The sequence below is a fragment of the Bradyrhizobium sp. AUGA SZCCT0158 genome, from assembly GCF_018130065.1.
In the GTDB taxonomy this organism is placed as follows: Bacteria; Pseudomonadota; Alphaproteobacteria; order Rhizobiales; family Xanthobacteraceae; genus Bradyrhizobium.
This window is the reverse complement of sequence record NZ_JAFCME010000005.1, coordinates 167,998-280,811: the sequence shown is the minus strand read 5'-3', so window position 1 is coordinate 280,811 and position 112,814 is coordinate 167,998. Positions and strand designations below refer to the sequence as shown.

Below are 112,814 nucleotides of genomic sequence, written 5' to 3'. Positions count from 1 at the left end.
TCGGCCCGGCCCAGGAAAACGGCGAGGCCCGCATCGACCACACCGGATCAATGAGGATGTTGAGGCCGCCGGTCTGGATCAGCCAGCTCGCGTGGCCCACGAACGACAGCCGCACCTTGTTGCCGTCAACGCGCGGCGGCGGTGTATCCGCATGCGCACTCGGCACCCAATCCGGCCAGCTCGCGCGCTGCCGGCCGCCGCCGAACTGCCAGCGCAGCACCTCGGCCAATGATTTCGGCGGCGAGCCATCCGGATCGAAGAAGGTCAGGCCGTCGAAATGATCGGAAGCAGGGCCGTCATAGGTTTTCATGCGGGACATCCAGACAGACGATGCGCCGGTGGCCAGGCCGAGACCGGCAAGCACTGCAAAGACACGACGGCGGGTGATGGGCACGGGGATCACAAACAGCGAGAGAGAACGAAGGCACGGGCGTTATATGGCGTGCGCCGGCGAAGTTGGAACCTGCGGCGGCGTTTTCCGCCAATCCAAATTATTTGTACCGTCGCAAGGCTACCCTTGAGATTAAAGGCTAATGTTTCCAATACCTTAGTAAAATTTATCGGGTCACGAAATCCAGATTTCCTTGACTTTCTCCCTTCACGGGCGTTTAACCCCCGCACTTCTCGGAAAGACGTTCTTTTCGACCCGCCGCCCGGCCCTTGAGACCGGAGGCCAACGCCCGACAGCGCGATGCGCCCTCGGGCGTAATCGTGTTTGGAAATTCGTCCTGAGGCAGGACAGAGGATAACGGCATTGTTCGACAATCTGTCGGAAAAGCTTGGTGGGATACTCGATCGGCTGACGGGGCGCGGTGCGCTGTCCGAAAAGGACGTCGATGCCGCGATGCGCGAGGTGCGCCGCGCGCTGCTCGAGGCCGACGTCTCGCTCGACGTCGTCAGAAGCTTCATCGACCGCGTCCGCGAGCAGGCGATCGGCGCCACCGTCGTCAAGTCGGTCACACCCGGCCAGATGGTAGTCAAGATCGTCCATGACGAACTGGTCGCCACGCTCGGGGCTGACGGCCAGACCATCGATCTCAATGCGGTGCCGCCGGTCGCGATCATGATGGTCGGTCTGCAGGGCTCCGGCAAAACCACGACCACCGCAAAACTCGCCCGCCGCATGACCCAGCGCGACAAGCGCAAGGTGCTGATGGCCTCGCTCGACATCTATCGCCCCGCGGCGATGGAGCAGCTCGCCGTGCTCGGGCGCGATCTCGATATTCCGACGCTGCCGATCGTGGCCGGCCAGAAGCCGGCGCAAATTGCAAAACGCGCGCTGGAAGCCGCCAAGCTCGGCGGCTACGACGTCGTGCTGCTCGACACCGCCGGCCGCACCACGCTCGACGAAGAGATGATGTCGGAAGCGGCGGAGATCAAAACCGTCGCCAGCCCGCATGAAGTGCTGCTGGTCGCGGATTCCCTCACCGGCCAGGACGCGGTCAATCTTGCGCGCTCGTTCGACCAGCGCGTTGGCCTGACCGGCATCGTGCTGACGAGGGTTGATGGCGATGGCCGCGGCGGCGCCGCGCTGTCGATGCGCGCGGTCACGGGAAAGCCGATCAAGCTGATCGGCACCGGTGAAAAAACCGACGCGCTGGAAGATTTCCATCCCAGCCGTATCGCCGGCCGCATCCTCGGCATGGGCGACGTGGTGTCGCTGGTCGAAAAGGCGGCGGCGAATATCGACGCTGAAAAGGCGGCGCGTGTCGCGGAAAAGATGCGCAAGGGTCAGTTCGACCTGGCCGACATGCGCGAGCAATTGCTGCAGATGGCGAATATGGGCGGCATCAGCGGGCTGATGGGCATGATGCCCGGCATCGCCAAGATGAAGAACCAGATCGCCAACGCCGGGATCGACGACAAGATCATCAAGCGTCAGGTCGCGGTGATCGATTCGATGACGCGGCAAGAGCGCAAGAGCCCCGACCTCCTGAAAGCCAGCCGCAAGAAGCGCATCGCGGCCGGCGCCGGCGTCAAGGTCGAGGAAGTCAACAAGCTCCTGAAGATGCACCGGAACATGGCCGACATGATGAAGGCGATGGGTTCAGGCAAGCGCGGCCCGATGGCCGGCATCGCGCAGGCGATGGGATTTGGCGGCGGCGGCATGCCGTCGGCCGAACAGATGAAGGCGCTGGCGGAGAAAATGCCTGGTGGCGCTGGCCCCGGCGGTATGCCCGCGCTGCCGAAGGATATTCCGGTGGGCTTGCGTCAGGGCCTGCCGAATTTGCCGGGGCTTACGGGCCTCAGCGGCAAGCCGACGCTGCCGGGCCTCGGCGGCTTCCCCGGCAAGAAGAAATAATCGCGATCAATTCACTCTCATCACATCAAACCAAACTTACGGAGAATACAATGTCAGTCGTTATCCGCCTCGCTCGCGCAGGCACCAAGAAGCGCCCGGTCTATCACGTCGTCGTCGCCGACTCGCGCTTTCCCCGCGACGGCCGCTTCATCGAGCGTCTCGGCCATTTCAATCCGCTGCTGCCGAAGGACAACGAAGCCCGCCTCAAGCTCGACATGGACAAGGTCAAGTCCTGGCTCGCCAAGGGCGCGCAGCCTTCCGACCGCGTCACCCGCTTCCTCGATGCCGCCGGTGTCGTGAAGCGTGCCGCGCGCAACAACCCGGAAAAGGCCGTGCCGCGCAAGGAGCGCAAGGCCAACGCCGAAGCCGCCGCGAAGGCGTAAGCGTTAGCGGCGCGGGGCGGTGGCAACACCGATTTGTGTCGCCCGGATCGGCGCCGCGCATGGCGTGCGCGGCGCGGTGAAACTGTGGACGTTTACCGAAGACCCGTTGGCCGTGAGGGATTACGGCCCGCTGACGACCAAGGACGGCGCGCGCCAGTTCGAGCTGACGCATGCCCGCGAGGCGAAAGATCATCTGGTCGCCACGTTCAAAGGCGTCGCCACCCGCGAGGACGCCGAACGCCTCAACGGCATCGAGCTATATATCGCGCGCGACAAGCTGCCTGAGACCGACGACGACGAATATTACCATGCCGATCTGATCGGGCTGGCCGCGGTGAATGCCGCGAACGAACCGCTCGGCCGCGTCACCGCGATCCATAATTTCGGCGCCGGCGACATCATCGAGATTGCACCACCGCAGGGCCCGACGATGCTGCTGCCGTTCACCAATGCCGTGGTGCCGACGGTCGACCTTGCGGGTGGCCGCGTCGTGATAGAACTGCCCAAGGAAATTGAAGGCGACGACGTTCCGACGCTTACGTGATGGGTTTTGAATGACCTGTTCTGAAAGTCCCTGGCGCGCCACCATCCTCACGCTATTCCCGGACATGTTTCCGGGCCCGCTCGGCGTCAGTCTGGCGGGCAAGGCGCTGGCTTCCGGGCTGTGGGCGCTGGAAGCCCGCGACATCAGGGCATCGGCCACCGACCGCCACCGCAGCGTTGACGACACGCCCGCCGGCGGCGGGCCCGGCATGGTGCTGCGCGCCGACGTGCTGGCAGCGGCGATCGACGCCGCCAATACCGGCCAGTCCGGTCCAAACGATCGACCAAGGCTCCTGATGAGCCCGCGGGGTCGGCCATTGACCCAGTCACGGGTCGCCGAGCTTGCGGCGGGTCCCGGGCCGCTGATCGTCTGCGGCCGGTTCGAGGGCATCGACGAGCGGGTCATTGCGGCCCGAGGCCTCGAGGAGGTCTCGATCGGCGATTACGTGCTGTCCGGCGGTGAAGTCGCCGCCATGGTGCTGGTCGACGCCTGTGTCCGGCTCCTGCCGGGGGTGATGGGAAAACAGGCCTCGGGGACCGAAGAGAGTTTTTCCGAGGGACTACTGGAATACCCTCAATATACCCGCCCGCAGGAGTTCGAGGGCCGGACCATCCCGGAAATCCTCGTTTCAGGCGACCATGCCAAGGTCGCCGCCTGGCGTCAGGCCGAGGCTGAAGCCCTGACCAGGGCGCGGCGGCCGGATTTGTGGGCGATTAAGGCGCGCCAAAAACGCCCAAAAAGCACGACAGACGGGTGACAAGCGCGCTTTGATGCCTTATACGGGCGCCAAATCCGCAGCATACAGCAGGATAGATGGACGTTCGCGCAGCCCGCGCTGGACTGGCTGGGCGCGCCGCCGATGGAGATTTCAATGAACATCATTCAACAGCTCGAAAAAGAGCAATTCGACAAATTGGCCGCGACCAAGACCATCCCCGAGTTCGGACCCGGCGACACCGTGATCGTCAACGTCAAGGTGGTCGAAGGCGAGCGCACCCGCGTGCAGGCCTATGAAGGCGTTTGCATCGGCCGTTCCGGCGGCGGGCTCAATGAGAGCTTCACCGTTCGCAAGATTTCCTACGGCGAAGGCGTGGAACGCGTCTTCCCCGTGATGTCGCCGATGATCGACTCGATCAAGGTGGTGCGCCGCGGCAAGGTGCGTCGCGCCAAGCTGTATTACCTGCGCCAATTGCGCGGCAAGTCGGCCCGCATCGTCGAGAAGACCGAGCGCGCGACCGCCGTCGGCGAGTAATTCGTCTCCTGCAGGGGGATGTGACCAAAAGCGCGGGGTTTTGCCCCGCGCTTTTTTGTTGGGTCATGCATATTTAGGTAATGGCACCCGGCTAATCGATTGATTGTCGCGGGCGCGGCCCCTGTGTTAGAAATTTAAAATGGTTCCAGATCAGACCAGCTTTGCAGGCCAGCGCGTCGATCCCTTCGTGATCGACGACCGCTCACGCCTGCCCGGCCGCTTCTTCGGACGCTTTGCGACCTCGGCGACGTCTGAGCTTAGCTGCGGCCTTTGATGCCGCGCTGACTGTCCGTTGCTTGCGCTGATAACCGCGCTGACCGCTCACACAGAATCATTTTGGAGCTTACGCTCATGTCAAAACCCACCACGCTGTACGACAAGATCTGGAACGACCATCTGGTGCACGAAGCCGATGACGGCACCTGCCTGCTCTATATCGACCGCCATCTGGTGCACGAGGTGACTTCGCCGCAGGCGTTCGAAGGCCTGCGCATGACCGGCCGCAAGGTTCGCGCGCCGGAGAAGACGCTGGCCGTGGTCGACCACAACATCCCGACCACCGATCGCTCGAAGCCGAATCCCGATCCTGAAAGCATCGAGCAGATGCGGGTGATGGCCGATAACGCCAAGGAATTCGGCATCACGTATTTCAACGAATTCGACAAGCGCCAGGGCATCGTGCACGTGATCGGCCCCGAGCAGGGCTTTACGCTGCCCGGCACCACCATCGTCTGCGGTGACAGCCACACCTCCACCCATGGCGCGTTCGGTGCGCTGGCGCACGGCATCGGCACCTCCGAAGTCGAGCATGTTCTGGCAACCCAGACGCTGATCCAGAAAAAAGCAAAAAACATGCGCGCGGTGGTCGACGGCAAATTGCCCGACGGCGTCACCGGCAAGGACATCATCCTGGCCATCATCGGCGAGATCGGCACCGCCGGCGGCACCGGCTACGTGCTGGAATATGCCGGCGATGCAATCCGCGCGCTGACGATGGAAGGCCGCATGACGGTCTGCAACATGTCGATCGAAGGCGGCGCCCGCGCCGGCCTGATCGCGCCGGATGAAAAGGCGTTCGAATTCCTCAAGGGCCGTCCGATGTCGCCGAAGGGCGAGGCGTGGGACGCCGCGATGCGTTACTGGGAAACCCTGCGCTCGGACGACGGCGCGCATTTCGACCACGAGATCCGGCTGGATGCGGCCAAATTGCCGCCGATCGTGACCTGGGGCACCTCGCCTGAGGACGTGGTGTCGATCACGGGCATGGTGCCGGACCCCGACCAGATCGCCGATGAAGCCAAGCGGCTCTCAAAGCATCGCGCGTTGAAATACATGGGCCTGACCGCGGGAACCAAGATCACCGACATCAAGCTCGACCGCGTGTTCATCGGCTCCTGCACCAACGGCCGCATCGAGGATTTGCGCGCGGCGGCGAAGGTCGCCGAAGGCAAGACCGTCAACGGTCACGTCAGCGCGATGATCGTGCCGGGCTCGGGCATCGTAAAGGAGCAGGCGGAAGCCGAAGGCCTCGACAAGATCTTCATCAAGGCCGGCTTCGAATGGCGCGAGCCGGGCTGTTCGATGTGTCTCGCCATGAACCCCGACAAGCTGTCGCCGGAAGAGCGCTGCGCCTCGACCTCGAACCGCAATTTCGAGGGCCGGCAGGGCTTCAAGGGCCGCACGCATCTGGTGTCGCCGGCCATGGCGGCCGCGGCGGCGATCGCCGGGCATTTTGTCGATATCAGGGACTGGCGGTAACGCTGGTTGCCTCAACATCGAGGCGTTCCGGCAACGCCTCGTTAAGGCGCAGGGCTCAGACTGGTTCCTCAGCGGGAATGAACTCATCGCGAGGAGCCTGACGTGGCCGATAAACCAGAATATGTCGATATGATCAGCGAGGCGACGCGCCAGAGCCGGCGCAACGTCTCGCGTATCGTCGATCTCGTTCCCGCCACGCCAAAGGATACAAGGCGCCTCAGTAACTGGCCACCCGAGCATTGGCGGGAATGGCGGCTGGAAGCGCTAACGCCATGGAAGATCAAGCCCTGGAAGGGCAAGGACTGGGACTGAGCCCGTCGCGCTCATCACCGCATGCAAAAAACAGGCGCCCCAGCGGGCGCCTGTTTTGTTTCAGCTTAGATTTGCCAGCATTGGTAATGTTGAACTCGCTCGCGAGAAGGATTGGACATGACCGTCTATGTGATCGTGCAATTGAAGATGACCGACCGCGCCGCCTATGACCGCTATCAGGCGCGCTTCTTCGACGTGTTCAAAAAATTCCAGGGCCGGCTGTTGTCGGCGGATGAAGGGCCGGCCGTGCTGGAGGGCGTGTGGGATCGCGACAAGCTGGTGCTGATGTCGTTTCCCGACCAGGCCGCGTTCCGGGCCTTTGCAGACTCGCCGGAGTATCTGGAAATATCCAGGGACCGCAAAGCCGGTGCGGACGGCATCGTCTTGCTGGCCAAGGGTTTGGGGTAGGGCTGGGTCGCCGGGTTTTGCCAGGACCGCGTTCAAGGAGCCCGTTACTGACAGCGTCAACACTTTGCTAAGGGCCGGCTGGTAAACTCCTCCTTAACCAATCAGAAAATCGATAGCTGCCTTTAGGATCCCCTCGTGTTGAGGGCTTGATCCGACGCGGCGCCGTGTCACGAGCGGTCCCCGGGGCCGCCGCAACGGTTCGGCAGCGCAAATTTTCCTCAAGCGAGACTCGAGAAAATGATCGCCAGATTTCAGAACCTGCCCATTATTGCCAAGATCGCGGTGCCTGCCGCGATCGTCGCCCTTGTGGCAGTCGGGATCGTCGTCCAGGCCTCGATAGCGCTGAGCAACCTGTCCGCGACGGCGGCGAGCCTGGTCGACGGCAACGCGATGCGGGTGCAATACAGCCTGCAGGCCGAAAGCCATTTCAACAGCGCCGCGGTGAGCGAGAAGAACGTCATCCTCTCCGGCACCGACGCCAAGGCGATCAGCCAGAACGTCGAGTCCTATGGCAAGGCCACCGATGCCACGCTGGCAGCAATCGATCGTCTGGCGACCGTCACCACTGCTCCCGAGCAGCGCCAACTGATCGACACAATGCGAACCGCGGTCAAGGACCGCCGGGTCGCCAGCGCCAAGGTGTTCGAACTGGCGGCCGCGGGCAAGATGGAAGAAGCCTTCGCCTATTCGCGCAATGTTGCGGCCAAGCATCGCCAGACCGCGATCGCAGCAGTGGGGCAACTCATCACCATCAATACGGACGCCATGCGCGCCGCGCGCGACGCGAGCGTCGCCAGCGCCGATTACACCCGTCTCTTGCTGGTGGTCGGGGCGATTGTCGGCCTGCTGCTGGCCTTTGCCATCCTCGGCTGGATCGCGTTCGGCCAGATCGCCCAACCATTGCGGCGCATGACGCTTGAAATGACCAAGCTTGCCGGGGGCGATCTCGATATTTCGATCGTCGGTGCCGGCCGCACCGACGAGGTTGGCGGTCTCGCCAAGTCGCTCACCGTCTTCAAGGAAAATGCGATGACGGCGCGACGCCTCGAAGCCGAACAGCGCGAGGAGCAGGTCCGCAAGGAAGCCCGTCAGCGCGCCATCGAAGGTTACATCGCGACCTTCGACGTCCAGATCTCGGAAGCCCTGCAAACGCTGACCGCGGCGTCGGCCGAGATGCACGCCACCGCCGGCAGCATGACGGCAACGGCGGAGGAAACCAGCCGGCAGGCCACCGCCGTCGCCAACGCCTCCGACGTCGCCTCCGCGAACGTGCAGACGGTTGCCGTGGCGACCGAGGAACTGCATGCCTCGATCAGCGAAATCTCGCGCCAGGTGGCGCAGGCGTCCCAGACCGCCAACCTTGCTGTCGCCGAGACCGACCGCACCAACAAGACCGTCGAGGGCCTGGCCGAAGCGGCACAGAAGATCGGCGAAGTCATTTCGCTGATCCAGAACATCGCGTCGCAGACCAACCTGCTGGCGCTCAACGCCACGATCGAAGCGGCGCGCGCTGGCGAGTCCGGCAAGGGCTTTGCCGTCGTCGCCACCGAGGTGAAGGCGCTTGCCACCCAGACCGCCAAGGCGACGGAGGATATTTCAGCCCAGATCGCCGCGATCCAGCAGGAGACCGGCAACGCCGTGACGGCCATCAAGGCGATCGGGACGACGATCGCCCAGATGAACGAAATCGCCACGGCGATCGCCGCCGCGGTCGAGCAGCAGAGCGCTGCGACCCGCGACATCGCGCAGAACATCCAGGAAGTTTCGAAGGGGACGACCGAGGTATCTTCGAACGTCGGCAGCGTCAATGACGCCGCCAACGAGACCGGCGCCGCGGCGTCGGAAGTGCTGACGGCGGCCGACGACCTCAGCCATCAGTCGGAGAAGCTGCGCGCCGACGTCAACACGTTCCTCGATCTCATTCGCGCCGCCTGATCCGCTTCTCGCTCCGCGAAAACGGGATCAACGCCATCGCGCTCGTCTCCTGAGCGCGATGGCCGCGCCCGTTACCAATACGGCCCGAACCCGAAGCCGAATGTGAACGGCGCCGGTGCGTAATAGGGATATGGCCGGTAGTAAGAGGGCCGCGCGTAATAGCGGGGTCCGTAATACGGGCGATAGTATGAGCGGTAATACGGTCGATAATAGCCGTAACCATAGTGGCGCCGGTAATAGCGCTGCGCGCTGAAGTCGGTCGCACCTGACGTGCCGGCGGTTTGTTGCTTCATTTGCGGCGATGCCGCGGCGGCCGAATTGACCGCCGCCGGGCCGGCAAACACCAGAGCGCCAGCGACAGCAGCTGCTCCGATCAACATCTTCATGACGATCTACCTCCTCTGATTCAGGATCATCAAATAACAGGCAGCAATGGCGCCCGTTTCATGGCAGTAAACTTGAAGTGAAAACAGACCCGCGATGAACGGACCTGCTCACTTCAAATCCGCAAACTCGCGATCACCAGCGGCGATAATGGTGATGATGGTGATGCCGACGATGGTGATGATGACGGTGCCAGCGATGATGGTGGTGACGATGCCAGCGATGATGGCGATGTCGCCATCCCGCCTCCGTCGTCTCGGGCTTGACCTCCTCCTGGACGGCGGCGCCAGCACCGGGGTTGCTCAGCGACAACGCGTTAGCGCGCTCAGTCGGAGCGGCTATAACGAGCATGACGCCAAAGGCGGCAAGCCCCAGAACTTTCATCACCTGCATATGTAGTCTCCTTGGTCCTCGGAATGTCACGTTCGTGGCGAGCGGTGCTCGACAAGCAGCGGCTACGCCGCGACGCAGTTCACAGCTTGAAGCTGAGGACGTGAATGCGAACTGAATGACTGCGCCGCGAAGATGAACAAGGAGCGTGTACATCGGTTCCGATTGATTTCAGCGGCGCGTCAAGCCGGCGCAGACTGCCGTTGCATCGCTGCGGACACTCCGCACTCATGAGCCCGTCATGATTTCAAACATGAACGCTTCGAGGTCGCGCGTGGCGACGGCCATTCTCGTTCATGGCCCGCCGGCGCAGAGATATTTGGAACGCTGATCGATTTGGACGCTAGCGCGCCGGCGCTAACCGGGTCGCCAGTAGCAGTTCATGCGCGGCGTGATGACGGTACCGCTCGGCCGGTATTCCTGCACATAGGTCGCGGTGCAACTGCGCACCGCATTCGGCCCCGGATTGTAACGCGGATAGACATCGGGTTCCCACGGGTCCTGCCGGTAGATCGGCACGCGGCGGAGCGGCCGCCGGCGTTGTGCGGACGCATCGGTGGCGGCCGGCTTCGGCGCCTGCGCGGTGCGCACCCCCGACGGTGCCGTCTGAGCCTGTGCGCCGCCACCCGGCAACAAGAATCCGGTCAAAATCGCCGCTACCGCCGCCGTCGCAATCCGCTTCATTCCGCCCACCCAAAGCCTGTTATCGGGCCGTACGGTCTCCGATTGCCGCGCCAAGGTCAACCTTGCGATGATATTCAAGATCAGTAGGCGCGCAAAATGAGTAGGCGCGCTGGAGCAACACGCGCTAAACAGGTGCGATGTGGAAGGAAGCAAAAGCACCGTCGCTCGCCGAAATGGAAGCCATGGCGCATGAGGTTTTCGAGCGCCTGCCAAAGGGCTTTCGAACCCTGTGCGAGGGCGTCATCATCCGCGTCGACGATTTCCCGACCGACGAGATCCTCGACGAGATGCAGGCGCAAAGCGAGTTCGACCTGCTCGGCCTGTTCCAGGGCGTCGGCCTGCCGCAGCAAAGCAATAACGACGTCGCCCGCCTGCCCAACATGATCTGGCTCTACCGGCGACCGATCCTGGACTATTGGGCGGAGCATGAGGAAACGCTGGGCCACATCGTCCGCCACGTCCTGATCCACGAAATCGGCCACCATTTCGGCCTGTCGGACGCCGATATGGAGGCGATTGAGGCCCAGGAAACTTAAGGAGGAGCCTAGGAGCGGGGTAGGATTGCGCAAATTGGCCTTTTGCCGGGGGCGATTTCGCGATAAATCAGCGTCCCTATCCCTCATTCAGCCGGGAAGTACGTTCGATGGACAAGTTCACCACACTGGAAGGCGTCGCCGCGCCCCTGAAGATCATCAATGTCGACACCGACATGATCATTCCGAAGCAGTATCTGAAGACCATCAAGCGTACCGGCCTTGGCAAGGGCCTGTTCTCCGAACAGCGCTACAAGGATGACGGCAGCGAGAATCCGGATTTCATCCTCAACAAGCCGGCCTACCGCAATTCCAAGGTGCTGGTCGCCGGTGACAATTTCGGCTGCGGCTCGAGCCGCGAGCACGCGCCGTGGGCACTGCTGGATTTCGGCATCCGCTGCGTGATCTCGACCTCGTTCGGCGACATCTTCTACAACAACTGCTTCAAGAACGGCATTCTGCCGATCCGCGTCACCCAGGACGACCTCGACAAATTGTTCGACGACGCCGAGCGCGGCGCCAACGCGACGCTGACCATCGATCTCGCGGCCCAGGAAATCCGCGGCCCCGACGGCGGCACCGTGAAGTTCGAGATCGACCCGTTCCGCAAGCATTGCCTGCTCAACGGTCTGGACGACATTGGCCTGACGATGGAGAAAAAGACTTCCATCGACAGCTACGAGGCCAAGGCCAAAAAAGAGCGCGCCTGGGCCTGATCGCGGGTCGCGGCCTCGCTCGACAATAGTGAGGCGACGCCGATGCGGCCTGACGTCGTCACCTTCTGGCATGGCCCGCTCGATGCGCTCCGGCTGACCTGCCTGCGATCGCAGGTCGCGGCGGGCCACAAGGTCACCGTCTACAGTTTCGAGCCGCTTGCCGACCTGCCTGACGGCGTCGGCAACGCCGAGGCCGAAGCGATCCTGCCGCATTCCTTTTCCGAGCGGCTTCGCTCGCCGCAGCCGGACGGCAGCTGGCGCGATTGGACCATTCTGCAATTCAGCGATTTCTTCCGCATGCGGCTGATGGCGGAGAAGGCCGGCCTGTGGCTCGACGCGGATGTCCTGCTGCTGAAGCCGGTCGAGATCGATCCTGCAAAGCCCTATTTCGCCTGGGAGCGGCCGCGCCAACTCGGCAATTCGGTTTTGTATCTGCCCCCTAGCGATCCGATCGTGACGGCGTTCGAAAATCTGATGAAGCAGGACGAGCTGACGCCGGACTGGCTGGCGCTGCGCCATCGCCTGACCTTCAAGCTGCGGCAACTGCGCGGCGGATCGAACCGCCTCTCGGATATTCGCGTCGCAATCTTCGGTCCGGCCGCGCTCACCGCACTCGCGCGCCGGTCGAACGAATTGCAGCACGCGCTGCCGAAGCAATCGTTTTATGCGGTGCATGCGGAACCGAAATTGTTTTTCGAGCCGTCAGATTATTCGGCGCTGCTCGCCGATCCCGCGATTATCGGGCTGCACATCTCGCCGAAGGGCCGCGGCGGGCAGAGGCCTGTGCCTGGCAGCCTCTACGCCTGGGCGACGGAGAAGTTTGGTAAATAAACCGGCACGCCGCATCTTCTTCCTTCTCCCCTTGTGGGAGAAGGTGGCGCGCGAAGCGCGCCGGATGAGGGGTCCCTATCCTCAGATTCAAATCTTACCGTGAGGAGAGAACCCCTCATCCGGCGCTTCGCGCCACCTTCTCCCACAAGGGGAGAAGGGAAGAGACCGCCGCTCTCAACTAGTCTTAATGCCCCATCGCGGAGATCGCGTCCGCAATGGCGATGGTGCGCTTGGCCATGTCGGCGTGCAGCCGTTCCACCATGCGGCCGTCGAGCTGGATGGCGCCGCGGGAAGCGTTTTCGGGCTGCTGGAACGCCGCGATGATCTTGCGGGCTTCCGCGACTTCCTCCGCCGGCGGCGTGAAGATCGCGTTGCAGGCCTCGATATGGCTCGGATGGATCAGCGTCTTGCCGTCAAACCCGAGATCGCGCCCCTGCGCGCATTCAACCGCAAAGCCGTCGACGTTGCTGATATCGCTGTACGGCCCGTCGAGGATTTCGAGGCCATGCGCACGTGCCGCCAGGATGCAGTGGATGATCATCGGGATCATCGCGGCGCGGCCCGGCTGCATCCGGATGCGCGTCTCCCGCGAAATGTCGTTCGGCCCGAACACGAAGCCCGCAAGGCGCGTTTCCGAATCCTTCGACGCCGCGGCGAGCTTGTCCGCATCCAATACCGCGCGCGAAGTCTCGATCATCGCCCAGACCCGGATCGAGGTATCCGCGTTGATGTCGCTGAGGCGATTGGCGATGGCGCCGAGATCGGCGACGCTGGAAACCTTGGGAACCAGGATGCCGTCGGGCCGCGCCTTGCCGGCCATCGTGACGTCGTCGATCCACCACGGCGTCTCCAGGCTGTTGACCCGGATCAGCACCTCGCGCTTGCCGAACCCGCCGGCCGCGATCGCCTTGGCGATCTGGTCACGGGCCAGCGCCTTGGCGTCCGGCGCCACCGAATCCTCAAGGTCGAGGATGATACCGTCGGCGGCAAGGTTGCGCGCCTTTTCCAGCGCCCGCGCGTTCGATCCGGGCATGAACAACAGGCTGCGGCGCGGACGGATCATGGGCTGGTTTCCTGAGGTGTTATTGAACCCCACGCGATATCATTTCAAACGGCCGCCCGAAAGCCTTGTTCCTGTCATCGGTCTATGGTTAGGCAAGGGCCATGACCGCATTTCCGCAACATCTGCTCGACGGCTACCGGACCTTCACCTCGCAGCGACTGCCTACGGAACAGTCACGCTACCGGGAACTGTCCGAACGCGGCCAGTCACCCGCTGTCATGGTGATCGGCTGCTGCGATTCCCGCGTCTCCCCGGAGGTCATTTTCGACGCCGGCCCGGGTGAACTGTTCGTGGTCCGCAACGTCGCCAATCTGGTACCGGTCTATCAGCCTGACGGCGGCGCCCACGGCGTATCCGCGGCGCTCGAATATGCGGTTAACGTGCTCCGCATCAAGCATATCGTGGTGCTCGGCCACGCCCAGTGCGGTGGCATCAAGGCCTTCATCGATAAGATCGATCCGTTGTCGCCGGGCGATTTCATCGGGCGCTGGATGGCGATGTTCATCAAGCCGGGCGAAGTCGTCGAACAGCGCGAGCGCGAAACGATGCAGGATTTCACCGTCCGGATCGAGAAAGCCGCGATCTTCCGCTCGCTGGAAAACCTGCTGACGTTTCCGTTCGTGCGCGCGCGCGTCGAGCGCGGCGAAATGGAACTGCACGGCGCCTATTTCGGCGTCGCCGAAGGCTCGCTGTTCGTGCTCGACCAGACCGCGAAGGAATTCCGCGGTGTTAGTGAGATGGTGGGCGAGTAGCGAATGGCGAGTAGCGAATAAGGGAAATTTCCATTCGCTATTCGCTACTCACTATTCGCCGGCAGCTACGCCGCTTTCTTCTTCGCGGTGATCAGCTTGCGGTTGATCAGGCATTCGGCGATCTGCACCGCGTTCAGCGCCGCACCCTTGCGCAGATTGTCAGAGACGCACCACAGCGACAGGCCGTTCTCGATCGTCGCGTCCTCGCGGATGCGGCTGATATAGGTGGCGTCCTCGCCTGCCGCCTCATACGGCGTGACGTAGCCGCCGGGCTCCTGCTTGTCGATCACGAGGCAACCCGGCGCGTTGCGCAGGATGTTGCGGGCTTCATCGGCGGTGATCGGATTCTCGAATTCGATATTGACGGCTTCCGAATGGCCGACGAAGACAGGCACGCGCACGCAAGTCGCGGTCAGCCTGATTTTGGGATCAAGAATCTTCTTGGTCTCCATCATCATCTTCCACTCTTCCTTGGTGTAGCCGTCCTCCATGAACACGTCGATCTCGGGGATGACGTTGAAGGCGATACGCTTGGGGAATTTCTTGTTGATCAGTTCGCTGTTGGTGTAGACGGCCTTGGTCTGCGAAAACAGCTCATCCATCGCATCCTTGCCGGCGCCCGACACCGACTGATAGGTCGCGACCACGACGCGCTTGATGGTGGCCTTGTCGTGCAGCGGCTTCAGCGCCACCACGAGCTGGGCGGTCGAGCAGTTCGGATTGGCGATGATGTTCTTCTTGGTGAAGCCGGTCACGGCGTCGGCGTTCACTTCGGGCACGATCAGGGGCACGTCCGGGTCCATCCGCCATGCCGACGAATTGTCGATCACCACGGCGCCGGCGGCGCCGATCTTCGGCGACCATTCCTTCGACACCGCGCCGCCTGCCGACATCAGGCAGATGTCGATATCTGAGAAATCGTAGTGCTCAAGGGCTTTGCACTTCAGGGTGCGGTCGCCATACGAAACTTCCACGCCAACGCTGCGCCGTGACGCCAGCGCCACCACCTCGTCCGCGGGGAATTTGCGCTCGTCGAGAATGTTGAGCATTTCCCGCCCGACATTGCCGGTCGCTCCGACCAGCGCGACTTTGTAACCCATCGTTCACTCTCCGACGAAAAATGGCGTCCCCCCCCCCCCCCGCCCGCGGCGGAAAGGGAGAAGGCAGCGCTTCTATGCGAGAAACACCCTCAAGACAACGTTTGCAAGGAGGTTTGACAGTAGCGTTTGGGCGTTTGATGCAGTCCTTTTCGGCCGAACCGGCCAGGTCCCATTGCAAGTCCCATTATACGACGAGAATCCATCCGGCGCTGACCAGCTTTGCGGACAAGGTCTGCGGTACGCTGGCACGGCTGGTTGCGTATGTAGTGACCCTGGCCCTGCTCGCCATGGGCGGCATGGCGCTGTGGGAACAATTGCCCGATCTCGCAGCGATGGACCCCTCGTCGAGGGACGCCTCATTGAACGACGCCTCATTGAGGGGTGCCTGGAGCCTGCTCGACCGCTCGTCGCGCGCTTTTGCCGTCAGCCAGTTTGATCCGCATGACAAAACAGAGGCTTATGAGATTTTCCGGCACCCCAAGGGCGGCCGCCGGGACTTCCGGTGGCGCGGCGCCGACAGAAGGCCGGTCGCCGAACTCGAGATCTATCGCCCGGGCGGCGAACTCGGCCATGCCGGCCTGTCGGCGAATTGGCTGACGGCGGAGACAACCCGCAATTGCGCGGCGCCTTCTAATTGCCACGGCTTGCCAAGATACTGGTTTTCATGAAACTTTTTCGCCAGTGCCGGCATTATATGGTCCGGTGTGGCCCAATTGACCTAGTGACGACCACCCCGCGACAGCTACAATGAAGACCAACCCGATTTGGCGATCCGCCGGTTTCCGAAGGGCCGGCAATGACGAGGATGCGATGACCCCTAAATTCCCTGCTGCGAGCAAGCTCGTGGTGTTGCTTGCGGCAGCCGCCCTCGTTGCGGTCGGCGTGACGGAAGCCAGCGCCCAGTCCAACCAGCGCTACGACAAGGATGGCCGCCCGTACTACGGACGCAGCGGCCCCAACCGGGTCTATCAGCAAGGGCCGAATACCCGCGTTTACGTCACGACGCGCTCCTGGCTCGACGCCGGCACCGAAGTCTTGCCGGGTGACCGCAAATTCCAGGATTATGCGTTTCCGCCGGATCTCGGCTACCCGTCATTCGGGCGCGAGAATCTCAATCGCCCGATCGACCGTCAGCCGCTCAGCCCGCCCTCGGACCTCGGCGGCTATCCGCAGCGCTTCCCGCTGTATTGAGCCTATTGAACTAAACCAACTGGTGTCGTCCCGGGCTTGACCCGGGACCCATACGCCGCGGCCCGTCGATCTACTAAAGGTGCTCGACGACTTTCTTCGCCATCATAACCGACGGTGGTTATGGGTCCCGGCTCAAGGCCGGGACGACGGAGTGGAGAGTTTCTTCGCTTACGCGTGCAGCTTCTGCAATTCCTTCAAAATCGCATCGCCCATCTGCGTGGTGCTGGCCGCCGTGGTGCCCTCGGACTTGATATCCGCGGTACGCAGGCCGCTGGCGAGCACGGCGGCGATCGCCGCGTCGACCTTGTCGGCGAGCGCGCCCATGTCGAACGAATAGCGCAGCGCCATGCCGAACGAGGAAATCATCGCGATCGGATTGGCGAGGCCTTTTCCGGCAATATCGGGCGCCGAGCCGTGCACCGGCTCGAACAGCGAGCGGCGCTTCCTGGTCTTGGCGTCGATCTCGCCGAGCGAGGCCGAGGGCAGCATGCCGAGCGATCCCGTTAGCATCGCCGCGATATCGGACAGCATGTCGCCGAACAGATTGTCGGTCACGATGACGTCGAACGCCTTCGGCGCCTTGACGAGGTTCATGCCGCCGGAATCGGCGAGCTGATGCTCCAGCGTCACGTCCTTGTATTCGCGGGCGTGCACCTGCGTCACCACCTCGTTCCAGAGCACGCCTGACTTCATGACGTTGCGCTTTTCCATCGAGGTCAGCTTGTTGCGGCGTTTCCGCGCGAGATCGAAGGCGACCCGGGCGATGCGCTCGATCTCGTAGGTGTCATAGACCTGGGTGTCGACGGCACGCTTCTGGCCGTTGCCGAGATCGGTGATGGTCTTCGGCTCGCCGAAATAGACGCCGCCGGTCAGTTCGCGCACGATCATGATGTCGAGGCCTTCGACGATCTCGCGCTTCAGGCTGGAGGCCTCCGCCAGCGCCGGATAGCACACCGCCGGGCGCAGATTGGCGAACAGGCCGAGGTCCTTGCGCAGCCGGAGCAGGCCGGCTTCGGGCCGCACGTCATAGGGCACGGCGTCCCATTTCGGGCCGCCGACCGCGCCGAAAATCACGGCATCGGCCGCCGTGGCCAGCGCCATGGTCGCATCCGTAATGCTCTGCTTGCTGGCGTCATAGGCGGAACCGCCGACCAGCCCCTGCTCGGTCTCGAAACGGGCAATGCCTTGCGCGTTGAGCCAGTCGATCAGGCGTTGCACCTCGCCCATCACTTCGGGGCCGATGCCGTCGCCGGGGAGAAGCAGCAGTTTATGGGTCGCCATGATCAGTTACCTCGGAGCTTGTTTGGTTGTCATTGCCGGGCTTGACCCGGCAATCCAGCTTCTTGAAGACGATGGATGCCCGGGTCGAGCCCGGGCATGACAGCGGAGGATTCCGCGGGAGTGCTAAAACGCCCCGAGCGGATTGGCAAGGCGGCTTGGACAGGCCACAAAGGCTGACAAGCCCGCCCCAAGACGGACATCACGCCCTCATGACCGCAGCCATCCTGTTTGCCTTTGCCTCGGCCGGCTTCCTGGGCGCGGGCGTCGTGACGGCGCAATTCGGGCTGCGAACAGTCGAACCGCTGTCGGGAGCGGCGATCAGCGTCCCCTCGTTCACGCTGTTGTTCCTTCTGGTCTCGCCCCTGCTGCTGGCCGGCGAGCCCGTGGTCTGGCGGGCCCTGCCGATCTTCGCCGCGATCGGGCTGGTATTTCCGGCGATGCTGACCCTGCTGACCTTTGCCTCCAACAGCGCGCTGGGGCCGGTCGTCACCTCGACGCTCGGCAATCTGGCGCCGCTGTTCGCGGTCGCGCTCGCCGTCGTTCTCCTGCATGAGCCGCTCCACTTGCTGCAATTCGCCGGCCTCGTCATTGCGGTCGCCGGCGCGGTGATCATCACCGTCACCCGGCCGCGCGACCTCGTCAGCGACTGGCGAAGCTGGGCATTGCTATTACCGCTCGCCAGCGCGTTGCTGCGCGGCGTGGTGCCGCCAATCGTCAAGCTTGGGCTCGAAATCTGGCCGAGCCCGCTCTGGGCCTGCCTGATCGGCTATGTCGTATCGTCCTTTGTGGTGCTGACCGTGCAGCGCGTCCGCAAGGGGAGCTTCGTCGTGGCAGCGCCATGGCCGGGCCGGTTCTGGTTCGCCATCACCGGCATCTGCAACGGCCTCAGCCTGCTGTCGCTATTCGCCGCCCTGCGCAACGGCCCGATCACGCTGGTCGCGCCTGTCGCCGCGATCTATCCGCTCGTCACGTTGCTGCTCAGCGCCATGGTGCTGCACCATGTACGGATCACACCCCGCATCGTCGCCGGCGCGGTGCTGACGGTGGCCGGCGTGGCGCTGGTGCTGATCGGCTGATGTTGCGCAAACGGCACGACACCATTGCTTCCCGCGCGGCTGTGCAAGCCGGCAGCCGCCTGTCACAATCGCTGTCTTGCCGGAGTATCCTGTGAAGGCCGCCGTCCAACCACCGTCCACCACGCATCCCGCGTGGCTGATCCTCGTTCTGTCGCTGGCGCCGACGATCGGTCTTGGAATCGGCCGCTTCGCCTATGCGCTGGTGCTGCCGGACATGCGCGACGCGCTGGGCTGGTCCTATTCCGCGGCCGGCTTCATGAACACGATCAACGCCGTCGGCTATCTCGCGGGCGCGCTGCTCGCCTCGCGCATGATCCGGCGGTTTGGGCTGACGCGAACGGTGCGCTGGGGAACGCTGGCCGCCGTCATCTCGCTGGCGCTCTGCGCCGTCTCCGGCAATTTTTTCGTGCTGAGCTTTGCCCGGCTGCTGGCGGGCATCGGAGCCGCGGGCGGATTCGTCGGCGGCGCGGCGCTGGCCGCCACGATCGCGCAGACGCGCCCCGATCGCGCCAATTTCCTGCTCAGCCTGTTTTACGCCGGGCCCGGGCTCGGCATCCTCGCATCGGGGCTGATCGCGCCGTTCGTGCTGCAGGGTTTCGGACCGGGATCGTGGTGGATCGTCTGGTGGGCGATGACACTGCTCTCTGTCGCGTTGATCGCGCCGCTGCTGCTGGCGCCGCTGGGCGGTGGCGTTGATATCGACAGCGCGGCACCGGCCAGATTCTCGGTCGGACCGGTGCTGGCCTATATCATCGGCTACTTCCTGTTCGGGGCCGGCTACATCGCCTACATGACCTTCATGATCGCCTATGTCCGCGATGGCGGCGGCGGCGCGGCGGCGCAGAGCCTGTTCTGGAGCCTGATCGGGATCAGCGCGTTCGCAACGCCCTGGGTGTGGCGGCGGGTGCTGGCGATGGACCGCGGCGGCCTCACCACCGCGATCATTCTGGGCGTCAACGCGATCGGCGCGGCGCTGCCGATCTTCGGGCACTCGCCGCTGTTGCTGGCGATCTCGGCGCTGGTGTTCGGTGTCGCGTTCTTCGCGGTGGTGGGATCGACCACCGCCTTCGTGCGCTTCAACTATCCGCCGTCCGCCTGGCCGATGGGGATCGCGGCGATGACCATTTCGTTCGGCATCGGCCAGACGCTGGGGCCGATCGTGGTCGGCGCGATCACCGACGCGGTGGGCAGTCTTTCGTTTGCGCTCAACGTTTCCGCGGCGATGCTGGCAACGGGGGCGGTGCTGTGCGCATTTCAGAGGAAGTTGGCGAAATAGCGAATAGCGAGTGGCGAATGGTAAGTGGTCAGCGCGAATACTTTCCCTATTCGCCATTCGCTACCCCCATTCGCCCCCTTCAACTCCCGCTGAACGAATTGTATCCCTGGTCTTCCCAGAAGCCGCCCTTGTAGTCGTTGGTGACTTCCATCGAGAGCACATATTTCGGATTCTTGAAGCCGAGCTTTGTGGGCACGCGGATCTTCATCGGGAAACCATAGGCACGCGGCAGGATCTCGTCGCCGAATTTGAACGTCATCTGGGTCTGCGCGTGCAGCGCGCTGCGCATGTCGAGCGGCGAATTGTAGCCGTCCTTGTCGGCGCACTGGAACCAGACATATTTGGCGCGCGTGTCGGCGCCGACGATTTGCAGGAAATCACGCAGCGGCGTGCCGCTCCAGCTGCCGATCGCGCTCCAGCCCTCGACGCAGATGTGGCGCGTGACCTGCTTGACCTGCGGCAGCTTGTAGAGCTCCTCCAGCGTCCACGACTTCTTGTTCTCGACGAGACCGCGCACCTCGAGCTTCCAGTCCTTGGCCTCGATCTCGGGGGCCTCGTCAAGGCTGTAATAGGCGTTGAACGGGAACGGCTTGGTGATCGCGCTTTCCGGGAAGGTCGGCGCCATCGCATCCGGATTGAACATCCAGGCCTGCACGCCGTCATTGAATTTCGAAACCTGCTTCAGCATTTCCTCGGCCGAAAACTGGTCCGTCACGTCGCAGCCGGTGAGCAGCGTCAACGCGCCGAGGCTGGCGCCGCCGGAGATGAAGCGCCGGCGCGTCAGGTCCGGCATCGTCTTGACGGCGTCCCGGAGCAGCAGCGTCTTGTCGACGCCGGGGATCAGAAGGTTACGCAAGCGGCCCATAATATCCTCCTAGTATGCTCAGCGGCCGATAATCATCGCGCGAAGACTCTTCGGCACCAGCAGTGCAAGCACGACGTGAACCACCATGAAGGCGACGATCGCGGCCATGCAGAAGAAGTGGACGTAACGGGCGGCCTCATAGCCGCCGAACATGGCCGTCAGATATTGCAGCTGCACCGGCTTCCAGATCGCCAGCCCCGACAGCACGATCAGGATGCCAACCACGATGATGCCGGCATAGAGCAGCTTCTGGACGTAATTGTATTTGGTCAGATCCTCGTGCGACAGCTTGCCGGTCAGTGCCGCCTTGGTATCGGCAAGCACGCCCTCCGGCGTGATCGGCAGCAGCTTCTTGCGGAAGCGGCCGGTGGCGAGCCCCAAAGCGAGGTAGATCAGGCCGTTGACCATCAACAGCCACATCGCGGCAAAGTGCCAGAGCAACGCGCCGCCGAGCCAACCGCCCAGCGTGATGCTGTCCGAAAAGGTGAAGTCGAACAGCGGAGAGGCGTTGTAGATCTTCCATCCCGACATGATCATCAGGACCATCGCAAAGGCGTTGGTCCAGTGCAGGGCCCGCACCCAGGCCGGCTGAATGACCTTGGCCTTGGTGGCTGCCTTGGGCGTCGCTTTAGCGCTGGCTTGGTCGCTGGCGGTGATGCTCGACATGGCCTGTTCCGTCGTTGCGATGGGTTACCGGTTTATACGCCGGGAACCGGGTTTTCGTTACTGCCCAGATGCTATCAGATCGATGCAGGGGGCGTATCGAGGTCACAAAAAAGCGAGCCGGGTCGCCCCGGCTCGCCCATCCACGCATCCCGCTGGGACTAATCAGGCGTGCGCGGAGGTCACGAAGCCGGCATCAGCACGGTATCGATCACATGGATCACGCCGTTGGACTGGTTGACGTTCGAGATCGTGACCATCGAGGTTCCGCCCTTGGCGTCGACGATCCAGACCTTGCTGCCGTCAAGCTTCACCGTCAGCTGTTCGCCTTCGGCGGTCTTGAGCTTCATGCCGTCCTTGAGGTCGGCTGCGGCGAGCTTGCCGGGCACGACATGGTAGGTCAGGATCTTGGTCAGGGTCGCCTTGTTCTCAGGCTTCACCAGCGTGTCGACGGTGCCGGCCGGCAGCTTGCCGAAGGCGGCGTTGGTCGGTGCGAACACCGTGAACGGGCCCTTGCCTTCCAGCGTGGCAACCAGGCCGGCGGCCTTCACGGCGGCGACCAGCGTGGTGTGGTCCTTGGAGTTGACGGCGTTCTGGACGATGTTCTTCGAGGGGAACATCGCGGCGCCGCCGACCATCACGGTCTTTTCTTCCGCGCTTGCCGGCGCTGACACGGTGGCGGTGAGCGCGAGCACGCTGAAGGCGGCGGCGGTCAGATAAGCGATTCGGTTCGACATGGATCTTCTCCCGATGATTGAGGTCTCCGGCGGGGGCCGCCGGTGCTGAGAACAACGACGCTGGTCGGTTGACCGTTTTCGTCGTCGTTGGCCGAGCTACGGGAGGTTTTTCCGGCAGTTTCGGCGGATAATTTATCGTGATGGCTGAAACTTTCGGGAGGGCTGTCCGTGGGGGTATTCTCATGAAGCCGTCATTGCGAGCGCAGCGAATATCCCGCCTTGCCACTCCACACACAACTGTCGTCACCCGCGAAGGCGGGTGATCCAGTACGCCGCGGCTTCTCGATTCAATCATTGGCGTCTCTGGAATACTGGGTCGCCCGGTCAAGCCGGGCGATGACACTGAATATGCGGCCGCGATCTCGCGACGCATTGCACCCGAGGTTTTCAATTTCGTTCCGCCCTCTAAGAATCCAGAGGGCGCAGGGAATGCCGGATGCGCGCTGCACCCGCGGTCTCGTGTGCGATTGTGCTAAAGAAGCTGCACACGAGCATACAGGGCAGCGGAGAACATCCGACATTCCCTGCGCAATGGCTTTACGGCTTATGACGCGCTCTCCCCGGTGAGACGGCCTCTATTGCCACCGTCGCCCCTCGGAAGCGTTGGCTCCCGAAAGACTTGACGCCGTTACGGGCGCCAGGACCACACGCTTTCGCCGTACGCATCAGCCGCGACCGTCCATCGCAACATCAGCGTCCACCGCGACCCGCCCCTCGTTGTGACGATGGCCAACGCCCTCTGAGTGGGACGGGATGACGATAGCTGCGCACTGATTTGGGTCGGATGGCAACAAGAATAATTTTGATTTGCAGAAATTTAGGACTTGACATGATTTCTGTAAACCCGAACTGATTTGCCCAACGGGCTACTATGTCGCACCCAGCCGTTATTGCGAGCGCAGCAAAGCAATCCACGACGCCGCGTTACGAGAGATGGATTGCTTCGCTTCGCTCGCAATGACGATCCCGCGCGGTGAAGGATGGGTGGGCCACCGCGCCGTACAGATGCCGCCACCTAGACAAAATCTTCCAGCACCTCCTCCACCGGCCTACCCGCCAGATCGGATCGGGCCAAGCGCACCGTGATTCCGACTTTGCTGAGCGTATGCGGGATCGGAGGACTGAACTTGGCGACGCCAACGGTGATGGTGTCGATCAGGGCGAAGCGCCGCAGCAGGCCGATCGCAACGGCTTCCCCGAGCGCTTCCAGCGTTTGGTATTTCGTCGCGCCGGCAAGACTCACGGCGGCGTCCACCACAGCGTCGTAGCGGATCGAGGCATCCAGCCTGTCGTCCCGGTGCGTCGGCGCCGCCTTCAGCGTCGCGTCGATGTCGAAGGTGAATTTCTGGCCGAGGCGGCGCTCTTCCTCGAACAGGCCGTGGTATCCGAAAGTCTGCAATCCTGATATCTGGATGGCCGTCAACATTGGGCCGCTCCTTCATCTGAAGGTGGATCGGATTTTTTCCGATTGCCCAGGCGCGCGGCTGAATACCTCGCGCTTCCCGATGGTGCCCCATCTGCGATCGCCAGTCGCGCGAGAGTTGTGAGTATACGGGCGCAACGGTCGGGGCTCAAGTGTAAGCCGAAAACTTGTAGGGTGGGCAAAGGCGCGTTTGCGCCGTGCCCACCACAGTTTGGCGTCATAAAAAGATGGTGGCACGCTGCGCTCTGCCCACCCTACCAAGAACTAATCATTGCTCGCCGGCGTCTGGATGAAGCCGCGATTATGTGTCGGGCTGATCAGGATCTCGTTGACGCAGACGCGCGGCGGCAGGCTGGCGACGAACGCGATGGTGCGGCCGCAATCCTCGGGCTGCAGCATCTTCGCCAGCTCGGTTTCGTTCGGCGGCACCGGGCGCGATTTCAGGATCGGGGTTGCGACCTCGCCGGGCGACAGACAGCAGGCGCGCAGGCCGTTGACGCATTCGTCCATGTTGAAGGAATGGGTCAGCGCCAGCACCGCATGCTTGGTGGTGGTGTAGGCCGGGCCCGTCATCTTCGAGACATGACGACCGGCCCAGGACGCGACGTTGATGATGCAGCCATCCTGCTGCTTGCGCATCGCCGGCAGCACGGCGTGCATGCAGAACATGACGCCGTTGAGGTTGATATTGACGACCTTGTCCCAGCCCTCCGGTTCCACATCCGCCCAGCTCCGCTTCGGTACGTTGACGCCGGCACTGTTAACCAGGAGGTCGATCCGGCCGTGCTTGGCGAGGATCTGGTCGGCGACCTTGTTGACGTCGGCCCTGTTGCTGACATCGAGCGCGATCGCCTCGGCCTCGCCGCCCTTTTTGGTGATGTTGGCCACGACCCGGTCCAGCTCGGCCTGGCGGCGTCCCGAAACCACGACGGTCCAGCCGTCCGCCGCGAGATGCTCCGCGCCGGATTCACCGATTCCCGTGCCACCGCCCGTCACCCAGGCCACGCGTTTCCCATTATTTGACATGCAAACTGTCTCCGTTGCTTTGTGAGGGGCGTTTTTGCTAATCCAGCCGGCGAAAACTCCGGCCATTGCCCCTCAGGGAATGTTGCATGAACACCACCGCCAGCGCCAACCTGTTTTCCCGCCTGTTCGACAAGCTCGACGATCCCGCCCGGCTCGCGATCGAGATGTTCGACGGCACGCGCATCAGCTATGCCGATCTGATCGCCCGCGCCGGCCAGATGGCGAATGTGCTGGTCGCGAGGGGCGTCAAGCCGGGCGACCGCGTGGCGGCGCAGACCGAAAAATCCGTGCCGGCGCTGGTGCTCTATCTCGCCACGGTACGATCAGGCGCGGTGTATCTGCCGCTCAACACCGCCTATACGCTGAACGAGCTGGAATATTTCATCACCGACGCGGAGCCGTCGCTGGTGGTGTGCGACCCCTCCAAGGCTGAGGGCATCGGCGTGATCGCGGCCAAGGTCAACGCCAGGGTCGAAACGCTCGATGCCAACGGCAAGGGAACGCTGACGGACGCCGCCGCCAGGGCGGACGCTTCGTTCGCAACCGTCGCCCGCGCCAGCGACGACCTCGCCGCGATCCTCTACACGTCGGGCACCACGGGGCGTTCCAAGGGCGCGATGCTGACGCACGACAATCTCGCCTCGAACTCGCTCTCGCTGGTCGATTATTGGCGCTTCACCAGGGACGATGTGCTGATCCACGCGCTGCCGATCTATCACACCCACGGCCTGTTCGTGGCCAGCAACGTCACGCTGTTCGCGCGCGCTTCGATGATCTTCCTGCCGAAGCTCGATCCCGAACTGATCATCAAGCTGATGGCGCGCTCGACCGTGCTGATGGGAGTGCCGACCTTCTACACGCGGCTGCTGCAGAGCCCGGCGCTGACCAAAGACTCCACTAGGCACATGCGGCTGTTCATTTCGGGCTCCGCGCCGCTGCTCGCCGACACCCACCGCGAATGGTCGGCTCGAACAGGTTTTGCCATCCTCGAGCGCTACGGCATGACCGAAACCAACATGAACACCTCCAACCCCTATGACGGCGACCGCGTGCCCGGCGCCGTCGGCCTTCCCTTGCCCGGCGTCTCGGTGCGCGTCACCGACCCCGAGACCGCCAAGGAACTGGCGCGCGACACTATTGGGATGATCGAGGTCAAGGGCCCGAACGTGTTCAAGGGCTACTGGCGGATGCCGGAGAAGACAAAGGCCGAGTTCCGCGACGACGGCTTCTTCATCACCGGCGATCTCGGCAAGATCGACGACAAGGGCTATGTGCACATTCTCGGCCGCGGCAAGGATCTGGTGATCTCCGGCGGCTTCAACGTCTACCCGAAGGAAATCGAGAGTGAGATCGACGCCATGCCGGGCGTGATCGAATCCGCCGTGATCGGCGTGCCGCATGCGGACTTCGGCGAAGGCGTCACCGCGGTCGTGGTCTGCAACAAGGGCGCCGACATCAGCGAAGCCTCGGTGCTGCAAGCGCTCGACGGGCGTCTTGCAAAATTCAAGATGCCGAAGCGCGTCTTTGTCGTCGACGAACTGCCGCGCAACGCGATGGGCAAGGTGCAGAAGAATATACTGCGGGATACTTACGCAAAGATTTACGCAAAATAGTAGCCGTCGCCTGTCCGGGTGAGGCGGCGCCTGCGCCTATGAAATTCTGGGCTCCATGCACAGCAAGCTGGAAGCCCCGCTCGTCAAGGCGTTCAGGGAAGTCGCCTTGAACCGCTGAGGGCGCGCGAACGCGCGCCGATGTCGATGATGTTTCCTACAGCAGGCTTATCACAAACCGGCTGCCGACAATGAAGAGATAACAGCCGAACGCGATCTCCAGGTTGCGCTTTGACATCGCATGCGCCGCGCGCACGCCGAGCGGCGCGGTGAGAAGACTGGTCGGCATCACAAGCAGGGCGCCGATCAGCGAGACGAAGCCGATCGCGAACGGCAGCTGCAGCGCGGTGACGTCCGGGTAGCGTGCCGCCGCGGGCCAGCCGGCATAGATGTAGCCGAGCGCGCCGGGGATCGAGATCAGCACCGCCAGCGCCGAGGAGGTCGCGACCGCCTGATGAATGGGACGGCCATAGAACGTCATCAGAAGATTGGCGAACAGGCCGCCGCCGACCCCCATCAGGGTCGACAGCAGACCGATGAAGAAACCATAGAGCCGCATCAGCGGGCCCTTGGGGATGTCGTCGCCGAATTTCCAGTTGTCGCGCGCCAGCAGCAGCCGCGCGGCGGCCGACCATGCCACGCCGACGAAGACGATCTTGAACAGCCGCTCGGGCGCGTAACGCGCGGTGATGCTGCCGGCGATGACGCCGATGATGATCGGCAGCCACCACAGTTTGAGCACGCCCAGATCAACCGCGCCGCGGGCGTGATGGGCGCGAAACGAACGGATCGAGGTCGGAATGATGATGGCAAGCGAGGTGCCGATGCAGAGCGGCATCCGCACATCCAGCGGCACGCCCGCGAGCCGGAAACACTCATAGAACACCGGCACCAGGATCGCGCCGCCGCCGATCCCGAAGATGCCGGCGAAAAACCCCGACACCGCGCCGACCGCAACCAGCATCAGCGCCAGTTCGACAAGCTCGACGAGATTAAGTCCGGCCATCACAATCCCGCCTGCACGTTGAGGAACACCGCAGCGTTACCCGACGAATCGGGGCGCGACCATCGCCGCGCTGGCGGCAGCTCTTGCGATCAAATGCAGGGCTTGAAATGCAGCGTCGGGACCGGGACGCGCGGCCAGGGCGTGCGCTGGATTCGCATATCCGGTCGGCTCTGCGGGAATAGCCTGAACGCGCTCGGGAACGGCCGCGAAGGGACGCCGTCCGCGCCACGACCTCGGGCCGCCGGTCACGCCACCGCCGACCCCTTTATACGCGCTGGCGGCGACAGCTCACCACAACAAACGAACGATGATTCGTTCTTTCTGTGAGCGATCGCAGGCGTGGTATACCAAGCCGCTGATCGCCCTCGTTTCATCCTTGATCTAGTAATGAACGACCGTTCGATTTCGTGGCATTTGATCGTTGCGCTCGCTGGTTCGACTACGTAAATAGAATTGCTTTAACGCGATCCCCGATGGGCCGCACCACGTCCCGCCAACTTCAAAGCCGCCGATGACCGCCAGGATCGAACGACCGCTTTCTCCCCATCTGCAGACCTACCGCTGGACGCTGACGATGGCGCTGTCCATCGTCCACCGCGCCACCGGCGTGGCGCTGTATTTTGGAACCCTGCTGCTGGCCTGGTGGCTGATCGCCGCCGCTTCGGGCCCCGGCGCCTACGCCAATGTGCAGGCTTTTACCGGCAGCTTCATCGGCAAGCTGATCGTGTTCGGTTACACTTGGGCGCTGATGCATCATTTGCTGTCCGGGCTCCGGCACCTGGTCTGGGACCTCGGCTACGGCTTCAAGGCCAATGAGCGCGAGGCCCTGACCTGGGGCGCGCTGATCGGCGGCATTTCGCTGACCATCCTGGTCTGGATCATCGCCTACATGACCATCGGAGGCGGACGATGAACGCGCCCAAATCGCCTTCCATGCGCACGCCGCTCGCGCGCGTCCGCGCCCTCGGCTCCTCGCATTCCGGCACTTCCGATTTCTGGCGTCAGCGCCTCACTGCGGTGGCGATGACGCTGCTGATCGTCCCTGTCATCGTGGTGGTCTTGATGCTGCTCGGCAGCAACCAGGCGGGTGCCAAGCAAATCTTCAGCTCGGTGCCCATCGCGATCATCATGCTGCTCTTCATCCTCGCCAGTGCCTGGCACATGAAGATCGGCATGCAGGTCGTGATCGAAGACTATGTGCACAATGAGAAGATCAAGCTCGCCAGCGTGATGGCCAATAATTTCTTCTGTATCGCGGTGGCGCTCGCCTCGATTTACGCGATCCTCAAAATGTCATCGGGAGTTTAGCCCATGGCCTCTGAAGGTAACGGCAAGGCCACCAACGGCAGTGGTCCTGCGACCAACGGAAAAGCCTATCCGATCGAAGACCACACCTATGATGTGGTGGTGGTCGGCGCCGGCGGCGCCGGCTTGCGCGCCGTGGTCGGCTGCTCCGAGGCGGGCCTGCGCACCGCCTGCATCACAAAAGTATTCCCGACCCGCTCGCACACGGTCGCCGCGCAGGGCGGCATTTCGGCGGCGCTCGGCAACATGCACAAGGACGATTGGCGCTGGCACATGTACGACACCGTCAAGGGGTCGGACTGGCTCGGCGACCAGGACGCCATCGAATACATGGTGCGCAACGCGCCCGAGGCGGTCTACGAGCTCGAACATTGGGGCGTGCCGTTCTCGCGCACCGAAGACGGCAAGATCTACCAGCGCCCGTTCGGCGGCATGACGATGGATTTCGGCAAGGGCCAGGCCCAGCGTACCTGCGCCGCCGCCGACCGCACCGGTCACGCCATGCTGCACACGATGTACGGCCAGGCGCTGCGCCACGCCGCCGAATTCTACATCGAGTTCTTCGCCATCGACCTCATCATGGACGACCAGGGCGTCTGCCGCGGCGTGATCGCGCTCAAGCTCGACGACGGCACGCTGCATCGGTTCCGCGCCCAGACCACGATCCTCGCCACTGGCGGCTACGGCCGCGCCTACGCCTCCTGCACCTCGGCGCATACCTGTACCGGTGACGGCGGCGCGATGGCGCTGCGCGCCGGCCTGCCGCTGCAGGACATGGAGTTCATCCAGTTCCATCCGACCGGCATCTATGGTTCGGGCTGCCTCGTTACCGAAGGTGCGCGCGGCGAAGGCGGCTATCTCGTCAATTCCGAGGGCGAGCGCTTCATGGAGCGCTATGCTCCATCAGCCAAGGACCTCGCCTCGCGCGACGTGGTCTCGCGCGCGATGACCATCGAAATGCGCGAAGGCCGCGGCGTCGGCAAGAAAAAGGACCACATCTATCTGCACCTCGATCATCTCGATCCCAAGGTGCTGCAGGAAAGACTGCCGGGCATCTCCGAATCGGCGAAGATCTTCGCCAATGTCGACGTCACCCGCGAGCCGATCCCGATCACGCCGACCGTGCACTACAATATGGGCGGCATCCCCACCAATTATCACGGCGAAGTGCTGACCAAGCGGGACGGCGACGACAACGCCACCGTGCCCGGCCTGATGGCGCTCGGTGAAGCCGCCTGCGTCTCCGTGCACGGCGCCAACCGGCTCGGCTCCAACTCGCTGATCGACCTCGTCGTGTTCGGCCGCTCCGCGGCGCTGCGTTGCGCCGAGAAACTGACCGCGAACGGCAAGCAGCCGGAGCTGCCGGCGGACTCCGCCGAACTGGCGCTCGGCCGGCTCGATCATTATCGCTACGCCTCCGGCGGCACGCCGACCGCAAAACTGCGCGACAGCATGCAGCATGTGATGCAGAGCAATTGCGCCGTGTTCCGGACCGGCGAAGTCCTGAGCGAAGGCCAGAACCTGATCCACAAGGTGCATGGCGGCATCGGCGACGTCGCGACCACGGACCGCTCGCTGGTCTGGAACTCCGACCTGGTCGAAACCCTCGAATTCGACAATCTGATCGTGCAGGCGGTGGTGACGATGGACTCGGCGGCCAACCGCACCGAGAGCCGCGGCGCCCACGCCCGCGAGGATTTCGCCGAACGCGACGACAAGAACTGGATGAAGCACACGCTGGCGTGGATCGACGGGCGTGGCAAGACCACGATCGACTACCGCCCGGTGCACGACTACACGATGACCAACGACGTGCAGTACATCCCGCCGAAGGCGCGGGTGTATTGATCAGAACAAAAGCAGCCGTCATTCCGGGATGGTCCGAAGGACCAGACCTGGAATCTCGAGATTCCGGGTTCGATGCTGACGCATCGCCCCGGAATGACGAAAGGTTAGAGGAATGGTTGAATTCGCGCTTCCGAAGAACTCCAAGATCACCGGCGGCAAGACCTGGCCGAAGCCGGCGGGCGCGACCGAGACGCGCGAGTTTCGGGTGTATCGCTGGAATCCTGACGACGGCAAGAATCCGAGCGTCGACACCTATCATATCGACACCAGCGAATGCGGTCCGATGGTGCTCGACGGCCTGATCTGGATCAAGAACCACATCGATCCGACGCTGACCTTCCGCCGCTCCTGCCGCGAAGGCGTCTGCGGTTCCTGCGCCATGAACATCGACGGCCAGAACACGCTGGCCTGCACCAAGTCGATGCACGACGTCAAAGACGGCGCGGTCAAGGTCAACCCGCTGCCGCACCAGCCTGTCGTCAAGGACCTGGTGCCTGACCTGACCAATTTCTATGCGCAATATGCCTCGATCGAGCCGTGGCTGAAGACCACCACGCCGACGCCGCAGAAGGAATGGAAGCAGAGCCACGAGGACCGCGAAAAGCTCGACGGCCTCTACGAATGCATCCTGTGCGCCTGCTGCTCGACCTCGTGCCCGAGCTACTGGTGGAACAGCGACCGCTTCCTGGGCCCCGCCGCGCTGCTGCAGGCGACGCGCTGGGTTACCGATTCCCGCGATGAAGCCACCGGCGAGCGGCTCGACAATCTCGAAGACCCGTTCCGGCTCTACCGCTGCCACACCATCATGAACTGCGCCAAGGCCTGCCCGAAGGGTCTCAACCCGTCGGAAGCCATCGCCGAGCTCAAGCTGAAGCTGGTCGAGCGGCAAATTTAGCTAATTTGTACCGAGTATCCCGGTAAACGGCCGGGTCGGCACCGGGCAAAGTTTCAGCTTCTGCGCCGCTTTGTTCCGTTACAGGTTTGACGTAAGATTCGCTCCGGAGCAGGAGCGCCCGTGCAGACCGCACAACGCAATTCGCTGAGATTGCTGCAATGGATGATGGCGGCCTCGCTGGCCCTCCCGCTGGCGCTGTTCATCTTTGCATCCGCGATTTCCTGGATCTCGATCAACGAGACGGCCGACCGGGAAATCGAACGCTCGCTCGATGTCGTGCACGAGCACGCGCTGAAAGTGTTCGAGACCATCGACCGCAGCATCTCTGAAATCGCCGAGGTGATCCGCGGCATTCCGGACGCCGGCATTACTTCCCGCGAGGAAGCGCTGCATCAGCGGCTGAAGCAGCTTGTCGGGTCGCTGCCGCAGGTGAAATCGACCTGGATCTTCGACGCCAGGGGCCGCGCGCTCGTCAACAGCCTCGTGATGCCCCCGCCCGAGATCGACTTCTCGGACCGGGATTATTTCAACGCGCATGTCGCCGGCGACATCGGAACCTATATTGGCGAGGCGCTGACGCCGCGGCCGCCCTATCAGGGCGCGCCGTTTTTCGGCTTCAGCCGGCGGCGGCAAACCGAGGACGGCAGCTTTGCCGGTGTGATCCAGGCGTCGGTACTGCCGGAATATTTCGAGAAATTCTACGCCCGGATCGGCCGTGAGCCCGGCAGCTTCTTTGCGCTTGCCCTGAGCAACGGCGCGGTGCTGGCGCGCTTTCCGACCGTCGATCAGGAAGCGCGGCTCGACCTCTCAGGACCGGTCGGACAGCAGATCGCGGCGAACCCCAAGGCCGGCCTCATCACCGTGACGTCGCCGACCGACGGCATCGAGCGCCGCCTCGGCTACCAGCGGCTCGCCGAATATCCGATCTATATCAGCGCCGGCCTTGAGACGTCGGCAATCCGGGCGCGCTGGTTCTCCACCATCAGCCAGCACCTCATCTTCGGCGCGCCGGCCACCGCCCTGTTGTTTTTCCTGCTCGCTTTCGCCCTGCGTCGAACGCGGCATCTTTATGCCGAGGCTGCCAAGCGGCAGGAGGCCGAGGAAGCGCTGAAGCATGGCCAGCGGCTCGAGGCGCTGGGGCAACTCACCGGCGGCGTCGCGCATGACTTCAACAATCTGCTCACCGTGATCCGCGCCTCCGTCGATCTGTTGCGGCGGCCGGACCTGCCGGAGCCACGCCGGCTGCGCTACATCGACGCGATCTCGGACACGGTCACGCGCGCGGCACGACTGACGACCCAGCTTCTGGCGTTCGCGCGCCGTCAGACACTCAAACCGGAACTGTTCGACGTCGGCCAGAACGTTCAGATGCTGAGCGAGATGATCAAGACGCTGATCGGATCGCGGGTCGAGATCGAGATCCATGGGCCGGCCGAACCGTGCGTCGTCAATGCCGATGCCGGGCAGTTCGAAACCGCGATGATCAACATGGCGGTCAACGCCCGCGACGCCATGGACGGCCGCGGCAGGCTGACCATCACGGTGCACACGGCAACTGAATTGCCCAGCGCCGCCATAGGTTCGCCAAATCCCCGCAAGCAGGATTCCATCGGTCAGAACCGCGCCGACCAAAAACCCACCGGCTATGTCGCCGTCTCCGTCGAGGATACCGGTGTCGGCATTCCCCAGGAGCAGTACGGTCGCATCTTCGAACCGTTCTTCACGACCAAGGAGGTCGGCCAGGGCACCGGGCTCGGCCTGTCCCAGGTGTTCGGTTTTGCCAGACAATCCGGCGGCGAAGTAGTGGTGGCCAGCGAAGTGGGAAAGGGCAGCATTTTCACGCTGTACCTGCCGCGCGCCACCGGTGACGGCAAGCCGCAGCAGATGACAGTGGAAGATGCTCCGCCGCTCGACGGCAGGGGTATGTCGGTGCTCGTGGTCGAAGACAATATCGAGGTCGGGAAATTCGCCACCGACGCGCTGGCCGAACTCGGCTACGGCACAACCCTGGTCGACAACGCCACGCACGCGCTGGAAGAACTGGCTACTGGCGCCGACCGCTACGACGTGGTGTTCACCGACGTCGTGATGCCGGGCATGACCGGCATCGAGCTGGCGCAGGAAATTCGCCGTTACCATGCCGATCTGCCGGTCGTGCTGACCAGCGGCTACAGCCACGGCCTGTCCGAAAGCGGCAGCGACGGTCTGGAGCTGCTGCAAAAGCCCTACTCGATCGAGCAGCTTTCGCGCGTGCTGCACGCGGTCGCCCGCTGGCGCATGATGAAACGCGCCACCACGACGCGGGCGTCCTGAGATTCAGCACGTCAGCGGTATCATTCGCACCTCGTCATGGCCGGGCATAGCCGTCTGAAGGAGGCGTCGCTCGCGCTCGCCCATGACGTGGGGAAGCACCGTCAGGGAACCTTCTGATTTTCTTCGCGTTACCGGGCCATGGCCAAGACTGATAGTAAGTCCGATGCGAAGCCCGCCGTAAAGTCCGAGCCTTCCTCGAAGAAATCCGATTCCTCGAAGAAATCCGCTGCCGCGAAACAAGCCGCTGCCGAAGAGTCAGCGGCCGAAAAGGCCGAAATTATCGATGTCGTCGCCGAGGACGGCGATCGCGTCGACCCGCCGCCGCCGGAGGTGGTCGAGCCCGACCCGGAATTGTCGCCTGAGGAGGCCGAGCAGGCGCGTAAAGATTATCTGCTGACGCGCTTCTGGATCAGCGCGCGCGGCTATTGGGGCAAAAGCGGCGACCGGCTGGCGTGGTTTTTTTCGATCGGGCTCTTGATCCTGATCGTCGTCAATGTCGGATTTCAATACGGCATCAATGTCTGGAACCGGGCGATCTTCGACGCCATCGAGAAGCGCGAATCCGCCACCGTCTTCTATCTCTCCGCGGTGTTCTTCCCGCTTGCGATCGGCAGCGTGCTGCTCGGCGTCGCGCAGGTGTTCGCGCGGATGGGTATCCAGCGGCGCTGGCGGGGTTGGCTGACCAGCTCTGTCATGACGCGCTGGCTGACCAGCGGCCGCTATTACCAGCTCAACCTCGTCGGCGGCGACCACAAGAATCCGGAACACCGCATCGCCGAGGATCTTCGGATCTCGACCGACTCGCCGGTGGATTTCGTCGCCGGCGTCACCTCGGCGTTTTTATCCGCCGCGACCTTCATCGTGGTGCTCTGGACCATCGGCGGCGCGCTGACGGTGACGCTCGGTGGATCAACGGTGACGATACCCGGCTTTCTCGTCATTGCCGCGGTGGTCTACGCCGCGATCGCCTCCGGCTCGATCATGGCCATCGGCCGCCGCTTCGTGCAGGTGTCCGAAGACAAGAACCAGGCCGAGGCCGAATTCCGCTACACGCTGACCCGGGTGCGCGAGAACGGCGAGAGCATCGCGCTGCTCGGCGGCGAGGAGGAAGAACGCGACGGTCTCGACAAGAACTTCTCCAACGTGCTGCGGCAATGGTCGCAGCTCGCCCGCCAGCACATGCGCACTACCCTGGTGTCGCAGGGGTCGGGACTGATTGCGCCCGTGGTGCCGCTGTTGCTGTGCGCGCCGAAATACCTCGACGGCAGCATGACGCTCGGACAGGTGATGCAGGCGGCCTCCGCCTTCACCATCGTGCAGACCGCGTTCGGCTGGCTGGTCGACAATTATCCGCGCCTTGCCGACTGGAACGCCTGCGCGCGCCGGATCGCCTCGCTGATGATGTCGCTCGACGGGCTGGAGCGGGCCGAACGCGGCGACGGATTCGGCCGCATCAAGCGCGGCGAGACCGAGGGCGAGGCCATGCTCAGCCTCAACGATTTCTCGGTGACGTTAGACGACGGCACCGCTGTTGTCGGCGAGACCGAAGTCGTGATCGAGCCCGGCGAGCGCCTGCTGGTGGCCGGCGAATCCGGCACCGGCAAGAGCACGCTGGTACGCGCGATTGCAGGCCTGTGGCCATGGGGCGGCGGCAGCGTCAACTTCCATCCCGACCGCCGGCTCTTCATGCTGCCGCAGAGGCCGTACATTCCCACCGGCACGCTGCGCCGCGCGATCGCCTATCCCGGCGCCGCCGAGGACTGGAGATCCGAACAGTTCTGCGAAGCCCTGCACAAGGTCGGCCTCGACCATCTCAAGGAGAAGATCGAGGAAGAGGCGCCGTGGGACCAGACATTGTCGGGCGGTGAAAAGCAGCGGCTGGCGTTCGCGCGGCTGTTGCTGCACAACCCCGACATCGTGGTGCTGGACGAGGCGACCTCGGCGCTGGACGAAAAGAGCCAGGACAAGATGATGGAGATCGTCATCAAGGAGCTGCCGAAAGCAACCATCGTCAGCGTCGCCCATCGCGCCGAGCTGGAAGCATTTCATAGCCGCAAGATCGTGCTGGAGCGGCGCAAGGGCGGCGCCAAGCTCGTCAGCGACGTCGACCTGATCCCGCGCAAGGGCAAACGCCGCCTGCTCGGCCGCTTCCTGCGCCAACGCAAGCCGCCGAAAAAGGCGGCGTGATATTTCTTCCCTTCTCCCCTTGTGGGAGAAGGTGGCGCGTAGCGCCGGATGAGGGGTCTCTATCCTCACATCGAAATCTTACCGTGAGGAGAGAACCCCTCACCCGTCTTCGCTGCGCGAAGCCACCCTCTCCCACAAGGGGAGAGGGGAAGAGAAGCGTCGTTGGCCTTGCCAGCAAAACCGGCTATGCATGCGCCGCTTTCCACCGAGGATATCCGTTTGAAGCCCGACAACGACCCCACGCCCGCGCCGTTCGGCGCGTTCGCACCGAATGCTGCGCAGGCCGCGATCATTGCGCTGGCGCACCGCTCGCGGCTGAAGCGCGGCGCGTTCCGGCCGATGCTGTCGCGGCTGGTCAATCTTTTTCGCGCGGGGCCGGTGGACGTGCGCTATCAGGGCGCATCGTTTCGTTTCTATCACCAGGCCAGCGCGACCGAGCGCGGCGCGCTGTTCAATCCGGACTACAACATCGAGGAGCTGGATTTCTTGCGCGCGCATACGCCTGTTGGCGGCGTGTTCGTCGATGTCGGCGCCAATGTCGGCACCTATGCGCTTGCGCTGGCGCGCCATGTCGGCGCCAGCGGCAAGGTGGTCGCAATCGAGCCGCATCCGGTCACGCATGCAAGGCTCGCCTTCAACAACGCCGCCTCGGGCTTTACCCAAACCAGACTGGTCGCCGCCGCCGCCGGTCCCGCCGATGGCGAACTGATGATCGAGACCGATGGCGACAATCTCGGCGCCAGCCATATCGTGTCGGGGCAGGCCTCAGCCAAGGCGATCAAGGTGCCGTCGCTGCGGCTGCAACGCATCCTCGACGAAGCCGGCGTCTCGCATGCCGATGCGCTGAAGATCGACGTTGAAGGCTTTGAAGACCGCGTATTGACCGGCTTCTTCAGGGACGCGCCGCAATCGCTATGGCCGCGCGCGGTGGTGATCGAACATTTGTCATCGAATGAATGGCAGAATGACTGTATCGCCGACATGCGCGCGCGAGGCTATGCCGAAACCGGCAAGACCCGCAGCAATACGCTGCTGGTGCGCGGCTGAACCGACCATCTTCTAACCAAGGGAGAGTTCGATGATCGACCATATCGGTTTTCCGGTTTCGGATTATGAGCGCGCCAAGGCGTTCTATGTGAAGGCGCTGGCGCCGCTCGACTATGTGCTGGTCATGGAAGTGACGCAGGAGCAGACCGGCCATGATCCCGCCGCCGGCTTCGGCGCTGGCGGCAAGCCGGATTTCTGGATCGGCGGCGAAGGCGGCTTGAACAAGCCGCTGCATGTCGCGATCCTCGCCAAGGACCGCGCCACCGTCGATGCCTTCTACAACGCCGCGTTGGCTGCCGGCGGGCGCGACAATGGCCCGCCCGGAATTCGTGCGCATTATCATCCGAACTATTACGGCGCCTTCGTGCTCGACCCCGACGGCCACAACATCGAGGCGGTCTGCCACACGGCGGGTGACTGACGCACCGGGGTGACTGACGCACCGGGATGATCGGTTCCGTCAGGCTCGCTTCGGGAACCTCACGGCGTCCGTTCCGTTATCGAGGATGCCGATAGAACCTCCCGAAATCCCGCCGCCTACGCCGGGAAAACCAACCGAGCCACCGCGCGAAGATCCTCCGGGCAATCCCCGTCCGGAGGTGCCGCCACCGATGCGCGAGCCCGGCGCGCCGCCGCCGCCGCAGGAGTTGCCGGGCAAGACGCCGGATGAACTGCCTGTGCGCGGGCCGAACGGGCCCTCGACGCCCAATCCGGCCACAGATCGGCCACAGGGAGGAATTTGACTTTGATCTGAAAGCGCCGCCTGAATACGCAATGAACAATTGCGCATGCAACCCGTTGCGCCCTCGAAATAAAAGGCATTCGCGCTTTCCAGCCCGCCACAATCCGGCCTAACGATTAGCCGTTGATCGACCCGCCAAACGATTCCTCTGCTGCCAGAACCTTTCCAGGGACCAAGAACATCATGACAAACCTTCGCATCGTGCTGCTTGCCACGACCGCTCTGACGGTGACGCAGATCGCGACATCCGCGTCGCATGCGCAAAATGCGCCGCTGGTCGTCGCACAGGCCAGGGAAGAACTCGGTCCCGACGGAAAGCCCAAGGCGCCGCCAAAGGCCGCGCCGCCGCCAGCCGCGAAGCCACCGACTCCGCCCGCGCCGCCACCAGCTGCGGCTCCGCCTCCGCGCCCGGCACCGCCGCCGGCTCCCCCGCCTGCTGCGGCGCCTCCGCCGCGTCCCGCACCGCCGCCGGCACCACCCGCTGCCGCGCCGCCGCCGCGGCCGACACCTCCTCCCGCGCCGCCCCCGGCGGCTGCGCCGAAGCCACCGGCACCGCCCGCCGCTGCACCGCCTCCGCGCCCAACGCCGCCGCCGGCTGCAGCTCCACCCGCGCGTCCGACACCAACGCCGCCGCCGGCTGCGGCTCCGCCCGCGCGTCCGACGCCAACGCCGCCGCCTGCTGCAGCTCCGCCCGCGCGTACGCCGCCTCCGCCGGCAGCAACCCCTACGCCTGCGCCGACCGCATCGCCGCCCGCTGCGGGCAGCACAACGACGACACCCGGCGCACGCCCGGGCGCGGGCGCGCCGCCGGCTGACACCAAGCGTGTGCCGGGAGCGCCGGCCGCAGCCCCTACGCCAGCGCCAACCGCTACACCATCGCCAACCGCGCCTCCGGCCGCGGGAGCGCCTTCGACACCTCCTGCCGGCGCAGCACCGACAGCGCCCTCGCGTCCTGGCGCAACAACGCCGCCCGCCGCGGGTGGCGCGACGACGACACCTCCGGGCGGTCAGCCGCCACGCCCCGGTCAGCCACCCGGCGCACCGCCGGCTGCCGGAACGACACCGCCTGCTGGCGCACCGCCGGCCGCCGGAACGGCGCCGCCTGCGGGTGCACCTCCATCATCAGCCGGAGCGCCAGCGGCTGGCGCGCCCACGCCTCCGCCGCCCGGCCAGCAGGGACGCCCGGCCGTTCCGCCCGCGCCTCCCGCCGGCGCTCCGGCCCCAAGTACCGTCCCTGGATCGGCAGCCGCAACAGCACCGCCCGGCAGATCACAAAATGCTCCGCCGACGGTTGCACCGGCCTTCCGGGCCGCACCCACGGTCACAACGCAACTGCCGCCACCGCCACCGCCGCGGCGGGAAAACATGACGCCGCTCGCCATCGGCGCGGGCGTTGTGGCAGGCGCCGTGGTCGGCGCGACCATCGCCGACTACCGCAACCAGCGGCGAGAAACCATCGAAGGCGGCCGCACCATCTACACCGAGCCGGACCGGATCATCATCCGCGACCCGAGCGGCCAGCAATACGTCCGCGGCAACGATCTCTATCGCTTCCGTTATGGTGCCCGTGACATCCAGACCGAGACCGTCGGCGGCGAAACCCGCACCGTCGTGATCCGGCCGGACGGCAGCCGGATCATCACCGTGGTCGGCAGTGACGGACGGCTGCTGCGCCGCATCCGCCGCGACGAACGGGGCCGCGAGATCATCATCATCGACAACAGCTACCGCGATCCGCGCGCGGTCGGTGGCTTCTATGTCGACCTGCCGCCGCCAGTGGTCAGCATGCCCTACGACCGCTACATCGTCAGCGCGGACGAAGCGACCCCGGAAGTGATCTATGACACGATGGTGGCGCCGCCGGTGCAACGGATCGACCGGCGCTACTCGCTCGACGAAATCCGCTACAGCCCCAATGTCCGGATGCAGATGCCGAGCATTGACGTCAATACCATCAACTTCGCCACCGGTTCGTGGGAAATCCCGCCGGACCAGACGGCGAAGCTGCAGGCGATCGCCGACGGCCTCAACCGGGCGATCCAGGCCAACCCGCGCGAGGTGTTCCTGATCGAAGGGCACACCGACAGGGTGGGCTCCGACGTCGACAATCTCTCGCTGTCGGACCGCCGCGCAGAATCCGCCGCAACGCTGCTGACGCAGCAGTTCGGCGTGCCCGCGGAGAACCTGACCTCGCAGGGTTACGGCGAGCAGTATCCGAAGGAGCAGACGGACGGACCGAGCGAGATCAACCGGCGCGTCACGGTCCGCCGCATCACCCCGCTGCTCAATGGCGGTCAGGCGGCGCTGCCGCCGCCCCCGCCCGGCACCGCGCCGCCGCGCCGCTGAGATCGGTCAGCACCATATGAAAGGCCGGGAGCAATCCCGGCCATTTTTTTGTGTCAGGCGCTGAGCGCCCGCGGCGGCAGACAGGCGTCACAGATCGCCGCCACGTGACGGTGGTCGGTGCCGCAACAGCCGCCCAGAATGCGCATCGCCGGAAATGAGCGCCTGAGATTCGAATAGCGCCGGCCGAGATCCTGCGGATCGCCTGCATCGAGCGTTGCAGACTCATCCAGCTCAGTATGGCTCTTGGCCGATGCATTGGCTCTGACGCCATGGATACGCTTGACCCAGGCCTCGTCGGCCTTCAGCGCATGTTCGAAATGCGTCGGATGCGCGCAATTGACCAGGAAGTATTCGACCGAATCTTGGGTCGCGCGATCCACCGCCTCGATCGCTTCGCGCAACGTCTCCCCGTTGACCAGACGGCCGTCGGTTTCCACCGTGAACGAGATCACCGCCGGAATCTGCTGCGCCCTGGCCGCACGCGCGATGCCGATCGCTTCATTGATGGTGTTGAGCGTATAGGCCGTCACCATGTCGGCGCCGCCTTCGACGAAGGCGGCGATCTGTGCGCCATGATAGGCCTCGGCTTCGGCCGCATCCATGTGGCCGGCCTTGTACCCGTCGCCGCGCGGGCCGATGGCGCCGCTGACGACGCAGGGCGTCATCGGCTTTTCCCATTCGGTGCGCAGCTCCTCGAGCAACCCGATCCCGCGAATGTTGATCGCCTGGAGTGCCGCGGCATCGTACCCGAGCTTGGCGCCCCAATCGGGGTTGGCCCGCCATGTCGGGCTGTCCAGCACAAAGCCAACGCCATGATCGCGCGCGACCGCCATATAGGCCTGGTAGTATCGCTTCAGCGTGCCGCGGCCTTCCGCGCTGTCGAGCAGCACGAAGGCGGCGAAGTGGGGCAGATCAATCCCTTCATGGAAGATCAGCGTCGTTTCCATGCCGCCATCGGTGAGGAAAATGCCGCCGCGGCGTTGCGGCAGATCGGTTCGATATTTTGTCATTGCAATATCTCCAATCGGCAAAAAGGCGCTGTTGATAGGTCTGGCGCGGCGCGCCCTGGTCTGGCGGAACTGGTGCCGCATAGTGTCGCGGTTTCCTAGGCGGCTCGTGGTGCGGCTGAATGTCGGGCTGTAAAATGCTAGGAAATCAGACGGTTGCGCGGCGCGCGCAAAATCGCGGCGCCGGCACGCGGAGTCAAAACCGTACCGCAAGTACAGTTTCTGGAGACACGCGATGGGAAAAGGCGAAGCGACGCGCGAGCGAATTCTCGAGATCGCGGAAGCGGCCGTGCTCGCGAAGGGATTTGGCGCCACCTCGATCGACGAAGTGATCGCGGAGGCCGGCCTCACCAAGAGCGGTTTCTTTTATCACTTCAAGGACAAAAATGCGCTCGCGCGCGAAATGCTGCGCCGCTACGTCAAGACCAACGACCAGCTGTTCGACGACATCTTCGCGCGCGGCCGGCAGCTCTCGGACGATCCGCTGCAGGCGTTCCTGATCTCGCTGAAGCTGCTCGCCGAAGTGATGGCCGATCTGCCGAACGGGCATCCCGGCTGCCTGATAGCCAGCGTCTGCTATCAGGAGCGGCTGTTCGACCGCGAGGTGCGCGAGCTCACCGCACAGTCGGTGCGCGACTGGAACGCGCGCTTCCGCCACATCCTCGACGGCATCGCCGCCGTCCATCCACCGCGGGAGCCGATCGATCTCGACGATCTCGCCGACATGATGTCCTGCATTGTCGATGGTGCGATCATCATGTCGAAAACGCTGAACGATCCGAGCCGGCTGGAACGGCAGATCCTGATCTTTCGAAGCTGCGTGAAGCTGATTTTCTCAGCTCCATCGCTGTCCTGACGCGCGCTCCGATTATCAGATTCTATTTCGCTGCGGCGAGCCCCAGCGCGTCGACCATCACTCGGAAGACTTCCGTATTGTCCATCGAACCCTTGACCCGTTCGCTGCCGGGCCCGGTCGCGGTCAGGATGACGTCTTCGCCGGAATGCACGCTGGCGTTCATCATCGCCGGCAGATTGCCGGGCCGCAGCACGGCGCCGGGAACGCCCTTGTACTTTTCGTTGGCCTTGAAGGTTCCGTCATCGTCTCCCTTCATGGTCGGGTCGTTAGGGCCGTCGAGTTTGGGGCGGAAGGTCTCGTAATGGTCGGGCAGGCTGGCCGAGAAGATGGCAAGCCGCCGGCTGACGTCGACGCGCGACGGATAGCCGTCGGCATCGGGCGCCGGGTAATTCGGGAAGCCGGCCTTGTCGTAGACGCCGACGCGCTCGCGCATCGGCGCTTCCGACGTCGTGCTCATGTCGTGATTGATGGTGCCGACCAGTGCGTTGGGGTGGTTATGGTCCGGCGTCACCAGGATCAGGGTGTCGTCGCCGCGCTTGCTCGCCCAGTCGCGGGCGAGGCGCACCGCATTGTCGAGCATGATGGTGTCGTAGACGGCGCGGTCAAAGTCGAGGGCATGCGCGTATTTGTCGATCAATCCGGATTCCACCATCAGGAAGAAGCCGGCCTCGTTTTTCGACAGCACGTTCAGCGCGGCCTGGAGCTGCTCGGTCAGATCGGGCTGCTCGGGAAATTTCTTGACGCCGCCGCCCTTGAGGAATTTGCGATCCAGCGCCCCGTCCATATTTCCCGTGGCAAACAACCCGAGCAACTGGCGCGTCTCGGGTTTGGCCGCCAGCGCATTGAGTTCGCCCGCGGTCGTCGCCAGGGCATAGCCGCCCTCGCGGAACCGGGCGATATAATCGACCTCGTCCTTGCGTTTGGATCCGGCCGCAGACTTCGGCAGGAAGTTCGCGCTGCCGCCGCCCAGCAACACGTCGGGCCTTGCCGCGAAAAGCTGCTCGACAATCTCATCGTAGGCAGCCCGGCGGCGCGTATGCGCCACCATCGCCGCCGGCGTGGCGTCCTCGACTTCGGTGGTGGTCACGATACCGATGCTCATCTTGAGCCGGCGCCTGGCAAGGCTCGTGATGGTTTCGACCCTGGGATCGTCGAACGCGTCTCTGGTGCGGTCCGCATAGACGCCCATCGCGTTGACCGCGCTCTTGTGGCCGGTGGAATAGGCGCTGGCCGAGTTTGCCGAATCGGTGATGATCGAATCCGAGCCGGCGGTCGCCACCAGCGCCGTATGCGGCATGTCGTCCATCGCAAGCTTGCCGAGGCTCTTGCCCTCCGCAATGCCCTTGGACAGCAGCCGCGCCCCGACGCGATGGGCGGGCGACATCCCGTCGCCGATGAACAGGATCACGTTCTTCGCCTTGCGCGGCCCGGTGTCGTAGACCGTCCACGTCACCTTGCGGCTCTTCGTGCCGTCATTGACCTCGACGGCGAACGGCCCGGGTTTTGCCAGCTCGACATCGCGAAGCATCAGCGCGGATTGGTCCCTGCCGTCCTCACGCTCGATAAACGTTGCGGCCCGGCCGAACACGGCGGCATGGTCCTCGCCGTTGACCGTTACCTTCAGTTTCGCCTGATCGACCCGGTCAGGGAATTCGACCTTGAAGTCGAACCGCGCGCCGGAGAGAATTTCGGCGCGGTCGATCGGATAGACTGTTTGGGCGACAACCGGCGATGCCGAGAGCACGGCGGCGAGAGTGATGATGGTGACTGGCTTGATCAAAATCTCAGCTCCGCGCGTGCTTGCCTGCGGGACAGCGACAGCCATTGCTCAGCAAGAAGGAAGGTGACCCGTTCTATCCACCCCGGATGACATCTATGTAACGCATGTAACGGCGGCCCGCAGCGGCGCAGAGGTGCCAAATACAGCCCGGCCTGGGCGGATTCAGCTCTTGTCGTTCCCGAGCTTGAAGATCTCGGAACCGTCTCCACTCGAAAGCAGGCCGGTGTCGGAATAGAGCTTCAGCTTGGCGCGGGTATCCGTGATGTCGAGGTTGCGCATGGTCAGCTGGCCGATACGGTCGGCCGGCGTGAACGCGGCGTCTTCCACCTTCTCCATGCTCAGCCGCTCCGGCTGATAGGTCAGGTTCGGGCTTTCGGTGTTGAGCAGCGAGTAATCGTTGCCACGACGCAGCTCAAGCGTGACCTCGCCGGTAACGGCGCGGGCCACCCAGCGCTGGGCGGTTTCGCGCAGCATCAGGGCCTGGGAATCGAACCACCGCCCCTGATACAGCAACCGGCCGAGGCGCATGCCGCTGATCCGGTATTGCTCGATGGTGTCTTCGTTGTGGATGCCGGTGACCAGACGCTCATAGGCGATGTGCAGCAGCGCCATGCCGGGCGCCTCATAGATGCCGCGGCTCTTGGCCTCGATGATCCGGTTCTCGATCTGGTCGCTCATGCCAAGGCCGTGCCGGCCGCCGATGGCGTTGGCCTCAAGGAACAGCGCCAGCGGATCGGCGAAGGTCTGGCCGTTCAGCGCGACGGGCTGGCCCTCCGCAAAACGCACGACGACCTTTTCGGCCTTGACGGCACAGTCGTCGCGCCAGAACGGCACGCCCATGATCGGATTGACGATCTTGATGCCGGTGTCGAGGCTCTCGAGATCCTTGGCCTCGTGGGTGGCGCCCAAAATGTTGCTGTCGGTCGAGTAGGCCTTTTCGGCGCTCATCTTGTAGGCAAAGCCATTGGCGGTCATGAACGCGGACATTTCCGCGCGGCCGCCGAGTTCGTCGATGAACTGCTGGTCGAGCCAGGGCTTGTAAATCCGCAAGCTCGGATGGGTCAAAAGGCCGTAGCGATAGAACCGCTCGATATCATTGCCCTTATAAGTGGAGCCATCGCCCCAGATGTTGACGCCGTCCTCCTTCATGGCCGCAACCAGCATCGTGCCGGTTACCGCACGACCAAGCGGCGTAGTGTTGAAATAGGTGTTGCCGCCGGTCGAGACGTGGAAGGCGCCGGACTGGATCGCGGCGATGCCTTCGTGGACCAACTGCGTGCGGCAATCCACCAGGCGGGCCTTTTCGGCGCCGAATTCGAGCGCCTTGCGCGGAATTTCCTCGTAGTCGGCCTCGTCAGGCTGGGCGAGGTTGGCGGTATAGGCAAAGACGCGCGCGCCCTTTTGCTTCATCCACACCAGCGCCGCCGAGGTGTCGAGGCCGCCCGAAAAAGCGATGCCGACTTTTTCCCCTTTGGGCAGGCTCTTCAGGATCGTGCTCATCGTGCTTCCAATCGGTCGAAATGGCTGAGATCGTTTGCGGCTTCGGGTGCGCGAATATCAAACTTTGCGCTTGTCGGCACGTGTTTAATAGCACCCCAGACAGCAGCTGGCCGGGGCTGATCAGCCCGGCTGGCGCGAGCCCTTGGTCAGACGGTTCCAGGGCCGGGCCAGGCGAGCCAGCGCGGCCTCGACGGCCGCATCCGAGACCCGGGTCGATGGCCAGCGGTACAGCCAGCCATGGGCCAGCCAGATCACCAAAAAGCTCACCAGGCCGGCGGCCGCCACATCGGTGAAAAAATGCCCGCCAAACGCCATCCGCAGCACAGAGGTCGCGATCCCGAACAGGGTCGCCGCCACATAGGCCAACGGCCGCCACGCCGGCGGCGTCAGCGCCGCGGGCGCGTAAGCCCAGAACGCGGTGGCGCCCTCGCCGGAGAAGAACGAGCAGTTGCGTCCGCACGTGCCGCGCGGATCCCAATACGGCACGAACTCCTGCGGCCCATTGAACTGCGTCACCACCACCGGCCGCGGCCGGCCCCAATAGGTCTTGAAGGTGAGGTTGGTGAGAACGACCGCAGATAGCAAAATGGTGCTCAGCAGGAATACGGCGGTACGCGCGCGAATGAACATCGGCAGATCCGGCCGCACCATCTTCACCACGATGGCCGCGAGCGACGGCAATGCAAGCGCCCATGCGATCCACATCGCGGCGTCGCGGGCGAATGCGGCGAGCCAGCTCTGCTTCAACGGAAACGAATGGGTCGCGGGATCGTAGAACAACGCCGCCAGTTTGAGATCGAGTTCGGGAAAAATCCCGAACAGCAGTCCGATGACGAGCGCCAGCCCCAGCGCGATGAAAAGTCCGGTCCGGTTCATGGCGCGGTGTTTAGCCGAGGGGATGGGTCTTGAAAAGGCTCACGGACGCGGCCGCGAATGGGCCGGCAGGGGCGGTGGCGGACGCAAGGGTTTCGGCGGTTCGCGCCATGCACCCGCGGTCCGGCCCGCGATCATCCAGTAGACCAGGCCCGCGACGATGCCCGCCCCGGTCATGATTTCGAGATGGCGGCGGACGATGCCGTCAAAGCGCCTCGTCTCGGGATCGAACGGGACCAGACCGAGATAGCAGGCGCAGCCGACGAGCGCGCCGCCGATCGCATAGGTCAGCACGCCCCGGACATAAAACGCTTCCGTGATCAGAACCAGGATCAGCGCCGGCAACAGCGCAAAACCCGAGATGAAGATGAAGCCGAACCCGAGCACGACATTGATCGCGCCCTGATCGATCGGCCCTGCGCCGAGATCGCTGAATTCAGGATACAGCACCGCGCCGACCACGATCATCCCCGCCGCCAGGCAGGCGAACAGGAATCCGAACAGGATGACGAAGAAGCGGCCGATTAGCGCCATGCAGCTATTTCCATCACGCGTACGAGCACAATTCTTTCAACCGTCATGCCTCGTCGTGACCACGTAAAGACGTGGATGGCCGGGACAAGCCCGGCCATGACGAATTTGATATCGGTCAACTCAATCCGTCATCGCCATCGCGCGCAGCGCCTGACGCTCGCGCGCGGACAATTTTTCGGTTTCCGATTTCAACTGGCCGCAGGCGGCGAGGATGTCGCGGCCGCGCGGCGTGCGCACCGGCGAGGAATAGCCGGCGTTGAAAATATACTCGGAGAATTTTTCGATCTGGTCCCAGTCCGAGCACTCGTATTTGGTGCCCGGCCACGGGTTGAACGGAATGAGATTGATCTTGGCCGGAATGCCCTTGAGCATTTTCACCAGCAGCTTGGCGTCGTCCATGGAATCGTTGACGCCCTTGAGCATAACATATTCGAAGGTGATGCGGCGCGCGTTGGACGATCCCGGATAATCGCGGCAGGCCTGCAGCAATTCGGCGATCGGGTATTTGCGGTTGAGCGGCACCAGTTCGTTGCGCAATTCGTCGCGCACCGCATGCAGCGAGATCGCCAGCATGACACCCATTTCGTCGCCGGCGCGGACGATGTTCGGCACCACGCCCGAGGTCGACAGCGTGATGCGGCGGCGCGAGATGCCGATGCCTTCATTGTCTGACACGATCAGCAGCGCATCGCGCACCGCGTCGAAATTATACAAGGGCTCGCCCATCCCCATCATCACCACATTGGTGACGAGGCGGCTGCCGGTCGGGGTCTCGCGATCGGCCCAGTCGTTGAGTCGGTCGCGGGCCACCATGATCTGGCCGACGATTTCACCGGCGGTGAGATTGCGCACCAGCCGCTGCGTGCCGGTGTGGCAGAACGAACAGGTCAGGGTGCAGCCGACCTGCGAGGAAACGCACAGCGTGCCGCGATCGGTCTCGGGGATATAGACGCACTCGACTTCATGCGCCTTCTCGAGGGCATTGCCGCTCGGCAGCCGCAGCAGCCATTTGCGGGTGCCGTCGTTGGAGACCTGTTCGGCGACCACTTCGGGACGATCGACGGTAAAATGCTGCACCAGCTGGGCGCGCATTTCCTTGGAGATGCTGGTCATCGCATCGAAATCTTTGGCGCCGCGGACATACATCCAGTGCCAGAGCTGCTGGGTGCGCATCTTGCGCTGCGCGGGCAGAACACCGATCTCGCCGAGCCGGTCGGCGATTTCCGCGCGCGACAGCCCGATCAGCGATGGTTTGGCTGGCGGCACATAGGTTTCGAGCGGAATCTTTTCGAGGGGAGCCTGAGCCGAGGAACTGCTCTCGATTGAAGCGACGGTCATCGTGTTTCTGTTCTTGGGATACGTAGGGTGGGCAAAGCGTAGCGTGCCCACCGCAAGCGTTAATGGTGGGCACGGCGCGATGCGCCTTTGCCCACCCTACAGGTAGCACCTCAAATAGGCCTTCCGGGACGCACAAACAACGTCATTTTCGGCCTAAAATTGCTTAACGCCGGCAATCCTGCGCCAATTTGTCGAGCGCCTGCGACAGCCCCTTCAGTGAGAAGGTGTCGGTGGTCTCGGTGCCCTTGGCCGAGACGCCCTTGACGGTGACGTCGGCGGCCTTGCGCATGGCATCGACCATCCGCTCTTCCTCGGCGGCGTTCTTGATCCAGAGCCCGTCGCCCTGCGTGTACATCGCATACGACGCGCCGCCGACCTCGAGCGAGGATTCCGAGCCCGGCTTCAGCGCGTAGCCGATCATGACCGAGACTTCGTTGATGACTTTTTCCGCTGGGCGCGTCGAGACGAAGGCATAGGCCGGATCGCGCGGACGGTTGGGCGGATTGGTCTTCGACGAGGATGGCTTGGCCAGCGCAAAGCACACCTTCTTGCCGTTCGGCGCCGCCGTGTAGGCGCCCCAGGTTCCGAACTGGCCGATCAGGGTCGGCTCCGCGCCACCGGCCGCGGCGGCTGCCGCCGACTCAGGCTTGGCGGCAGACTTCGCAGCCGCCGCGGGCTTTTCCGTTGCCGCGGGCTTGGCCGCGTCCTTGGCGCCCTTCGGCGCAGCACTCTGCGCCTGCGCAAGGCTGGGAGCCCCGCACAGCAACGCACTCAAAACAAGGGATGTCAGTATCTGCCGCACGGACAACTGGTTCCCTCATCATTGTGACTGGAAGATGGCCCGGCGACGGGTCGGGCCGTCACCTATGGATAACCGGGAAATGCCTTTTTGGGAAGGCACTTACGAGCTATCCAGCCGCTGTATCCACGGCCATGTTGGCGGTATCTCGCGCCTCCTGCGGAGTTAGCCTTTGGTACGGCCTTCGCGTTGCTTCTGCCACTGCGCGTCGGTCCATTGCAGCAGGTCTTCGGCGCCGGAACTGCGCAAATGCGAGCCGCCATCCTGCACCACCATCTCGCCATTGATGTAGCCGGCCTGGTCGGAAATCAGGAAGCTCGCCAAATTGGCGAGTTCGCTGTGCTCGCCGGCGCGGCCGAGCGGATTGCGGTGCGCCCAGCTCTCGCCGCGGCCCTCGGGGCGGAGCTGGCCCGACGCACCCGGCGTCGGAAACGCACCGGGCGCAATCGCGACCGTGCGAACGCCCTTCGGCCCCCATTCCACCGCCAGACTCTTCGTCATCGCCAGGATAGCGGACTTCGCCATCGCCGACGGCACCGTGAAGGCGCGGCCGGTGATGGTCGAGGTCGAGAGGATGCTCAGCACCACGCCATTATGACGGCCCTCGATCCAGCGCTTGCCGGCCGCGAGCGTGCAATACATCGTGCCATGCAGCGTCGGCCCCAGGATCGCGTCCGCCGCGCGAAACGACAGATGTTCGGTCTGCGCGAGGAAAGTCGCGGCAGCGTTGTTGACCAGCACGTCGATCGGCGCCTCGCGCCAGATTTGATCCATCATCGCATCGACCGCGCCGCCGTCGCGGATATCACAGCGCGCCACGGAAACCTTGCCACTGAGCTCACTGCGCATCTGGGTTGCCGTGGCCTCCAGCAATTCGAGCCGGCGGCCACAGATGATGAGTTCCGCCCCGAGCTCGATAAAGCGCCGCCCCATTGCGGCGCCAAGCCCAGATCCGCCACCGGTGACCAGAATGCGCTTTCCCGCCAGCAGGTCTTTTTCAAACATTGTTTCACTCCCTGTTTTCCCCATCCTTGCCTGCGAACAAACGCTACGCGCTTGCGCAAGGGAGCGTAAGCGACGACTTGTCCGCCGTAGCTCCTGAGCGAAGGCGGAAGCAATCCATTCTTTCATTTTGCGGCGCGATGGATTGCTTCGCTTCGCTCGCAATGACGGGCGGATAGCTATGCGCGTCCTAAGCACCGAATCGGATTGTAGCCCGGCGTCAAATCCGGCAAGAAGCATTCAGCCTTTCCTTGTGCGTCCGAACATCAGGTGTGTCCATGAAAGCCATTCTCTGCTCGCAATATTGCCAGCCCGACGACCTCGTACTGGCCGATGTGCCCGATCCCGTCGCCGGACCGGGCGAGGCGGTGATCGCGATCAAAGCCGCGGCGCTGAATTTCTTCGACATCCTGATGATCCAGGGCAAGTACCAGATCAAGCCGCCGTTCCCGTTCTCGCCGGCCGCCGAAGTCGCGGGCGTGATCGAAAGCGTCGGCAGTGGCGTCACCGATCTGAAGGTCGGCGACCGCGTGGCGGCCTCCTGCGGCCATAATGGCGCGCGCGAAAAAATCGCGCTGCCGGCCAACTCGATCGTGAAGATTCCCGACAATCTGGACTTCGATCGCGCCGCCGGAATCTTCATCATCTACGGCACCGCGCTGCATGCGCTGGAAGATCGCGCCAGCCTCAAGCCCGGCGAAACCATGGCCGTGCTCGGCGCCGCCGGCGGCACCGGCCTCGCGGCCTGCGAGCTCGGCAAGCTGATGGGCCTGAAGGTGATTGCCTGCGCCTCGTCGGATGAAAAACTCGAATTTGCGAAAGCGCACGGCGCCGAGCTTGGCCTGAACTACAGGAAGGAAGATCTCAAGGAAGGCTTGCGGCGCCTTACCGGCGGCAAGGGCGTCGACATCATCTTCGATCCGGTCGGCGGCACCTATGCCGAGGCCTCGCTACGCTCGATCGCCTGGGAAGGCCGCTTCCTGGTGATCGGATTTGCCGCCGGCGACATTCCGAAAATGCCGCTCAATCTGGCGCTGCTCAAGGGCTGCGATATCCGCGGCGTGTTCTGGGGCGCCTGGGCCCGGCTCAACCCGGAGAAGAACCGCGCCAACCTGGAGAAGCTCGTGAAGTGGACCGCGGAAGGCAAGATCTCCTCGCATGTCGACCGCACCTTCCCGCTGGCGCAAACCGCCGAAGCACTGAAAGTGCTCGCCGGCCGCAAGGCGATGGGCAAGGTGATTCTGCATCCGTGATGCTGCGCGACAGCAGTCGCGCTTCATTCAACGTCTCTTCTGTTTTGAACGATCATCGTTCAGCAAAAAATCGAACGGGCCGCGCACAACGTGGCCCGTTTTGGCAATTGGCGCGCCTGCGCCTTGCCGAGCGGCGACGCTGAAAATGCCTTCATACAAGGCGATTGTGCGCTAACGATATACAATCTTAAATCTCTGAATCACGTCTATTCGCCGCAATCAAAACAAAATGTCTCCCGATTCGAGCGGTCCGGCGTCGTTTTTTCAACCCATTCGACATGCGAATTGCCCGCCCAGTAAACGGGTTCCCGGACACCGATAACAACAAGAAACAGATGCCGGCCTCCCGTCGTTGCGTTTTGGTAGCGGGGAAGCATCACCATGGTGGAGAGTACAAGGCACGTTCAATCTGGGGATCCGTTCGCAAGATTAGGCGAAGCGATCGGTGATTCCGGATTGTATGAGACACATCAATTTCTGCGGTCAGAAGCACGCAAGCCCGACCCGTTGGTCCAGAAAGATCACCTGGCAGACGACCCGGTGCCGCTTTTTCTCGCCGGCCAGCAGGATGCCCGCCACCGACAGGACGAGCGCTATCAGGACCTGCCCTTCTATCAAGAACCGCCCGAATACTCCTTCGCTGGCGGCAAGAAACGACGAGCGCGCGCATCGCGCATCGTGACCGGTGCGCTTGCGTTGTCCATCGTGGCCGCCGTTCTTGCGCTGCTTTCCTTCGATTCGACGCGCGCGGTCATCGTCAACGCCAAGGCTTCGTTGGCCAGCGCAGCGCCCGCCCCGTCAGGCACCGAACAACAGGACGCCGCGCCACCGGCACCGCGCGTCGCGGCCCAGCCTGCTAGTCCCGAAGCATCGCCGGCAACGCCGGAAGCGGCAACCGTACAGCGTGTCCAGCCCGTCGCGCTGGCGTCCGCTTCACCGTCACGCGACGAAATCACCGCGGCCTACCAGAGCGCCATCAAGACCCAGGTTGTGGCGATCGAGCCGACGGCCCCCGAACCTGCACCAGCGGCACGGCGCATCGATGCGGATGAACTGGCCGCGCTGTTGAAGCGGGCGAAGGGCCTGCTCGCGATCGGCGACATCACCTCCGCCCGGTTGCTGCTCGAGCGTGCGGCAGACGCGCAGGAGGCCGACGCCGCGCTGATGCTGGCGGGGACCTATGATCCGCAGGTGCTGGGCAAGCAGGACATGCGCAGCATCACGCCCGATCCGGCGATGGCGCGGCTTTGGTACCAGAAGGCCGCCCAGCTCGGCTCGGCCGACGCCAAGCGGCGTCTCAGCCAGGTCCAGAACTAGGCATCTTCAGAACCGGTCATCACCGGCACGCATCACTCACGACCGCGCATCACGCGACACGCATCACGCATCACGCGACACGCATCACGCATCACGCATCAGCGGGCATCACGCAGGGGACCAACAAATGCGACGACTGTTTGGAATGGCAGTATTTGCCATCATGATGGCTTGCGGCCTGACGGCCCAGGCCCAAGCCCAAACCCAGCAAACCGAATACGACCCGGCCAAGGTCAGCGAGAGCCTGAAGGCTATTTTCCAGTTCGGTTCTGTCGCCACCAAGCAGAGCCTCAACTCGAACACGGTGACGCTGATGTCGGGGACGATCGGCGGCACCTATGTGCAGTTCGGCGCCGACCTCGCTTCCGTGCTCGACGATGGCAACAAGTTGCGCGTACTGCCCATCGTCGGGCGCGGTTCCGTGCAGAGCGTGGCGGACATCCTGTTCCTGCAGGGTGTCGATCTCGGCATCGTCCGCTCCGACACGCTCGATTATCTCGAACGCAAGGGCTTTGCGAAGGATATCAAGAAGCAGTTCACCTACGTGACCAAGCTCTACAATGAAGAGATGCACGTGATCGCGTCGAAATCGGTCCGCAGCTTAAGGGACCTCGAAGGCAAGACCGTGAGCGTCGACCTTCCCAATGGCGGCACGTTCGTGACTGCGCTGACCGTGTTCGAACGGCTCGGGATGAAGCCAAAGGTGGTCTATGTCGAGCAACGCATCGCGCTGGAGAAATTGAAGGCCGGCGAAATCGACGCCGTGATCGTGTGCGGCGGCAAACCGTACAAATCCGTCAGCACGTTCAAGGACGACCGCTTCCATCTGGTGACGGTGAACTACGAGAAGCCGCTGCAGAAGGACTATCTGCCCGCCAGCCTGTCGTCGAAGGACTATCCCAACCTGATTTCGGGCGACGATCGCGTCGACACCATCGCGGTGCCGGCGGTGCTCGCGGCCTATAACTGGGCGCCGAACACCGAGCGCTATCGCAAGCTGTCGCAGTTCGTGGATGCGTTCTTCACAAAATTCCCGACGTTCCAGAACCCGCCCTTCCATCCGAAGTGGAGGGAAGTCTCGCTGTCGGCGCCACTGCCCGATTGGCAGCGGCTGCCGGCCGCCGAGCAATGGCTGAAATCCCACAACGTCGAAGCGGTCGCACGTACCCGGTTCGATGAATTCCTGAAGCAGAGCCCAACCACCGCGGCGAACATCAAGACCGATGCCGATCGCGAGACGCTGTTCAAGCAGTTCCAGGCCTGGGAAACCGAGCGGAACGCGCGCGCGCAAGTTCGCTCCGGATCGCAGAAGTAGGAAACCTCGGACGTCATCGGGATCGCCGCAAGATCCCGGTGGCGGACGTCGACGCGGGCCTATTGCGCCTCGTCGTCGTTCCCGACACCTCGCTTCAGCGCAGCGCGCGCGGCGTCGCGGTGCTCCGATGTGATATAGCTGGCAACCATGCGGATGGCGGTGGCCAGGACTGCGGCGTCGTCGGTGAAGCCGAGCACCGGCAGCACGTCGGAAACGAAATCGAACGGCAGAACAAAATAGGCGATGGCGCCGAGCAGCGCCGCCTGCACATGGCGCGGCGTCTGCTTGTCGAACGCGCAATAGTAAGCCGCGAGCAGGTCCTCGGCGAAGGGAAGCTTCGCCACCACCCGCTTCAGCTTGCTCCAGAAGCGCCGGCGCACGCTTTCGCGGTCCTGCGCCAGCCGGTCGGCCGGTTCAAAACCCACGCTGTGTTCGGACGTTGCCATGACGGCGCTCCCTCAAGACAGGCGCGGCGGATCGCCGCGGACGTCTGTCTAGGAATTGGGGATGTCCAGCCGCCGCCGCAAGATCACTGCTGGAAGATCACTTCAAGACCCGGCGCTCAGGAGACGCTGGCGCGCTCAGGAGACGCCAAGATGGCGCTCAGGAGAAGCCGAAGACGGCCTCAGGAGACGCCGAGCTGTTTGGCTATGGCGTTCATGGCGGCCGCAAGCTCGATGTCCAGCTTGGTGACGCCATTGGCGTCATGGGTGGCCAGCACCACCTCGACCGTCTTGTAGACGTTGCGCCATTCCGGGTGATGGTCGTTCTTTTCGGCCACCAAAGCCGCGCGGGACATGAACCCGAAGGCCTCGTTGAAATCCTTGAAGGTAAAGGTTCGCGCGATCGCCTCGCGGCCGGGCGCCTCCGACCAGCCGGAAAGTTCCGCCAGCGCCGATTTCCGCGCTTCTGCCGACAGCCGTTCCGCCATGCTCGCCTCCCGCGTTTGACACCAGCTTCACCCTAACACCGAAGGGCCCCCGCGGGATCCCCGCCCAAATTTAGACCGAAAGGCGCGTCCAATGGCCGCTCGGGTGCCGGTAACCATGACGGAGATGTAACCACGGTCCGGCGAGGAATTTGGTAGGATGCCCGGTGTAAGCACGTTGGCAACCGAAGATCGAACCTCAAACGATTGTTCAGGAATTGATGACCGACGGCTCTCATCCCGCCGAAGCAGCACTGCCTCCCCCCTCGCCCCGTTCGGCGCGCCGGCGGCTGGCATTCGTGATGCTGGCCGGCGTTCTGGCGATCCTCGGCGTGGCGGCGGCCGGCTATCACATTGCGACGCGGCCGGTGACGTTGCGGATCGCGGTCGGCCCGGCCAACAGCGACGACCTCAAGGTGGTTCAGGCACTGACGCAAGCCCTCAACAACCAGCCGCACGGTCAAATCCGGCTGCGTCCGGCACAGACCGACGGCGCCGTGGCGAGCGCCAAGCTGCTCGGCGACGGCAAGGCCGATCTCGCCATTATCCGGGGCGACCTCGACGTGCCCAAAAACGCGCAGGCTGTGGCGACGCTGCGCAAGAACGTCGTGGTCCTCTGGGTGCCACCCGCCAGTAAAGCCAGGGCCAAGGGCAAGAAGGCCGCGCCCGCGATCACGAAAATCACGCAGCTCGCCGGACATCGCGTCGGCGTCGTCGGCCGCACCGAGGCCAATGTCAATTTGCTCAAGGTGATCCTGCAGCAATACGGCGTCGATCCGGCGAAGGTCGACATCGTCCAGTTTCCGGTCACTGAGGCGGTCGACGCCATCCGGAACCAGAAGGCGGATATCTATCTCGCGGCGGGCCCGCTCAACAGCAAGATCACGTCCGATGCGATCGCAGCCTCGATGCGCGACGGCGGCACGCCGACCTTCCTCGCGATCGATTCGGCGGAAGCGATTGCGCAAAACCATCCGGCCTACGAGTCTTCCGAGATTCCCGCCGGTACCTTTGGCGGCGCGCCGGCCAAGCCGGAAGAGGAAGTCAAGACCATCAGCTTCTCGCATCACATCGTGGCGCGGAAGGGCGTATCCGACTCCACCATCGCGATCTTTACCCGGCAGCTGTTTGCGATCAGGCAAACGCTGAAGAACGAATTTCCGCTCGCCGCCAAGATCGAGACGCCGGACACCGACAAGGATGCCAATATCCCGGCGCATCCCGGCGCGGCCGCCTTTGTCGATGGCGAGGAAAAAACCTTCTTCGAGCGCTATAGCGATTTCATCTGGTGGGGCCTGATGGGGCTCTCGGCGATGGGCTCTGCCGGCGCCTGGTTCGCGGGCTACCTGAAGAAGGACGAGCGCATTGCCAGCAATTCGCAGCGCGACCGGTTGCTCGATTTGCTCACCGCGGCACGCAGCTGCGATTCAGGGGAAGAGCTTGACCAGATGCAGACGGAGGCCGACGGCATCCTGCGCCATATGCTGGAGTGTTTCGAACACGGCGCCGTCGAGGAGGGCGCGTTGACCACGTTCAACATCGCGCTCGAACAGTTCCACAACGCGGTCGCCGACCGCAAGGCGCTCCTGATGAGCATGCCGCAGAACCTGCAACGGGCCAGCGCGCAGTTCCGGGCCGCCGGCGCCTGAGCCGGGAGTCCTGTAATTCGGCCGTCCTGTAATTCGGCGGTCATGGAATTTTCCTAGGTCTGCCTGTGCTATCTCAGGGCGGACCGGGGACACCGACATGGCCACACGAATTTCTCGTCGAAAATTTCTCTCCTCCTCCGCCGCGACGGGATTTGGCGTCATCGCGATGCCCTATCTCAGCCGCGCCGGCGACCGGCCGGTCATCAGCCATGGCGTGCAATCCGGCGACGTCGGCGCCGATGGCGGCGTTATCTGGGCGCGCGCCGACCGTCCTTCGCAAATGATGGTCGAGGTCGCGACATCCGAGTCGTTTGCCAATGCGCGGGCGCTGCCGCCGATCGCAGCGCTGCCCGAAAGCGATTTCACCGCCAAGATGCTGCTGGAAAACCTGCCCGCGGGACAAGAGATCTTCTACCGCGTGCGGTTTCGCGATCTGTCGCATATCGACGTCGCGAGCGAGGCCGTTGTCGGCCGCTTCCGCACCGCGCCGGCCGATCGCCGCGATGTCAGCTTCGTCTGGGGCGGCGATGTCGCGGGACAGGGCTGGGGCATCAACCCCGACGACGGCGGCATGTTCACCTTCGCCACCATGCGCAAGCACCGCCCGGATTTCCTGCTGCATTCCGGCGACACCGTCTATGCCGACGGCCCGATCAGGTCCGAGGTGAAGCTTCCCGACGGCAGGGTGTGGAAGAACGTCACCATCGAAGCAAAAGCCAAGGTGGCCGAGACGCTCGACGAGTTTCGCGCGGCCCACAAATACAATTTCATGGACGAACATGTCCGCGCCTTCAACGCCGAGGTGCCGATCTTCGTGCAATGGGACGACCACGAGGTCACCAACAACTGGTCGCCGTCGAAGCAATTGCCGGCCTCCTACAAGGAGCGCGACATCAACCTGCTCGCCGCCCGCGCCGGCCGCGCGTTCCACGAAATGTATCCGATCCGGGAAAGCATTATGGAGCCGGGCCAGCTCTATCGCACGCTGCATTACGGCCCGCATCTCGACGTCTTCATGCTGGACGAGCGCAGCTATCGCGCCGGCAACGGGCCTAACCTGCAAACCAGCTACGGGCCCGAAAGCTATTTCCTCGGACCGGATCAACTCGCCTGGCTGAAGCGCGGACTGTTGAACTCGCGCGCGACCTGGAAGGTGATCGCCTCCGACATGCCGCTCAGCATCATCGTCTATGACGATGCGGCCAACAAAAAGGGCTCGGAAGCGTTCGCGCAAGGCGACGGCCCGCCGCGCGGCCGTGAACTCGAGATTGCCGATATCCTGCGCTTCATCAAGACATCAGGCGTCGTCAACACGGTGTGGCTGACGGCTGACGTGCACTACGCCGCGGCGCATTACTACAACCCGGACAAGGCGCAGTTCCAGGAGTTCGATCCGTTCTGGGAATTCGTCGCCGGCCCGCTGCATGCCGGCACGTTCGGGCCGAACGAACTCGACAACACGTTTGGGCCCGAGGTGAAGTTCATCAAGGCGCCGGGGCCGGACAAGCAGAACCTGCCGCCGTCGGCCGGCATGCAGTTCTTCGGCCACGTCAAGATCGATGGCGCGACCGGGCAGATGATCGTGACCTTGCGCGATCGCGCCGACGTCGCACTCTGGTCGACGACGCTCGATCCGCAGCGTACGTAGCGTTTTCGAGCGAAGCGGGAATCGGTTCGCATCGCAATCAAGCTTTGCGCGGATTGCGTAGACTTATCTGCGGTAGAAAACGCGTCAAAACAAAAAGCCGGGGCCGGTTCTGATCCAGTCAGAACCGGCTCCCGGGTGAACCATTCAGGCGGCCCGGAAGCGGACGCATCCACCGCCGATAAATCAGACGCGCTGGTTGGCGTCTCAGCGCCTGACGTTCAGCAACGCGAGCAACGCCTCGGTCGAATAAGGCTTCGCCAGCCGGGGCGTGTTTGCGAACGCCGCCGGGAGCCTGGCGTCGACGCCATAGCCGGTGACGAAGACATAAGGAATTTTCAGCGCGTCCAGCTGTTCGGCAACCGCAAAACTCTTTTCACGAATCAGGCTGACATCGAGCAGGGCAAAATCCGGCGGCCGTTCGGCGATCATGGCGAGGGCCCTGGCCACGGTTTGAGCCGTACGCACGGCCTTTACGCCAAAACCAAGAAGCGTGTCCTCGAAATCGAGTGCGATGATTGGGTCGTCCTCGACGATCAGGACGTCATTGGGCATGCCGTCGGCGACGGGTTGCATTGTACTCGTCTGTCCCAGGTTCACTATTTTTTGTCCGATTGCCGGGCCGAAGCCCCGGAAGGAGGTCCGACGACGCCTTGAAGCGCGGCCATCGGTTCCGGAACTGAAACCATCACACCGTCGTTATGCTGTCTGTTCACTAGTGCACATAAAAACGCACACAGCATCGTTATTGTGCGCTTGGGGAACAGAGGAACCTTGGATGCAGGCGCGACGCGAGGAGCCGGCCGGCGCACGGCCGTTCAACAATTTGCTGCGTCGTCTGAACGCGGCCGATTTCGCCCTGGTCGCGCCGAACCTTGCCGAGGTCGATGCCAGTGCCGGCGAAGTGCTCTACAGCCCCGGCGATGACGTCGAGATCGTGCACTTCCCCTGCGGTCCGAGCCTCGTCTCCTACCTGGTCCCCAATGAGGATGGCCGCGATGTCGAGACCATCCTGATCGGCCGCGAAGGCGCGGTCGGCGGCATCGTCAGCCAGGGTTATTTGCCGGCCTATACCCGCATCATGGTCAAGTTCGCCGGGCCGTTCGTGCGGCTGCCGGTCGGAAAGCTCGAGGCCGCCAAGAGGCAATCGGCGACGCTCAGCAACATCTTCGCCCGCTACGCCGACTGCATGCTGGCCCAGATCTTCCAGTCCACGGCCTGCAACGCGATCCACTCGATCGAGCAGCGCACGGCGAAATGGATCATTTCGGCGATGGAACGCACCGACGGCGACGAAGTGGTGCCGCTGACCCATGAGCAGTTGGCGACCCTGCTCGGCGTTGGCCGCAGCTACACCAGCCGGGTGATCCAGACCTTCAAGGCCGAGGGCATGCTGGAGACCCGTCGCGGTTCGATCCTGGTCCGCAACGCCGATGCGCTGCGAATCCGGTCCTGCCTCTGCAATGACGCGGTGAAGGACCATTTCGAGGAGGTTTTGCGGGGGGTCTATCCGGACCCCGAAAAGGGCAATTAGGCGGGCAATCGGGCGAAAATCGGCTAACCAAATGCCAAACAAATCATTGTTTTTTGGCGTTTTCTGACTATATTGCGCCGCAACGCGTAAGGTGTGCCCGGTCCTTTTGGCCGGGCTTCCTTTTTGGGGCCAAGGTCGAGGCCGTTGCCCCTTTCGCATTTCAGGTTTTGAGCACGATCCGGAAAAGTGGGTCCCGGTTTTCCGGCGAGATCGCGCTCCAGCCATTGCACGACCAGAAGAAGAGCCATGAACCTTCGTAACGTCGCCATCATCGCCCACGTCGACCACGGCAAAACCACGCTGGTCGACAAGCTGCTGCAGCAATCTGGTACCTACCGTGACAACCAGCGCGTGGTCGAACGCGCGATGGATTCCAACGACCTGGAGCGCGAGCGCGGCATCACCATTCTGGCCAAGGCCGCCTCGGTGCAGTGGAAAGACACCCGCATCAACATTGTCGACACTCCCGGCCACGCCGATTTCGGCGGCGAGGTCGAGCGCATCCTGAACATGGTGGACGGCGCGCTGGTGCTGGTCGACGCCGCGGAGGGCCCGCTGCCCCAGACCAAGTTCGTGGTCTCCAAGGCGCTGAAGGTCGGCCTGAAGCCGATCGTCGTCATCAACAAGGTCGACCGTCCCGACGCGCGCCCGACCGAAGTCATCAACGAAGTGTTCGACCTGTTCGCCGCGCTCGACGCCTCCGAAGAGCAGCTCGACTTCCCGATTCTTTATGGATCAGCCAAGCAGGGCTGGATGGGCGACAGCCCGGAAGCCTCGCACGAAGCCGGCATGCAGCCACTGTTCGACCTGATCCTGCGCCATGTCGCGCCGCCGACGGTCGAAGAAGGCCCGTTCCGGATGATCGGCACCATCCTCGAAGCCAATCCCTATCTCGGCCGCATCATCACCGGCCGCATCACCTCGGGTTCGATCAAGCCGAACCAGGCCGTTAAGGTGCTCGGTGCCGACGGCAAGCAGATCGAAAGCGGGCGTATCACGAAGATCCTCGCCTTCCGCGGCATCGAGCGGACGCCGCTCGAGGAAGCCGAAGCGGGCGACATCGTCGCCATCGCCGGCCTCACCAAGGGCACCGTCGCCGATACCTTCTGCGATCCGTCCGTTGAAACCCCGCTGGTGGCGCAGCCGATCGATCCGCCGACCGTGTCGATGTCGTTCATCGTCAACAACTCACCGCTTGCCGGCACCGAAGGCGACAAGGTGACCAGCCGCATGATCCGCGACCGCCTGCTGCGCGAAGCCGAAGGCAATGTCGCGCTGCGCGTGGTGGAAGCCACCGACAAGGATGCGATGGAAGTTTCCGGCCGCGGCGAATTGCAGCTCGCGATCCTGATCGAGACCATGCGTCGCGAAGGCTTTGAGCTTTCGGTGTCGCGCCCCCGCGTGGTGCTGAAGAAGGACGAAACCACCGGTGACTGGCAGGAGCCGATCGAGGAAGTCGTGATCGACGTCGACGAGGAGCATTCCGGCGTCGTCGTGCAGAAGATGAGCGAGCGCAAGTCCGAGATGATCGAGATGCGTCCCTCCGGCGGCAACCGCCTGCGGCTGGTGTTCTACGCGCCGACCCGCGGCCTGATCGGCTATCAGGGCGAACTGCTCACCGACACCCGCGGCACCGCGATCATGAACCGCCTGTTCCACGGCTATGCCAACTACAAGGGCGACATCCAGGGCCGTCGCAACGGCGTCTTGATCTCCAACGACCAGGGCGAAGCGGTGGCTTACGCGATGTTCAAGCTGGAAGACCGCGGCCCGATGATGATCGAGCCGGGCTGGAAGGTCTACAAGGGCATGATCGTCGGCGAGCACACCCGCGACAACGACCTCGAGATCAACGTGCTCAAGGGCAAGCAGCTCACCAACATCCGCACCACCTCAAAGGATGAAGCGGTGCGCCTGACCCCGCCGATCCGCATGACGCTTGAAAAGGCGCTGGCCTATATCGAGGACGACGAGCTGGTGGAAGTGACACCGAAGTCGATCCGCCTGCGCAAGAAGTTCCTCGACGCCAACGACCGCAAGCGCGCGGAAAAGGCCAAGGAGGCGGTGGCCTAAGCACCGCCCGCCTAAACGACTGCGTCAGATCCCGTCGTGCGCGGTGGGATCGTCGCCTTCGTCGACCAGGTCGATGGCGGCGCCGGTATCGGCCAGATCGATGGCCTTGCGCAGCGTGACGATATGCGGCGCCTGACAGGTGTCGGGCGCACGGCGCACGTCCCAATAGGCGGTGTGGGTGAAGAAGTCGTCACCCCCCGCGTTTTTGGTGGAGACCGCGAGATCGACGATGTGATAGCCGAAGATCGGCGATAGCGCGCCGCCGATGGCGTCTCCCCAGAACAGCTGACGCCGGGGAAAATAGATGTTGCTCCACCGGGTCAATCCGAACAACGCGCCGTTGTGAATTTGCTTCCTGTGCGTCTTCGGATTGGTGAAGGTCAGCAAGCCGTCGCGATCGAGCCGTTTCGGCGGGCAGGTCGGAAACTCTCTTTCCCCGACGCGCCGGGCGAAATCATCCTTCAGATCCTGCTCGGTATTCAGCCTTCCCTCGGCTTTCAGATCCGCCGCGGTCTTGCCCAGGCACATCAGGAAGTAGGCGTGGGTCAGCGCGCTTCCCAGGGTGACGAAGTCGGTCACCAGCCAGCTCTTGGGTTGCAAGGGATTGGGCTTTTGCTGCTGGGGCGTCGGCTTCGCCGCGGCAGCGGCGATGCTGGCGATCGTGGCGCGCGCCTTGATCCGCAACGCCTTCTTGTCCTCGATCGTTGCCTTGGCGTCTTCCGGCTGCCATTTGGCGCTATCGATGGCGTCAAAATCCGTGCCCAGCTCTTCGACAGGCGGCAACTCATTGCAGACCCGGCTGAAATAGGCGCGCTGCATGTCGTAGGCGACGACGGTACCAAGGCTGTGCGCGACGACGACGATGCGATCGTACTGGCCGGACGCGTGGAGGTTTGCGAGCCGATCCACGGCCTCTTTCCTGATCGCCCGGCGCACCGCCACATTGGCCGGTGAATTGCGGAAGTAGCGCGCGGCATCGCCGAGATACGGCTGCAGGAATGCGGCATTGATGATCAAATAGAGCCCGATCACGGCCGACGCCGCCGCGACGCTCCACGGCGAGTTCAGCGCCCACAACCATGCCTTGATCACGGTCAGGACAAATTCGCTTTCCGGATGCCAGTACCGATCGGCAACAATGAAAATGCCGAACAGGACCACGGAAATGAAGATGGCTCGCCAGAATGCCCGCAGTCCCTGTCGCCCCATGATCAGCAATGTCGCGATCAGCGCAATCAACGTGGGTAGCGCAATCTGCGTGAAGAGTTCGGCGCCATCGGGAATCCCGGGATTACCTGCACTCGCAGCAATGCCGGGAAATTTTCTCCCGATCCAGACATAGACCGCGATCAGAACGGCCCCGCCGGCCAACGCGATTGCGAGCAATCCGATGATCCGGACAGCCCCCCATTTCAAGGCGACGAGCAGGCCTAACAGCAGGCTTGCCACCAGCAGCAGGAACGGTGCGACCAGCATGATCTGCGCAACGTTTCGCGAAAACAGCAGAATCCCCTGCAACACCAGCACCGCGAAGGAGAGATTCATCAGGCACAGGAAAATAGCCGCTGCCCACCAAAGCTCGTTCATGCCGAGCTTCATGATCGGTCCCTTCCGGACCAGTTCGTACAGCCAGAGCAGCACTGCGACGGCCTTGGTCTCACTCATCAGGTGAGCCCAATATAATTCGTGGAAATCGACCAGGCGGCCATCCGGCGAATCCGGCACCGTGTTCGTCGTCATCACCGCGAGGTCGATGTCGGAGCCGTCCCTTTCCGGATGCGTCCAGATCCGCTTGCCTTTGTCGGCCGGGTTTTTCTCGTCCAGCCAGACGCCCCGTATGACGCCGCGCACCGTTTCCAGCGCGCGCTGACTGCCGATGCCGTGAACGACAAGGATCGCGGTTCTCTTCCGCGCGGTAGCGGGGTCGAATTCGGCCATGGCTGAAATCCGGATCTGAAATGACGTTAGGGAGAATGATCTATTCAATACAACTACAGGGAGAGAAACAAGCTGCTCTTTTTCGCAAAGATGTCGCACTGCCAGCCGGCAATGATCGAGTTCGGCCAATCGATGCGAAAACCGCATCCCTCCCCTGCCCGCCGTGACCGGGAGCCCTCTGCGGACCGGCTTCAGGCCCTCTGGCGAACGTGCTAGAGGCTCTGACATGACGACCCTCCCCTCCGAAGTCGATGTTGCCATCATCGGCGCCGGCGCTGCTGGCCTCGGCGCCGCGCATGCGCTGAAACAATCCGGTCTCTCCTGTGTCGTGCTGGAAGCGCGCGACCGCGTCGGCGGCCGTGCCCATACGATAGCGGCCTCGCCCGAGATCACCTTCGACCTCGGATGCGGCTGGTTGCATTCGGCGGATGAAAATTCATTCGTCCCGATCGCCGAGCAACTGAAGTTCGAAATCGACAGGAACCGCCCGCCCTGGCGCGAGCAGGCCCACAACAAGGCGTTTCCGGTTGAGCAGCGGACGGAATTCCTGAGGGCGCTCGATGCCTTCTATGACCGCGCCGAGGAAGCCGCAGAACTGGCCGGGCAGAGCGGCCGCGATGTCGCCGCGAGCCTCTATCTCGAGCCCGGCAATCGCTGGAACCCGATGATCGACGCGATCTCGACCTACGTCAACGGCTGCGAACTGGATCAGGTCTCGATCCTGGACATGGATGCCTATGAAGACACCGAGATCAACTGGCGCGTCCGTCGCGGCTATGGCGCCCTGGTCGCGGCCTACGGTGCCTCGATGCCGCTCGCGCTCAACTGCGCGGTGACGCTGATCGACCATTCGGGAAAGCGCATTCGCGTCGAGACGTCGCGGGGCACGCTGATCGCTGACAGGGTGATCATCACCGTCCCGACCAACCTGATTGCGGATGAAGCCATCCGCTTTCACCCGGCCCTGCCGGCAAAGCTCGACGCCGCACGCGGCCTGCCGCTTGGTCTCGCCGACAAGGTGATGCTGGCACTTAGCGATGGCGACGCGCTGCCGAAGGATGGCAGCCTGCGCGGCGCCACCATGCGCACCGCGATGGGCACCTATCATCTGCGCCCGTTCGGCCAGCCCTGCATCGAAGGCTTTTTCGGCGGCCGCTTTGCGCGATCGCTGGAAGATGCCGGCCCCGGCGCACTGGCCGCCGAAAGCATCAGCGAGATTGCAGGCTTCCTCGGCAACGACTTCCGCCGCAAGCTGAAGCCGCTCGCGGAATCGCGCTGGGCCCACGAGCCGTTCTCGCGCGGCTCGTATTCCCACGCTCTACCCGGCCACGCCGGCGACCGCGCGGTGCTGGCAGCGCCCGTGGATGGACGCTTGTTCTTTGCCGGAGAGGCGACCTCGCCGGGGTTTTTCTCGACCGCGCATGGGGCACGGGATTCGGGGGAGCGCGCGGCGGGGGAAGTGTTGGCTTTGCTGGCGAAGCAATAGCCCTCAATCCCGTCATTGCCTGCGACAAGCGCGAAGCGTTTGCGCAAGGGAGCGATAGCGACGACGCAATCGATTCCCCAAGCGGTGACATGGATTGCTTCGCTTCGCTCGCAATGACGGTTCGGCGTGAATCTACTCCATCACCCGCGCGCGCATATCGGCATCGGGCACAAAACACTGCTCATACTTGCCGAAAATCCGGTAGCGGTTGCGCGCGACAAGGCTGTAGACGCCGTCGCGCAGCGGCTTCGGCACCGCAAACAGCGCGCGCATCCAGCCCCAGCCCGGCAGCGCGCCGAGCACCGTCAGCGCCGCGTCGGACTTGAAATATGCGACGCCGCCGTGAACGACGGCGTTGGTATCGGGATCGTCGGGGTTGATGCCGAACGCCTGCGCCAGACGCGTGCCGTAGCCGGACTGGATCGGCGTGAAGCGAAAGCGACGCTCGACGTCTCGCGTGGCGACGAAGCGGACCCAGCGCGAGCAGAAGATGCAGACGCCGTCGTAGAGGATCACGTCATCGTCCGGCCATGCCGTCATCTGTTGTCCAAAGTGAGCAGCCCCACGAACATCAGCACGATCGCCGGCCCCGTCTTGACCAGCGCGCCGAGCGGCTCGATCCAGAGATCCGGCGTCAGGATCGCCGCGCCGACCATGTAGCCCAGCGCGACGACGATGCCGGCGACCAGTCCGACCGCGGCGGTGCGACGGAAGGCGATTAACACCCCGATGCTCATATCCATCAGGCTGGTGATAGCAGTCATCGGCGCGACCAGCCATGACGGAAAGCCGTGCGCCCGCAAAATATCGGCGGCGGCGGCAAACGAGATCACCAGCGAGATGAAGCCCGACACGATCCAGAACACCGCAAGGCTGGCGATCACGAGCGCCTTGACCAGGAACAGCCGCGCGAACCATTTGTCCTGGATGGTGGCGGCATGCCCGCCCACCGCCTGCGCCAGCGTCTTCGGCACGATGCCGGTCGCCGCCATCCAGCTTGCGGGATCGCCGGTGACGCCGCGGCGCAGTTCGGCGATCGCCGTGGAGCGCATCGGCGGCATCCAGCCAAGTTTATTGGCGAGATCGCCTGATTTGGCGCCGAGATTGAGCAGAAAACCGGGAAGCGTGATCCGCGGCATGCGGGAGGTGCCGAGCGACCAGCGGAATTGATCGATGACATTGCCAAGCGTGATCGGTTGCGGTTGCATCAGGTCCCAGGTCACGGCGTTTGCCGCGGGATCGCCGATGTCGCGGGCGGCGAGCCAGGCGATGGTCGCGGAAACATCCTCGACCGCCACCGGCTGGAACGGAGTCGCCGATTCATCGCCGGGCAATTGCAGCGGGAATGCCGCCAGCGCGCGCAACATCGCGCTGCCGCCATAGGCCGAAGGCGCCACGACAAAGCCCGGCCGCAGGATTGCGTAGGGAATACCGGAGGCCGCGATCAGCCGCTCTGCCTCGCGCTTGGTCGTGCTAAAGGCGGTGCGGTCGTCATCGGCGGTGCCGGGGATCGAGATGTGAACGAAGCGCACCGCGCGGCGGCTGTCGCGGATCGCCGCCAGCAGCCGTTCGACGAAATCGCGATGCACCGCGCGGGTGTCGCTGCCGGGGCCGTCCTGTAGCACGCCGAGGCAATTGACCACGACATCGATCTCGCGCTCGCGGATCAGCCGCGCCAGCGAGGCTGCGTCCATCGACATAATCGGAAGCTCAAGGTCGGAAGCGCCAGTCTTTTGTGACGGTTCGAAATGCCGCGCGACCCCGACCGCCCCAAAGCCCTGCAATCGCAGATCATCGGTGATGTACCTGCCGATCAGGCCGGAAGCGCCCAGGACGAGGATTTTGCGCAATGAATTTTCCGCGTGCATATACCCACCTAGACCGGCTTAGCGATCATCAGCCACAGGATCGCCATGACCGAACCAAAGCCTGGAATACCGAACAGAAACCAGCGCCGGAACAGCGCGAAATAGCGCGGCGGCAGCGCCGCATTCGCAGCCGCGGCGACGCGCGCCAGATCGCGCATCTCGATCTGCATGAAGATCACCGGCACCCAGAACAGCCCCGCCACCGCATACAGCCCGAGCGAGGCCCAAATCCAGAGTTCGCCAAATCCCGTCGATGACAGCATCATCAAGAGACCGCCGGTAACGGGCTGCAGCAGCACCGCCGTCAGCGTGAACAGCATGTCGGCAATCACCACCGTCGACCCGGTGCGGGCGATGAAGGAAGCATCACCGCTGCGATGCGCCATCAGCATGAAAAATGCGATGCCGCTGCCGGTGCCGAGAATGACGATGGCGCCAAGCATGTGCAGATATTTGATCGCGAAATACAGCGTCATCGTTGCGTCATCGTTTCTTGGCCGGGCTTTGCGCGCGCAGCTTCAAGGCGCGATCGAGTTCACTGGTAGCGCTTGTTACACCAGCTTCGGTTTCCGGCAGCCAGTGCCCTTCACTGCCATAGGCCCCGAGCACGCGGAAATCGACCTTGCCGCCGGCGTTGCGGAACGCGTCCGCCAGTTGCCGCGACAGAACAGGCGAGAAGTAGCTGTCATTGGCCGCCACCAGCCATGTGACGGGCACGCGCGCGGTCTTGCCGAATTCCCGTGCGGCGGCCATCAGGGTGTGCGGCGCGCAGACCTGACCCGGAAAATCATTGGCGCGGCCGCCGCGTCCGGGCGCAAAGGCGATGATCGCGGAGATGTCCTTCGGATCTTCACTGGCCAGCGCCAGCGCGCCCCAGCCGCCGGCCGAGTGCCCGATCACGATCATTCCGTTTGACCGGATGAAGGGTTGCTTGCGCACGAAGCCCATTGCCGCCGCGATGACATCAGCGGTGGCGCGGCCTGACCTGGCGTAATCAGCCTCGTCGCAGCCGCCCTGGTCTTCGAGATATTTGCCGCCCGTGGCGCCATGGCCCGGACGCTCCGGCACCAGCACGGCAAAGCCGCGCGCCACCAGCCAGGCCGCCAGCGCACGGTATTCCGGCTGCGGCATTTGCGCGCGACGCAATACGTTTTGGGTGGTGGCATGCGCAATCAGCGCGAGCGGAAACGGACCGACGCCCGGTGGACGAAACAACAGCGCATGCGACGGAGGGCCGAAGTCAGGGGACGGCACCAGCCATTGCTGCAGGCGGTTAGGTTCGCCTTCCGCGCCTTGCGCGCCGAGGTTTTGCTGAGCCGCACCGGGCTTCACACCGAGCGCAGCAAGCACAACCACTGCGATTAACACTTTAACCGGATGCATGAATTGGCCTGACGCAGCCGAAGGATGGGGAATCCGAATTCGACAACAGAATACCGGCGGCGAATCAAATCCAGCGCATTTTTCCGTGCCCGAATTCCTGGAGACGTTCCCGGATATCATTCTGGGCATGGTTAGCCCGGCCCTGGATCAGCGAAATGCCGATAATGTCAGCCTCTTGTCCTTTTTCGGTACAACCGGACCGGAAACTGATGCAGAAAATCCACAGGTTAACCGATAATTAACGATGGACCTTGAAGACAACGCGCCGACTTGCTTTGATTGGGTCCATGAGCACAACCCTGATCGAGGTTCGGCCGGCCAAAGCTGCGGATGCAGCCGCGGTGGCGTCCACCCATGACGAAGCCTGGCGCTCGGCCTATCAGGGCATCATTCCCGGCGCCGAACTTGAAAAGCTGATCAACCGCCGCGGCCCGCAATGGTGGGACAGTGCGATCCGCAAGGGCAGCCGCGTCAGCGTGCTGGTGTTCGGCGACAAGGTCGCGGGATATGCCAACTACGGCCGCAACCGCGCCCGCAGCCTGCATTTCGAAGGCGAAATCTACGAGCTCTATCTGCGTCCGGAATTCCAGGGTCTCGGCTTCGGCCGCCGCCTCTTCACCTCCGCCCGCCGCGATCTCTTGCAGAGCGGCCTCAAGAGCATGGTGATCTGGGCGCTGTCCGACAACGATCCCGCGACGGAGTTCTATCGCGCGCTGGGCGGACGCATGGTCGCCCGCTCGTCAGAGAAGTTCGGGCCCAAATCGCTCGACAAGGTCGCCTTCGCCTGGACCAACTGAGCCAAGCCTGAAACGCCAATTTTTTGGGCTGATCGTCATATCAGACGAAAGCGCGACTCGCGCCTTCGGTATGGCTTGACCTAGCCTCCCATCATTTCTAATAGCCGCCTGCCTGCGATGGATACGCCGGGGATCCAGCGCGGAACACGCGCTTGGCGCATTTGCCAGGCATGACCATCCAGCCAGTCGAAGCACGACTGCGCCAAGCAACCACGGAGCCCTCCATGCGCATTGACGCCATTTCAACCGGTAAGAATCCGCCGCATGACGTCAACGTCATCATCGAAGTGCCGGTCGGAGGCGAGCCGATCAAATATGAAATGGACAAGGAGGCCGGCACGCTGGTCGTCGACCGCTTCCTCTATACGGCGATGCGCTATCCCGGCAATTACGGCTTCATCCCGCACACGCTGTCGGGCGACGGCGATCCCTGCGATGTGCTGGTCGCCAATACTCGCGCGATCGTGCCGGGCGCCGTCATGAGCGTGCGGCCGGTCGGCGTGCTCTTGATGGAAGACGAGGCCGGCGGCGACGAGAAGATCATCGCGGTGCCGACATCGAAACTGACGCAGCGCTATGACAAGGTGAAGAACTACAACGACCTTCCCGACATCACGCTGCAGCAGATCCAGCACTTCTTCGAGCACTACAAGGATCTCGAACCAGGCAAATGGGTCAAGGTGCTGCGCTGGGGCGATGCCAACGACGCCCAAAGGCTGATCATCGAAGGCATTGAACGGGCGCAGGGGAAGAAGTAGGCGGTTAGCGCCCCGGGACCAATTCTTTGTGATAGATCTCGTCATGCCCGGCCTTGTGCCGGGCATCCACGTCTTTGGTCACGCGCAGAAAGAAGGGCGTGGATGGCCGGGACATAGGCGAGCGGAAGCGACGCCGTCCTGCAGACGGCTATGGCGAGCGGAAGCGACGCCGTCCTTCAGAAGGCTATGCCCGGCCATGACGGAGAGACCCATGCGACGGCTGGTCAGAATTATCCGCAACCTCGCGCTGCTCCTGATCGCTGCTATCGTGATTCTCGCCGGCGTGCTGGCGTTCAACGTTATCACGCATAGTTCGCGGCAAATTCAGGTCGCGGCCATCCCGCGCGTTGCGGTTGACGCGCAAGCCGTTGCGGCGCGCCTCAGCGAGGCGATCCGCTTTCGCACCATTTCGAGCCACGAAAAGCCCGACCAGCACGCCGAGGCCTTGCGCGGCATGCAGGCGCATATCGAGAAGAGCTTTCCGGCGTTCCACGCCGTGGCGAAGCGCGAGATCGTCGGCCAGTACAGCTTGCTCTACACCTGGGAGGGCTCCGATCCAAAGCTGCCGCCGATCGCGCTGCTCGCGCATCAGGATGTGGTGCCGGTTGCGCCCGGCACCGAGAAGGACTGGCAGCAGCCGCCTTTCGATGGCGTCATTGCCGATGGTTTCATCTGGGGCCGCGGCTCCTGGGATGACAAGGGCAACCTCTATTCGATGCTGGAGGCCGCCGAGACGATGACCAAGGGCGGCTTCCGGCCGAAGCGAACGATCTACTTTGCCTTTGGCCACGACGAGGAAACTGCCGGCACCGCGGGCGCCAAGGCCATCGCGGCGCTATTGGCCTCACGCGGCGTCCGCCTCGATTTCGTCGTCGACGAGGGCCTCCTGATCACCGAAGGCATGATCAAGGGCCTCGACAAATCAGCGGCTCTGATCGGCGTTGCCGAAAAGGGCTACGCCTCGCTGGTCTTGAACGTGCAGGCAACGCCCGGCCATTCCTCGATGCCGCCGCGCGACACCGCGATCGGCATGCTGAGCGCGGCGCTGGCGCGGCTCGAAGACAACCGCCTGCCGATGCATATCCGCGGCACGGTCGCCGAAATGTTCGACACGCTGGCGCCGGAGATGAACGGCTTCAACCGCGTGGTGCTGTCGAACCTGTGGCTGTTCAAGCCGCTGTTGCTGCGCGAGTTCGAGAAGAACGGCCCGAGCGAGGCGACGATCCGCACCACCACGGCGCTGACGATTTTCAATGCCGGCGACAAGGACAACGTGCTGCCCGGCAACGCCGAGGCCGTCGTCAACTTCCGCATGATCCCGGGCGACACCCAAGCGAGCGTCACCGACCATGTGCGCAGCACGATCCGCAACGATCGCATTTCGATCAAACCGTTCCCCGGCAATACCGATCCGCCACCGGTGACGGGTACCGCGAGCCCGTCGTTCCAGATGCTCAACCGTACCATCCGCGAGGTTTTTCCTGATGTCATCGTGGCGCCCGGACTGATGGTGGGCGCGACCGATTCGCGCCACTTTGCCGGGATCACCGACAAGATTTTCCGCTTCTCGCCGGTGCGCGCCAATACCGACGATCTGAAGCGCTTCCACGGCACCAACGAACGCCTCAGCCTGGACGGCTATGCCGACATGATCCGGTTTTATCGGCGGCTGATCGAGAACGCGGCGGGATAGCCCAAGCTCTCACCTCCGTCATTGCGAGGAGCACTTGCGACGAAGCAATCCGACTATCCGTTTTGCCACGCTATGGATCGCTTCGCGGAGCCTGTCATCGGGCGCGCATTCGCGCGACCCGTTGGCTCGCAATGACGACGGAGAGATCTGCGCCTCGCCTCACACCGCCGGCTTCGGCAGCCCGTGTATCGCGCACGCCGCGCGCAGCGTGTTCACCAGCAGGCACGCCACCGTCATTTGCCCGACGCCGCCGGGCACCGGCGTGATCGCACCGGCGACGTTGAGCGCTTCGGCATAGGCGACGTCGCCGACCAGGCGCGTTTTGCCGTCGGCGGCCGGCAGGCGGTTGATGCCGACGTCGATCACGGTAGCGCCCGGCTTGATCCAGTCGCCGCGCACCATTTCCGGCTTGCCGACGGCCGCATAGACCAGATCGGCGCGGGCGCATAATTGCGCCAGATCGCGCGAGCGCGAATGCGCGATCGTCACCGTCGCGTTTTCATTGAGCAGCAATTGCACCAGGGGACGGCCGACCAGGTTGGAGCGGCCGATCACGATGGCGTTCATGCCCTCGAGCGAGGCATGCACGCTCTTGGTGAGAATAATGCAGCCGAGCGGCGTGCACGGCGACAGCGCGGCAAAGCCGCCGGCCAGGCGCCCGGCATTGTTCGGATGCAGCCCGTCGACATCCTTGGCGGGATCGATCGCATTGATGACGGTTTCGGTATGCAGCGATTTCGGCAGCGGCAGTTGCACGAGAATGCCATGCACTGCGGGATCGCGATTGAGTTGCGCGATCAACGCCAGCAAGTCCGCCTGCGCGACGTCTTCGGGCAGCACGTGCTCGAACGACGCCATGCCGGCTTCCTGGGTCTGCTTGTGCTTGCTGCGGACATAGACCTGGCTCGCCGGGTCGCTGCCGACCAACACCACCGCGAGCCCCGGAATTAACTGATGCGCGGCCTTGATCCGTGCGACCTCGCCGGCAACGCGGCCGCGGAGCTCTGCTGCAATGATCTTTCCATCGATGATGCGGGCGGTCATCTCAATCCTTCGTATCCGGTTTGGCTGCAGTCAGCCTGCGCAAGGTATCGCCGAGCGATTTGGGGTCGCCGCCAATGGCGACCTGCTTGAGGCGCGATGTCGTGCCGGACAGGATCTTGACCCTGGCCTTGGGCACGCCGAGCGCCTTTGCCATCAGTTCCATGACCGCGCGGTTGGCCTCGCCGCCCTCGGCGATGACGCGCACGCGAATCTTGACCACGGAACGCCCGTTGGCGAGCGTCTCAATCCCGTCGATGTCGTCGCGGCCGCCGCGCGGGGTGACCCGTAGCGCCACGCTGATGCCCTCGGTGGAGTAACGCCAAGGATCCATCGATCAGTGATGCCCTCGATCAGATGACGTTGGGATAGATGTAGTAGGCGATCACGCGCTGGATGAACATGATGATCAGGATCAGGATGATCGGCGAGATATCGAGGCCGCCCAGACTGGGCAGCATCCGGCGTATCGGCGCCAGCACCGGCTCGGTGATCCGGTACAGGAATTCGGCCACGGCCGCGACGAACTGGTTGCGCGTGTTCACGACATTGAAGGCGATCAGCCAGGACAGGATGGCGGAGGCGATCAAGAGCCAGATATAGAGGTCGAGGACGATGGAGATGATGTCGAGGACAGCGCGCATGATGGAGGGGGCTCGCAGGTGGGGTAACCTGCTAGATATCGGTTCATCCCCCCGCAAACAAGGGAAGTTCCCATCAAAAAGACCCCGGAATCGGCGCTTTAACCGTTCTTGACTTGACCTTGGGCCGGACTGTAAATGGCGCCGATTGTCGGTCGCCTGTTCTCAGTTTGGGCGGCCGCGACGGGGCCATAGCTCAGCTGGGAGAGCGCGTCGTTCGCAATGACGAGGTCGGCGGTTCGATCCCGCCTGGCTCCACCAGCCTTCGCTTGCTTCGCAAGCTACGGCTCGGCAAGCCACGCCGTGGCCTATCGTAGCGAAGCTAGCGAAGGCTGCCGCGCCATAGCCCGAAGGGCGACGGCGGGCTGGTTCCACAAGCACACAACCCCCTCACCTCCCCGTAAACCGCGGCGGACGCTTCTCCATGAAACTCGCCACGCCCTCTTTGAAATCGCTGCCCTTGAGCGCGATCTGCATTTCCCGGTTGGCGTCGATGGTGGCTTCCGCGAGCGTCTGGAACGGCACATCGTAGAGCTGGCGCTTGATCACCGAGATCGCGCTGGGCGAGACGAAATCGGCAAGGTCGCGGGCGTAGGCGTAGGTCTGCTCGCGCAGCTGATCCGGCGGATAGAGCCGGTTGACGAGGCCGATGCGCAGGGCTTCCTCGCTGGAGACGCGGCGCGAGGACATCAGCAGATCGAGCGCGTTGGCGTGGCCGACTATTCGCGGCAGCATCCAGCTGATGCCATGCTCGGCGATCAGCCCGCGGCGCGAGAATGCGGTCGTGAACACGGTGTTGTCGGCGGCAAAGCGCAGATCGCAATATAGCGCATGCACGAGGCCGATGCCCGCGGTGGCGCCGTTCAGCATACCGATCACGGGTTTTGGAATCGCCGGATAATAAGCGTAGCGCGTCTGCCAGTCGGCTCGCCGGTTCATGTCGAACGGCGTGTTCTCGCCGCGCCTGATCTCGTTGGGATCGATTCCCTTCAGCCCTTCCATATCGGCGCCGGCGCAGAACGCGCGCCCCGCGCCTGTCAGCACGATGACGCGCACATCGTCGTCGGCAGCGGCGGTTTCCATCGCATGGCGCACGTCGCGCTCCATGATCGCGGTCCAGGCGTTCATGCGGTCCGGCCGGTTGAGCGTGACGGTCGCGACCTTGTCGCTCACGTCGTACAGAATGTGTTGGTAGGTCACCGCGATCTCCCTGTTGTTTTCTGTTGTTGAATTTCGCGCGCGCCTTTTCGGCCGCGCCATGCGGACAGATTAGCACATCTGATGGTTTTGAAAGGCGCGTGGAGGCGCGGGGAAATTCCGCGTGGCGGCTATTCGGCGGCTTCCGACATGATCGACATCGGCATGCGCTTGAGCCAGCCGGAGATGAATTGCTGCAGCCACGCGCGCTCGGCGACGTCGTGCACCGCGCGATCGGCGAAGTGCGAATGCGGCGCCCGCGCACCCGGCAAATCCATTGTCTCGCAGCGCGTGGTCCAGCGATGCATCATCGCGTAGGTCACGTCGGGATGAAACTGGAAGCCGAAGGCATGGCCGGACTGGAATGCCTGCACCGGAAAGTCGTCGCCCTCCGCCAGCAATTCGGCGCCGGCCGGCAGCTCGAACCCCTCGCGGTGCCAGTGGTAAACCTGATCCGGCCAGTTCGGGCAGACCGCGTGGCCGGCTTGCGTCGGACGGATCGGGTAGTAGCCGATCTGGGTACGGCCCTGCGGATGGGGTGCTACCGGCGCGCCCAATTGTTTGGCGAGCATCTGGGCGCCGAGGCAGACGCCGAGGAACGGCCGCTGCTCGCGCAGGGCAATTTCGATCCAGTCGATCTCCCGGCGCACATATTCGTCGCCGTCGTTGGCGCTCATCGGGCCGCCGAAGATCACCGCACCGGCATGCAGATCCAGCGTTTCCGGTAGGGGGTCGCCGAACCTCGGGCGGCGAATGTCGAGGGTATGCCCCAGCGCACGCAGCGCGTTGCCGACCCGGCCCGGCGTCGAACTCTCCTGGTGCAGAACGATCAGGACCGGCAGCAGAGGCGGCAGCAGAGATTCGGGCGCGGCAGCCAGCGCCCTTCGCCCCGGAAAGGGCAGGACGTTTTCGCCATTTTTTCGCGACCGGTACGACATCGATGTGCTCAGGACCTCAAACCAAAACCATACCTAAGTGAGTCTTAATTTCAGGTGAGTTCATGCGGGGCCTGCAGATATTTGCAAATATCTGTAAGCAAATCGCGGGCCAGAGCGTCTGTGAGGCGCGTCACGCCGCCTTTTAGCGCTTGCGCAGCTGGAAACGGCAGACCGCCGCCAGGATGAAAGAGCGCGGAAAGAACCGCAGCAGGAACGGCACGATCTTGATACCAAAACCGGGCAACACCGCGCGCTTGTCGGCCATCAGGCCGTCGTAGGCCTGCCTGGCGACATCGGCGGGCAGGACGTTGAGGATGGCCGAATCAAATCCGGGCGCGAAGCCGGCGCGGGCCTGAAACTCCGACGGCACCGGGCCGGGACACACCACGGTCACGCGCACGCCGCGCGGCGCCAGTTCCGCCCGCATCGCTTCGGTGAACGACAAGACATAGGCCTTGGACGCGTAATAGACCGCCATGCCCGGGCCCGGCAGAAAACCCGCGATCGAGCCCAAATTGAGCAGGCCGCCGCGATGGCGGATCAGCTGATCGGCAAACCGCAGCGACAGATCGGTCAGCGCGCGGATGTTGACCGTTATCATGTCGAGCTGATCGGCGCGATCGCGCTGGATCGCCTTGCCGAACACACCGAAGCCCGCGTTGTTGACAACATATTCCACTTCGACGCCGGCCGCCGTCAGTGCGTCGGCAATCTGGTCGGTTGCCCCCGTTTGGGTGAGGTCGCAGGGAATCACGATCGGCGCCGCACCGCCTGCCGCGGTGATTTCAGCCGCCAATGCCGTCAACCGGTCCTCGCGCCGCGCCACCAGCGCCACGCGATGGCCCCTGGAAGCAAACACGCGCGCCAGTTCGGTGCCGATGCCCGCCGATGCACCGGTAATCAGCGCCACACGCTCAGTCACGATCGAGTGCTCTTAAAATGAATTACGGAAATGCCGCCCAACGGGAGAACGAGAGCATAGGCTTGTGGTGCGACGCAAGCCACCCCGCGAGCATATCGCCACGCAAAGGCACGCGCCTGCTGAATCGAAGTCCAGTATTTTCAGGGTCTATCGCGCGTCGGGATCGCGGGCCGCGCTCCACATTAAAGTTTCGTCATCTGCGGCTAGGCACAGCGCTTAAGTTGTCGCGTCGGCCGCCTTCGACGCGCCCGCGAGGGGCTTGCCTTGAGACTTGCCTTCGGAATTCCCTTGCCGCTCCGCGACACGGCGCTTGAGATCGATCCGGTCGCGCGACGAGACGCCCAGGAGATCTGCGGCGCGCCAGAGCACGTTATCCTCGAACTCGGTGACGTCACCGTCAGCATAGACCATTTCCCACATCATCTCGACGATGCGGAGCCTGCCCTCCTCATTCACGCTGCGCATGATGACGCTGGTGAAATGATAGAGATCGACCGCGTCGCCTTCGACCCGCGTCGCCGAGGCAATCAATCTGTCCGCGGTGCCGGGATCGAGCTCAAAGCGGCTTTCGATCAGGCTGTGCAATTTGCGCTTCTCCAGCGCCGTCGGTTCGCCGTCGAGCGAGATGACGTGAACCAGCAGCGCCGTCGCCGCCAGAAGATACCCGGTATCGTCGAACGCCCGATCCTGATTCGCATCGGGAGAGACAATGTCGGCGATGAATTGGCGAAGTCCGTCGAGCATCGGCACCTCTATGGAACGAAGATTGATAGCGGTTATATGGCGTGGAAAATCAGGCCGCGCAATGCGCGGGGGCTACCGGGGAAGCATTACGTTTAGGCAATCTGGATCACGTCGTCATTCCGGGGCGATGCAACGCATCGAATCCGGAATCTCTAGGTTCCGGGTCTGGTCCTTCGGACCATCCCGGAATGACGGACCCACCTCTACGGTATTTCGTACACCACGATCTTGTCGGCGATGCCGCGCAGCGCCGCCTGTTTCTGGATCGGCTTGATCGCTTCCCTCTCGAGGATGCCGGCAACCGCAGGCGACTCGATCACCGGACCGGTGATGTGCATCTCCTGCGAGGTCGACAGGCTCTGCACACGGGCGGCGATATTCACGGTCTGGCCGAAATAGTCCTGCCGCTCGTTGAGCATGACGGCAAGACACGGGCCCTCGTGAATGCCGATCTTGACGACGAGGTCCTCGGTGCCGCGCGCAGCATTGAGGGCGTCCATCGCGGAGCGCATGCGCAAGCCCGCAACGATAGCATGTTCGGGCTTGATGAACGTCGCCATCACGGCATCGCCAATCGTTTTGACGACGGCGCCCTTTTCCGACGAGATGATTTCCAGCAGCGCGTGGAAATGCGCGCGCACCAGATCGAACGCGGCGAGATCGCCGACCCGCTCGTACAGAGCGGTCGATCCTTTCAGATCGGTGAACAGGAAGGTCAGCGACGTGATCTTGAGGCGTTGATCGACGCTGAGATTGTCGGCCTTGAACACGTCGCGGAAGGTCTGGTTCGACAGCATCCGCTTGGCCGTGAGAAACGGCTTCCGCTTGCCGATCAGGTGATGCATCACATCACCCGCGATAAAGACCGTAGGCAACGTCCGCACATCGGCCTGATTGTCGAGCGACAATCGCAGCGGTCCCGGACGCATGGTCCTGGTTCCGCCCGTCGGCGTCGCGGTCTTGTTGTAGACCAGCGACAGCTGCTGGCGTTCCTTGGTCGGCTCGCCCTGAACGTCGATGAACTCCGCCGAATGCGTCACCGGTTCGAACACGATGATGAATTCTTTCGGCAATTGCAGCGACAGCACCGCCTTCTCGCCCGCCGGTAGTTCGAGCGTATCCAGTGTCACTTCGTCGGCCAGCGTCGCGATATCAGCCGCGTCGAAATCGATGCCCGAACTCCAGAACATCTGCTTGTAGTATTCCCAGACCGGCAGCGTATTGGGATCATGCGCGGCGATGCGCCTGACCCGGGGGCTGACGGTAAAGGCCACCTCGACCTGCTCGTCGACCGAGGCCTCGTAACCGCAGGCGCAAAGGCCGCAATGGTAGTCATGCGGAGACAGCGATTTCAGCGTACTGTGGGCGCCGAGCACACCGCCGCAACCGGGGCACAACACGTTCCAGGTCAGGTCGAACAATCCAAGCCGCGACGCGTGCAGAAAGCCCGAAATCACCCGCTCTTCGTCCAGCCCGCTCCGTTTCGCAAAATCCAGCACATTGATGCGGTTGAGCTCATGGTCCTGGCCGTTCTCGACCGCAAGCCGGATCGCATCGGCGACCGCGGGATCGGCGGTCTGATTGAGCATCGAAAATTGCGCTTTGACGTCACTCATGATCGCAGCCTAAAGCAGATTGGGCGGGCCACCAAGTCAGGCAATGCGCCATGCGCATCACCGCGGCACGATGGCAAACAGCGGTGAGCGGTCCGGCTGGGTCGTCACCACGCCGACCGGCATCACCGGCGCGTTGTCGACCATGCTGACACGGAACGCGCCGATCATCTTGGCCAGCGCCAGCACCGCCTCGACCAGCGCGAAATGCGCGCCGATGCAGACGCGCGCGCCGACACCGAACGGCAGATAAGCGAAGCGATCGGGCGGCGTCCCCGTCATGAAGCGCGAAGGCACGAACGCGTTCGGATCGCGCCACAGTTTTTCATGCCGGTGCAGCAGCCACGGCGCGATCAGCACGACGTCGTTTTTCTTCACCGGCATGCCGCCGATCGTATCCGGCCCGGCTGCCGCGCGAATGATCAGGAAAGCGGGCGGGTAAAGCCGCATGGTCTCGTCGACCACCGCGCGGGTGAATTTCAACCGCTCGATCTCGAGCTCGCCATTGACGCTCGCGCCCTGCACTTCGGACGCCAGTTTTTCCTGGGTCGCGGGATCGAGCGCGAGCAGATAGAGCGACCAGAACAGCGCGGTGGCCGTCGTCTCGTGGCCGGCGAGAATCATGGTCGCGACTTCATCGCCGAGCTGTTCGTCGGTGAAGGCCTCGCCGGTTTCGGGATCGCGCGCCGCGCCCATCAGGTCGAACAGATCGCGCGGCGGGGCGCCTTCGGTCTTGCCGGCGGCGCGGCGCTCGGCCATCAGCACACCGACAAAAGCCGTCCAGCGCTTGCGGAAGCGGGCGCGCGCGAAATCCTGCGGGCTTGGCCAGCGCGGCGGCAGCAGAATGTCGAGAAAATGCGGCGACGCCAGCCGCTCGCCATACTCCGTCACGAAATTGCGCAAGGCGGCGCCGTGGCGGTCCATCCCGAACGAAAACATCGTGCGTCCGGCAATCTCGAGCGTCATCCGCTGCATGACCTGGCGCAGATCCACCGGCGCATTGCTGGCGGCCCTGAGATTGGCGATGGTCTGGTCGGTTGCCGACAGCATGTGCGGAACCAGCGTCGTCACCGCGCGCGGCGTGAAGGCCGGCGACAGCGTTCGGCGCTGATGTTTCCAGGCGCGCCCCTCGGCGGTCAACAATCCGTCGCCGACCAGCGGCCGCAGCACCCGGAAGCTGGCCGGCGTGCGCGTATAATTCTCGTAATTGTCGACCAGGACATGCCGGATGGCGTCCGGCGTGTTGAGAATGAAAGTGCTGCGCCTGAAGAATCGGCCGCGGACGATGTCCTCTTCATAGGCCCGCTGGCCCCAGCTGCCGATCACGTTCTCGCGGATCGCCTTGATCCGCCGCAGCATCGTCATGTCGTCGGGCGCACGCGGCGGGCTCGGTGGCACCAGCGGCCGCACGAGCGGCATGTCGTAGGCTTCGGCAATGCTCATAGGCGCCACTTTCGTCGCCCGGATGAGCGAAGCGATATCCGGGATGGTGCCAAAGCCCCGCATATCGCTGCGCTCATGCGGGCCAAGATCTTATCCAAGATCCAATCTATGTCTCCGATCCCGGCATGACAAAGGCGCCGGCACCGGCAATAGTCGAGAAAACAGCTAATAAGTCAGCTCAGCTACCGCAATCCGGTTTTCCGCTGCCGGCCAGGCCCGCGCCACGATTCGCTCCTGGTTGAACAGCGCCACCACGGCGCGGCCAGCCTCCTCGGCCGGAAGCCGCAAGGTGGTGACCGAATCGGTCGGCACACCCGGTTTCACGTCCTTGGGCTCCTTGCCGTCGAACAGCACGACGTCGCGCGGCAGGCCGAAATAGCCCCGCGGCCGCGACATCAGCACGACGGCACCGGCGCCTGAATCGGCAGACCCGAGCGGCCGGGCGGCCCGCAAATGCAGGATGTCGGACGAGCGCGGGAATGGCGAACGGTAAAAATGCGTCGTGGTCGCGTGCGGCGAGGTCAGCACGATTTCGAGATACCAGCTGGGGTCGACCTGCGCCGGACCCCAGCGGCCATCGGCGCCGGTCTGCGAAGAATGAATCCGCCCGCCATTGCGTTCGCCGGTCTCTGCGGAGACGCGATAGACATCGACCGTTGCGCCGGATACCGGACGGTTGGTCTGAACGCCGGTCGGCGTGCCCGTCACCAGCCCGCTCAGCTTGACCTGCGCTTCCGGCACGATGTCGAGACGCGACGGTTCGCGGCCGGCGATGAACTTGTAAATCTCGCGGAACGCGCGCGGATGGTACGCGGTCTCGCGATGATCGATAGCCCCGAGCGCCAGATTGGTTGCACCCTTCAGCGCCGGACCTTCCGCGGTGATACCGGTCGGCGTCCCCGGCTTGCCGACGAAACGGCCGTCGGCTTGCGCGAATTTGTCGATGCCGTCGCTGCGCAGCGTCAGAAATGCCGTGCCATCAGTGACTTCTTTTTCGCCCTCGTTCAGGCCGCGCAGGAAAGGCCCGCGGCCGTTGAACTCGCCGCCGAGGCCGTCGTCCCAGTCATAGACGCCGTGGTTGGGAACGCCGCACAGCACGGCATGGCTGACATCGCCGCCGCCGCCGTTCTTGACATAATTGCGGATCGAATTGCCGCCGCGCGAATTGCCGACCAGCGCGACGCGCGGCGCACCGGTGCGCCGTTTCAGTTCCTTGATCGCCTCGCCAAGTTCGCGGCGCTGGTCTTCGGTCGACGAACGGTTCGGCTGCTCCACCTTGTCGTCGCTGCGCGCCAGGGGATCGGTGAAATTGATCGCGAACATCCGCTCGTGCGGCACGCCGTTCGATTCCATCCGCCACAGCGTGGTGATCCAGAGCGCGGCATGATCGCCATTGCCGTGCACGAACAGGATCGGCGGAATCTCGGCGGCGGCAGGCACAGCCGGCGCCGCCTGTGCCAACGCTTGAAATCCGAAGGGGCCGCCCAGCAAGGATAGCGCGCCGGCGCTTTTCAGGATCGATCGCCGCGATAGGCTCATTTTGTGACCTTCCGTTACTTTTCAGTACTTTAGCTGTGTCCTGGCACCACCGAGGGCGGCGTAACTACTGGACAGGGCAGGGTTTTCGCAGGCATCTCTTTAAATGCAAATGGAATCAAACCGGTGACAGAGGGACAGGCGGAACGGACCATGACCGACCAGCCGAAGCGCTCGCGTTTTGCCGCCGACAGCATCGCAGCGCCGCTGCGGCACGCGGTGTTCCGGCGGATCTGGCTGGCCAGCCTGGTGTCCAACCTCGGTCTGTTGATCCAGGGCGTCGGCGCGGCCTGGGCGATGACGCAGATGACGTCCTCGGCCGACAAGGTCGCCTTGGTACAAACCGCGCTGATGCTCCCCATCATGCTGATCTCGATGCCGGCTGGCGCCATCGCCGACATGCACGACCGGCGTATCGTGGCGCTGGTCTCGCTGTCGATCGCACTGGTCGGCGCCACCGCGCTGACCGTGCTGGCATGGTTCAACCTCGTCACCCCGAATGTGCTGCTGGCGCTGTGTTTTGTCGTCGGCTGCGGCATGGCGTTGTTCGGTCCGGCCTGGCAGGCCTCGGTCAGCGAGCAGGTGCCGGCGGAAACGCTGCCGCAGGCCGTCGCGCTCAACGGCATCAGCTATAACATCGCGCGAAGCTTTGGGCCGGCGGTCGGCGGCATCGTGGTCGCGACCGCGGGTGCGGTCGCAGCGTTCGCGGTCAACGCGGTGCTCTATCTGCCGCTGATGGTCGTGCTGTTTCTGTGGAACCGCACCCACGAGCCGTCGCGCCTGCCGCGCGAGCGTCTCAACCGCGCGATGGTCTCCGGCGTGCGCTATATCGCCAACTCGCCGTCGATCCGCATCGTGCTGATACGAACATTGGTCACCGGCCTGATCGGCGGTTCGGTCTCGGCGCTGATGCCGCTGGTGGCGCGCGATCTCTTACATGGCGGCGCGCAAACCTACGGCATCATGTTAGGCGCCTTCGGCATGGGCGCCGTTATCGGGGCGCTCAACATCACGGAAGCGCGCAAGCGGCTGAGCGGCGAAGCTGCGGTGCGCGCCTGCGCGATTTCGATGGCCGGCGCGATTGCCGCGGTGGCGTTCAGCACGAACGCGGCGCTGACGGCGGCGGCCCTCGTGCTCGCCGGCGGCGTGTGGATGCTGGCGGTCGCGCTGTTCAACATCGGCGTGCAGCTCTCGGCGCCGCGCTGGGTCGCGGGCCGCTCGCTGGCCGCCTTCCAGGCCGCGATCGCCGGCGGCATCGCGGTCGGAAGCTGGGGCTGGGGCCATCTTACGGACTACGCCGGCGTCGAGGCCGCGTTGCTGGTCTCCGCAGGCCTGATGCTGGTTTCGCCTGTTCTCGGCATCTGGCTGCGCATGCCACCGGTCGGCGCGCGCAACGAGGCTGCCACCGAAGTGCTGGCCGATCCCGAGGTGCGGCTGTCGCTGACCGGACGCAGCGGCCCGCTGGTGGTCGAGATCGAATATCGCGTGGCGCAGGACAACGCCCGGCTGTTCCACAATGTGATGCAGGAAGTGCAGCTGAGCCGGCAGCGCAACGGCGCCTATGGCTGGTCGATCGCGCGCGACATCGCCGATCCCGAATTGTGGACCGAACGCTATCACTGCCCGACCTGGCTGGATTATCTGCGCCAGCGCAACCGCGCGACGCAATCCGAACGCGCGCTGCACCAGCGCGCGATCGACTTCCACCTCGGACCCGAGCCGATCCGCGTGCGCCGCATGCTGGAGCGGCCGTTCGGATCGGTGCGCTGGAAGGAAGATACGCCCGACCGCGCCGCCAACGAGGTGTTGCCGGTCGCGACCGTGGCGGGGAGTAGTACGTAGCTATCTCACCATCGTCATTCCGGGATGCGCCCTTGGCGCAGGCCCGGAATACATACTCATTATCGTGGTTATGGATTCTCAGATGTGCAATTGCGCATCGGGGAATGACGGAGAGACTAACTACCGCCCGTGGGCCGCCAGCGTTTGCTGACAGCCCTTGCTGATACGGGCGCGGTTCTGCTGCAGGCACGCCAGCACGACCATGTCGCCGTCATTCATCTGGGCGCGGCAAAACCGCGAGACGTCGCGGGCGCAGGCGTCATGGCCCGGCTGCTGCTGCGCCGAAGCGGCTGACGCCATCAGAACAAAGGGAATAACAAAAAGAAATCTGGTCATCTTAGTCGCCTTCACACACAGCAATAAACGATCCCCGCCTTCTATCGCGTTTTCAGGCGAAAGCCAGCCCGGATCTGGTCCGGGGGGAAGCGGTTACATGCGGGAATTTGGCTGCCGGCAAACGCAAAAAACGCCTGCGTCGCATCGACGCAAGCGCTTTTCGAGAGAGCCGGGGACGACTGGGTTATTGCGCGGCGACCTTGCTGACGCGCTGCGCGGCGAAATCGCGGTCCATCACGGCGCGGCAACCGCTGGAGAGATTGGCGCGATTCTTGACCATGCAGGCGGTGATCTTCGGAATGTTCGGGATTTCAGAGCTGCAGAGGCGGAAGGCATCGCCCGTGCACTGCGAGCGGGCTTCTTCGCTGAAGGCATAGCCCGCGGTCGAGGTAACAGCGGAAAGCGAGGCGGCAACGGCCAGCACGACACTGACGTTGCGAACGGTGGTGAAGAAAGCGGTCATTTTCGGCTCCCATTGGCGCCGCGGATGCGGGGCCCGTTGTTGATGACCGACCGTGCACTCCGCCCACCATTCCCGCTGTGACGTTCATCACACAGAGATAAGCCCCTAATTTTCCTGAACTCCCGGCGCCGTGTTGGGGAGGCGTTAAGACCTTATTGGCATTAATGGCCCGTTGCGTTGTGTCCCTTGCGTTATGTGGAAAGTGTAACGATGCGTAATGCGTTAGGCCTGATGCTGGCCACTGTTGTTTCGGCGGCTGTGATCGCCGGTGTTTGGTTCTGGACCTCCTCGCCGCGTGCCGATGCGGCCCCTCAAACTGTCGCCGCCCGCAAGGCCGAGCCGTTGCCGGCCGCCACCAAGCCGAAGGATGACGTCGAGGTAACGGCGTCGCTCACGAAGCCGGCCCCGCCGCCGGCACCTGCTGCGCCGGTGGCCGCAAAACCGGTTTGCGCCAATCCCGACGCGCTCGGCGTCAGCCGCACCGTCATCATCGACACCACGGGCGGACCGGGTTTCGGCTTCCTGCAATACAAGCAGTTCGACTTCCTGACTGAGAAGGAGGTCGTGCTGACCTTCGACGACGGTCCGTGGCCGACCACACCTGCAGTGCTGAAGGCGCTGGCGGACGAATGCACCAAGGCGGTGTTCTTCCCGGTCGGCAAGCACACCACCTATCACCCCGAAATCCTCCGCCAGGTTTACGTAGCCGGCCACACCGTCGGCTCGCACACCTGGTCGCACGCGCATCTCGACAGCAAGAAGATGACGGAAGCGCAGGCCAAGGAAGAGATCGAGAAGGGCTTCAGCGCCGTGAAGATGGCGATCGGCGCTGCACCCGCGCCGTTCTTCCGCTTCCCCGGGCTCGGACACACCCAACCCACGCTGGCCTATCTCGGCACGCGAAACATCTCGATGTTCTCGGTCGACGTCGATTCCAACGACTTCAAATCCTCGGGTCCCGATCAGGTGATCCAGAACGTCATGACCAAGCTCGACAAGCAGGGCAAGGGCGTCATCCTGATGCACGACCTGCAGAAGCACACCGCGACGGCGTTGCCGACGCTGCTGCGCCGCCTCAAGGCCGGCGGCTACAAGGTCGTGCTGATGAAGGCCAAGGTGCAGCTCGAGACCCTGGCCGAGTATGACGCGATGCTGGTCAAGGACCTCAAGGTCCCGACCGTCGCCAGCCGCCCGATCGCCAGCGTGGTGCAGACGGCTCAGGAGTAGTCAAGCGCGCCGCCGCCGGCATCAGCCCACAACAAAAACGCGCCCCGGATCAATCCCGCGGGCGCGTTTTGCTTTCTGGAATTACCAGTAAATGCCGTGTCGATGCAGCGCGTTGATGATACGCCGTTCGGTCCAGTAGCGTGACCTCCGGGACTTATCGTATCGGGGACCATCATCATATCGAGGCGAGTCCGAATATCGCGGCTCATCCTTGTAGCGCGGTTCGTCGCGATATCGCGGCTCGTCCTTGTAACGCGGCTCGTGGCGATACCGGTCAGGCTTGGTTTCGACGATCGCCGGACGCTCGACATATTTCGGAGTTTCCGCCTTGGGCGCCTCGGCCGCGCGCGGGGCTTCGGCCTTCGGCGGTTCGGCAGCTTCGGCAATTTGCGGCGGCGCGTTGGTCCGGGCCGGTGCGGCGGTTGTTTGCGTATCGCTTCCGGCCAGCGAGAGGCTTCTGTTATCCCCGGCCTGCGCGCTGACAGACGCCAAAACGAACCCTGCGATCAGAATGATCTTGCGCATGATGTGTCTCCCGTTTTTGGTGGCGGGAAAACTAGGCGAGGACCGCGGATCGTTATGTGAGATAGGTCACATAGGGGGCAGCGGCCGTTTCTCTGAATAGGCGCGAGCTATCGGCGCCCCAGGGAGGCATCGGCCGACGCCGTTTCATTGATGAAAGGCACCGGCTTGACCTTGTCGCCTGGCGCAAGCTTTTGAAATCCATCCACCACCACCCGGTCGCCCTCACGCAGACCCTCGTTTACCAGCCACAGGCCACCCTGCGCCTCACCAAGACGGACCGGCTGCACCGCGACACGACCATCGTCCTTGACCACAAAGACCTCGCTGCCTCCCCCCGCGTTGCGTTGGACGGCCTGTTGCGGCACCGTGATGGCGTCGGCGTCGACCCCCTGCTCGATGAGAACCCGGACATACATGCCCGGCAGCAATTCTCGTCTCGGGTTTGGAAACTCGGCCCGCATTGTCACCTGCCCGGTATAGGCATCGACCTTGGATTCCGAGAACAGCAATTTGCCGTGCATCGGAAAAACGGTTCCGTCATCCAGCACGAGGCGAACCCGGGCTGTCGTGGGCGCGATCCGGTCCAGGTCGCCGTCGGCAAACGCGCGGCGAAGCCGGTTCATCTCGGTTACCGATTGGGTGAAGTCTGCGTAGGTCGGATCAAGCTGCCGAATCGTGGCGAGATTGGATTCGTTCTGGACGACAAAGGCGCCTTCACTGACAAGTGCAGCGCCAACCACGCCATCGATGGGAGCGCGGATGGTTGCGTAATTCAGCTTGAGCCGTGCGCGGGCAACGTCGGCCTTGCGGGCCGCGACGTCCGCTTCGGCCTGACGCAAGCCTCCGACCGCCTTCTCATGCTGGGCTTCGGAGACCACCTTTTGACTCGCGAGCAGCGTCGTTCGCTTCTCCTGATGCGAAGCCAGTTCGAGCGCGGCAATCGCCTTTGCCAGCGACGCTTCGCTTGCCCGCAGTTCGACTTCGAGCGGCCTTTGATCGATTCGATAAAGCGGATCGCCGGCCTTTACTTCGGAGCCCTGGTGGAACATCCGCTCAACCACGATGCCCGATATGCGGGACCGAACATCCGCAATGCGCGTGGGCGCGATACGGCCGGGCAGTTCGCGCACCAGGGCCCGCGGATGCGGTTTCACGGAAATAACGCCCACTTCGGATTCAACCTTGGTTGCGGCTTGCGCGGCCCTCGGCTCATCGCAACCAGCAAGAAACGGCGCAAGGCCAGCCAACAACAATGCTCCGCACGCCAGCCCCGAGTGATGCTTCATCTAATCCCCCAGTACTTCCAAGTCTTGACTTCCAAGTCTTGACTTCCAAGTCTTGGCTTCCAAGTCTTGGCTTCCAAGTCTTGCCAGGCAATCCGATCGGATTCAGCCGCTCTGAGCAGGGTTAGCGCCGTTGGACCCGATCAGATCCTGGAACCGTCCAGCGTCATTACCGCGAATTGCTTTAGGAATGACTAGTGCACTATCCCCCGGCAGACCTGACAGGATTTTCCTGACGTTCCGAAGATCATCGTCGTTCTATTATTCAGGGTGACGCCGAACCCGAGATAGCCGCGAGCCAACGATGAGAATCATAGATCTGGCTGTCGCACTCACGATCTACCTCGGAAGCGCATGCGTGGCCGCATTGTTGATGATGCTGCTGGTCTGGTACGGGCTGGGAGTTCCTCCGGCGGCATTGAGGATTAATGCGCTCATCTCGGCAGGCGCCCTTGGCTTCGTGGGCGTGGTGGCGATTGCGGGTGGGGCCAACGAAAGCGAAGAATAACGGGAGATTTACGCAAATTTTTTCAAGATCGGGGGTTTTGAAATGCTGGATGGCAAGACGATCAAGAGTCCACCTTTGGCTTACTGCGTTCCGTGCTTGGAAAGAACGCCACACCGTTACGAGCGGTTAGGCGTCGACGGACGGTTGACGTCCCGCGCTGTCTGCCTGATTTGCAACAATGATTCACGCAGCGGATCCGTTCCGCAAACCGCCGCGAGATCCTCTCCATCGCCATGAACATCTCGGGGCTCCCGCTTGCCTTTTGCAGCAGCCCTTTGGCAGCAGTCCCGTCCCGTTGATGAGACAACCGTTGACCCTGACAGGCTTTTCCTGACGCCCGTACGACTGGTTGGGCTCTAGAATGGCGCCGAGCGGCAGCATGTAAGAATGGGGAATGCGACGGTGGGTCGAGCCAACTGCGAATTGAACAAGCCATATGGAAGCAAGCACTTGCGTGCGCGGGCCATGTTTTTCAAGCAGCTGGCAGTCGGCGCCGCCGACCCGAAATTTGCAGCTAAACTTCAGGCACTGGTCGACGAGTATGAGGGCGAGGCGGCGCGAGCGGAGCGATCCTTGGGGACGCGAGCCACGCCGGCGGTTCAAAACTCACCGGCGGAATGATCCCTGAATTATCCTCTGGCGATCGCACCACGATCTGCCGCCAGGACACCCTCTCTCGTTCGCACGCACAAGCTCGGCCCAACTCATGGCAGCCCAATACGTCCCCGGCGAGGTTCGGGACTTCATCCTGAAGTACATCGCTTCGGTGGCACAAATCGAAGCGCTGCTGCTCATTTGGTCTAACCCTGGAGAACACTGGGAAGTGACTGATATCGCAGCCCGCATCTACGCCAGCGAGACGGAAACCGCGAAGGCGCTCGAACGGCTTTCCGTAGACGGGTTCGTGCTTTGCACGAATGGCGGCTTTCGCTTGAACGCGTCAGCAGAAAACATCGACATGATTCGAAGGCTTCAAGAGGTCTACGCCCGCCATCTCATACCGGTGACCGACATCATTCACAGCCTGTCGCGGAATGCGCCCTCGACGGCGGAGACATTTCAACGTCAAGAGGATCGATGAGATGCCCGTGAGCGCACGTAACGGGCACGTTGAGGACAGCGCATGCCTTGCGTTCCGGCGCGGCTCTCGTCGACTGGCATGGGGCGCGCTTCTGACGGCCTTGTTCGCGACGGCCTTGTTCGTTGCGCAACCGTCCTATGCCCAGAAGCTCTATTCCTACGAACCGCTGATGATGGATCCCTATACCACGATCTATGTCAACGACGGCTCGTGTTCGGCCGGCAAGGTCTTGAAGGTGCAGGGTGCGCCGCGGAATCAGCGGCGGAAGAAGAGCTGCGTGCCGATGAGTGATCTCAAGACCGCCCCGCGATGATGATTCGCGGCGCAGGCAGCGACGCCACGTGACATCACACCTGTTACAGGCGCTCAATTTGGAGTCGTAAGCCAGCCCTGCTTGATGCCATAGCGAACGATATCCGCGCGGCTATGCAGCCCCTTCTTTTCGGAGGCGCGCGCCTTGTAGGTCTCCACGCTCTTGACGCTGATTTCGAGTTGCCCGCCGATCTGCTTGTTGCTGAATCCCTGCGACACGAGTTTGAGGACGTCCTCTTCGCGAGGGCTGAGCTCACCGCCATCGTCCTCGCCCGCCGACGCGAGTTCGGGCACTTTCGCCGATGTCTTTTCGGCGATCGCAGGATCGAGGTAGAGCGATCCCTCGTTGACGGCCCGGATGGCGCGAAGCAATTCGTCTCCGGCCGATCGCTTCAACAGATATCCCCTCGCTCCGGCGTCCAGCACCGGGTGGACGTAGGCGCGATCCTCATGAACGGTCAGCGCGATGATCTTCACTGCCGGACACCGCTTGCTCAGACGACGCGCGAGTTCCATGCCGCTGAAATCCGGCAGGGACAGATCGATCACCGCGATATCCGGGGAGCATTCACAAATCGCCTTCAAGCCTGCCGCTCCCGTATTCGCCTCACCAACCAGTTCGACGTCGGGCACGTCCAGCAGCAGCGCGCGAATGCCCGCCAGCACGACAGGATGATCATCGACGAGGGCGATGCGAATGCGGGTCATCTGACGCTCACAAGCTCTTCCAGCGGAATCTGGACAAAGATCGTACTGCCTTTTCCTGGCGCGGATTCCAGGGCAATCTTGCCGCCGAGAAGCGCCACGCGTTCCTTCATGCCGGAAAGCCCCAATCCGGGCGCCCGGCCGTCCGACACATTGCGTTGCGAGGTTTCCGGATCGAAACCTATTCCGTCGTCCTCAAGAACCAACGCCAACCCTTCCGATTTTTTTTCGAGCACGAGACTGATCTTGCTGGCCTGGGCATGCTTCAGAACGTTGTTCAACCCTTCCTGAACCAACCTGTACAGCACCGCCGCCACATCGGCGGGAAGTTGATCGTCTCGCCCGAACGTCTGAACATCGACACGAACGCCATAACGCTCCTGCCACTCCGCAACGTAGGCCTCGATCGCTTTGAAAATTCCGAGGTCGTCGATCGCCGTCGGCCGCAGGTCCGAAGCCGTGCGATGAATATCGCGGCCTATCTGCGCCGCGAGCTGTTCCAGCCATCGTACCTGCTCGGTTGCCGCTGCTCCGTTGTTTCCTCTAGCGAGCCCCTGCTCGAGTGCCTTGAGGCCTAGCGACAACCCTGTCACCGTCTGGCCGATCTGATCGTGCAGTTCCCGCGATATCCGGCGCTGCTCCTCTTCCTGGGCGGAGGCAAGCCGTCGCAGCAGATGCGACCGCTCCGCCTCCGCGCGCTTGGACACGTCAATGTCGGCGAGCACACCGTGAATCACATGGCGATGATTGGGCCGCCCTTCAGCTCTCCCTGCCGCGCGCAACCAATACTCACCGCGGTCGTCGGACTGAATCTGAAATGCGACGCTGCTCGACTTGCCGCTCTCCAGGCATGCAGCGCCAAAGGCCGCCAGCGCCGGCCGATGCGATGGTTCGACTTTCGCGAAAATCCCGTCGGCAGGCCATTTTGTTTCGCCCGATCGGGCGGCCGGCAGACCCAGCAGTGCGCAAAAGCGGCTGCAGCCGCTGAACTCGTTTGTGTACAGATCCCAGCGCCAGGTGCCGAGCTCGGCGGCGTCGATCGCAAGCGCCCCTCGTTTTTCGCTGTCCAGCAAAGCCGCTGCCGATTCGAGCGCCTCCATGCGACGCCGGCGGGCAATTTCCCGGGCGATCACCAGACCAAGGGCAATGGCGAGCCCGACGCTTGCGGCGGTTCCGCCAAACAACAGTCGCAAGGAGCGAGACACCGGAGCGTTCAGTTCAGCGAGCGGAACGCCCACATGCACCGACCATCCTTCGGTGCCGGCCAGCACGCGATGGACGGTTTCGACATCCATGCCCTCACTGGTCTTGGTGTTGCGCGAATTCGCGCCGCCGCGAGCAATGGCTTCCTGCACTGCAGGCGTTTTCGCGTCTGCCTTGGCGGTGTTGGTGTCGGGCGTGCGCGCCACCATCCGCTCTTTGGCGTCGATCACGGTGCCGGCCCATCCGGCCGGCAGTCCGGCTTGACCGAGGATCGTGCCGATCTGGTCGGGCAACAACCCGATCGTCAGGATGTAGCGGAGTTCACCATCCCTGATGACCGGGACACGCAGGGACACCAGCTGTTTGCCGATCGCAGCCTGGTACGGACCAAGTCCGCCAAGGACCGGCTTTCGCGTGCGGACGGCGGCGTTGAAACTTTCACTGTCCATGACCGGTCCGAGCGGCGCACCGAGCGGGCGCAGCACGTTCAATACCTGCTCCTGATCCGGCTTCGTCAGCGCGGCCGTCTCCCAGAGCGGGCGGGCGGCCACGATCCGCGTTGCCTCCAGATAGAAGTCACCCAAATTCCCGTTGTCGAGTGCGGCCGAACTCGCGAGCGTTTCCGCGACCTGCATCTCACGCGAAATTTCGGCTTCGATCTGATGCGCGACCTGGGTCAGCGCTTCGGTGGCCGCTTTACGCGCGTAGCTGCGTTCCTGGTCAGCGGTGATGTAGGCGATCCATCCCCCGAGAAGCAGGACCGGGATGGCGGCGGTCAGAGCCAGCGCGGCGAACAGCCATATGCCCTCGTTCCTTCGTCCTGAACCGGAGGAAAGCCTGTCAGCCAACTCCGCGATTACAGCTGTGCGCATCTATCGTTCCGCCGGAGCAAATTGAACCCGGACCACCCTTACGGGATTTGGCGGATCGGACCAGCCTGACCTTGGTCTGCCAGGCATGGTGTTGGCCGCACGGACGTCAGGTAAATCCTGACGCTCGCAATCCATCGGGGTTCCAGATCCTTTGGTTCCGGCCCCGCCAAAGCTGGGCATGAACCTCAGGGACGGCAGCCGATCAAACCACTAGCGGGGTCGTGCTGCGTCGTCGGCCAGTTCCAGGGGATCTTGAGCGGCCTCAAAACGGGGGATGAGGTCGGCGGGAAGTGCAACCAGCTTTGCTGCACGGTTGGCGGACGATCCAAATACGGTGGCTGCCGCGATGTGCTTTGCCAGTTGCGTATAGTCGTTCCATACCAGATAGAACATCAGCGGTGGCTGCTCGCCATTATCAAGCAATCGGCTGGCGCGTTCGCCGGCTCCCTCGGTTAGCCACCATTGGTGCGCCAACGTGACTATCCTTCGAAAATTGCGAATCGTGCCGGACTGCTTGCCTGGTTCAACGCCAGACAATTGGGCGCAATGCGTCAACCAATTGAGGCCGGCCACAATAGCAATCGCAAAATCGGTCGTCGCAGTTCCGGTGAAATCGATCACGGTCTCGTCGTGAGGACGCTGAAACAAGTAAGCGTTCATCATCTCGATCTGGCGGTCCGAACCGGTCAGCAACTCGAATTGCGGGCTTGGCACCATCGTCACATATCGCATCGCTTCGAGTCGGGTGTGATCCCAAACCGAGCTGATATCGCCATCCAGATCCGAAAGCGCCCGCTTGCAGGCCGGATAGATCAGTTTGCCGTTATCGGCATCATCGAGGTACCGCGGAACGCGGCTGCGTAATTCCTCAAGGATGACGTGCGGTCCGCCGCCGCGTCCCCGGTCGGCGGACTTCGTCGAAGGCTTTTTCGATTTCCACCAGTCGAACACTGCCTTGCCCTCTGGCCAGGCGGAGAAATCAGGAGCAAAGCCAGATTATAGCGACCGCCATTGGCAAGCCCAAGACCAGGGCAACGGCAATTGTCGATGTGAATGCGGAAAGCAAATTTACCCCCAGTTGCACCTTGCCCGGTTCAGACATGGCTCTACTCCACGGTTCGGAAAGGCAAAAAGCCGTCACCGGGACAGCGGAGACGGCCTCTCGCCGCACACTCGTTTCCAGAAGGGACAGCGCAGGGTGCGCCGACATGGTTAATGGAGGGTTAACGGCGCAGCATAGGCAGGGAAAAATGCCGTAAATAGCTTCCGAGCACCGCGGAGATCGTATCCGGGAGAAAGATCACCGCCCGTACCACTGTTGCCGTGAGCACGGAATGCTGTTCAGGCGCGGGCGATCCATCGGCGCAACCATGCCCACGCACACCATGCAAAGAAGATCGCTCCCGGAGCCGTTACCGTGAATTGCACCCAGTTTCCGGATTTCCACGCGTTGATAGCAGCAAATATCGCCAGCGCGGCAAACGCGCACGAGACCAACGCGAATATCAGGAGTAGCGCACGCGGATAGATGTCGGACTCGTCCTTCATTTCGAGCGAGTTCGTCACGTTGCTTGGGAGGCACCTCGCTGAGTCGACGGTTGAGCAACGCCACAGGGGCGGCGCTCTTCACCTTCAGGTATATTTTCAGCATGCGGCGCCTCCATGTTCGGACAAGCATGGCAGCAGGTGCATGAGCGCTCTCTGCTTTGCCGACATAAACGCGATATGCGGGGCGCTCCGTGATGCCGGTCACGCATCGGCTGTTACCTGGGGAACAGCGCATCATTGCAAGACGGGGCATTTTTCCGAGATCGACGGAACGGGGCGAATGATCGCGCCGGTCGAGCTAAACGGAGGATGTGCCATGTCTACCGGGAATCAGAACGAACTTCGCGAAATCACCGAGAACGACCTCGCCGCTGTCACTGGAGGCGGATATATCCATCTGCATCCGACTGGCTTTGGCGCCAGGACCGACTTCATGATCGCCCAGAAGCAGCTCATGGAGAGCAACTATCGCGGCGCAATCGAAGCCCCGACAATTCGGCTGTAAGTGAAACGGTCACTTTGACCAAAAGTCGCCCCGGTCGGCGTGACCGACCTGGGGCGGATGTCGTGACCACGCTGCGCTACCGGGAGCTGGCCACAAATTTCCGCTGATCTACACCGATCAGTTGAGAATACGCGCGTAGAGCGGGAGAGAGGCTGGTGCCGCAAACAGGACTCGAACCTGTGACCCCGTTCGGTTAGCCGCCGAATGCCAACACCGTTTGCGCGGGTCTCCGACAGGCGGGCCGACGCAGTAGACAAGAATCGACGTGAAGCCAGCGGCCTTTGCCGTGGTCGGTGTCCCGCCTGACCAGTATCGCAATCGAGAATTTGGTTTTCGCCGCCATGGCATGACGCAATCAAAGCGCAGCCGCGTCGGACTCGCGAATCACACCCGCCCTTGCGCCCTGAAAAGCATCGGGGCGCGACCGGCGGCGGGTGTGGATAGATCAGCGGACGAATCGCTTGCGCGGATCACGTCCGCTTTAACGCTATCAGCGGACTTCGTTGGTCCTTCGCATTAGGTCCGTTAAGTGCCAATAGCCGACGGCGCAGCATTGACACTCGGCGATATCAGAATGCACCTTCGATGGCCTCGACAGCTTTCTTGGTTGCCCTCACTTGGATGCTCGGAGCTGCTTTATAATGAACGGCCTGTCAGAAGATGCACTGAATGAGAAATTGGCCGGCATACAGTTGGCATTGTTCGAATTGATTTGGCCCGCATTCACATGGATCAAAGGCATTTACGCTGCCGCCGACCCGCAGAAGTGTTTCATTCATATTCGAGCCGACGAACCGCCGTCACATGCTGAGTGGGACGACTGCGTTCGACTACTCAATGAAATATTTGCTTCGGCTGCAGGGAATTCAAAACTGTCGGTAGAAGCAGAGTGCAGTGGAACCCCGCCCCCTGCCACTGCTTTCAGGGAGATTATGTCGCAGGCAATCTTTGAATTGATTGCCACAGACGTCGCCCCTTGGCGATTGCATGCTGGTCGATAACGGCTGCATAGCCGCGAGTTCGGCTCTGGGTCATTCGCGTCGCTTCGGCATGATGCGTCGTAGGTCCGCTTTGCCTTCAGCATCGGACAAGGCATCGACGCCAAACAAGGTTGAGCGTGTCTATAGCGGCCGACCGAATCATTCCGCTAGGTCAGCACCACGGGCGGGACAGAGTAGGAGCGGCGTCCAAAGTTGCACGCATTAGCGCCTTCCGTTCCCGCCGGACAAGGGCAAGTGACTTGCTGGAAATCAGGACGACCGCCGCTGTTCGCGAAGCCGCCGCTGGGCTGCTTCGCCCTTTTGACGTTCTGTCTCGCATCGCGCGCGGCTGCCTGTTTCGGGCGCGTTTAAGCCTACCAAGCCAGAAAAATAGCGCGAACCGCGGCTTTGACTTGAAACCATCGATCATCTTAAACCGCTTCGGGTCTGCCCATTTGATTCTGCGAAATTTGTGGACGTTGTCAGGCATGGGCCCATCATCTTAGCGTTCACGCGTTGCGAGGCCACTGACCTTGACCGACGTTAGGACGGCGTTGACTACGTTCTTCAGTTGTCGGCCTTCATTTTAATCAAATCGGAACGAAGCGCTTTAGAGTGCCTTGACCCAGTGCCGCAGCGGTCGGGGGAATCGTACAATGAAAATCCTAGCAGCGTTGAGCCGGGTCGCCTCCCGGCCGGAAAGACCAACCCCGCGCGCCCGCCCGTTCGACGATGGCCTTGTCGAACTCGCCCGATTGATAGCGCGCGAAGTGCCTGCCGAGGACGCTGAAGCCTCGTCAACCGCCCCCAACGCCCACCCGCCGCAGAGCGAACGGCGATAGCGCTCAAGGGCCGAACAGGCAGATTGGCCGCGCGGGGCGCTACCTACCCCCGACCTACCCCGGCTGATTTTTGAAGGTGCCGAAAACCGGCTAAGTCATTGGTGCCGCAAACAGGACTCGAACCTGTGACCCCGTCATTACGAATGACGTGCTCTACCAACTGAGCTATTGCGGCGGACCAGACGCAGCGTTCGGCAAATGGGCCGAAAACGCGTGCCACCTGATATCGGGCAGCGCCCGCCTTGGCAAGAAAAACGCTGCCTCCCAACTCTACTCCCCGCCCCAGCGTGACAAAAATCCCCGCCAGCCGCCGGCCTGGGCCTTGGGCGGGCCGATTTGCTGGGCGAATTCGTCCGGAGGGCCGTCTTCGTCGATTCCCGGGTCGTCCGGCGCCCGGACAATGGGAATCACGGCCGGAATCGGTGCCGGAACCGCCTTCGGAATGTCCTGGCGGGCGCGAAACAGCGGCGCGGCAACGGCGGGCGCCGGTTGTTGGGCGGGCGGCGGCGTCGGTGCGGGGGACGGCTCAGGCTCCGCCGCAGGGGCGGGTTCCGGTTCGACGCTGGCGGCGGGCGGCGCGTTGTCCTGGGCGGCCGCAGCCGCGGGCGCGACAACAGGCTCCGGCGCGACGGGGGCCGCCGGTTCCGCCGGCCCGCTTTCGACCGGGGCCGGAGCCGGCGGCTCGAGCACGACCGCGCGGCGCGGCGTCGCCAGCATCGCCTCTTCGAACGGTGAGGATTCGATGGCGGGGCCCTTGTCGGACGGCAAGGCCGCGACCGGCGTCTGCCACTGAAAGGCGTCGAGGCGGCCGGTGACCGGCGAGACCGGCCGCCAGCGATCGCTGACATAGCCATCCGCGGTCCAGGCCGGATCGTGCAGCGCGCGCACCGCGCGCAAGGTCCACGCCCTCGCCCGGCCGCTGTCGCCATGTTCGGTGCGCTCGATCTCCGCCATCAGCAGCGCCACCCGCTGCGTCGGCGCGGTGATGAACGGCGCCAGCGCTTCGCGCGCTTTGGTAAATTCGGAGGCGTCGATCGCGGCGCGCGCGATCGCGAGCGCGCCCTCGATATGGCCGGGTGCTTTCGCCGCCAGCGTTTCGACGCGCACCAGCCGCTGGCGCGCGGAATCGCCGAGCTTCACATGGGCATAGGCATCGGCGAGATCAGGATGCGGCTGCGCCAGCCACGCGGTTTCGACCAAGCGCATCGAACGCCGCACCTGATGCGCCTCGCTTTCAAATTTGCTCGCGAGCACCGCGGCCGGCACCAGCGTCGGTGCCAGCTTGACCGCCTCCATCACGCTTTGGCGCGCGAGATCGCGATCGACCTTCTCCAGCTCAAGCGCGCGTGCGGTCAGCAGCACGCCGCGGTGACGGCGATAGGTCGTCTTGTCGATCAGCCCCGAGGATTGGTTGTTGTCGAGAATACGGAGCGCGCCGGTCCAGTCGCTCTTGGCGCAGCAGAAGCCGAGCACGGCATGCGACGCCCATGACGATGACGGCGACAGTTTCAGCGCTTCCTCGGCGACCATCACGGCGGCGACGGGATCATCCGCGCGCTGCGCCTCGATGAACAGGCCGCGCAGGCCCAATAGCCGCGTATCCTCACGCTCGGCCATGGCGTGGAAAGCGCGCTGCGCGCCTTCGCGATCGCCATCGAGCTGCGCCGATTGCGCTTCCAGCAGCAGCGCCAGCGGATCCTCTGCCGCATGGCGGCGCGCGACTTCGGCATGCGTGCGGGCGGCGGTGGAATCGCCGTGACCGATCGCGAGCAATCCCTGCGTGATCGCGTGCCGGCCGCGGGCGTGACGCTTCTCGCGCCGATTGCGGCGCAGACGCGCCGGCGTGCGCCACAGGCCGCGCAGGATCGCCCACAGCATGACGGCCGCAACGATGACGATGCCAAGCCCCGCCAAGAACCTCGGCAGCGTGGTCGATATCTTCAGATTGCCCGACAACAGCACGACGTCGCCGGGCTGCTCGGCCACCCACGACGCGCCCGCTGCACCAAGCGCGATCAACAGCAGAAACAAAATGATCCGGACCATCGGATTCCTTATTGCGCCGGTTTGGCGAGCACGGCCATGGCGTCGGCCGCAAATTGACGGGAGGCGGCCAGCGCGGCATCGCGCGCATCGGCCTTGTCGAGCCAGGCTTGCGCCGGGGCGCGATCGGCCGGCGCCAGCGTTTTCAATTCGCGCCGTGCTTCATTGGCATCGTTGCGCAACGCCGCCGCGGTCGCCCGCGCCACCACCGCGCCGCGGTCATTGCCGGCGGTATCGGTGCGTTCGATGCGGACCAGCTTGGCGGCGCCGGCCTGCAACCGCTCGACGATGCCCGAACCAGTCGTGGCGGCGTCCTGCGGCACCGCCGGCGACAATTTCGGCACCAGCGTCAGCAATTCGCCCGAGAGCTTGCCGGCGTTCGGCACGCCCGTTGCCGCGAACGGCTCAAGCGGCTTCAGCGCGTCGGCGTTTGGCGCCAGCGCCTTCGCCGTATTCAGCGCCGCCGGATAGGGATCGCCGGTTCGCACGAGACCATCGAGCAAAGCCGCCGCCACCACCCGGCGCAGCGGCTGATCGTCGGCAGGTTTGGTCTCGACCGGCTTTAAGTCGGCGATCTTGCTGCCTTGCTGCGCGATCTCCGCGGCCTGCGCCCGTACGCTGCTTTCGATCTTCGCGATCTGCTCGTTGATCCCGGAAAGATCGGGCGCGGGTGCGGGAGTGCCGTCGGTACGCGGCGCCAATTTCACTTCGTTGACGGAGGACGCAAGTTTTTCGTTCTGCGTGCGCGCGGTTGCGAGTTCGCCGCGCAACGTGGCGAGCGATTTTTCCAGCGTATCAATCCGCGCCAGGGAAGCCGGATCGGCCACCGGCGCGGCGGGCTTGCTTGTTTTCGTCTCCAGGCCTGCGACACGCGTGGTGAGACCATCGATCGCGGCGTTGAGTTGCGGCGCAGGCGGCGCTGCCGCCGGCTGAACGGCGGGCCAGCCCAGCATCCAGCCGACGCCGATCACGAGCGCGGCCGCCACCGCGCCGGAGAGGGGCGCAACGATCCAGGGCGAGACCGGCGCCGGCGCAGGCACCGGTTGCGGCGCCGGTTCCGCCGCGGCCGCCGCGGTTGCAGTCTCGGTGTCGGCCGCCGCGGCCTCAGGCGCCGCGGTCTCGGGCGCGGCGGTATCCGCACTCGTTGTATCGCCTGCTTTCGCAGGTTCGCTGGTCACTTCGGTCGCCTCGAGATCGATCGTCGGCGGCTCGCGCTTGGGCCGCTCCGATTCGGGCGGTGATCCCTGATTTTCGGGCCTGTCGTCGACCATCGCAGCGGTTCCCTTAGCGTGAGTTGCCCTGAACCTATCAGAATCGGGCGGGGTTAGGCCAATCGGGTCCGCAAAGCACGGCTCAAAGCCTCGAACAAGGCATTTTCGTCGGCCTGGGCGGCCGCCGTGACCTGCGTCGCGCCGGCATCGCGCAAGACGGCGGCAACGGCAGCGGAAATGCAGCATTGTGGCAACGCCAGCGCCGATATTTCGACGCCGCCCGACCGCGCCGCGTTCAGAAAGGCGCGCGCGCTGCGGCGTGAATAATGCAGCACCGCATCGATCTGGTTCGCCACGAAAGCGTCACATATTTCCTGCGGCAGGCTGGACGCCGGAATCATCCGGTAGGTCGTGTGCGTCACGACGGTGAACCCCTTCTCGCCCAATTCGCCCGCGAGATCGCGCGCGAGATCGGCGCCGGCCAGATAGAGCAGCGTGCTGGCTTTCTTGAGTTGCTTCGATTTCACAGCTCCCAGCACCAGATCGCGCAACGCACCGGCATCGCCCCTGGCCGCCATCACCTCGCTGAAACCGGCGTCGCGGGCAGCCGAGGCGGTGTGTTCGCCGACCGCGAACAGCGGCAATTTCAGCAGCCGGCTATCGGCCAGATGCGGCGCGATGGCGCGCAGCGCGTTGGCTGACGTGACGATGATGGCGCCGTAACGGGCATCGGCATCGTCATGGAACGGCACCGCCTCAAATCGCAGCATCGGCGCCCGAAGCACTTCAAAACCCCTGGCGCGAAGGGCTGCGGCGGTGGCCTCATCGTCCGGATGCGGGCGCGTGACGAGAACGGCCATGCCTCAGATCTCCAAAAATACCTTGGCGCAAAATGTTTCGGCTTTAACCGGCGATTGCACCCAGAGACCTCGTAATGCTACCGGGTTACGGAAGCGTTGTTTTGACCTGATGCGCAAGGGATCAAATTGGATAACGACACGCCGATGCTGGTGCTGGGTATCGAGACCACCTGCGACGAGACCGCGGCGGCGGTGATCGAGCGGGCGAGTGACGGCAGCGGCCGCATCCTGTCCAATATCGTGCGCTCGCAGACCGACGAGCACGCCCGCTTCGGCGGCGTGGTGCCGGAGATCGCAGCGCGCGCCCATGTCGATCTGCTCGACGGCATTGTCGATAGCGCGATGAAAGAGGCCGGGATCGGCTATGCGCAATTGTCGGCGGTCGCCGCCGCCGCGGGTCCCGGCCTGATCGGCGGGGTGATCGTCGGCCTCACCACCGCAAAGGCGATCGCGATGGTGCACGACACGCCGCTGATCGCGGTCAACCATCTCGAGGCCCACGCGCTGACGCCGCGGCTGACTTGCGCGCTGGCGTTTCCCTATTGCCTGTTTCTTGCCTCGGGCGGTCACACCCAGATCGTCGCGGTGGTCGGCGTCGGCAAATATGTCCGGCTCGGCACCACCGTCGACGACGCCATGGGCGAAGCCTTCGACAAGGTCGCCAAGATGTTGTCGCTGCCCTATCCCGGCGGACCGGAGGTCGAGCGCGCGGCCGCCGGCGGCGATCCGAAGCGATTTGCGTTTCCGCGCCCGATGCTCGGACGGCCGGATGCGAATTTCTCGCTGTCGGGACTGAAGACCGCCGTGCGCAACGAGACCAGCCGGATGATGCCGTTGGAGCCGCAGGATGTCAGCGATCTCTGCGCCAGTTTCCAGGCCGCGGTGCTGGAATCCACCGCCGATCGATTGAGCGTCGGCCTGCGGCTGTTCCACGAGCAGTTCGGTCCGCCCCGCGCGCTGGTCGCGGCCGGCGGCGTCGCCGCCAACCACGCGATCCGCGACGCGCTGCAGGATGTAGCGGCGAAAGCGCAGACCACGCTGATCATTCCGCCGCCGGCGCTCTGCACCGATAACGGGGCGATGATCGCCTGGGCCGGCGCCGAGCGGATGGCGCTTGGACTGACCGATACGATGGATGCGCCGCCCCGCGCGCGCTGGCTGCTCGATGCCAATGCCGCAGCGCCGGCGGGCTACGCCAACACCAGGGCGGGATTCTAGCGATGCCGTTGGACAACACCGTCGCTGTGATCGGCGCGGGCGCCTGGGGCACGGCGCTTGCGGCCGTCGCGGCGCGCGCCGGCCGCGATGTCATCCTTTATGCACGCAACGCCGAAAACGCCGCGCAAATGAAGATGGCGCATGCCAATCCGCGGCTGCCGGGCATGCGCCTGGACCAGCGCATCGAAATCACCAACCGCATCGCGGCGGCGGCCGGCGCCCACATTATCCTGATCGCGACGCCCGCGCAGAATTTGCGTGAAGCGGCGCTGGCGCTGGCGCCGCATCTGAAGAAGGCGACGCCGGTTATCGCCACCGCCAAGGGCATCGAGCGCGGCACGCATAAATTCATGACCGAAGTGATCGCGGAAGCCGCCCCCGACGCGATACCTGCGATCCTGTCGGGACCGAGCTTCGCCGACGATGTGGCGCGCGGACTTCCGACCGCCGTGACGCTGGCGGCAAAGGACGAAGCACTGGCAAGCGCGCTGGTGCAGGCGCTCGGCTCATCCACCTTCCGGCCCTATCACACCACGGATATCCGCGGCGTCGAGATCGGCGGGGCGGCGAAGAACGTGCTGGCGATCGCGGCCGGCATCGTTGAAGGACGCAAGCTCGGCGCCTCGGCGCTGGCCGCCTTGACCACGCGCGGCTTCAGCGAGCTGGCACGGCTTGGCCGCGCCTGCGGAGCGCGCGCCGAAACGCTGGCGGGACTTTCCGGATTGGGCGATCTGATCCTGAGCTGCTCGAGCCTGCAATCGCGCAATTTCGCACTCGGCATCGCGCTCGGGCGCGGCGAGCAGCCGGCGCGCGACAAGCTTGCGGAGGGCGCCTTCACCGCGCCCGTGCTGATCGAGCTGGCGGCTTCGCAAAATGTCGACATGCCGGTATCAAATGCGGTGGCAGCGATTCTGGCCGGCAAGGTGACGATCGATGCCGCGATCGAAGGCCTGCTGACGCGGCCGTTCAAGGCGGAGGAATAAATGGCGTACTGGCTGGTGAAGTCCGAGCCCTCGGTGTGGTCGTGGGATATGCAGGTTGCGAAAGGCGCCAAGGGCGAAGCCTGGACCGGCGTGCGCAATTTCACCGCGCGGCAGAATCTCGTGGCCATGAAGAAAGGCGACCGCGCCTTCTTCTACCACTCCAACGAGGGCAAGGAGATCGTCGGCATCGCGGAGATCATCAAGGAGGCCTATCCCGATCCGACCGACAAGACCGGCAAGTTCGTCTGCGTCGACATCAAGGCCGACAAGCCGCTGAAGACCCCGGTGACGATGGCCGCAATCAAGGCCGACAAGAAGCTGGCCGCGATGGCGCTGGTGAAGTATTCGCGGCTGTCGGTCCAGCCGGTCACCGCGGACGAATGGAAGATGGTCTGCAAGATGGGCGGATTGTAACGCCTCGCGGAAGCAGCGCGCAGTGCCGACGCGCTTGGGTGGAACCTGGCGGGGGTCAGACACAAAATCGCGAAACAACTCGATGCAAAGTATCGGGGCTTCTTAATCAGGGTAATATAGCACCTTATCCTGGCACCTTAACCATCCCCTTATCCCGTAATACTCCCCGATCCCGTTGCAGGAGAAATTTAGCATTTCGGGCGCTAACTCCTGCCGCGTGCGGCAAGCACGCCAGCGGGAGAGATACGCCTTGAGATCGGGTTCCAGCAGCCTGAACGCGACGCCGCTCGACGATGCGGCGGACGTGCTCGTGACGCCGGCGCTCGAAGCCGAGACCGAGCGCCTGCTGTCCCAGCGCACGCGCGACATCCGGTTCTCTCCCGAGATGGTTCGCGCCTATCGCAGGAAGGACTGGCCGCAACGCAGCAAGATCGCGCGCGCGTGGATGGTCTGGGTCGGGCTGATCAGCGTCGCGTTCGTTCCGATCAGCTACCTGCTGGCGCCCGACTTCCTCATGCACACCACCATCATCAGCGGCCTGCTGGTTCCGGCGATGCACGGCTGTGCCTATCTGGTCTGGCGAAAACCGCGCAGCGCCGCGGTCGAAGGCCTGTCGCTGCTGCTGTTGATGACATCAGTCATGATTGCTTACGGCTTCCTCGCGGTCGCGGCCGGTGGCAACTACGAGCGCTTCCTCACCTGCATCATGTACGTCAACACGATCGCGATCGTGGTGTTCAGCGTCGACTATCTCTGGACGCTGTCTTTGATGATCTGCTCCATCGGGATCTTCTTCGGCTTTGAAATCTTCAATCCCGCGATCGAATCCAAGGAAGCGGTCGGAACGTCGATCTTCTATGCGATGGGCATGTATGCGGCGACGATCGCGCGGAAAACCCAGTCGCTCCTCGGTCAAAAAGCCTTCCTGCTGTCCTTGCGCAACCAGTATCGCAGCGACGCCCTGAGGCGCGCCAACCATCAACTGGAAATACTGGCGACGCGCGACCCGCTTACCGGGCTCGGCAATCGCCGTTCGGCGACCGATCTGATCGACCGGCTCTGGCGCGACCCGACGGTTCCGAAAGCCAGTATCGCGTTCATCATGGCCGATATCGACTTGTTCAAGCACCTGAACGATACCGCCGGCCACGCCGCCGGCGACGCCTGCATCAGGCGGGTAGCTGATACGATCGAGGACTCGGTCCGGCTCGGCCTGGATGCGGTGTTCCGCTATGGCGGCGAGGAATTCCTCGTCGTTCTCGCGCATGCCACGCCCGATCTGGCCTGGACGATCGCGCAACGCATCCGCAGCGCAGTGGAGGGGCTCGGCATCGTCAATCCCGGAATCCATCCCGCCAACGATTCGACCTGCGTGGTGACAATCAGCCTCGGCGTCGCCTTCGCGAACGAAGGTGCCGCACCGGAGATGGTAGCCAAATGGGCTGACGATGCCCTGTACGACGCCAAGCGCGGCGGCAGGAATGTTGTGTTCCTGTCGAATGCGCATGTTGCCGGCGAGGATGCGCGTGATGTGCAGCCGGTCGGCGTGGATGAACGGAAGATGTCCTCAAAGGTAGGCGGGCAGTAGCGCTCGCAATCTGTCATTGCCGGGCATAGCCGTCCGTAGGACGGCGTCGCTTCCGCTCGCCTATGACCCGGTAATCCATCAAACTTCGAAAAGCTCTTCTGAAGATGGATGCGCGGGTCAAGCCCGCGCATGACGGCGTTACCTACGCCGCCGCGGCAGCGGTCACCACTTGCGCCAGCAGCGCCTCGCGTTTCGACTGCGAACGGTAGCCCTTCATGGTCGCGGCGAAGCGCTCGAGGATGCCGTCCTCGAAGGCGGTGACGATGGTATCGTGGACGTAGCTCTTGCGGCAGATCGCCGGCGTATTCGACAGTTCATCGGCGGCAGCCCGAACCGCTTCCAGCACCTGCTTCTTGCGGCCGCGGGCGCTCGCCGCCGGCGAGATCCGCGACAATGACTCCAAAACCACGGCTGACGCCATCAGGGTGCGGAAATCCTTCAGCGAAATCTTGATGCCGGCGATCTCGCGCAGGAACCCGTTCACCGTCGTGGTCGAGACAGTACGCACGGTGCCGGAATTGTCGCGATACTGGAACATGCGCTTGCCCGGCACGCTGCGCAGGATGCCGATCGCGCGCACGAGCTTGGCCGCATCGCATTCCTTGCGCACGGCTTTGCCGCCCTTGGCCTTGAAGGTCAGGACGAAGCTGTCGTCTTCCAGCGTGACGTTGGACTTCAAAAGCGTGGTGGCGCCGCGGGTGCCGTTCAGGCGCGCGTAGGATTCGTTGCCGGGCCGGATCGCGGTGCGGGCGATCAGTTCGATCACGGCCGATAGCGCGAACTCGCGCGTCGGCTCGTCGCCGGACAGATGCATCGAGACGTTGCGGCGGATCTTCGGCAAGGCCGCAACCAGGCGCGCCAGGCGATGCGCCTTGCGGTGCTCGCGGACCTTTTCCCAATCGGCGTGGTAGCGGTATTGCAGCCGGCCGGCGGCATCGACGCCGACCGCCTGCAGATGCGAGGTCGGATCGGGCGAATAGCGCACCTGCTGATAGGCCGGCGGCACCGCCATCGAGTTCAGGCGCCGGATGGTGCCGGCGTGGCGGATCGCCGTGCCGTTGGCGCGAACAAATGAATAGGTCTTGCCACGCTTGATGCGGCGGATCGTCAGCTCGTTCTGGTCGCCGAGCTTGAGACCCAGTTCCTGCGCCAGCGACTCGACCGAAATCTTCGGCTCATGCTTGGCGAGCCTTTCTTTCGGAGAAGGGATTTTCGCGGGGGCCTTCAGCGGCGCTTTCGGCAATTGGCCAAGCGCTTCTGCCAGTGCGACGGCAGGATCAGCGGAATTGGGCCGCGTAGCCTCGAAATTCACCTGATCCATCATGACCGTCGTTGTCCTGCTCCGCTGTTCGTCCGGTAATGCCGCTTGCTACGGCTTGGTTCCGGCGGGGCCCTGCACCCCGGAAAGGCCATTTAGGGGGTAACGAACCCCTTTGCGAGTCCCGATTCCGCGATGAACGGTTATTAGATACCGGTCATGGGAGCCATTCGCGCGATAACGTTGATTTTGGGTCGCACCAAAACGCGAAAGTGATGGCCGGACCGGGCCGGCCGGGGCACTGCGGGAGCGCGGGAAACCGACCAAGGTCGCAGATGTTTCCGCCTTGTCCGGGCCCCCTGCGACGCCTAATCATCGTAATAATCAAGACGGCTTGCGACCGCTTACGGGTAGGGCTCGCAATCAGCGGAGGGGAAAATGTCCGAGAAGATTTACGACGTGTCGGCAGACTGGTCGAAGCGCGCTTTCATCGACGACGCCAAGTATCGCGAGATGTATGCGAATTCGGTCGCCGACCCCAACGCCTTCTGGGCCGAACAGGGTAAGCGGATCGGCTGGATCAAGCCGTTCCACAAGGTCGAGAACGCCTCCTTCGCCCCCGGCAATATTTCGATCAAATGGTTCGAGGACGGCGTCCTGAACGTCGCCTGGAACTGCATCGACCGCCACCTCGACAAGCGCGGCGACCAGACCGCGATCATCTGGGAGGGCGACGATCCCAACGAGTCCAAACATATCACCTACCGCCAGCTGCACGACGAAGTCTGCAAGATGGCCAACATCCTGCGCACCAGGAACGTCAAGAAGGGCGACCGCGTCACCATCTACCTGCCGATGATCCCGGAAGCGGCGTATGCGATGCTGGCCTGCGCGCGGATCGGCGCCATTCATTCGGTGGTGTTCGGCGGTTTCTCCCCCGACAGCCTCGCCCAGCGCATCACCGATTGCCAGTCCAAGATCGTCATCACCGCCGACGAAGGCCTGCGCGGCGGCAAGAAGGTGCCGCTGAAGGCCAATGTCGATGCCGCGATTGCCAAGAGCGGCGGCGTCGACTGGGTCGTCGTGGTCAAGCGCACCGGCGGCACTGTGGACATGAACCCGACCCGCGACTTCTGGTATCACGAAGCCGCCAAGATGGTGACGACGGAATGCCCGTGCGAGCCGATGCACGCGGAAGATCCGCTGTTCATCCTCTATACGTCCGGCTCCACCGGCCAGCCCAAGGGCGTGCTGCACACGTCAGGCGGCTATCTCGTCTTCGCGTCGATGACGCATCAATACGTGTTCGACTATCACGACGGCGACATCTACTGGTGCACCGCCGACGTCGGCTGGGTCACCGGCCACAGCTACATCCTCTATGGACCGCTGGCGAACGGCGCGACCACGCTGATGTTCGAAGGTGTGCCGAACTATCCGGATAATTCGCGGTTCTGGAACGTCATCGACAAGCACAAGGTCAACATCTTCTACACCGCCCCGACCGCGATCCGCGCGCTGATGCAGGGCGGCGACGAGCCGGTGACGAAGACCTCGCGCAAGAGCCTGCGGCTGCTCGGCTCCGTCGGCGAGCCCATCAATCCGGAAGCCTGGGAATGGTATCACCGCGTGGTCGGCGACGAGCGTTGCCCGATCGTCGATACCTGGTGGCAGACCGAGACCGGCGGCATTTTGATCACGCCGCTGCCGGGCGCGACAAAACTCAAGCCGGGTTCGGCGACGCGTCCGTTCTTCGGCGTGGTGCCCGAGATCGTCGATGCCGACGGCAAGGTGCTGGACGGCGAAACCTCGGGCAATCTCTGCCTCGCCAAATCCTGGCCGGGCCAGATGCGCACGGTCTATGGCGACCACGCGCGTTTCGAGCAGACTTATTTCTCGACCTACAAGAACAAGTACTTCACCGGCGACGGCTGCCGCCGTGACGCCGACGGCTATTACTGGATCACCGGCCGCGTCGACGACGTCATCAACGTATCCGGCCATCGCATGGGTACCGCCGAGGTCGAAAGCTCGCTGGTCGCGCATGAGGCGGTCTCGGAAGCCGCCGTGGTCGGCTATCCCCACGACATCAAGGGCCAGGGCATCTACGCCTACGTGACGCTGATGACCGGCAAGGAGCCGACCGAAGCGCTGCGCAAGGAATTGGTGGCGTGGGTGCGCAAGGACATCGGCCCGATCGCCTCGCCGGATTTGATCCAGTTCGCCCCCGGCTTGCCGAAGACCCGCTCCGGCAAGATCATGCGCCGCATCCTGCGCAAGATCGCCGAGGACGAACCGTCAAGCCTCGGCGATACCTCGACGCTGGCCGATCCCGCCGTGGTCGACGATCTCGTGCACAACCGGCAAAACAAGAAGGGCGCGGGGGCGTAGCGCGCAATAGGGTTGCCGTCATCCCCGGGATGAACGCAATTGCGTTCACCCGTAGGTGCGCGCTCTTGCGCGCCTCGAAGGATAGACGGCCCGTGGCCCATCCTTCGAGGCTCGCCTAAGAGGGCTCGCACCTCCAGCGACAACGGCAAGCCGTTGCGCGGGGATGACGTCTGTGAGGAGGCCATAGTACGGCAGTCAATGAAAGGGCTCCGGGATAACTGGAGCCCTTTTTTGTTTCATCCTCAACGCGTGAGAGTCTTCCTCTCCGGCGCGGTCACGGGCACCGGCCGGGGCGCGATCGGCGGCGCAGAGCCGACGGTCGTCTTGTTGAGGCCGCCGCTCGGTGCCACGACCACCGGACTGGGATTCGGCCGCATCGGCGCTGAAGTCGATGGCGGCAGGCGGTTCGGCAACTGCACCGGCTCCCTGATCCGCACATTGTCACCCGAGCCGTTGGGGCGAATCACGTTCGGAATCCGCACACCGGGCTTGCCTGTCCCGGAGGCGCCGCCAATCGGGTTGTGTCCGGTATGGCCGCCGTTTGACGACGGTGGATTGCCCACCGGCCGGCCGTCGCCGGTACCCGTAACCGGACCCGTCACCGGCGGTTTGCCGTCGCCGCCATGTGGCCGGTGCGCGTGGAGGCAGCGCCGCAGCGCGATGCCGCTGAGTCCGGCGCAGGGATTTTCGGTCACCGGCGGCTTCGGCAACGGATCGGGCCTCGTCGGGAATACGCACAGATGGCCCACCCGCACCATTCCCGGGCGGCAGAAATCCGGCAACCGGCATATGCCATGATCCAGAACCGTGCCGCGCGGGCACACCGGCGGGACCACGACGACGACCGGCGGGCCATTGCCGATCGGCTGATCAAGACGCGGCGGCAGCGGCGACACAGGATTGTGGACCGGCAACGGCTTGTAACCGCCGCCCTGCTTTGGGCTCACCGGCGGGCATTCCGGAGCCATCGCACTCATGACGGCGAGGTTGTTCCAGATGAAATTCCAGTCGATCAAATTCTGCGCCAGGAACCAGGCCGGCCACGGCGAGAAGAAGATGTCGATGTCGATCCACGGGCCGACCACATATCCCGGCAACACGATGACAGTGATTCCATACACGAGCTTGATGTCGGTCACGTAGGTCGTCTGCGTCAGCAGCACCGGGATCTGCTGCGGCGGTGCCGCGCCATTGCAGCCTTGCGCGAACTTCTGCGTCTCGACAAAGATCCAGTAGGCGGCACTGTTGAAGTCGGCGGTGGAAACCGTCTTTATGTCTTGATCGGGCAGCATCGGCGCCCAGCCGACCCATTCCGGCGACGTGCGCCAGACAACCCAACCCGGGCTGAACTCCGCACCCGGTGTCCATATCCATCCCATCTGCGCATCCGACACCCAACGTCCGTAGTGATGGACGATCGCGCCCCACGGCGTCTTGTCGTCGTAGTACCAGCCATATTTTGGGGTCTTGACCCAGCTGCAGGGCGGATAGGGACGCCATCCCTGCGGCGTCACCGTGGGAATCCACACCTCTCCATATTTGGCGTGCTGGACAAAGCGGCCGTATTGCGTGAGCACGCCGCGGAATTCGTCCCTTAGCTTCGCAACGCCTTGCTGTGGCGCGACGTTCGCGGAGTCTTGGGCAGATTCCTGCGCAGGCGCTTGCGCGAAAGCCGACGGCGTCGATGCGGAGAACACGAGGATGGCAAGCGCTGCGGCGAACATCGCCGTGAGCATCGTCCTGGTCTTGATCGAGATGTTCCGGGCAAGGGTCATGATGATTACTCCCTCACTTCGCGTTCGACGGCGTGCAGACATTCGCGACGTTGGCGTTCAACGTCTTCTGCCACACGAAATTGGAATTCATCATCATCTGCACCATGAACCACGCGGGCCACGGACCGAATCCGATCTGCACATTGACGAACGGCCCGATCAGGTAAGGCGGCAGCACGATGACGACGATGCCGTCGACATATTCAACGGCGGTGATCCATTTGGTCTGGCGCAGCAGCACCGGAATGCGCTCGACCGGCGCTGGCTGCGTCGCGTCGCAACCCGCGTTGAACTTCGCGGTCTCGACGAAAATCCACTGATTGCTGCTGTTGAACTGATCCGCAGACATGTTTTGGAAAGCCTGGTCCGGCGGCATCGGCGCCCAGCCCGTCCATTCGGGGCTGGACCGCCACACCACCCATCCGGGGCTGAACTGCGAACCGGGATCCCAGGCCCAGCCGATCTGCTGATCCCAGAACCAGCGGCCATAGTGGTGCACGATCTGGCCCCACGGCGTCTTGTCGTCGTAGTACCAGCCAAATTGTTTGGTCTTGACCCATTGGCACGGCATAGGGATGCCAGCCTTGCGGCGTGACCGTCGGCACCCACACCTCGCCGAAGCGGGCGTGCTGGACGAAACGCCCATACTGCAACAGCACCGCGCGGGCTTCGCCCTGCACCGGTTCGTCGCGAACCTCCTCCCTGACGTCGTAGGAGGGTTGCGCCACAGCGCCCGCCGAAAGCGCTGATAGCCCCAGCAGCATTGCGGCCAGCAGTGCTGTGAGGCGACCGCCGCCGGCGCGGACGCCCCGGCGCAGCAAAATTATCTCAACCAGTGCTCGCATGAGCCGAACTCCTGCGCCCCGGAAATGGGCCGCAGCCAGTAGCCGCATCGTCGCGACGCCGCGTTCGGGTTTGCCCGGCTTAATTTTTCGTCATGTTCGGGGGGCCGGTACCTGGCGACACCGGCGGCGGAGCGTTTGGGCAATTCGCGGTACCCCGCCCGGACCTGGCCGGCTCACGCAATCGTCAGGGCGGTGACCGCTGCCCGGGACGTTTCCGGACGAGTGTTGTTTTCAAGTCATTTACTTTAATTCGAACATTTCCTTTTGTTTCGCCATCGAAACGGGTCTCACCGCCGGCTTGGAAACCATCCGGTTAAGACACGCGGTTAAAAATGCGTGGGTGAGACGGCAAACCCCTATTTCTGATAGGTTTGCGTTGGCATTTGAGGACCCCCTGACGGGGCGAGTGGGCGGGAGAAATTGATGTCGATGAGGATTGCGGTGGCGCTGGCCGCCACCATCGGGATGGGCGTTTTGATGTCGTCGGCGGCACAAGCGCGGCCGGAGATCGTCGGTGTCCGCGGCGATTACACGCCGGGGACGATCGTCGTGAAGACCAGCGAGCGCCGCCTTTATCTCATTCTCGATCAGGGCCGCGCGGTGCGCTATCCGGTCGGCGTCGGCCGCGCCGGCAAGCAGTGGGAAGGCACCACCCGCATCGACGGCAAGTATCAGAACCCGGCCTGGTCGCCGCCCGCCGAAGTGAGGCGCGACAAGCCGAACATGCCCAACGTCATTCCCGGCGGCTCGCCGAGCAACCCGATGGGGGTCGCGGCAATGACGCTCGCCGGCGGCGAATACGCCATCCACGGCACCAACGCGCCGGGATCGGTCGGCGGCTTTGTCTCCTATGGCTGCATCCGCATGCTCAACGCCGATATTACCGATTTGTACCAGCGCGTTTCGGTTGGCACGCAGGTGACGGTGACGCGCTGATCGCGACCCTTGTCATTCCGGGGCACGCGTAGCGTGAACCCGGAATCTCGAGATTCTCAGATGCGCAATTGCGCATCATAGTTCGATACTGCGTATCGCCCCGGAATGACGAACTACAAAGAGCCGCGCAACAGCGCGGCTTTTTCTTTTACTTGTTCTCTTACTTGCCCGCGTTCGCGCACCAGCCGTTGCGATGACCGCCGCTGTACCTGCGCCCATGACCACCGGCCAGCAACGCAGCCGAGACGCTGGTGGTCTTCCTCGTCGCCACATCGGCCACCACCCGGCCGCCATACTTGTCCGGCCCGATATTTGAGATCGTGACCGCGCCTTCGCGGAGCAGGCCGCGTAGCGCGTCGCTCGCGGCTTCCGCCATCTGCAATTCCTGCGGACAGGCCGCCTTCAATTCCGGCGTGTCGATGCCGCGCAGGCGGACCCGTGTGTTCAGCGCAAGGCCGTCAGGCAAATGCACCCGCGCCTCGAACGTGTCGCCATCGACGGTGCGGATCACGTCGACGGCGTGACGCAGATCGGGACGGCCGGCGCTCTTCCAGATCGTTTCGGCATCGCGCGCCGCCTGGCTGTCGGCCGCAGGCGGAAACGGCCAATGCATCCAATGCCGCAGCGGCAGCATCGACGCCGCGGCGATGGCGAACACGAATACCCAGGGCAAAGCCGCCGAGAACCGGCGCCGCCAGCCACTTCGATACGGAGGCCGATAAGTACCTATTCTTTTGTTAGGGTACATATTCCTAGTTATCCGGTTGACACCACAACGGCAAAATCGATGCCCGACAGGGCGGCGATGCCGGAGACAGGACTCTCCGAAGCAGAGATGGAAGTCACGCCTCAGATGATTGAGGCGGGGCTTCATCACCTATTGAGGTTTCATCCCAATCGCTGTGACGATGAGGACACCGTTATTGCTCTGTGTCGGGCGATGGTGCTGGTTCGACACTCTCCGCCGTCTTCTCTGCTAGTCGATTAAAGCAGAGTTCCGCCATCTCGCCGAAAATGCTTGGGTACGTCGCCTTTCCTTTGAATTGAAATTTATTGATTAGGAGGCGTATTTCAGGGCTAAAGAACGTGCACTCTTTTGGCAAATGAGCAAATTTATCGCGAATTTCCTTGATGATTCGAAGCTTGCCATAAGTATCGTCGTCCATTTGGCCGAGTGCGTAGGCGACCTCTATCTTTGCGGCAAACTCGCTTAGTGGCCCAAACCCATCGAAAAGGCGCTCTTGTTTTTTGTTCGCAAGCTTCGGCCTCATTTTCTTTAGAATAGCGGTTCGTAATTCTTGATCTAGAATAGCTGCGGACAAGAGCGCCTGACCTGCGTGCCCTTTGATAGAGAGTTTATGTAGGTGGACGAACGTCTCAAGCTGTTCTCTTGTAACTGCGCGAGGTTTTTCGGGCATGACAAAATCTCCTAATTGAGACTCAGGAAGAATACAGTCAGGAAGAAGCCAAGGAGC

The 112,814-nt window shown here is 63.4% G+C and carries 111 protein-coding genes, 2 tRNA genes, 1 pseudogene and 1 riboswitch (1 of these 115 running past the window's edge); of the genes and pseudogenes, 55 read left to right on the top strand and 59 right to left on the bottom strand.

Features of this window, described 5'->3' with window-relative positions; all coding sequences use genetic code 11:
- A protein-coding gene (locus tag JQ574_RS09905; RefSeq protein ID WP_212204108.1) for an MBL fold metallo-hydrolase crosses the window boundary here: on the bottom strand, positions 1–394 show its 5' portion. Its footprint begins 671 nt before the window's first position; only the first 394 of its 1,065 coding nucleotides appear in the window; it begins with the start codon at positions 392–394; its stop codon lies off the left edge, out of view.
- A gap of 360 nt (positions 395–754) precedes the next feature.
- Here JQ574_RS09905 and ffh point away from each other — a divergent pair, with 360 nt between their 5' ends.
- The 10 genes from ffh (at position 755) to JQ574_RS09860 (ending at position 8,894) form a co-directional block, all read left to right on the top strand.
- Entirely contained in the window at positions 755–2,302 is a 1,548-nt protein-coding gene (ffh, locus tag JQ574_RS09900) for a signal recognition particle protein (RefSeq protein WP_192739326.1), read from the top strand.
- 50 nt (positions 2,303–2,352) lie between these two features.
- Positions 2,353–2,685, top strand: coding sequence for a 30S ribosomal protein S16 (gene rpsP / locus JQ574_RS09895; protein WP_212204106.1), 333 nt, complete (start codon positions 2,353–2,355; stop codon positions 2,683–2,685).
- Positions 2,686–2,704: 19 nt separating this feature from the next.
- Positions 2,705–3,229 (top strand): ribosome maturation factor RimM, encoded by a 525-nt coding sequence (gene rimM / locus JQ574_RS09890; RefSeq protein ID WP_212204104.1) that lies wholly within the window; start codon positions 2,705–2,707, stop codon positions 3,227–3,229.
- 10 nt (positions 3,230–3,239) lie between these two features.
- Positions 3,240–3,986 (top strand): tRNA (guanosine(37)-N1)-methyltransferase TrmD, encoded by a 747-nt coding sequence (gene trmD / locus JQ574_RS09885; RefSeq protein WP_212204102.1) that lies wholly within the window; start codon positions 3,240–3,242, stop codon positions 3,984–3,986.
- A gap of 114 nt (positions 3,987–4,100) precedes the next feature.
- A complete protein-coding gene (gene rplS / locus JQ574_RS09880) occupies positions 4,101–4,481 on the top strand; it encodes a 50S ribosomal protein L19 (RefSeq protein ID WP_212204099.1) in 381 nt (126 codons plus the stop codon).
- Between the two features lie 139 nt (positions 4,482–4,620).
- The gene (locus JQ574_RS35475) at positions 4,621–4,755 is read left to right on the top strand and encodes a hypothetical protein (RefSeq protein ID WP_283813707.1); all 135 of its coding nucleotides are present in this window, start codon (positions 4,621–4,623) and stop codon (positions 4,753–4,755) included.
- A gap of 77 nt (positions 4,756–4,832) precedes the next feature.
- Positions 4,833–6,239 (top strand): 3-isopropylmalate dehydratase large subunit, encoded by a 1,407-nt coding sequence (gene leuC / locus JQ574_RS09875; protein WP_212204098.1) that lies wholly within the window; start codon positions 4,833–4,835, stop codon positions 6,237–6,239.
- 102 nt (positions 6,240–6,341) lie between these two features.
- Positions 6,342–6,551, top strand: a complete 210-nt coding sequence (locus JQ574_RS09870; protein ID WP_192739332.1) for a hypothetical protein — start codon at positions 6,342–6,344, stop codon at positions 6,549–6,551.
- 117 nt (positions 6,552–6,668) lie between these two features.
- On the top strand, positions 6,669–6,959 hold the full coding sequence (locus JQ574_RS09865; protein WP_212204097.1) for a DUF1330 domain-containing protein: 291 nt from the start codon (positions 6,669–6,671) through the stop codon (positions 6,957–6,959).
- A 237-nt stretch (positions 6,960–7,196) separates the two neighbouring features.
- A complete protein-coding gene (locus tag JQ574_RS09860) occupies positions 7,197–8,894 on the top strand; it encodes a methyl-accepting chemotaxis protein (protein ID WP_212204096.1) in 1,698 nt (565 codons plus the stop codon).
- A gap of 71 nt (positions 8,895–8,965) precedes the next feature.
- On the opposite strand, the gene JQ574_RS09855 is transcribed toward JQ574_RS09860, so the two are convergent.
- From JQ574_RS09855 to JQ574_RS09845, 3 genes are all read right to left on the bottom strand, one after another.
- Entirely contained in the window at positions 8,966–9,280 is a 315-nt protein-coding gene (locus tag JQ574_RS09855; protein WP_212204095.1) for a hypothetical protein, read from the bottom strand.
- A gap of 108 nt (positions 9,281–9,388) precedes the next feature.
- Positions 9,389–9,571: a hypothetical protein gene (locus tag JQ574_RS35665; protein WP_212204094.1), complete on the bottom strand. Its 183-nt coding sequence runs from the start codon at positions 9,569–9,571 to the stop codon at positions 9,389–9,391.
- Between the two features lie 454 nt (positions 9,572–10,025).
- Positions 10,026–10,352: a hypothetical protein gene (locus JQ574_RS09845; protein WP_212204092.1), complete on the bottom strand. Its 327-nt coding sequence runs from the start codon at positions 10,350–10,352 to the stop codon at positions 10,026–10,028.
- A 137-nt stretch (positions 10,353–10,489) separates the two neighbouring features.
- On the opposite strand from JQ574_RS09845, the gene JQ574_RS09840 reads away from it, so the two are divergent.
- The 3 genes from JQ574_RS09840 (at position 10,490) to JQ574_RS09830 (ending at position 12,432) form a co-directional block, all read left to right on the top strand.
- The gene (locus JQ574_RS09840) at positions 10,490–10,888 is read left to right on the top strand and encodes a metallopeptidase family protein (protein ID WP_212204090.1); all 399 of its coding nucleotides are present in this window, start codon (positions 10,490–10,492) and stop codon (positions 10,886–10,888) included.
- Positions 10,889–10,995: 107 nt separating this feature from the next.
- The gene (leuD, locus tag JQ574_RS09835; RefSeq protein ID WP_212204088.1) at positions 10,996–11,601 is read left to right on the top strand and encodes a 3-isopropylmalate dehydratase small subunit; all 606 of its coding nucleotides are present in this window, start codon (positions 10,996–10,998) and stop codon (positions 11,599–11,601) included.
- Positions 11,602–11,643: 42 nt separating this feature from the next.
- Positions 11,644–12,432, top strand: a complete 789-nt coding sequence (locus tag JQ574_RS09830; protein ID WP_212204087.1) for a hypothetical protein — start codon at positions 11,644–11,646, stop codon at positions 12,430–12,432.
- A 184-nt stretch (positions 12,433–12,616) separates the two neighbouring features.
- On the opposite strand, the gene JQ574_RS09825 is transcribed toward JQ574_RS09830, so the two are convergent.
- A complete protein-coding gene (locus tag JQ574_RS09825) occupies positions 12,617–13,495 on the bottom strand; it encodes a CoA ester lyase (protein WP_212204086.1) in 879 nt (292 codons plus the stop codon).
- Positions 13,496–13,596: 101 nt separating this feature from the next.
- On the opposite strand from JQ574_RS09825, the gene JQ574_RS09820 reads away from it, so the two are divergent.
- Positions 13,597–14,247 (top strand): carbonic anhydrase, encoded by a 651-nt coding sequence (locus JQ574_RS09820; protein WP_212204085.1) that lies wholly within the window; start codon positions 13,597–13,599, stop codon positions 14,245–14,247.
- Between the two features lie 65 nt (positions 14,248–14,312).
- Here the strand turns inward: JQ574_RS09820 and JQ574_RS09815 are convergent, their stop codons facing one another.
- Entirely contained in the window at positions 14,313–15,347 is a 1,035-nt protein-coding gene (locus tag JQ574_RS09815) for an aspartate-semialdehyde dehydrogenase (RefSeq protein WP_212204083.1), read from the bottom strand.
- Between the two features lie 74 nt (positions 15,348–15,421).
- On the opposite strand from JQ574_RS09815, the gene JQ574_RS09810 reads away from it, so the two are divergent.
- Complete coding sequence (locus JQ574_RS09810) at positions 15,422–16,015, top strand: hypothetical protein (protein WP_212204081.1); 594 nt, start codon at positions 15,422–15,424, stop codon at positions 16,013–16,015.
- A gap of 142 nt (positions 16,016–16,157) precedes the next feature.
- Positions 16,158–16,538: a hypothetical protein gene (locus JQ574_RS09805; RefSeq protein WP_212204079.1), complete on the top strand. Its 381-nt coding sequence runs from the start codon at positions 16,158–16,160 to the stop codon at positions 16,536–16,538.
- 168 nt (positions 16,539–16,706) lie between these two features.
- Here JQ574_RS09805 and leuB read toward each other — a convergent pair whose 3' ends face one another.
- Positions 16,707–17,819: a 3-isopropylmalate dehydrogenase gene (leuB, locus tag JQ574_RS09800; RefSeq protein ID WP_212204078.1), complete on the bottom strand. Its 1,113-nt coding sequence runs from the start codon at positions 17,817–17,819 to the stop codon at positions 16,707–16,709.
- Between the two features lie 209 nt (positions 17,820–18,028).
- Here leuB and JQ574_RS09795 point away from each other — a divergent pair, with 209 nt between their 5' ends.
- Both JQ574_RS09795 and JQ574_RS09790 read left to right on the top strand, forming a co-directional pair.
- A complete protein-coding gene (locus tag JQ574_RS09795) occupies positions 18,029–18,895 on the top strand; it encodes a DMT family transporter (RefSeq protein WP_212204077.1) in 867 nt (288 codons plus the stop codon).
- Between the two features lie 91 nt (positions 18,896–18,986).
- Positions 18,987–20,171 (top strand): YbfB/YjiJ family MFS transporter, encoded by a 1,185-nt coding sequence (locus JQ574_RS09790; RefSeq protein WP_212204076.1) that lies wholly within the window; start codon positions 18,987–18,989, stop codon positions 20,169–20,171.
- Positions 20,172–20,250: 79 nt separating this feature from the next.
- Here JQ574_RS09790 and JQ574_RS09785 read toward each other — a convergent pair whose 3' ends face one another.
- The 5 genes from JQ574_RS09785 to JQ574_RS09765 form a co-directional block, all read right to left on the bottom strand.
- Positions 20,251–21,036: a molybdopterin-dependent oxidoreductase gene (locus tag JQ574_RS09785; protein WP_212204075.1), complete on the bottom strand. Its 786-nt coding sequence runs from the start codon at positions 21,034–21,036 to the stop codon at positions 20,251–20,253.
- An 18-nt stretch (positions 21,037–21,054) separates the two neighbouring features.
- The gene (locus tag JQ574_RS09780; RefSeq protein WP_212204074.1) at positions 21,055–21,702 is read right to left on the bottom strand and encodes a cytochrome b/b6 domain-containing protein; all 648 of its coding nucleotides are present in this window, start codon (positions 21,700–21,702) and stop codon (positions 21,055–21,057) included.
- 179 nt (positions 21,703–21,881) lie between these two features.
- Positions 21,882–22,436 (bottom strand): fasciclin domain-containing protein, encoded by a 555-nt coding sequence (locus tag JQ574_RS09775; protein WP_212204073.1) that lies wholly within the window; start codon positions 22,434–22,436, stop codon positions 21,882–21,884.
- A 1,015-nt stretch (positions 22,437–23,451) separates the two neighbouring features.
- The gene (folB, locus tag JQ574_RS09770) at positions 23,452–23,862 is read right to left on the bottom strand and encodes a dihydroneopterin aldolase (protein ID WP_212204066.1); all 411 of its coding nucleotides are present in this window, start codon (positions 23,860–23,862) and stop codon (positions 23,452–23,454) included.
- 37 nt (positions 23,863–23,899) lie between these two features.
- A riboswitch (ZMP/ZTP riboswitch) is annotated at positions 23,900–23,980 on the bottom strand.
- A 143-nt stretch (positions 23,981–24,123) separates the two neighbouring features.
- Positions 24,124–24,885, bottom strand: coding sequence for an SDR family oxidoreductase (locus JQ574_RS09765; protein ID WP_212204063.1), 762 nt, complete (start codon positions 24,883–24,885; stop codon positions 24,124–24,126).
- An 86-nt stretch (positions 24,886–24,971) separates the two neighbouring features.
- On the opposite strand from JQ574_RS09765, the gene JQ574_RS09760 reads away from it, so the two are divergent.
- Entirely contained in the window at positions 24,972–26,498 is a 1,527-nt protein-coding gene (locus JQ574_RS09760) for a malonyl-CoA synthase (RefSeq protein WP_212204061.1), read from the top strand.
- A gap of 154 nt (positions 26,499–26,652) precedes the next feature.
- Here the strand turns inward: JQ574_RS09760 and JQ574_RS09755 are convergent, their stop codons facing one another.
- Positions 26,653–27,504 (bottom strand): sulfite exporter TauE/SafE family protein, encoded by an 852-nt coding sequence (locus tag JQ574_RS09755; protein ID WP_212204060.1) that lies wholly within the window; start codon positions 27,502–27,504, stop codon positions 26,653–26,655.
- Positions 27,505–28,012: 508 nt separating this feature from the next.
- On the opposite strand from JQ574_RS09755, the gene sdhC reads away from it, so the two are divergent.
- The 9 genes from sdhC (at position 28,013) to JQ574_RS34945 (ending at position 37,839) form a co-directional block, all read left to right on the top strand.
- Positions 28,013–28,414, top strand: a complete 402-nt coding sequence (gene sdhC, locus JQ574_RS09750; RefSeq protein WP_212204059.1) for a succinate dehydrogenase, cytochrome b556 subunit — start codon at positions 28,013–28,015, stop codon at positions 28,412–28,414.
- Between the two features lie 20 nt (positions 28,415–28,434).
- Complete coding sequence (gene sdhD / locus JQ574_RS09745) at positions 28,435–28,809, top strand: succinate dehydrogenase, hydrophobic membrane anchor protein (protein ID WP_211994682.1); 375 nt, start codon at positions 28,435–28,437, stop codon at positions 28,807–28,809.
- Between the two features lie 3 nt (positions 28,810–28,812).
- Entirely contained in the window at positions 28,813–30,654 is a 1,842-nt protein-coding gene (gene sdhA / locus JQ574_RS09740; protein ID WP_212204054.1) for a succinate dehydrogenase flavoprotein subunit, read from the top strand.
- A 112-nt stretch (positions 30,655–30,766) separates the two neighbouring features.
- Complete coding sequence (locus JQ574_RS09735; RefSeq protein ID WP_192739357.1) at positions 30,767–31,549, top strand: succinate dehydrogenase iron-sulfur subunit; 783 nt, start codon at positions 30,767–30,769, stop codon at positions 31,547–31,549.
- Positions 31,550–31,669: 120 nt separating this feature from the next.
- Positions 31,670–33,862 carry a hybrid sensor histidine kinase/response regulator gene (locus JQ574_RS09730; RefSeq protein WP_212204052.1) on the top strand — a complete coding sequence of 731 codons (2,193 nt, stop codon included), beginning with the start codon at positions 31,670–31,672 and terminating at the stop codon, positions 33,860–33,862.
- A gap of 138 nt (positions 33,863–34,000) precedes the next feature.
- Positions 34,001–36,049, top strand: coding sequence for an ABC transporter ATP-binding protein/permease (locus JQ574_RS09725; RefSeq protein WP_212204050.1), 2,049 nt, complete (start codon positions 34,001–34,003; stop codon positions 36,047–36,049).
- A 219-nt stretch (positions 36,050–36,268) separates the two neighbouring features.
- Positions 36,269–37,096, top strand: coding sequence for an FkbM family methyltransferase (locus JQ574_RS09720; RefSeq protein ID WP_212204048.1), 828 nt, complete (start codon positions 36,269–36,271; stop codon positions 37,094–37,096).
- 31 nt (positions 37,097–37,127) lie between these two features.
- A complete protein-coding gene (locus JQ574_RS09715; RefSeq protein WP_212204045.1) occupies positions 37,128–37,517 on the top strand; it encodes a VOC family protein in 390 nt (129 codons plus the stop codon).
- Positions 37,518–37,602: 85 nt separating this feature from the next.
- Positions 37,603–37,839 carry a hypothetical protein gene (locus JQ574_RS34945; RefSeq protein WP_212294863.1) on the top strand — a complete coding sequence of 79 codons (237 nt, stop codon included), beginning with the start codon at positions 37,603–37,605 and terminating at the stop codon, positions 37,837–37,839.
- Positions 37,840–38,019: 180 nt separating this feature from the next.
- On the opposite strand, the gene JQ574_RS35860 is transcribed toward JQ574_RS34945, so the two are convergent.
- Both JQ574_RS35860 and JQ574_RS35855 read right to left on the bottom strand, forming a co-directional pair.
- A complete protein-coding gene (locus JQ574_RS35860) occupies positions 38,020–38,559 on the bottom strand; it encodes a hypothetical protein (protein WP_409411224.1) in 540 nt (179 codons plus the stop codon).
- Between the two features lie 147 nt (positions 38,560–38,706).
- The gene (locus tag JQ574_RS35855; RefSeq protein WP_312014728.1) at positions 38,707–39,135 is read right to left on the bottom strand and encodes a hypothetical protein; all 429 of its coding nucleotides are present in this window, start codon (positions 39,133–39,135) and stop codon (positions 38,707–38,709) included.
- 68 nt (positions 39,136–39,203) lie between these two features.
- Here JQ574_RS35855 and JQ574_RS35850 point away from each other — a divergent pair, with 68 nt between their 5' ends.
- Positions 39,204–40,184, top strand: a complete 981-nt coding sequence (locus tag JQ574_RS35850; RefSeq protein ID WP_312014729.1) for an OmpA family protein — start codon at positions 39,204–39,206, stop codon at positions 40,182–40,184.
- A 53-nt stretch (positions 40,185–40,237) separates the two neighbouring features.
- Here JQ574_RS35850 and JQ574_RS09705 read toward each other — a convergent pair whose 3' ends face one another.
- On the bottom strand, positions 40,238–41,194 hold the full coding sequence (locus tag JQ574_RS09705) for a homocysteine S-methyltransferase family protein (protein WP_212383462.1): 957 nt from the start codon (positions 41,192–41,194) through the stop codon (positions 40,238–40,240).
- Between the two features lie 232 nt (positions 41,195–41,426).
- Between JQ574_RS09705 and JQ574_RS09700 the strand changes: the two genes are divergently transcribed.
- On the top strand, positions 41,427–42,047 hold the full coding sequence (locus tag JQ574_RS09700; RefSeq protein ID WP_212210349.1) for a TetR/AcrR family transcriptional regulator: 621 nt from the start codon (positions 41,427–41,429) through the stop codon (positions 42,045–42,047).
- A 22-nt stretch (positions 42,048–42,069) separates the two neighbouring features.
- On the opposite strand, the gene JQ574_RS09695 is transcribed toward JQ574_RS09700, so the two are convergent.
- The 7 genes from JQ574_RS09695 to JQ574_RS09665 form a co-directional block, all read right to left on the bottom strand.
- Positions 42,070–43,830, bottom strand: a complete 1,761-nt coding sequence (locus JQ574_RS09695) for an alkaline phosphatase (RefSeq protein WP_409363422.1) — start codon at positions 43,828–43,830, stop codon at positions 42,070–42,072.
- Between the two features lie 159 nt (positions 43,831–43,989).
- Positions 43,990–45,327 (bottom strand): argininosuccinate synthase, encoded by a 1,338-nt coding sequence (gene argG, locus JQ574_RS09690; protein ID WP_212210347.1) that lies wholly within the window; start codon positions 45,325–45,327, stop codon positions 43,990–43,992.
- A gap of 120 nt (positions 45,328–45,447) precedes the next feature.
- Complete coding sequence (locus tag JQ574_RS09685; RefSeq protein WP_212210346.1) at positions 45,448–46,203, bottom strand: phosphatase PAP2 family protein; 756 nt, start codon at positions 46,201–46,203, stop codon at positions 45,448–45,450.
- A gap of 39 nt (positions 46,204–46,242) precedes the next feature.
- On the bottom strand, positions 46,243–46,734 hold the full coding sequence (locus JQ574_RS09680; RefSeq protein ID WP_212383460.1) for a hypothetical protein: 492 nt from the start codon (positions 46,732–46,734) through the stop codon (positions 46,243–46,245).
- Between the two features lie 120 nt (positions 46,735–46,854).
- Positions 46,855–48,072, bottom strand: a complete 1,218-nt coding sequence (gene rlmN, locus JQ574_RS09675) for a 23S rRNA (adenine(2503)-C(2))-methyltransferase RlmN (RefSeq protein WP_212210344.1) — start codon at positions 48,070–48,072, stop codon at positions 46,855–46,857.
- A gap of 163 nt (positions 48,073–48,235) precedes the next feature.
- Positions 48,236–48,880, bottom strand: coding sequence for an invasion associated locus B family protein (locus JQ574_RS09670; RefSeq protein WP_212210343.1), 645 nt, complete (start codon positions 48,878–48,880; stop codon positions 48,236–48,238).
- A 156-nt stretch (positions 48,881–49,036) separates the two neighbouring features.
- Positions 49,037–49,876 (bottom strand): SDR family oxidoreductase, encoded by an 840-nt coding sequence (locus tag JQ574_RS09665; RefSeq protein ID WP_212210342.1) that lies wholly within the window; start codon positions 49,874–49,876, stop codon positions 49,037–49,039.
- Between the two features lie 275 nt (positions 49,877–50,151).
- Here JQ574_RS09665 and JQ574_RS09660 point away from each other — a divergent pair, with 275 nt between their 5' ends.
- The 3 genes from JQ574_RS09660 to JQ574_RS09650 all read left to right on the top strand — a co-directional run bounded on the left by JQ574_RS09660 (position 50,152) and on the right by JQ574_RS09650 (position 53,758).
- A complete protein-coding gene (locus JQ574_RS09660) occupies positions 50,152–51,126 on the top strand; it encodes an NADPH:quinone oxidoreductase family protein (protein ID WP_212383458.1) in 975 nt (324 codons plus the stop codon).
- A 381-nt stretch (positions 51,127–51,507) separates the two neighbouring features.
- Positions 51,508–52,443, top strand: coding sequence for a hypothetical protein (locus JQ574_RS09655; protein ID WP_212210340.1), 936 nt, complete (start codon positions 51,508–51,510; stop codon positions 52,441–52,443).
- A gap of 127 nt (positions 52,444–52,570) precedes the next feature.
- Entirely contained in the window at positions 52,571–53,758 is a 1,188-nt protein-coding gene (locus JQ574_RS09650) for a TAXI family TRAP transporter solute-binding subunit (RefSeq protein ID WP_212210339.1), read from the top strand.
- A gap of 59 nt (positions 53,759–53,817) precedes the next feature.
- On the opposite strand, the gene JQ574_RS09645 is transcribed toward JQ574_RS09650, so the two are convergent.
- Positions 53,818–54,204 (bottom strand): YkvA family protein, encoded by a 387-nt coding sequence (locus tag JQ574_RS09645; RefSeq protein WP_212210338.1) that lies wholly within the window; start codon positions 54,202–54,204, stop codon positions 53,818–53,820.
- 179 nt (positions 54,205–54,383) lie between these two features.
- Positions 54,384–54,698: pseudogene (locus JQ574_RS09640) on the bottom strand (4a-hydroxytetrahydrobiopterin dehydratase); the annotation flags it as partial.
- A gap of 209 nt (positions 54,699–54,907) precedes the next feature.
- On the opposite strand from JQ574_RS09640, the gene JQ574_RS09635 reads away from it, so the two are divergent.
- Both JQ574_RS09635 and JQ574_RS09630 read left to right on the top strand, forming a co-directional pair.
- The gene (locus JQ574_RS09635; protein ID WP_212210336.1) at positions 54,908–56,335 is read left to right on the top strand and encodes a TAXI family TRAP transporter solute-binding subunit; all 1,428 of its coding nucleotides are present in this window, start codon (positions 54,908–54,910) and stop codon (positions 56,333–56,335) included.
- 97 nt (positions 56,336–56,432) lie between these two features.
- Entirely contained in the window at positions 56,433–57,983 is a 1,551-nt protein-coding gene (locus JQ574_RS09630; RefSeq protein WP_212210335.1) for an alkaline phosphatase, read from the top strand.
- A 204-nt stretch (positions 57,984–58,187) separates the two neighbouring features.
- On the opposite strand, the gene JQ574_RS09625 is transcribed toward JQ574_RS09630, so the two are convergent.
- On the bottom strand, positions 58,188–58,556 hold the full coding sequence (locus JQ574_RS09625) for a response regulator (protein ID WP_212210334.1): 369 nt from the start codon (positions 58,554–58,556) through the stop codon (positions 58,188–58,190).
- 202 nt (positions 58,557–58,758) lie between these two features.
- On the opposite strand from JQ574_RS09625, the gene JQ574_RS09620 reads away from it, so the two are divergent.
- Complete coding sequence (locus JQ574_RS09620; RefSeq protein WP_212210333.1) at positions 58,759–59,514, top strand: Crp/Fnr family transcriptional regulator; 756 nt, start codon at positions 58,759–58,761, stop codon at positions 59,512–59,514.
- A 23-nt stretch (positions 59,515–59,537) separates the two neighbouring features.
- On the opposite strand, the gene JQ574_RS09615 is transcribed toward JQ574_RS09620, so the two are convergent.
- Complete coding sequence (locus JQ574_RS09615; RefSeq protein WP_192739380.1) at positions 59,538–59,762, bottom strand: hypothetical protein; 225 nt, start codon at positions 59,760–59,762, stop codon at positions 59,538–59,540.
- On the opposite strand from JQ574_RS09615, the gene typA reads away from it, so the two are divergent.
- On the top strand, positions 59,761–61,587 hold the full coding sequence (gene typA, locus JQ574_RS09610; protein ID WP_212210332.1) for a translational GTPase TypA: 1,827 nt from the start codon (positions 59,761–59,763) through the stop codon (positions 61,585–61,587). The two genes, JQ574_RS09615 and typA, sit on opposite strands and share 2 nt — an antisense overlap.
- A 24-nt stretch (positions 61,588–61,611) precedes the next feature.
- Here typA and JQ574_RS09605 read toward each other — a convergent pair whose 3' ends face one another.
- Positions 61,612–63,525 (bottom strand): hypothetical protein, encoded by a 1,914-nt coding sequence (locus JQ574_RS09605; RefSeq protein ID WP_212383457.1) that lies wholly within the window; start codon positions 63,523–63,525, stop codon positions 61,612–61,614.
- 226 nt (positions 63,526–63,751) lie between these two features.
- Between JQ574_RS09605 and JQ574_RS09600 the strand changes: the two genes are divergently transcribed.
- A complete protein-coding gene (locus tag JQ574_RS09600; protein WP_212210330.1) occupies positions 63,752–65,011 on the top strand; it encodes an NAD(P)/FAD-dependent oxidoreductase in 1,260 nt (419 codons plus the stop codon).
- A gap of 132 nt (positions 65,012–65,143) precedes the next feature.
- On the opposite strand, the gene JQ574_RS09595 is transcribed toward JQ574_RS09600, so the two are convergent.
- From JQ574_RS09595 to JQ574_RS09580, 4 genes are read right to left on the bottom strand one after another with little or no spacing between them, the layout of a single operon-like run.
- Positions 65,144–65,551, bottom strand: a complete 408-nt coding sequence (locus tag JQ574_RS09595; protein ID WP_212210329.1) for a thiol-disulfide oxidoreductase DCC family protein — start codon at positions 65,549–65,551, stop codon at positions 65,144–65,146.
- A complete protein-coding gene (locus tag JQ574_RS09590) occupies positions 65,548–66,861 on the bottom strand; it encodes an SDR family oxidoreductase (RefSeq protein WP_409411223.1) in 1,314 nt (437 codons plus the stop codon). Before JQ574_RS09590 ends, JQ574_RS09595 begins: the two co-directional genes overlap by 4 nt.
- A gap of 26 nt (positions 66,862–66,887) precedes the next feature.
- The gene (locus JQ574_RS09585) at positions 66,888–67,355 is read right to left on the bottom strand and encodes a DUF2269 domain-containing protein (protein WP_212210327.1); all 468 of its coding nucleotides are present in this window, start codon (positions 67,353–67,355) and stop codon (positions 66,888–66,890) included.
- Positions 67,356–67,362: 7 nt separating this feature from the next.
- Positions 67,363–68,262 (bottom strand): S9 family peptidase, encoded by a 900-nt coding sequence (locus tag JQ574_RS09580; protein ID WP_212210326.1) that lies wholly within the window; start codon positions 68,260–68,262, stop codon positions 67,363–67,365.
- Between the two features lie 287 nt (positions 68,263–68,549).
- Here JQ574_RS09580 and JQ574_RS09575 point away from each other — a divergent pair, with 287 nt between their 5' ends.
- The 3 genes from JQ574_RS09575 to JQ574_RS09565 all read left to right on the top strand — a co-directional run bounded on the left by JQ574_RS09575 (position 68,550) and on the right by JQ574_RS09565 (position 71,510).
- Positions 68,550–69,059: a GNAT family N-acetyltransferase gene (locus JQ574_RS09575; RefSeq protein WP_192739389.1), complete on the top strand. Its 510-nt coding sequence runs from the start codon at positions 68,550–68,552 to the stop codon at positions 69,057–69,059.
- A gap of 224 nt (positions 69,060–69,283) precedes the next feature.
- Positions 69,284–69,817: an inorganic diphosphatase gene (gene ppa, locus JQ574_RS09570; protein ID WP_212210325.1), complete on the top strand. Its 534-nt coding sequence runs from the start codon at positions 69,284–69,286 to the stop codon at positions 69,815–69,817.
- A gap of 211 nt (positions 69,818–70,028) precedes the next feature.
- Positions 70,029–71,510 carry a M20 family peptidase gene (locus JQ574_RS09565; protein WP_212210324.1) on the top strand — a complete coding sequence of 494 codons (1,482 nt, stop codon included), beginning with the start codon at positions 70,029–70,031 and terminating at the stop codon, positions 71,508–71,510.
- A gap of 159 nt (positions 71,511–71,669) precedes the next feature.
- Here JQ574_RS09565 and folD read toward each other — a convergent pair whose 3' ends face one another.
- Genes folD through JQ574_RS09550 form a run of 3 tightly spaced genes read right to left on the bottom strand, consistent with a single transcriptional unit; the run spans position 71,670 to position 73,195 of the window.
- Positions 71,670–72,554, bottom strand: a complete 885-nt coding sequence (gene folD, locus JQ574_RS09560) for a bifunctional methylenetetrahydrofolate dehydrogenase/methenyltetrahydrofolate cyclohydrolase FolD (protein WP_212383455.1) — start codon at positions 72,552–72,554, stop codon at positions 71,670–71,672.
- Position 72,555: 1 nt separating this feature from the next.
- Positions 72,556–72,885, bottom strand: a complete 330-nt coding sequence (locus tag JQ574_RS09555; RefSeq protein ID WP_212210322.1) for a DUF167 domain-containing protein — start codon at positions 72,883–72,885, stop codon at positions 72,556–72,558.
- A gap of 19 nt (positions 72,886–72,904) precedes the next feature.
- Positions 72,905–73,195 carry a YggT family protein gene (locus tag JQ574_RS09550; protein ID WP_192739394.1) on the bottom strand — a complete coding sequence of 97 codons (291 nt, stop codon included), beginning with the start codon at positions 73,193–73,195 and terminating at the stop codon, positions 72,905–72,907.
- Positions 73,196–73,377: 182 nt separating this feature from the next.
- Between JQ574_RS09550 and JQ574_RS09545 the strand changes: the two genes are divergently transcribed.
- Positions 73,378–73,453 (top strand) — tRNA-Ala (locus JQ574_RS09545).
- 129 nt (positions 73,454–73,582) lie between these two features.
- On the opposite strand, the gene JQ574_RS09540 is transcribed toward JQ574_RS09545, so the two are convergent.
- The 7 genes from JQ574_RS09540 to JQ574_RS09510 form a co-directional block, all read right to left on the bottom strand.
- Positions 73,583–74,392 (bottom strand): enoyl-CoA hydratase, encoded by an 810-nt coding sequence (locus JQ574_RS09540; protein ID WP_212210321.1) that lies wholly within the window; start codon positions 74,390–74,392, stop codon positions 73,583–73,585.
- A 128-nt stretch (positions 74,393–74,520) separates the two neighbouring features.
- Positions 74,521–75,327, bottom strand: a complete 807-nt coding sequence (locus JQ574_RS09535) for a glutamine amidotransferase (protein ID WP_212210320.1) — start codon at positions 75,325–75,327, stop codon at positions 74,521–74,523.
- A gap of 142 nt (positions 75,328–75,469) precedes the next feature.
- On the bottom strand, positions 75,470–76,249 hold the full coding sequence (locus tag JQ574_RS09530; RefSeq protein ID WP_212210319.1) for an SDR family oxidoreductase: 780 nt from the start codon (positions 76,247–76,249) through the stop codon (positions 75,470–75,472).
- A 216-nt stretch (positions 76,250–76,465) separates the two neighbouring features.
- Positions 76,466–76,993, bottom strand: coding sequence for a TerB family tellurite resistance protein (locus JQ574_RS09525; RefSeq protein WP_212210318.1), 528 nt, complete (start codon positions 76,991–76,993; stop codon positions 76,466–76,468).
- A 203-nt stretch (positions 76,994–77,196) separates the two neighbouring features.
- On the bottom strand, positions 77,197–78,609 hold the full coding sequence (locus JQ574_RS09520) for an adenylate/guanylate cyclase domain-containing protein (RefSeq protein WP_212210317.1): 1,413 nt from the start codon (positions 78,607–78,609) through the stop codon (positions 77,197–77,199).
- A gap of 57 nt (positions 78,610–78,666) precedes the next feature.
- Entirely contained in the window at positions 78,667–80,049 is a 1,383-nt protein-coding gene (locus JQ574_RS09515) for a cytochrome P450 (protein ID WP_212383454.1), read from the bottom strand.
- 165 nt (positions 80,050–80,214) lie between these two features.
- Positions 80,215–81,588: a hydrolase gene (locus JQ574_RS09510; protein ID WP_212210315.1), complete on the bottom strand. Its 1,374-nt coding sequence runs from the start codon at positions 81,586–81,588 to the stop codon at positions 80,215–80,217.
- A 150-nt stretch (positions 81,589–81,738) separates the two neighbouring features.
- Between JQ574_RS09510 and JQ574_RS09505 the strand changes: the two genes are divergently transcribed.
- Complete coding sequence (locus tag JQ574_RS09505; RefSeq protein ID WP_212210314.1) at positions 81,739–83,427, top strand: MFS transporter; 1,689 nt, start codon at positions 81,739–81,741, stop codon at positions 83,425–83,427.
- Between the two features lie 120 nt (positions 83,428–83,547).
- Here the strand turns inward: JQ574_RS09505 and JQ574_RS09500 are convergent, their stop codons facing one another.
- Positions 83,548–83,763 carry a hypothetical protein gene (locus tag JQ574_RS09500; protein WP_212210313.1) on the bottom strand — a complete coding sequence of 72 codons (216 nt, stop codon included), beginning with the start codon at positions 83,761–83,763 and terminating at the stop codon, positions 83,548–83,550.
- A gap of 184 nt (positions 83,764–83,947) precedes the next feature.
- Positions 83,948–84,226, bottom strand: a complete 279-nt coding sequence (locus JQ574_RS09495; protein WP_212210312.1) for a hypothetical protein — start codon at positions 84,224–84,226, stop codon at positions 83,948–83,950.
- Between the two features lie 210 nt (positions 84,227–84,436).
- Here JQ574_RS09495 and JQ574_RS09490 point away from each other — a divergent pair, with 210 nt between their 5' ends.
- Positions 84,437–85,453 (top strand): polysaccharide deacetylase family protein, encoded by a 1,017-nt coding sequence (locus JQ574_RS09490; RefSeq protein ID WP_212210311.1) that lies wholly within the window; start codon positions 84,437–84,439, stop codon positions 85,451–85,453.
- 81 nt (positions 85,454–85,534) lie between these two features.
- Here the strand turns inward: JQ574_RS09490 and JQ574_RS09485 are convergent, their stop codons facing one another.
- Together JQ574_RS09485 and JQ574_RS09480 are read right to left on the bottom strand one after the other, a co-directional pair.
- On the bottom strand, positions 85,535–85,978 hold the full coding sequence (locus JQ574_RS09485; RefSeq protein WP_212210310.1) for a hypothetical protein: 444 nt from the start codon (positions 85,976–85,978) through the stop codon (positions 85,535–85,537).
- A gap of 107 nt (positions 85,979–86,085) precedes the next feature.
- Entirely contained in the window at positions 86,086–87,264 is a 1,179-nt protein-coding gene (locus tag JQ574_RS09480) for an efflux RND transporter periplasmic adaptor subunit (protein ID WP_212210309.1), read from the bottom strand.
- A 301-nt stretch (positions 87,265–87,565) separates the two neighbouring features.
- On the opposite strand from JQ574_RS09480, the gene JQ574_RS09475 reads away from it, so the two are divergent.
- From JQ574_RS09475 to JQ574_RS09465, 3 genes are all read left to right on the top strand, one after another.
- Positions 87,566–87,769, top strand: a complete 204-nt coding sequence (locus tag JQ574_RS09475; RefSeq protein ID WP_212210308.1) for a hypothetical protein — start codon at positions 87,566–87,568, stop codon at positions 87,767–87,769.
- A gap of 706 nt (positions 87,770–88,475) precedes the next feature.
- Positions 88,476–88,850, top strand: a complete 375-nt coding sequence (locus JQ574_RS09470) for a hypothetical protein (protein ID WP_212210307.1) — start codon at positions 88,476–88,478, stop codon at positions 88,848–88,850.
- A gap of 7 nt (positions 88,851–88,857) precedes the next feature.
- Complete coding sequence (locus JQ574_RS09465; RefSeq protein ID WP_212210354.1) at positions 88,858–89,163, top strand: DUF6719 family protein; 306 nt, start codon at positions 88,858–88,860, stop codon at positions 89,161–89,163.
- A gap of 53 nt (positions 89,164–89,216) precedes the next feature.
- On the opposite strand, the gene JQ574_RS09460 is transcribed toward JQ574_RS09465, so the two are convergent.
- From JQ574_RS09460 to JQ574_RS09445, 4 genes are all read right to left on the bottom strand, one after another.
- Entirely contained in the window at positions 89,217–89,870 is a 654-nt protein-coding gene (locus JQ574_RS09460) for a response regulator transcription factor (protein WP_212210306.1), read from the bottom strand.
- Complete coding sequence (locus JQ574_RS09455; RefSeq protein WP_212210305.1) at positions 89,867–91,942, bottom strand: ATP-binding protein; 2,076 nt, start codon at positions 91,940–91,942, stop codon at positions 89,867–89,869. The genes JQ574_RS09460 and JQ574_RS09455 overlap by 4 nt, the downstream gene beginning before the upstream one ends.
- A 210-nt stretch (positions 91,943–92,152) precedes the next feature.
- Positions 92,153–92,893 carry a hypothetical protein gene (locus tag JQ574_RS09450; protein WP_212210304.1) on the bottom strand — a complete coding sequence of 247 codons (741 nt, stop codon included), beginning with the start codon at positions 92,891–92,893 and terminating at the stop codon, positions 92,153–92,155.
- A gap of 390 nt (positions 92,894–93,283) precedes the next feature.
- Entirely contained in the window at positions 93,284–93,490 is a 207-nt protein-coding gene (locus JQ574_RS09445; RefSeq protein WP_212210303.1) for a hypothetical protein, read from the bottom strand.
- Between the two features lie 316 nt (positions 93,491–93,806).
- Between JQ574_RS09445 and JQ574_RS09440 the strand changes: the two genes are divergently transcribed.
- Positions 93,807–93,995 carry a bacteriocin gene (locus JQ574_RS09440; RefSeq protein ID WP_212210302.1) on the top strand — a complete coding sequence of 63 codons (189 nt, stop codon included), beginning with the start codon at positions 93,807–93,809 and terminating at the stop codon, positions 93,993–93,995.
- A gap of 641 nt (positions 93,996–94,636) precedes the next feature.
- Positions 94,637–94,996, top strand: a complete 360-nt coding sequence (locus tag JQ574_RS09435; protein WP_212210301.1) for a hypothetical protein — start codon at positions 94,637–94,639, stop codon at positions 94,994–94,996.
- Between the two features lie 920 nt (positions 94,997–95,916).
- Here the strand turns inward: JQ574_RS09435 and JQ574_RS09430 are convergent.
- From JQ574_RS09430 to JQ574_RS09415, 4 genes are all read right to left on the bottom strand, one after another.
- A tRNA-Thr gene (locus JQ574_RS09430) sits at positions 95,917–95,992 on the bottom strand.
- A 95-nt stretch (positions 95,993–96,087) separates the two neighbouring features.
- Positions 96,088–97,863: a heme biosynthesis protein HemY gene (locus JQ574_RS09425; RefSeq protein WP_212210300.1), complete on the bottom strand. Its 1,776-nt coding sequence runs from the start codon at positions 97,861–97,863 to the stop codon at positions 96,088–96,090.
- Between the two features lie 8 nt (positions 97,864–97,871).
- Positions 97,872–99,131, bottom strand: a complete 1,260-nt coding sequence (locus JQ574_RS09420) for a COG4223 family protein (RefSeq protein WP_212210299.1) — start codon at positions 99,129–99,131, stop codon at positions 97,872–97,874.
- 53 nt (positions 99,132–99,184) lie between these two features.
- A complete protein-coding gene (locus tag JQ574_RS09415; RefSeq protein ID WP_212210298.1) occupies positions 99,185–99,931 on the bottom strand; it encodes a uroporphyrinogen-III synthase in 747 nt (248 codons plus the stop codon).
- A 144-nt stretch (positions 99,932–100,075) separates the two neighbouring features.
- Between JQ574_RS09415 and tsaD the strand changes: the two genes are divergently transcribed.
- The 4 genes from tsaD to JQ574_RS09395 all read left to right on the top strand — a co-directional run bounded on the left by tsaD (position 100,076) and on the right by JQ574_RS09395 (position 104,134).
- Positions 100,076–101,149, top strand: coding sequence for a tRNA (adenosine(37)-N6)-threonylcarbamoyltransferase complex transferase subunit TsaD (gene tsaD, locus JQ574_RS09410; protein ID WP_212210353.1), 1,074 nt, complete (start codon positions 100,076–100,078; stop codon positions 101,147–101,149).
- Between the two features lie 2 nt (positions 101,150–101,151).
- Positions 101,152–102,132 carry an NAD(P)H-dependent glycerol-3-phosphate dehydrogenase gene (locus tag JQ574_RS09405; RefSeq protein WP_212210297.1) on the top strand — a complete coding sequence of 327 codons (981 nt, stop codon included), beginning with the start codon at positions 101,152–101,154 and terminating at the stop codon, positions 102,130–102,132.
- Entirely contained in the window at positions 102,133–102,546 is a 414-nt protein-coding gene (locus JQ574_RS09400; protein WP_212210296.1) for an EVE domain-containing protein, read from the top strand.
- Positions 102,547–102,796: 250 nt separating this feature from the next.
- Entirely contained in the window at positions 102,797–104,134 is a 1,338-nt protein-coding gene (locus JQ574_RS09395; RefSeq protein WP_212210295.1) for a GGDEF domain-containing protein, read from the top strand.
- 142 nt (positions 104,135–104,276) lie between these two features.
- On the opposite strand, the gene JQ574_RS09390 is transcribed toward JQ574_RS09395, so the two are convergent.
- Entirely contained in the window at positions 104,277–105,458 is a 1,182-nt protein-coding gene (locus JQ574_RS09390; RefSeq protein WP_212210294.1) for a DNA topoisomerase IB, read from the bottom strand.
- 372 nt (positions 105,459–105,830) lie between these two features.
- On the opposite strand from JQ574_RS09390, the gene acs reads away from it, so the two are divergent.
- Positions 105,831–107,783, top strand: coding sequence for an acetate--CoA ligase (acs, locus tag JQ574_RS09385; protein ID WP_212383453.1), 1,953 nt, complete (start codon positions 105,831–105,833; stop codon positions 107,781–107,783).
- 242 nt (positions 107,784–108,025) lie between these two features.
- On the opposite strand, the gene JQ574_RS09380 is transcribed toward acs, so the two are convergent.
- On the bottom strand, positions 108,026–109,558 hold the full coding sequence (locus tag JQ574_RS09380) for a DUF6600 domain-containing protein (protein WP_212210292.1): 1,533 nt from the start codon (positions 109,556–109,558) through the stop codon (positions 108,026–108,028).
- Positions 109,559–109,571: 13 nt separating this feature from the next.
- The gene (locus tag JQ574_RS09375; protein ID WP_212383452.1) at positions 109,572–110,129 is read right to left on the bottom strand and encodes a DUF6600 domain-containing protein; all 558 of its coding nucleotides are present in this window, start codon (positions 110,127–110,129) and stop codon (positions 109,572–109,574) included.
- A gap of 697 nt (positions 110,130–110,826) precedes the next feature.
- Between JQ574_RS09375 and JQ574_RS09370 the strand changes: the two genes are divergently transcribed.
- On the top strand, positions 110,827–111,339 hold the full coding sequence (locus JQ574_RS09370) for a L,D-transpeptidase (protein ID WP_212210290.1): 513 nt from the start codon (positions 110,827–110,829) through the stop codon (positions 111,337–111,339).
- A gap of 160 nt (positions 111,340–111,499) precedes the next feature.
- On the opposite strand, the gene JQ574_RS09365 is transcribed toward JQ574_RS09370, so the two are convergent.
- Together JQ574_RS09365 and JQ574_RS09360 are read right to left on the bottom strand one after the other, a co-directional pair.
- Positions 111,500–112,087, bottom strand: coding sequence for a thermonuclease family protein (locus JQ574_RS09365; protein ID WP_212210289.1), 588 nt, complete (start codon positions 112,085–112,087; stop codon positions 111,500–111,502).
- Between the two features lie 172 nt (positions 112,088–112,259).
- Complete coding sequence (locus tag JQ574_RS09360) at positions 112,260–112,757, bottom strand: MltR family transcriptional regulator (protein ID WP_212210288.1); 498 nt, start codon at positions 112,755–112,757, stop codon at positions 112,260–112,262.
- Positions 112,758–112,814 lie beyond the last annotated feature (57 nt).

Bases quoted from the DNA above. Each gene is read 5' to 3' on its own strand.
- JQ574_RS09515 (WP_212383454.1), bottom strand. From the start codon at position 80,049: ATGAGCATTGCCGAAGCCTACGACATGCCGCTCGTGCGGCCGCTGGTG.
- JQ574_RS09495 (WP_212210312.1), bottom strand. From the start codon at position 84,226: ATGACCGCTTTCTTCACCACCGTTCGCAACGTCAGTGTCGTGCTGGCC.
- JQ574_RS09680 (WP_212383460.1), bottom strand. From the start codon at position 46,734: ATGGCGCTAATCGGCCGCTTCTTCGTCATCCTGTTCGGATTCCTGTTC.
- JQ574_RS09500 (WP_212210313.1), bottom strand. From the start codon at position 83,763: ATGACCAGATTTCTTTTTGTTATTCCCTTTGTTCTGATGGCGTCAGCC.
- JQ574_RS09735 (WP_192739357.1), top strand. From the start codon at position 30,767: ATGGTTGAATTCGCGCTTCCGAAGAACTCCAAGATCACCGGCGGCAAG.
- trmD (WP_212204102.1), top strand. From the start codon at position 3,240: ATGACCTGTTCTGAAAGTCCCTGGCGCGCCACCATCCTCACGCTATTC.
- JQ574_RS09865 (WP_212204097.1), top strand. From the start codon at position 6,669: ATGACCGTCTATGTGATCGTGCAATTGAAGATGACCGACCGCGCCGCC.
- JQ574_RS09830 (WP_212204087.1), top strand. From the start codon at position 11,644: ATGCGGCCTGACGTCGTCACCTTCTGGCATGGCCCGCTCGATGCGCTC.
- argG (WP_212210347.1), bottom strand. From the start codon at position 45,327: ATGAGCACGATCCTGAAGAGCCTGCCCAAAGGGGAAAAAGTCGGCATC.
- sdhD (WP_211994682.1), top strand. From the start codon at position 28,435: ATGCGCACGCCGCTCGCGCGCGTCCGCGCCCTCGGCTCCTCGCATTCC.
- JQ574_RS09420 (WP_212210299.1), bottom strand. From the start codon at position 99,131: ATGGTCGACGACAGGCCCGAAAATCAGGGATCACCGCCCGAATCGGAG.
- JQ574_RS09815 (WP_212204083.1), bottom strand. From the start codon at position 15,347: ATGGGTTACAAAGTCGCGCTGGTCGGAGCGACCGGCAATGTCGGGCGG.
- JQ574_RS09715 (WP_212204045.1), top strand. From the start codon at position 37,128: ATGATCGACCATATCGGTTTTCCGGTTTCGGATTATGAGCGCGCCAAG.
- typA (WP_212210332.1), top strand. From the start codon at position 59,761: ATGAACCTTCGTAACGTCGCCATCATCGCCCACGTCGACCACGGCAAA.
- JQ574_RS09840 (WP_212204090.1), top strand. From the start codon at position 10,490: ATGTGGAAGGAAGCAAAAGCACCGTCGCTCGCCGAAATGGAAGCCATG.
- JQ574_RS09605 (WP_212383457.1), bottom strand. From the start codon at position 63,525: ATGGCCGAATTCGACCCCGCTACCGCGCGGAAGAGAACCGCGATCCTT.
- JQ574_RS09665 (WP_212210342.1), bottom strand. From the start codon at position 49,876: ATGTTTGAAAAAGACCTGCTGGCGGGAAAGCGCATTCTGGTCACCGGT.
- JQ574_RS09620 (WP_212210333.1), top strand. From the start codon at position 58,759: ATGCAGGCGCGACGCGAGGAGCCGGCCGGCGCACGGCCGTTCAACAAT.
- JQ574_RS09580 (WP_212210326.1), bottom strand. From the start codon at position 68,262: ATGCATCCGGTTAAAGTGTTAATCGCAGTGGTTGTGCTTGCTGCGCTC.
- JQ574_RS09390 (WP_212210294.1), bottom strand. From the start codon at position 105,458: ATGATGGATCAGGTGAATTTCGAGGCTACGCGGCCCAATTCCGCTGAT.
- JQ574_RS09635 (WP_212210336.1), top strand. From the start codon at position 54,908: ATGACCGACGGCTCTCATCCCGCCGAAGCAGCACTGCCTCCCCCCTCG.
- JQ574_RS09855 (WP_212204095.1), bottom strand. From the start codon at position 9,280: ATGAAGATGTTGATCGGAGCAGCTGCTGTCGCTGGCGCTCTGGTGTTT.
- JQ574_RS09575 (WP_192739389.1), top strand. From the start codon at position 68,550: ATGAGCACAACCCTGATCGAGGTTCGGCCGGCCAAAGCTGCGGATGCA.
- folD (WP_212383455.1), bottom strand. From the start codon at position 72,554: ATGACCGCCCGCATCATCGATGGAAAGATCATTGCAGCAGAGCTCCGC.
- JQ574_RS09625 (WP_212210334.1), bottom strand. From the start codon at position 58,556: ATGCAACCCGTCGCCGACGGCATGCCCAATGACGTCCTGATCGTCGAG.
- JQ574_RS09510 (WP_212210315.1), bottom strand. From the start codon at position 81,588: ATGAGCCTATCGCGGCGATCGATCCTGAAAAGCGCCGGCGCGCTATCC.
- sdhC (WP_212204059.1), top strand. From the start codon at position 28,013: ATGACCGCCAGGATCGAACGACCGCTTTCTCCCCATCTGCAGACCTAC.
- JQ574_RS09470 (WP_212210307.1), top strand. From the start codon at position 88,476: ATGGCAGCCCAATACGTCCCCGGCGAGGTTCGGGACTTCATCCTGAAG.
- JQ574_RS09375 (WP_212383452.1), bottom strand. From the start codon at position 110,129: ATGCCGTGCCAATGGGTCAAGACCAAACAATTTGGCTGGTACTACGAC.
- JQ574_RS35475 (WP_283813707.1), top strand. From the start codon at position 4,621: ATGGTTCCAGATCAGACCAGCTTTGCAGGCCAGCGCGTCGATCCCTTC.
- JQ574_RS09860 (WP_212204096.1), top strand. From the start codon at position 7,197: ATGATCGCCAGATTTCAGAACCTGCCCATTATTGCCAAGATCGCGGTG.
- JQ574_RS09535 (WP_212210320.1), bottom strand. From the start codon at position 75,327: ATGTCGTACCGGTCGCGAAAAAATGGCGAAAACGTCCTGCCCTTTCCG.
- JQ574_RS09365 (WP_212210289.1), bottom strand. From the start codon at position 112,087: ATGTACCCTAACAAAAGAATAGGTACTTATCGGCCTCCGTATCGAAGT.
- JQ574_RS09455 (WP_212210305.1), bottom strand. From the start codon at position 91,942: ATGCGCACAGCTGTAATCGCGGAGTTGGCTGACAGGCTTTCCTCCGGT.
- JQ574_RS09595 (WP_212210329.1), bottom strand. From the start codon at position 65,551: ATGACGGCATGGCCGGACGATGACGTGATCCTCTACGACGGCGTCTGC.
- JQ574_RS09655 (WP_212210340.1), top strand. From the start codon at position 51,508: ATGGTGGAGAGTACAAGGCACGTTCAATCTGGGGATCCGTTCGCAAGA.
- JQ574_RS09380 (WP_212210292.1), bottom strand. From the start codon at position 109,558: ATGACCCTTGCCCGGAACATCTCGATCAAGACCAGGACGATGCTCACG.
- JQ574_RS09435 (WP_212210301.1), top strand. From the start codon at position 94,637: ATGAACGGCCTGTCAGAAGATGCACTGAATGAGAAATTGGCCGGCATA.
- JQ574_RS09565 (WP_212210324.1), top strand. From the start codon at position 70,029: ATGCGACGGCTGGTCAGAATTATCCGCAACCTCGCGCTGCTCCTGATC.
- JQ574_RS09490 (WP_212210311.1), top strand. From the start codon at position 84,437: ATGCGTAATGCGTTAGGCCTGATGCTGGCCACTGTTGTTTCGGCGGCT.
- JQ574_RS09460 (WP_212210306.1), bottom strand. From the start codon at position 89,870: ATGACCCGCATTCGCATCGCCCTCGTCGATGATCATCCTGTCGTGCTG.
- JQ574_RS09780 (WP_212204074.1), bottom strand. From the start codon at position 21,702: ATGTCGAGCATCACCGCCAGCGACCAAGCCAGCGCTAAAGCGACGCCC.
- JQ574_RS09795 (WP_212204077.1), top strand. From the start codon at position 18,029: ATGACCGCAGCCATCCTGTTTGCCTTTGCCTCGGCCGGCTTCCTGGGC.
- JQ574_RS09550 (WP_192739394.1), bottom strand. From the start codon at position 73,195: ATGCGCGCTGTCCTCGACATCATCTCCATCGTCCTCGACCTCTATATC.
- JQ574_RS09630 (WP_212210335.1), top strand. From the start codon at position 56,433: ATGGCCACACGAATTTCTCGTCGAAAATTTCTCTCCTCCTCCGCCGCG.
- JQ574_RS09725 (WP_212204050.1), top strand. From the start codon at position 34,001: ATGGCCAAGACTGATAGTAAGTCCGATGCGAAGCCCGCCGTAAAGTCC.
- rlmN (WP_212210344.1), bottom strand. From the start codon at position 48,072: ATGACCGTCGCTTCAATCGAGAGCAGTTCCTCGGCTCAGGCTCCCCTC.
- JQ574_RS09820 (WP_212204085.1), top strand. From the start codon at position 13,597: ATGACCGCATTTCCGCAACATCTGCTCGACGGCTACCGGACCTTCACC.
- leuB (WP_212204078.1), bottom strand. From the start codon at position 17,819: ATGGCGACCCATAAACTGCTGCTTCTCCCCGGCGACGGCATCGGCCCC.
- JQ574_RS09425 (WP_212210300.1), bottom strand. From the start codon at position 97,863: ATGGTCCGGATCATTTTGTTTCTGCTGTTGATCGCGCTTGGTGCAGCG.
- JQ574_RS09400 (WP_212210296.1), top strand. From the start codon at position 102,133: ATGGCGTACTGGCTGGTGAAGTCCGAGCCCTCGGTGTGGTCGTGGGAT.
- JQ574_RS09805 (WP_212204079.1), top strand. From the start codon at position 16,158: ATGACCCCTAAATTCCCTGCTGCGAGCAAGCTCGTGGTGTTGCTTGCG.
- JQ574_RS09645 (WP_212210338.1), bottom strand. From the start codon at position 54,204: ATGGCAACGTCCGAACACAGCGTGGGTTTTGAACCGGCCGACCGGCTG.
- JQ574_RS09650 (WP_212210339.1), top strand. From the start codon at position 52,571: ATGCGACGACTGTTTGGAATGGCAGTATTTGCCATCATGATGGCTTGC.
- ppa (WP_212210325.1), top strand. From the start codon at position 69,284: ATGCGCATTGACGCCATTTCAACCGGTAAGAATCCGCCGCATGACGTC.
- JQ574_RS09775 (WP_212204073.1), bottom strand. From the start codon at position 22,436: ATGTCGAACCGAATCGCTTATCTGACCGCCGCCGCCTTCAGCGTGCTC.
- JQ574_RS34945 (WP_212294863.1), top strand. From the start codon at position 37,603: ATGCCGATAGAACCTCCCGAAATCCCGCCGCCTACGCCGGGAAAACCA.
- JQ574_RS09585 (WP_212210327.1), bottom strand. From the start codon at position 67,355: ATGACGCTGTATTTCGCGATCAAATATCTGCACATGCTTGGCGCCATC.
- JQ574_RS09445 (WP_212210303.1), bottom strand. From the start codon at position 93,490: ATGAAGGACGAGTCCGACATCTATCCGCGTGCGCTACTCCTGATATTC.
- JQ574_RS09760 (WP_212204061.1), top strand. From the start codon at position 24,972: ATGAACACCACCGCCAGCGCCAACCTGTTTTCCCGCCTGTTCGACAAG.
- JQ574_RS09615 (WP_192739380.1), bottom strand. From the start codon at position 59,762: ATGGCTCTTCTTCTGGTCGTGCAATGGCTGGAGCGCGATCTCGCCGGA.
- JQ574_RS09485 (WP_212210310.1), bottom strand. From the start codon at position 85,978: ATGCGCAAGATCATTCTGATCGCAGGGTTCGTTTTGGCGTCTGTCAGC.
- JQ574_RS09415 (WP_212210298.1), bottom strand. From the start codon at position 99,931: ATGGCCGTTCTCGTCACGCGCCCGCATCCGGACGATGAGGCCACCGCC.
- JQ574_RS09480 (WP_212210309.1), bottom strand. From the start codon at position 87,264: ATGAAGCATCACTCGGGGCTGGCGTGCGGAGCATTGTTGTTGGCTGGC.
- JQ574_RS09405 (WP_212210297.1), top strand. From the start codon at position 101,152: ATGCCGTTGGACAACACCGTCGCTGTGATCGGCGCGGGCGCCTGGGGC.
- JQ574_RS09555 (WP_212210322.1), bottom strand. From the start codon at position 72,885: ATGGATCCTTGGCGTTACTCCACCGAGGGCATCAGCGTGGCGCTACGG.
- acs (WP_212383453.1), top strand. From the start codon at position 105,831: ATGTCCGAGAAGATTTACGACGTGTCGGCAGACTGGTCGAAGCGCGCT.
- leuD (WP_212204088.1), top strand. From the start codon at position 10,996: ATGGACAAGTTCACCACACTGGAAGGCGTCGCCGCGCCCCTGAAGATC.
- JQ574_RS09700 (WP_212210349.1), top strand. From the start codon at position 41,427: ATGGGAAAAGGCGAAGCGACGCGCGAGCGAATTCTCGAGATCGCGGAA.
- JQ574_RS09440 (WP_212210302.1), top strand. From the start codon at position 93,807: ATGTCTACCGGGAATCAGAACGAACTTCGCGAAATCACCGAGAACGAC.
- JQ574_RS09845 (WP_212204092.1), bottom strand. From the start codon at position 10,352: ATGAAGCGGATTGCGACGGCGGCGGTAGCGGCGATTTTGACCGGATTC.
- JQ574_RS09370 (WP_212210290.1), top strand. From the start codon at position 110,827: ATGTCGATGAGGATTGCGGTGGCGCTGGCCGCCACCATCGGGATGGGC.
- JQ574_RS09600 (WP_212210330.1), top strand. From the start codon at position 63,752: ATGACGACCCTCCCCTCCGAAGTCGATGTTGCCATCATCGGCGCCGGC.
- JQ574_RS09810 (WP_212204081.1), top strand. From the start codon at position 15,422: ATGCGAGAAACACCCTCAAGACAACGTTTGCAAGGAGGTTTGACAGTA.
- JQ574_RS35850 (WP_312014729.1), top strand. From the start codon at position 39,204: ATGACGCCGCTCGCCATCGGCGCGGGCGTTGTGGCAGGCGCCGTGGTC.
- JQ574_RS09525 (WP_212210318.1), bottom strand. From the start codon at position 76,993: ATGCTCGACGGACTTCGCCAATTCATCGCCGACATTGTCTCTCCCGAT.
- JQ574_RS09765 (WP_212204063.1), bottom strand. From the start codon at position 24,885: ATGTCAAATAATGGGAAACGCGTGGCCTGGGTGACGGGCGGTGGCACG.
- JQ574_RS09360 (WP_212210288.1), bottom strand. From the start codon at position 112,757: ATGCCCGAAAAACCTCGCGCAGTTACAAGAGAACAGCTTGAGACGTTC.
- JQ574_RS09785 (WP_212204075.1), bottom strand. From the start codon at position 21,036: ATGGGCCGCTTGCGTAACCTTCTGATCCCCGGCGTCGACAAGACGCTG.
- tsaD (WP_212210353.1), top strand. From the start codon at position 100,076: ATGCTGGTGCTGGGTATCGAGACCACCTGCGACGAGACCGCGGCGGCG.
- JQ574_RS09475 (WP_212210308.1), top strand. From the start codon at position 87,566: ATGAGAATCATAGATCTGGCTGTCGCACTCACGATCTACCTCGGAAGC.
- JQ574_RS09505 (WP_212210314.1), top strand. From the start codon at position 81,739: ATGACCGACCAGCCGAAGCGCTCGCGTTTTGCCGCCGACAGCATCGCA.
- JQ574_RS09520 (WP_212210317.1), bottom strand. From the start codon at position 78,609: ATGAGTGACGTCAAAGCGCAATTTTCGATGCTCAATCAGACCGCCGAT.
- sdhA (WP_212204054.1), top strand. From the start codon at position 28,813: ATGGCCTCTGAAGGTAACGGCAAGGCCACCAACGGCAGTGGTCCTGCG.
- JQ574_RS09685 (WP_212210346.1), bottom strand. From the start codon at position 46,203: ATGAACCGGACCGGACTTTTCATCGCGCTGGGGCTGGCGCTCGTCATC.
- JQ574_RS09705 (WP_212383462.1), bottom strand. From the start codon at position 41,194: ATGACAAAATATCGAACCGATCTGCCGCAACGCCGCGGCGGCATTTTC.
- JQ574_RS09660 (WP_212383458.1), top strand. From the start codon at position 50,152: ATGAAAGCCATTCTCTGCTCGCAATATTGCCAGCCCGACGACCTCGTA.
- leuC (WP_212204098.1), top strand. From the start codon at position 4,833: ATGTCAAAACCCACCACGCTGTACGACAAGATCTGGAACGACCATCTG.
- rpsP (WP_212204106.1), top strand. From the start codon at position 2,353: ATGTCAGTCGTTATCCGCCTCGCTCGCGCAGGCACCAAGAAGCGCCCG.
- JQ574_RS09825 (WP_212204086.1), bottom strand. From the start codon at position 13,495: ATGATCCGTCCGCGCCGCAGCCTGTTGTTCATGCCCGGATCGAACGCG.
- rplS (WP_212204099.1), top strand. From the start codon at position 4,101: ATGAACATCATTCAACAGCTCGAAAAAGAGCAATTCGACAAATTGGCC.
- folB (WP_212204066.1), bottom strand. From the start codon at position 23,862: ATGTTGACGGCCATCCAGATATCAGGATTGCAGACTTTCGGATACCAC.